We start from the raw sequence: 113,052 nt of genomic DNA on the forward strand, positions 1-113,052 counted from the left end.
CCGGCCGACGGATCCCCCGAGGCGCGGAGGGCGGTGGACGCGGGCGCCCTGCGGGAATTCTGCGCGCAGGCCCTGCCGCCGTACATGGTCCCCCAGGAGATCCATGTGGTGGACACGCTGCCCACGACACCGAACGGCAAGGTCGACCGCGCGGCGCTGGCAGCAGGCACCGGCCCGGTGCGGGATCCCGGCTCCGTACAGTTTCCGGCGCTCACCCCGACTCCGTACGGCAACCCGTGCCACCGGGCCGGGCCCCCGCCGTGCTGCGCGGGTGCGGTCGCTGAGAGCGCCCGCCCGGAATACGGCGAGCGGGCGCGCCTCACCCCGTAACGGAACCCCGCCATCGAACGCCCTGGTGGGCAATCGCGCCCCCAGGCCGAACAGGCCCCGTAGGAGAGAGCTTGAGCAGAACCGACGCGCCCGCCCCGCACCCCACCGAGCCCGTGGAAGGCCGGCTGCGCACCTTCGTGCGGGTGCGCGCGGGCGGGTTGCCCGGGGCCTTCTGGGTGCTGTGGGGCGGGACCCTGGTCAACCGGCTCGGCTCCATGGTCAACCCGTTCCTCAGCCTCTATCTGACCGGGATACGAGGGGTCCCGATCGGTACCGCCGGACTCATCCTCGCCACGGTCGGCGTCGGGTCGGTCGTCTCGCAGCCGCTCGGCGGGTTCGTCGCCGACCGCTTCGGCCGCCGGGTGGCGCTGAGCGGCGGCATGCTGGCCAACGGTGCGACCCTCCTGACGCTCGGACACGCCCATGACCTCCGGGTGCTCGTCCCGGCCTGCTTCGTACTCGGTATCACCATCGACTTCTTCCGGCCCGCTGCCCAGGCCCTGGTGGCCGACACCGTCCCCCTCGCCGACCGGACCCGTGCCTTCGGCCTGCTGCTGTGGTCGGTCAATCTCGGGTTCTCCCTGGCGATGGCGCTGGGCGGTTACCTCGCGGCCCACGGTTACCAGCTGATCTTCTGGCTGGACGCGGGCGCCTGCTCGGTCTTCGCGGCGCTGGTGTGGCTCGCGGTCCCCGAGACCCGGCCGCCCCCCGGGGAACACAGCCCCGGCGGTTTCCTCACCCCGGTGCGCGACCGCGCGATGCTGGCGTTCGCGGGCATCATCGTGGTCTACGCGACCGTCTTCCAGCAGGCCTTCGCCACGCTGCCCCTGGCGATGCGGGGCGAGGGCCTGTCCAGTACCGCGTACGGCACGGTCATGGCGGTCAACGGGGTGGTGGTCATCGCCGCGCAGCCGCTGATCGGCCACCGGCTCGGAGCCTTCGACAAGAGCCGGGTGCTCGCTACCGGCTTCGGCGTCGCCGCAGCCGGTACGACCGTGATGGCGTTCGCCTCCACGACCCTGGCGTACGGCCTCGCCATCGCCGTATGGACGCTGGGGGAGATCCTCGTCTTCGCCATGACATCGACTGTCGTCGCCGACCTGGCACCGCCCCGACTGCGGGGCCGCTACAACGGGTTGATCGGCATGGCCTGGGGGACCGGCTTTCTGCTGGCCCCGGTCGTCGGCACCCGGCTGCTGCTCGTCGGCTCCACGACGCTCTGGCTGACCGCCGCGTGTCTGTGTCTCGTCGCGGCGGCCGGCCAGCTGGCCCTGGCTCCGGTCCTGCGCCGCAGAACGGCGCAGGCTCCACCGACCTCATGACGTCATCGAAGGGGACCCCTGCCATGCCGAAGGTGCTGCTGATAGAGGCCGACGTATCCGCGGGCGAGGACATCCTGGCCGCCGCGGCGGAGCTCGGTGTGGAAGCCCATGTGGCCACCCACGAGGACGTGTTCCGCTCCTACCGGCCCGAGCTGAGGTCGAGGATCAGCGGCACGGTCTTCACCGACTTCTCGGATCAGGAGACCGCACTCGACGACCTGGCCCGCTTCTGCCGGGAGGCGGGGATCGACGGAGTCGTGGCCTGCTGGGAGTTCCTCACCCCGCTGGCCACCCGCCTCGCCGACCGGCTGGGGCTCCCCGGCCACCGGCCGGAGCAGGCCGACGCCTGCCGCAACAAACGGCTCATGGCCGAGGCGTTCGATGCTCACGGGGTCCCCGCCCCGCGCACCGTGGTCGCCCAGGACCCCGGAGAGCTGGCGCGCCGCGTGGCGGAGAGCGGGCTGGGGTTCCCGCTCGTCGTCAAACCGGCGGAGAACGCGGCGTCCATCGGAGTCTCGGTCGTCCACGCGCCCGCGGAACTCCCCGAGGCCGCGCGGCGGGCGCAGTCGCAGACCCACAAGACCTCGCACGGGCTGGCCATCGACACCACGCTGCTGGCTCAGGAACACGTGGACGGCGACGAGTTCAGCATCGAGTCCGTGATCTCCGACGGTGAGATCCACCATCTGACGGCCACCGAGAAGTTCACCACCGGGGGCGTGAGCCGCGCCGAACTGGGCCACACCGTGCCCGCGGATACCACCCCCGCCGCCGGAGCCGCGCTGTACGCGGCGGCCACCGCCGCGATCAGGGCACTCGGGCTGCGTAACGGCGTCGCGCACACCGAGGTGAAGCTCGGCACCGCGGGCGCCCCCAGGGTCATCGAGGTGGGCGCGCGGCCACCGGGCGATCACATCATGCGGCTGGTGAAGGAGGCACTGGGCATCGACGAGGCACGCGCCTTGCTGCAGACGGCGCTCGGCCTGCGGCCGGACGTCGCGGTTCGCCACCGTACGGCCGCCGCCATCCGGTTCATCACCGCGCCCGAGGCCGGAGTTCTCCGGTGGATCAGCGCACTGCCCTGCGGTGACCATGTGGTCGCGACCGCGGTGTCGAAGATGCCGGGGGACGAAGTGGGCGGCCCCTGCGACAACATGGGGCGCATCGGGCAGATCATGCTCCGCGGAGCCACTTCGGCCGAGGTCAACAAGCGGGCGGCCGAGGCCATGGAGGCGATCACGGTGGAGATGGTGACGCAGTGGTGAGACCTGACGGGGCGTGACATGGGCGTCGTCAGCGGACCGACCGGGTCGCCGCGCCGCGCCACGGCTGCGCTCGCGCGGCGCTGACCAGGCGTTCACCGCGGCCAACTCCCCTTGTTCGCTTATTTGATCACGGGCTATGGTCTCCACGCACGTATCGGGGGATCATCACAAGTGGGGGACATGGACGGCCATATCGACGCGCCCGGAGCGCCCGGGGAGAGAGCGAACGCGTGGAAGCAGGCCATAGCGGCGCTGCTGCTGGTAGGGGGTCTCAGCGTCTGGTTCTGGGTGTCATGGGCCTCGTCCCTCTCCTCGTCCGCCGACGCCGACACCGGACCGAAACCTGCCACCTGCGGGGACGCGAAGCCGGGAGAGGAGTCCGGCTGGCATGCCTCCGGCGCGCAGCTGTGCGAGGCGCTGAACCGTCCCGATCTCGCCGGACTCCTGGGCACCCGGGAGGAGATCCCGAAGAACGCCTACGGCAGTGACAGCTCCGACAAGGGTGCCGACGGCAAGGTGACCGCCACTCCGTCCGCCCAGGTCGAGTTCGACACGTACACCGTGAACCTGACGGTGGCCTACGACCACCTTCCGGTGGCCGACTCCGTCGGCCTTCTGGGCAGCGACGCGCACCAGCGGAGGTTTCTGGGCCGCCCGGCGGTCCTCTACTCGCAGACGACCATCAGCTTCAGGTTCCGCCTGGACGGGAGCGACACCGAGAACCTCCCCGGATCCCCCGCCCGCGTCCTGAGCGTGGCCCAGGACGCCAAGGACAGCGGCGGCTCCATCGAGATCGCCGTGTGGCGTACGGACGGCTGGCCCCCGGACGACGAGGTGCTGCTGCGCGTCGCCCGGAAGGTACTGCCGGCGGTCCGGGGCTGGTCAGCCGCCGTGTGACGGCTCTCCCTCCCCGCGGCCGGGCAGGAAGGCGCGCGGGTGAGGGGTGCGCGGGTGAGGGGGGCGTGCGGGCGAGTGCGGATACCTCACCCTTCGTCGTGCCCGGAATCCGGTGCCCGTGGCACCGTCTCCCCGATGATGCCTGCGAGCCGGTGCAGCTGTGCGGCGAGTACGTGACGCTCCTGCGGGGTGAACCGCGACAGGGCCGCATACTGCCGGGCGCGCAGCTCGGCCTGCATGGCGGCGAGGTGCCCGGCGCCCTCGTCGGTGAGGCGGATCAGTACCTGGCGCTCGTCGTGCGGTGAGCGGCGGCGGGTGACCATGCTCCTGGCCTCCAGCTGCTGGAGCATCCGGGTGGCCGTGGGGACGCTCACCTCCGCGCGTGCGGCCAGACGGCCGACCGGCAGGCCCTCGCCATCGGCGTCCTCGCTCAGCGGGGCGAGCAGCGCCAGCTGCGACATGGAGAGTCCGGCGGCGGACTGTCCGGCCGTGGCGGCCCGCGAGCGCCGCATGGCGTAGAAGAGCCGGTCGGCTGCACGGGCCAGGTCCTCGACACCGGGCTCGGCGGGCCGGCCGGGGGCGTTGCCGACCGGGGGTTTGCCTGTCTGTCGCATGGTTGTTAGCTTACTAAATGTGATTCGTTAGCAAGCTAATAATGAGGAGGCTGAGTATCGTGCCCTTCCCCGCACGTATCGATGTCCACCAGCACATCGTTCCGCCCGTCTGGGCCCGGACGCTCGCCGCACAGGGTCTCGACTCCGGCGGCTGGGCGATCCCGGACTGGAGCCCGGAGAGTGCCGTCGCGATGATGGACCAGCAGTCCATCGCCACCGGCGTCCTGTCCGTCACGGCCCCCGGCGTCCACCTCGGCGACGACGCGCAGGCCCGGGATCTCGCCCGTGCCGCGAACGAGTACAGCGCCGAGATCGTCAAGGACAGCCCGGACCGCTTCGGCCACTTCGCCGCGATCCCGCTGCCCGACACGGACGCCGCAGTGGCGGAGGCCGTCCACGCGCTGGACGATCTGCACGCCGACGGGGTCGTGTTGATGTCCAACGCTCGTGGCCGCTACCTCAACGACCCGGACTTCGAGCCGCTCTGGGCAGAGCTGGACCGCCGCGCCGCGAACGTCTTCGTCCACCCCGCCCAGCCCCCGATGCACCTGCTCCCGGGCACCCCGGCCCCGCTCGCCGACTATGTCTTCGACACCACGCGCAGCGCCCTCGGCCTGGTACTGAGCGGCGTCATGAGCCGCTACCCGAACGTGCGGGTGATCCTCTCCCACGGCGGCGGCTTCCTCCCCTACGCCGCGTACCGCTTCTCCGGCCTGATCTCCACCGTCGTGGACCCCGAGCGCGGCGCCGACGACATCCTGCGCGATCTGAAGCGGTTCTACTTCGACACCGCGCTCTCCGCCAGCCCCAGCGCGCTCCCCGCCCTGCTTGAATTCGCCGAGCCGGGCCACGTTCTCTACGGCAGCGACTGGCCTTTCGCCCCGCAGGAGGCGGGCAGTTACTACAACCACTTCCTGGAGACATACCAGCACTTCACCCCCGGCCAGGCCGATGGCATCAACCGCGGGAGCGCCGAGGTCCTCTTCCCGCGCCTCGCCCGCTGACCCGGCCCGGACCGGCATGGATGCACACGGCCGCCCTGGCGCGGCAGGATGTACCCATGCAAACCATGCGGCCGATGTTCGTTCTCGTACACAGTCCTTCGGTGGGCCCTTCCACCTGGCACCCGGTGGCCGAACGGCTGACCGCCGGGGGGCACCAGGTGCGCGTGCCGTCCTTGCTGCACGTGGGCGCCGGCGGGCCACCGTTCTGGCCCCGGATCGTCGAAGCCGTCCGGGACGGTCTGGCGGACGTCCCGGCCGACCAGCCCCTCACGCTGGTGACACACAGCAACGCCGGGCTGTTCCACCCGTGCGTCGCCTCGGGGCTGGACCAGCGGGTGACCCGCTCCGTCTTCGTCGACGCCGCACTGCCGGCCCGTACCGGACCGACCCCCGCGGCCCCGCCCGAACTCCTTGAACTCCTCCGGCCCATGGCGGTGGACGGCATACTGCCGCGCTGGACCGACTGGTGGGACGAGGCGGACATCGCGCCCATGTTCTCCGATCCGGCCGTACGGCAGAAGGTCGTCGCCGAGCAGCCCAGGCTGCCGCTCACCTACTACGAGCAGCGTGTCCCGGTCCCCGACGGGTGGGACGACCACCCCTGTTCCTATCTGCTGTTCGGTCCCCCCTACGACGAGACGGCCACCGACGCCCGGGAACGCGGCTGGCGGACCGCGCACCTGCCCGGTGAGCACCTCCATCAGCTGGCCGACCCCGCCGGCACCGCCCGGCACCTCATCGAACTCACCGCTCCCTGAGGGCCGGCGGGCCACCGGGCGTAACTCCGACGGCCTGCGGAGGCGGGCCCGGCGCCCCAGCAGATGGGCAAGCCGTCCCAAGAGCCGACGGGCAAGCCGTCCGAAGAGCCGCAGCCCCTAGACGCCGTTGAAGTAGAGGTCCACCTCGCCGTTGGAGCTGCTGTCGCTGATGACCTTGGTGCCGGCTGCCGAACTGTTGCCGGTCCAGGCGAGGGTGGACGGGGCGGTGTGTCCCGGCTGGTCCGTCAGGCTGATGTTCCTCATCGCCACATCGGCCGCGTTCGGGTTCTTCGAGGCGTCCCCGTCGGTGTAGGGCTCGAAGCACTCGATGACGCCGTTGGCAGCGCTGGTCCGCTCCACCGTGACATCGGCCGAGGGGTACCCGGCGAACGACTCCTTATAGGTGTACGTGCCGTTGCTCGCGGAGACGTAGTCGATCTTTCCGGTCAGCGAGGTGCCGGGAGACACGCTCAGATAGGTGCCGTGGGCGTACTTGCCTCCGACGTAGTACCAGTTCGCGATCTGGTAGGCCGCTGTACCGTTGCCCCACTGGAGAACGGGCTGCAACGCGCCGCCGTCCAGCCCGTTCCAGATGAAGTACGTGGTCGTGCTCGTCGAGTCCGAGGGCTTCGGCGGGACCGTCCACGTCGTTCGGAAGGACTGGATGTCGGTCGGGCCCCAGTCGGCCGGGCAGTTGCCGCCGAGATCGGAGCTGCTCGGGCCGGCCGCGACACCCGCCTGGGCGCGCAGGCTCGCCGCATGGCGGTACGGGTCGGCCGATGCCGGACCGGAGGCCGCCGCGCCGAGGTGGGCGAGGACCGCGTGGCTGCGCAGATCCACCTTCTCCACCTGGCCGTTGACGACCTTCAGGGTCTGGTGGCTGTCGACCTGTACGACATCGGGCTGGGGTACGCGTCCGTACGGGGTGAGGACCGTCGACTGCGGGGTGTGTGCGGAGGCGGGCGCGGCCAGGGCGGCCGCGCCGAGTGACGCCACGGCTGCCAGCGCGGCGATCCGGGATTTCGTGGGCATGGTGTCTCCGTCCGGAGTGCAGCGGTGGGCGACCGCGCGACCCTGGGAAGCGGCTGCGGGAACCACGCCGATCCGCGCACTCGCAATGTCGAATTCTGCTCGAAAAGAGCCATGACCGAGCGCAATACGTCACGTACGTTATGGCCTGGACCAGTGCCTGCCAAGACGGCGAACGGTGTGCTTGTCGTGAAGACCGCAGAGTCCGCGCAGCATGGTGGCCTGACCCGCGGAGATGCGTAACGCCGTTGTGTATACGGGGAGTTCAGGGGCGCCGGCGTGCGGCGAACCGGGCGAGGACCTGGGGCACATGGGCGCCGGCCAGGGTTTCCAGAGCGCCGAGCCGCAGCACCTGGCGCTCGTCCCTGACATCACGGACCGCCCGCTCGGCCTGGTCCAGCAGGGACCGCGCCCATTTCCGCAGCCGCTCCAGGGCCGCGGAGAGCGGGGTACCCACGGGCCGGGTGCGCGCCCGCGCGCCGGCAGGCATCTCGCTGGGCTGCTTCATGGTGCTGCTCGACATGACCGTACTGTCGGTCGCCGAACCCGACCTGGCGTCATCGCTGCACACCTCGCTCGCCGGTCTGCGTGGGCGACCACCGGATACACCGTGACCTTCGCCGCGCTGCTGCTTTCCGCGGGTGCGGCGGCCGACCGGTTCGGCGCCGAGCGGCTCTTCAGGACCGGCGTCGCGCTGTTCACCCTGGTCTCCCTGCTCAGTGCGTGCGCACCTCAGCTGTGGGTCCTGGTCGCGCGGCGCGGGATCCCTCGCAGTGGCCGCCACGGTATGTGTACCCGCCTCCATGGCGATGATCGCCCAGCTCTGTCCGGAGCCCGGCGAGCGCGCCCGCGCGGTCGCCACCTGGGCCGCGGTCAGCGGAGCGGCCGTCGCCGCCGGACCCATCGCCGGAGGCGCACTGGTGGGCGCCACCGTCAGTTCCGCCCTGCCGGGAACCGCCGGAGCGGTGGGCGGCGTGCTCAATGCCGCACGCCAGGTCGGCGCGACCTTCGGATGGCCGTCATGGGCGCCGCCCTTGGCGCAGGGGCCGACTGGGCCCTGCTCATCTCGGCACCGGTCTGCGCCACCGCCCGGCTCGTGTTCGCCCTCGGCACTCCGGGAGAAGGCGCGGCCTGAGAACCGGCCCCGGCGGGCCGGAGAGCCTCTGCGGGACCGGGCCCGCACCCGGTACAACTATCGGCGCAGTTCGCGGGTCCCATCAAGTGGGAGCAAACCGCTCTCGGGGAGGCAAGGGGGAAATATGAGGATCGCACGCAATATCGTGGCCGCCGGGGCACTGACCGCACTCGTGGTGGGCACGACGACCGCGCTCGGCACCACCGCCTCGGCAGCACCCAACGTCACACCGCAGGGCGTCTGCGGCAGCTCGTACAAGACCGTGAACTCGGCGCCCGTCGGCTCGCTCGGCACCGTCTACCTCACGTACAACTCCTCGAACGGCAAGAACTGCGTCGCGACCATCCGCAACAGTCCGGGCAAGGCCACGTATGTGTCCACGTACATCTATGTCCCCGACACGGATGCCTCGGCCGGGGACGACGGCACCTATACGTCCTACGCCGGGCCGGCCTACGTCTACGGCAAGGGCCACTGCGTGAGCTGGGGCGGCAGTATCAGCAATGTCTATGTCTCGGTCGAGCACTCCAACTGCGCCGCACTGAAGGAGTACCGGGTCACCGGCACCCGCTGAGCCGGGCCGGGCCGGGCGCTCAGCCGCAAGTCCGCTGACGTCGGTCTACCGGTTACGGGAGAGGCCGGGCCCCCGCAGACGAGGGGGCCCGGCCTCGACGCGTTCCGTCAGAGCCCAGGGAGCCGGGCCCGCGGATCGAGGTCGACTGTTCGATTGTCGTACTGAATTCCGAACGCCACCCGGCCCCCGCCGTCCACCGTACGGCGTATCGGGTGACGTGAGCCGCGCTCTCCGCGCGCCTCAAGGAGTCACCCCGGAATCCGCGCAGGCTGGGCTTGACCCTTGGAGGCGTCTCATGTCTGTTCCCGCCTGCGCACCTCGCCGGAAGTCGACTGTCCTGGCCGCTCTGGCCGTGGGTGCCCCCGCCCTTGCCCTCATGTTCTCCAGTACCGCGGGCGCCGCAGTCGGCGCCCCAGAGCCCTCTCATCCCGGAGACGACTTCGCCGGCTCCCAGATCCTCAGGCATGAGGACACCAGCAGGGGCGGCGTCGCACTCACCAAGTCCTGGGGGACGGAGGGGGTCGACGTCAGCAGCCATCAGGGCAGCGTCGACTGGTCCCGGCTGTGGAGGTCGGGCGTGAAGTTCGCCTACATCAAGGGGACGGAGTCCACCAGTTACCGGAACCCGTCCTTCGCCCAGCAGTACAACGGATCGTACAGAGCCGGCATCATCCGCGGCGCCTACCACTTCGCCACCCCCAACACCTCGACCGGCGCCACCCAGGCCCGCTACTTCCTCGCGCACGGCGGCGGCTGGTCCAAGGACGGCAAGACGCTGCCCGGCGCACTGGACCTGGAGTACAACCCTTACGGCGCCTCCTGCTACGGACTGAGCCACCAGAGCATGGTCAACTGGATCAGGGACTTCGCCAGGACCTACAAGGCGAAGACCAGCCGGGACGTCGTCCTGTACACCTCCACCAACTGGTGGAAGTCCTGCACAGGGAACAACTCCGGTTTCGCCGGCACCAATCCGCTCTGGGTACCGCACTACGGTTCGTCCGCCGGAGCCCTGCCCGCGGGCTGGAAGCACCAGACCATCTGGCAGTACACCTCCAAGGGCGCGACGGTCGGTGACCACAACCGGTTCAACGGAAACCTCAGCCGAGTGAAGGCCCTCGCAAACGGCTGACCGCCGACGTCCGGAAGGGGAGGCCCTGCACCGCAGGGCCTCCCCTTCGCGCTCCGCCTCTGGTGGTCAGGGTGGGAGCGGATCTTTAGTTGATGCAGAAGGGGGGGGCAGTTGGCATTGGCTGGGGCCCGAGGTCGCCGGTCAGGGAGCTCCATGGTGCTGCGAGACCCTCAGAGCGTATTCCGTTCGTAGGGGTGCCAGTTTCCGATCAGGCCCGCCCAGGACAAGGAAGGTGGGTAACTGTGCTGATTCCTGAGGGTGTTACGTTGCCCTCATCCGTATCAGCGCTGAAGGGGTGGGCAGTTGGGCAGGCTCTTGGATGTGTTCGAGACCACGGTCCATCCGAATTATCGCCGGTTTGGGCTGGTCGACACCAGTGTGGACACGTATACCCCGAACGTGGACTTCTCGGAGTGGTTGCTCTCTGCTCCCGGCATGGTCTATCTGCAGGTCCCGTCCGAGGTCATCCGGGCCCCTGTGCGGTTGGAGAGTTGGTCCACCGAGCCCGCGCCAGGGCCGGGTCCGTGGTCCGGCCAGGCCGAGGTAGAGGTTGAACTTCCCACGGGCGAGCTCGGGATTGAGGTCATCACCGACGGGATGGACCCGATCCCCCTGATCCTGCCCTCACCCGGGAGGTACGGAATGCGCTGGCACTGGGTGTTCAACCGTGAGAACGGCCCGTTCACCTCACCGCTCATCCCGTCCCCAGGCCCGGTGGAGACACCCCTCGGACGTGAAGAAGAACTCGACGGTGAGGACCAGTACTGCCTCGTGCAGATCTGGCGCATTAGTCAGACGTGACACTGCGGGCCGCCCCTGAGGGCAGCCCGCAGTCCGGCTAGAACGCCTTCACGGATCTCAGTCAGTCACCGATGGTGACGATGAACGAGTCCCAATTCAGGATGCGGTCGTTCTCGTACCAGGCGCCGAGCCGGCCGCCAGCCTCCTGGTTCTCCACCGAGTCGATGAAGCGTAGCGAGACGTCGCCCTGGTACTGGTCGCCTTCGTACTTGTACCGCGCGGCGCCTTCGGTGGTGGAGGCGAAGGGGTACTCGTCGCAGTCGAGCCCGTCCGCGGGGCCGCCAGGTACGGCGTCGCTCTTGCAGAGAGATCTGACCACAGCACGGTTGGCGTCGATGCGCTCCCGTGCGCTGGATCCGGGGACCCCGGCGATACGGTGCAGCGGGTCGAGCGCCGACCCGCCGGGCAGCTTCTTGCCGTCCTTCTTCGGGTATGTGCTGTCTGGATCCTTGCGGGCCTCGTCGATGTGGTTGGCGACTGCGGCCACGCCCAGGTACGGCTCCTGTGTGCCGTTGCCCGCGTTGCTGGTGTCGCTCTTGTCGTAGCGGAACGCGGGTGTGGCGTCGGGGAAGACCGAACCGAGGGGGGCGCGCCGGTTGTACACGGCGCTGTCGAAGCGGATTTCGCCCTGCTCGCCCTCGGTCGGCAGGACTTGGCCGTAGCCGGGGATCGTAAACTTGAAGACCGGCTTGAACAGGCCCGTGGCAATCTGCTCATCGTCGGCCTCGTCCGGCAGCTTCGGCGTACTCGACCACAGGTCGAACTTGGTGTCCCCGTCGGCGTCCCATCCGGCGGCGGTATCGGTGCGCCCGTCATGGATTCCGTTGTCGCAGGCTTCTTCGTCGTTGCCGCCCCCGCCCTGCCAGGACCCTTCGCACTCCAGGGTGGCCTTCATGGACGCGCCGGGCTTGTTGAAGTCACCTTCGGCCGTCCACACGTTGACGTTCAGGTCGAAGTCGGCGTACCGGGTGAACGCGCTTCCGTCCAGGCCGCCCACCTTGCCCTGGCCGATCAGCGTGTTGCGCGACATGAACAGGCCCTGGACGTAACAACCGGGCGGCCACAGACCGCACTTGATGGCCGGCTGGAATGTCAGGGTCTCCTGGCAGTACGAGAAGCGGTTTTTGATCCAGCCGGAGTCGTTGTCCGAGTCGCTTGAGTCGTGGCACTCGGCGACGCTGCTGATGTACTGGTAGGGGTCCGCCGGGTTACGGCCTCGGATGAACTTCGTACTGGGTGTGGTGTATGTGCGCTCCCAGGCGGCCTTCGGCTGCATACTCTTGGCGGTCGTCGCCTGGCCGTTCGGCTTGATCCCCAGTGCTTCCAGGTTGCCGTCGCGCTTGAACGTCACCTGAACTTTGTCCGGGTCGGCAACCAGCGCGCGATTGGTGATCGTATAGGTGTCGCCGGGCTTGAGCGACGTGGGCTGGCCGGCAGCGGCGGTTTCGACGACGAATTCACGCCATGGGGACCAGTTGAGGTTGTAGTGGGTGCCGTCGAAGGAGTTGGTGCGGAACTTGTAGGTCTTGCCATCCAGCAACTGACCCGCGGGCACCTTCACCGTCGCCCAGGTGCCGGGGGCGACGAAGTCGGAGACCAGGACTCCTTCACCGGCCGGCGTGTTGATGGGCTTGTTGGTTTCGGCGTCGTACACCTGGAAGGTGCCGTTGACCTTGTCGCCGTCGGCGTCGGCGAACTTGTCGCGCAGCGTCGGGGTGAGGGTGTTGACGCCCCATACGCCGCTGTACGACTTGAACGGCGGGCCTGCCTGCTGGGCGGTACCGTCCCCGGGTCGGTAGTTGTAATTGACCGTCAGCTTCGGCTGGTTGATGGTCGCGTTCCGGGAGTTGACGATCTTCCAAGCCTTCGCCTGGTCCTCGGCGGCTCTGATTCCCATGTAGCCGCGTGTCTGCTTCGCGCTCGCCCACGTCTGGACGAGGGTCTTCACATCCGCCTTGATCCAGCCGTCGGAGGTGTCGGAGCAGCCCTGAGCGTTGCCCTTGGTCTCGGTGGACGTGGCGACCTTCTGCAGCCAGTCCGGCTGCTTTGTCCACCGCGAGGCGGAGGAGCCGGCCGTGGTGTTCCACACGTCCCAGCCATGCGCTGTGCAGTCGGTGTTGCCGGAGTGGGTGTTGTAGAACTCGACCTTCGCCGACGATATGAGCGCGTCGGAGAATGGCTCGGTGTTCCACGTCATCAGCGACCGGGCGACACGGGTGGTGCCGTCGGCGTTGGTGGTGCCGGGGTTGCCCCAGTCCAGCTCGGTCTGTGAGCCCAGGTCGGTGGTCTCGCCACGCTGCACGTAGGTGTCGAAGGTGTTGCCCAGCACGGAGGTTGACGGGTCGATGGTCACCGGGTAGTGCGTGGCTGGGGCGTCCAGCCACCTGGCGTCGGGGGTGACGACGAGATCGATGTTCCCTGCCCCGTGATCGACTACCTTCATGCCGACCCGGTGCCGGTTCTCGTGCTTGCCGGAGACCTTGTCGACGTCCGCGTCCCACATCATCGGCGCCGGCATCGTGGCCTTCTTCGCGCCGGTCTTGGTATCGGTGAGTGTCACCGTGCCGTCGGCGTTCGCCTTGGCCGTGAGGCCTTCGGCCTGGAGCGGCAGGGTGTAGCTGTAGCCGTCCGCGGGGCGCTTGTTGAGCCGGGTGTACTGCTCGAAGCCGGTACGGGTGGCCTCGACGATCACATCCGCACCTGGCACCGCATCCTTGTAGGTGGCGGTCGTGCCGTTCACTTCGGGGGAGGGCAGACCGCCCTTCCACCGGAGCGTGACCTGCTCGCCGTCCGAGCCGCGGAGGGTGGCGAGGTCACGGGGTGCGGCATCCTCGGCGGCCTTGATCGAGGCGGGCCGGGTGCCGCCGCCCCTGGTCAGTGCCAGGTTATTGGGGTGCGCCTTGGCCTTGACGGTGCCGTCCGCCGTCCTGTGTAACGTGGCGTCGACCGCGACCCACTTGCGGTCCTTCTCGATGCGCTCGGGGCCTGCGGTCATTTCGGAGGTGAGCGAGCCGTTGGGGTTGGCGTAGGTGAGGTTGGTCGGTGTGGTCTCATTCGGGACCAGGAGCTTCTTCCCGGTCTTCTTCGCCTGGGCTAACGCCCAGGGAATGCCAGCCTTGGAGTGCTTCGCGGCCCACTCCCGTCCCGCCTTCTCGACCTCGTTCTTCGACAGCTCTGCCTGGCGTGTGGATAACACTCCGGTGCTGCCCGCCCCGCCGGTCGCGGACGCCGCGTGAGACGGGCCTGCGATCGCCAGCGGCGTCACGGTGAGCAGCGCCACTGACAGCGCCGTGAAGCGGAATCTTCGTTTTCTCTGACTTCCGGTGGACAAGGTTGAACCTTCCTTGGGGTGTTGTTGGGGCATGGCATGCCTACGTGGTGGCCTGATCGGCAAGCAACCGGATCAGAAAGGGCATGACGGCCCTACCGGTCAACTCGGTCGTGAGTCACGTCACGGTTGCGCAGGGCGATATCACGATCACGTTGCGGTGCCCGGGGAGACGGGTGGTGAGTCGCCCCAGACAAGCGGCAGTCAGCGCGGCGCTGGGCAATCCGGGGATAGGTGGCGCGGGCGAAGACGGTCGGTGGGGTGCGGCCGCCGGTCTGCCTTTGGAGGGCCGTTTAAACACGTTCGGTGTCGCTCATGGCCGAGCGGTCTTTCGTGCACTGGGCTGCGGCGACGGCGATACGTGTTCGGGCAGGTGGGCGTCGGCCGACCAGGCCAGGAAGTTTTGGAGTTCTGCCTGCCAGGGGCAGTGCTGGGCGACCCACCGCTCGCAGCGGGCCTCATGCAGTCGATGAGAACGGTTGCCGTTGCCGTTGCTGTGGCGAGGGACGAGGAACTGTCGGGCTACGCGAAGGCGACCCAGAAGGTGGGCCGTTGTCCCTTGGTGAGGGGTTGCCCATGGCGTTTGGGGTGTTGGGCGAGTTGCATCAGGGGGCAGTTGCCGTAGCGCGGGTGAACCGAGCCGGAAGCCAGGGTCGATTGCAGTGGCGTGGACGGTGATGTCGCAGGCGAGCTGTTCGTGCGCGAAGGGTACGGCCCCAGTGACCGGGGTAGTGGAGAGTACGACAGCTGACTCTGGACGGTCAGGCGCGCGGCAGCGTGCGTCGCAGTCAAGTCGTGGGAAGCCAGGGCTGATGCGACAACGGTAGGGGGCGGGCCCTGTCGCACTCGGCACGAACGGGGTCGCCGTCGTGGTAGTCGTGGTACAGGAAGGCGACCCTGGGCTGTTGCAGGGGAGGCAGACGGCGGGTGTTGGCCAGGACTTGATCGATACATGCCCAACCGGCCCTTCAGCCCGTAGTCCCAGCAGAGGTGTTCGGCATTCCGGTCCTGGCGTCGGCAGTGGGTGCACAGTGGTCCGTCGGACCGCTGGCGACGATCCCGGTGGTGGTGCTGAACCGTGCGTGGGAGCGGCCGCGGCTTCGACGGTCCCGCCATGGCTCAGACCTCCGCATCGACGCGACGTAACGGCGGCAGATTCTCTCTGGCGCGTGTTCTTCCTCTGGCGAACTTCACCGCAGACCTCGTACTTCAGACGAGGGGTGCTCGCTCGGCGGGCGTAGTCATCCTGGCTCATCCTTGGCTGTTTTGGGCCTTGTTTGGGTGCGTTGAGCTGGCGAATTCATTTCGGTCTCCATGACGTGGTGGCCGATTGATACGGCAACCGCGCGGCCTCACCGGGCACGGGGTGATGGGCCATCGACGGCGACTGGATGAGATACGCGGGGTCCTCGCCGAGCCTGGCCCGTTCGACGGCGTCGAGACGGGTGAAGGCCCCGGGCGCAGTCAGCTCCTACCATTCGGGGCGGGAGTGGATGGCGCATATGTCGTGTTAAGCATGCTCAAGGCGGATCCGGCGCAGCTGGTTCGCGCTGAGCTGGCCTCCGTCGAAGACGAGCCCCATCCTCTTCAGAGGCGTCTGGGGGCCCGCATGCAGGAAGCGGGTGAGAAGCAGCCGGGGCGTACCCAGGCCGAGTTCGAGGCCAGTCTTCTCCACGGCTTCGCGGCGGGCGGCCTGCAGTGGGTCTTTCCCCTGCGAGTCGAGGTTGCTGCCCGGGAACTGCCAGAGCCGCGATCTGTAGACCCAGCGTTGCACCGGCCGGTCGTGCTCGTCCCGTATGCGCAGGCAGCCGTACACCGTGTGGTGCGGGACGGCGGCCGGGCAAAGCGGGGCGGTGGTCGAACTCGAAGCCGAGGGGGCCGGGGGGCTTCTTGGGCGGAGGACAGTGGGCCCAAAGGGCGGACAGCAGTTCCCCGCCTGGTGCGTCCGGGGCGACGCTGGCGAGGTCCTCCACGGTGAACAGCGCCTCGAACGAGGCGTAGGAGGTGATCCGCTTCACCAGGATGTCGAGCTCCCGGCCGCTGTCCCGGTCATGGAAGACGACCGTGTCGCCGGCTTCGACGCCCGGCTTCGTGGTGATGCCGGCGTACACCCCGATTGTCCTTCGGCCCGACTCCACCTGCCCGTAAGCGCTCCCGAGAGAGAAGTCATGCCAACGCGATGATGCGGTTCCGGCGGCCCCGGGATCCCCGGTGCCTTTTTGTCGTGTGTCTAGACCATGAGGGGGCCTTCCCAGGAACGTTGGACTCCACGGGGGCGCACAGGGGGCGGCGGAATGCGACGCCGCCCGGCCGCCCCAGTGGAGGGCCGTGCTGTGGTCAGGTCCAGCCCATCGCGGTGTAGGCGGTGCCGTGGGAGATGGCCGCCAGGGCGGTGCGGGTGTAGTCCACGGTCGGGTCGGGCAGCGCGTTCAGCGGCCACCAGCGCCATTCGGTGCACCGGTCCGGTTCCAGCACGGCGGGCTCGCCCTGCCACCGGGTCGCGGTGAAGAACAGCTGGATGCGAGGGACCGGGCCGACGGGATCGACGAGGTCCAGGGTGTGTACGAGGGACAGGTCGCTTTCGGCGACGGCGAGTCCGGTCTCTTCCGCTGTTTCCCGGACCACGCAGGCCACGCCGATGGGGCGAAGGCGCTGTCCGCGTTGCGTTTACCGAGGAGGACCGACCCGTTACGGGTGAGGACGACGTGAGCGCCGACGGTGCTCCGGTTGCGGTGACCTCTCGCCTTACGGACCCGCACGGTCGGGAGCGGGCCTTCGTTGCCGGGAGGCGGGTGCGGATGGTCCTGAAGTGCTTGGAGGACGGCGGTGGTGCCGGGATCCATGGTCATCGCCGCTGTCTCCTCGATGCGGGTCCAGCGCAGTTGGACGCCCTCGGTCAGCTGAATCTCGTGTGCGGCCCGGTTGAGGGTGCCGCGGTAGACGCGGACACGGTTCTTGAAGACCCCGGCGGCGTCGTGGGTGTCCAGGGTGACGAAGCCGGTGAGGTCGGGGATGGTGAGGCCGATCTCCTCGGACAGCTCCCGGACGATGGCCTCGTCGCAATGCTCACCCTGCTCGTTGTCCCCGCCGGGCAGGGCCCAGTGCTCAGGGCGCCAGATGCGTTTGTTCCCGTCACGGAGATGGAGCAGACAGCGGCCCTGGTCGTCGGTGAGCAGGGCCGCTGTGCTGGGGACAACTGGCCAGTCGACCGTGATCCGTGTGTGCTTCTTGCGGAACAGGTGTGGGGCGGTGGCCGTCAAAGTGGTGTCGTGGGGCCGTACGGTGATGCGCGGGCAGCGAGCCGCGCGGTGGTTGCGCTGCCAGTGCTGGACGTGTCCGGCCATCTCATCGGCGGCCGGGCGGCCGGCCGGACCGTGGCCAAGAACGACCAGCTCGTACCTTCCGTTGCCGTCTTCGCCGTCCCCGATCCGCTCGGTGACCAGGCGTGCGAGCGAGGCGCCGCGCACGAGGGCAGCGGCGGGCCAGTGTGGCGGCGGTGGACTGACGAACGTGCGGTGACTCTCGGGGGCGACGGACAGACGGCAGAAGCCCGGAAGCGCTCCGGCCAGGTAGAGGAGCAGGAGGTCGAAGGGCTGTCGGCCCCCGACCGTGACGTTGGTGCGGACCGTGGTGGGCGCACTGCCGAAGGCCGGGGCGAGCCGGTCGACGCTCAGGGGTGCTCCGTCCTCGAACGCGAGGCGGATGCCGGTGCCCGGGATGGTGCGCTGGTGGGAGTCCCATGCTCCGGCGCCCTGCATGGGGACGAATCCGCAGACCGTGAGGGGCTCGTCGCTGTGGAGGGTGCCGTCGCGCGCGGTGAAGCCGATGGCCCAGACGTACTGGTGCAGACGCAGTGGTGCGACGAGGCGCCCGCCCTCTGCCAGGGCATGGATCCAGGGTAGGTCCCAGGTGTCGACGGTGACCACGATCCCGTCGAAGCCCCCGGCTGGGATGACTTCGGAGGGAAGGTGCTCGGCATCAGCGGTGACCACATGGACGTGGTCGTATCCGGTACCGGCCAGGAGGCTGGTGGCGCGGTCGGTGACGGCCGGGTCGATGTCGAGGGTGGTGACGCTTCCGCCAGGGCCTACGAGTTCGGCGAGCAACGCGGCGTTGTAGCCTCCGGAGCCGATCTCCAGGACATGGTGGCCGGGCCGGACGCGGGCTGCTTCCAGCATGGCGGCCTGGAGCCATGGTGCGCTGATGGAGCTGGTGGCCCGGCCGTCGGGCGTGTGACGGGTGGGAATGGCGGCATCGGCGTATGCCTTCTCGACGGGGACTTCCGGGGCGAATGCGTGACGGGGCACGGTGCGGAAGGCATCTTCGACCCGGCTGGTACGGATGTGACCTGCGGTCAGGAGCTGGTCGGTGAGCCGGTCGCGCAGAGCGCTCGCTTCGTGAAGTCCGGCGATGGGAGGAGGCGTCACGGTGGGCCTTTCGTCTTCGGCGGTCACACGGGATCGGCGACGGTGGGAGTGGCGGGGCCCGGGACGCCGGGGCCGGGTGCGAACTGGGCCGCCTGAGCGTGGAACATCGATGCGTAACGTCCCTGAGCGGCGATCAGCTCGTTGTGGTGTCCCTGTTCCGCGAGACGGCCCCGGTCGAGTACGTAGATATGGTCGGCGTGCCGGACGCCGGACATGCGGTGCGTGACGAGGACCACCGCCCGATGCGGCCCGGCGAGCCGCCGGATGCGGTCGAAGGCGGCGATCTCTGCCTCGGGATCGAGGGCGGAGGTGGGTTCATCGACGATGAGGACGCTGTCCGCATCCGATGTGGAGCTGCGCCAGTGGGTGCGGGCCAGGCCGATCTTCTGCCACTCGCCGCCGGAGAGTTCCGTGGCACCGCGGAACATCCGGGCCAGCAGGCTCCGCAGGCCGTCGGTGAGTTTCGCGATGACGGGTGAGGCCCCGGCGTAGTCGGCTGAGGCGTGCAGTTCGTCATCGGTCGCCGCCTGTCCGGGGCGGCCGATGCGGATATTCAGGGCGGCTGTCACCGGCCAGCGCTGGAAGTCCTGCGTCAGCAGCGAGACACGGTCGAACACCCCGGACCGGTTCAGGGCGGAGAGTTCCGCCTCCCCCCAGTGCACCGTGCCGCTCTGCGGCAGCAGCAGCCCCGCCAGGACCTTCATGAGGGTGCTCTTGCCCGAGCCGTTCTCACCCACAACCGCTGTGACCGACCCCATGGGGAGGGTGAGTGAGACCCCGTCCAGCGCCAGTTCGTCGCGGTCCGGATAGCGGTAGGTGACATCGGCGAGGACGACCCGGCCTGCCCGGCGTGGCACCGGTGCGCCGCCGGCGGGGATGGCCCGGCGCGCCGCTACGTCAAGGAACCGGTCGTGGTCCTGGACGTAAAGGGACTCCTCGTGGAGCTGGTTGACGTTCATGACCAGCGCGCCCAGGCTCGCAGAGCCGGAGCGGACCGCGATCACGGCGGTCCCGGCCACGGCGAGACTCATACGCCCGGTCGTGACCAGCCAGAACATCACCGCGTATGTGCAGGCCATCGCCACCCCGGACAGGGCTGCGGCCACCAGCTCCGTGAGGGCCTTGCCGTTGGCGAGGCGCTTCTGCTCGGCCTCGGCGCTCTCGGCCATGTCCCGGTACTTGTCGAGAAGGAAGGGACCGACGGAGTGGATCCGCACTTCCTGGGCCGCGGTGCGCTCGGTGAGCAGATTGCCGATGAGGCGACTGGCGCGCACGTGCTCGATCCAGTTCATCATGGACACATAGCGCTCCTGGGCGACCCGCATGGCTCCCCAGCCGCGCGGGGCTGCGATCAGAACCAGCATCGGCAGCAGAGCGGGATGCAGCACGGTCAGGATGCTTGCCGTGGCGATCAGGGAGATCGTGCCGTTCAGGGCGGCGACGCAGGCACTGATCATGCGGCGGGCGGACGCGGCGCCGTACTGTGCGACGTCGATCAGCCGCCGGAACTCGGGGTCCTCGATGGCCTCCAGCTCCACCGCGGCGGCAGCGGCCAGGTACTCGGTCGTCGCGACCCGCTCCACCAGTGGCTCCAGCCGGCCGGCGCGTGAGGTGGACCAGCCCGCGAGGCCGGCGTTGGCGACCGCGACGACAGCTGCGGCGACCAGCGCGGGCAGCGCCTTGTGCAGGCGGTCTGTGGGCGTGCCGCCACCGAGTAGGGCGTGCATGACGGCATTGACCGCCAGTAGGCTGACGGCTGCCGCGACGCCCTGCCCGATCTCACTGAACCCGACGGTGAGCAGGGCCGGCCGGTCCACGGCCCAGGCGCGGCGCAAGGTGCCGCCCACCAGGCGGGGCATGGCGCGGATGGCCGAGAGCATCGTCAAGTCGAGCCGTGCGTGCTCGTGTTCGGCCCAGCCCATGTCGTAACGCAATGGGCCGCCGAACAGTTCCTGTTCGGCGCCGGAGACCTGGGGTTCGGCCATTCGTACGGGTCTGAAGAAGCGCTTCAAAGGGTGCCTCCCGAGTCGGTCCGGTTCAGTGCCCTGTACGAGGGGCCTTCGGTGGGTTCGGTCATGCCAGGTACCTCGTATCCGGTTGTGAACCGTTCCTGAGGAAGGCGGTGCAGCCGTCAGCGGGGCGAGCGGAGATGTCCGCTGGGCAGGCGGCGTTTTCGAACGCAGGATGAACAAGCGCAGGGCGGTGCAAGCGATGCATGGGGGCCTCCTCGGGCACGATGCGGACAGGTGATCGGTTAACTGGGCCTCTCCCGTGGTCGTTACGGGTGCGCGGGGGCGAAATCTAGAACTCGATTTCGAATGAGCCGGGTGACCCTTGGTGGGGCGGGGGCGCGGTGTCGTGATGCTGCGTTCGATCACTCGTGTGGGTTCCGGTACTTCCTCCGGGGGATTGCCAAGTGCGGCCCCGGCGGTCATGGCGCAGCCGGTTCCGGCCGGAGGGCGACGACCTCGCCCGGGAGGGCCTGGCCGAGTGGCAGCGGCTGTACGAGGTCGCAGCTGAGCCCGGTCACTTCGGGCCGCGCCCCGCACCCGTACCTTTAACGTCCGGATCCGAGGCGCACGGCCTGCCGGATAGCCGGATAGCTCTGGTGGCGGTCAACTCGCCTGCAGAGCGGTCGACTTCAGTGGATTACTTGAACGCTTTGAGTGGCATAGGGGCGCATCGAAGGCACCATGTCCTGGCTGGCTGGCTGGCTGGCTGGTTGGGCCCCCGGCGCCCCAACCACCGTGTTCCTTTGGTGCCTTGCAGTGCCCTGTGCTCCTGCAAGCTGCTCAAGCCGACCATCCGGCAGCGCACGGTCCGAGGAACAAGCTCAGTGGCCGGTGGCGAGCAGCCAGATCCCGATGGCTGTGAACAGGGCGCCGATCGCGAGAGGAAACGCGACATCCCAGACCCGTCTGCCGGTAAGGGCGATTCGTGCGCCCGCCGGGGCATCGGGAAGGTAGCTCACCGGGACCGCACCGCCCACGGGAAGGCCCCTGATCCCGGATGAGCTGGACCGGAACGTGTGCCGACTGCCCTGCACATCAACGAATTCGACCACCGCGAAGTAGCTGGGGCCGTCCTTTCCGGATTCCATGTGGTGGCGGACCACCAGGCCCCTGACGCGGATTCCCTCGCGTTGGAGGCGGTGCTGGATCATGGCCTCATGGGCGCCGGCCCCGAGGCCGAGGATGCCTCCCACCAGTACCATCGCAATCCACACCGCTGCCTTCCCTTCCCTGCCTCGGGTGGCTCTCCGGCAAGCTCCTGTCGCAGGAGAGAGGACGCTCCATCGGCTGGAGGCGGTTCCTGGTCAGGAGACCTGGGCCCGTCGCCGGGTCCAGGTCTCGCGTGTGACCGCGTACTCCACGTCGCCGTGCTCGGCTCCCTCGATCGGCTCCGGCCACTCCTCGAAGAAGGTGCGGACCAGAGACAGGCCGGCCTTCTCCAGGACCCGCCTGGAGGCGGTGTTGACCGTCATCGTGGTGGCCACGATCCGGTCCACCGCCAGCTCGGTGAACGCGTGGTGCACCAGCGCCCGTGCGCCCTCGGTGGCATAGCCCAGGCCCCAGGCGGACGGCAGTATCCGGTAGCCCAGCTCTGTTCCGCCGTTCAGGCCGATGCTGGTCGCGGGCCGCAGCGAGAGCCACCCCAAGAACGCCCGGGACGACTTCTCCGCTGCGGCGAAACAGCCCTGGCCGGCCGGGAGTTCGTCGTACTCGCGGAGGATGCGCGGCAACTGCTGCTGTCCGACGGCGTCCCTGGACACGGGGCGGCCGTCATCGATGTGCCGCATGACGTCGGGGTGACCGTGCAGGGCTGCCAGGGCGTCGATGTCTGCCCCGGTGAAGCGGCGGAGCGTCATCCGCTCCGTTTCCAAGTAGGTGCTCACGCGGCGATTCGAGCAGCACGCCTGCCGTACGGCAACTTGTTTCCGGCCGCCCGCCCTCGGGCCGGCCCGTCGGCGACGGGGGGACGGACGCCGAGGCGTGCCGGGCGGAAGCGACGATGGCGGTCACGGATCAGTGACGGCGATGCGGAATCGGCTCGACGCCGGTCCTCATCGCTGACGGGCCGGGTGCCCGGCGGTCACCCCCGGTTACTATGCTCACCTCATGCCGGAGGCCGGAAGCCAGGGGCGCACCGCCATCGACGGACTGCTCGGGGAGTAGGGAGAGCGGCTTGCCGGTCGGAACTCCCCGGATTCTCCCCAGCTCCGTTGACGGGTGAATCCCGCAGCTCCGCCCTTCCCGAGCTGGTCGTGTACGGCAAGGCTGAAGAAACAGGTGGCCTGGAAAATGCTGAGAGAGGTCACTGCGACCCGCTATGTCACGCCGCTGCGTGAGGGCGGATCGCTCCCCGGGATCGTCGAGGCCGATGATCTCGGTACGTACGTCATGAAGTTCACCGGCGCCGGGCAGGGCCGCAAGACGCTCGTCGCCGAGGTCATCTGCGGGCAGCTGGGCCGCAGGCTGGGGCTGCGCGTGCCCGAGCTGGTGCGGATGCAGCTGGATCCCGTCATCGGGCTCTCCGAACCCGACCAGGAGGTGCAGGAGCTGCTGAAGGCGAGCGGCGGGCTGAACCTCGGGATGGACTACCTGCCCGGGTCGCTCGGCTTCGACCCGCTCGCCTACCAGGTGGGGCCCGAGGAGGCCGGGCGGATCGTCTGGTTCGACGCGCTGATCAACAACGTCGACCGGTCCTGGCGCAACCCCAACCTGCTCGTCTGGCACGGCGATCTCTGGCTCATCGATCACGGGGCCACCATGATCTGGCACCACAACTGGCCGTCCGCGAAGAACTACGGCAGCAAGCCGTACGACGCCTCGGACCACGTCCTGGCGACCTTCGCCCCGGACATCGCCGCGGCGGCGGCCGGGCTGGCGCCGCTCGTCACCGAGGAACTGCTCACCGAGGTCGCCGCCGATGTGCCCGACGCCTGGCTGGCGGACGAGGCCGGGTTCGGCAGCACCGGCGAGCTGCGCCGCGCGTATGTGGAGGTCCTGCTGGAGCGGGCCGCGTCGGTGCACACCCGGATCACGATCGGGCCGCAGACACCCACCGGGCCGTCCCGCGCCCCGGGCTGGCTCGCCGAGCGGCTGGCTCCTCCCGCGCGGCAGCAGGGCGAGAAGCAGCAGGGCGAGAAGAAGGACGGCACCCGATGACCGGGGGCGGGCCCGGCCGCCGGGACGTCTACGAGTACGCCCTGCTGCGTGTGGTGCCGCGGGTCGAGCGCGGCGAGATGTTCAACGCCGGGGTGCTGGTCTACTGCCGGGCCAGGTCGTTCGTCGCCGCCCGTACGTATCTGGACGAGGCGAAGCTCAAGATGCTCGACCCGGATGCCGACGTCGTCGGGGTGCGGGCCGCGCTGCGTGCCGTCGTAGGGGTCTGCGACGGCGGCGAGGCGGCGGGCCAGGCGGGCCCCGAGGATGCCGGGCGGCGGTTCCGCTGGCTGATCGCACCCCGTTCGACGGTCGTGCAGCCCGGTCCCGTGCACATCGGGCTGACCACCGATCCGGCCGCCGAGGCCGACCGGCTGCTCCGGCTGCTGGTGCGCTGAGAGGGTGGCACCCGGTGTGACGTTCACTCCTGATTCCGTGTGCCGTTGACACCGGGTGCCAGGCCTTCTAGCGTCTCGTCTGCTGAAGGTACTAAGCGGTTGCTCAGTGATCGAGGGCCGCGATCCGAGGGCGAGGAGAGCCAGTATGTCCACCACCGAGCAGCGCGTTGCCATCGTGACCGGGGCCGCGCGCGGCATTGGCGCGGCCACCGCCGTACGTCTGGCGGCGGAGGGCCGCGCCGTCGCCGTACTCGACCTCGACGAGGCGGCCTGCAAGGACACCGTCGAGAAGATCACCTCCGCGGGCGGCCGGGCCATCGCCGTGAGCTGTGACGTCTCGGACAGCGCCCAGGTCGAGGCTGCGGTGGACCGGGTCGCGGCGGAGCTGGGCGCCCCGACGATCCTCGTCAACAACGCGGGCGTCCTCCGCGACAACCTGCTCTTCAAGATGAGCGAGTCCGACTGGGACACGGTCATGAACGTCCACCTCAAGGGTGCGTTCCTGATGTCCAAGGCGGTCCAGAAGCACATGGTGGACGCCAAGTTCGGACGGATCGTCAGCCTGTCGTCGAGTTCCGCGCTCGGCAACCGCGGCCAGGCCAACTACTCCGCGGTCAAGGCCGGCCTCCAGGGCTTCACCAAGACCCTCGCCAAGGAGCTCGGCAAGTTCGGCGTCACCGCCAACGCCGTCGCTCCCGGCTTCATCGTCACCGAGATGACCGCGCAGACGGCGGCGCGCGTCGGCATGGGCTTCGAGGACTTCCAGGCGGCGGCCGCGACCCAGATCCCGGTGCAGCGCGTGGGCAGGCCCGAGGACATCGCCAACGCCATCGCCTTCTTCACCGGTGAGGACGCGGGATTCGTGTCCGGCCAGGTCATGTACGTCGCCGGCGGCCCGCTCAACTGATCAGGTAATCAAGGGACAACGGACATGACTGCACAGGACAGCGGGAAGGTCGCGCTGATCACCGGCGCGAGCCGCGGCATCGGATACGGCATCGCCGAGGCGTTCGTCGCCCGCGGCGACCGGGTCTGCATCACCGGACGCAACGAGGACGCGCTCAAGGCGGCCGTGGAGAGGCTCGGCGCCGACCGGGCGATCGGCGTCGCAGGCAAGGCCCATGACGAGGCCCACCAGGCGGCGGCCGTCGAGCGGGTCATGGAGACGTTCGGCAGGGTCGACCACCTGGTCAACAACGCGGGGACCAACCCGGTGTTCGGCCCGATGGCCGAGATGGACCTGAACGTGGCGCGCAAGGTCTACGAGACCAACGTCATCTCGGCGCTCGGCTTCGCCCAGCAGACCTGGAAGGCGTGGCAGAAGGAGAACGGCGGCGCGATCGTGAACATCGCGTCCGTCGCCGGGGTCTCCGCTTCGCCCTTCATCGGCGCTTACGGCATGAGCAAGGCCGCGATGGTCAACCTCACGCTCCAGCTCGCGCACGAGTTCGCCCCGGCGGTACGGGTCAACGCCCTCGCGCCCGCCGTCGTGAAGACCAAGTTCGCCGAGGCGCTGTACGAGGGCCGCGAGGAGGAGGCCGCGGCCGCCTACCCGCTGGGCAGGCTCGGGGTGCCCGCGGACATCGGGGGCGCCGCCGCGTTCCTCACCTCCGACCAGTCGGGCTGGGTCACCGGGCAGACCCTGGTGATCGACGGCGGGATCTTCCTCAACGCCGGGGTCGGCTGAGCCGCCGTCCCGGACGGCCGGGTCGGCTGAGCAGCGGTCCCACCCGCTGCGCCTGCCGACCGTGGCTGCGCCTTGCCGACCACGGCTGCGCCCGCCCACCGCGCGGCCCCGGACAGCTGTCCGGGGCCGTTGTCAGTGGTCGCCGGTAGGTTCTGTGCTGAAGAACGGATCGCACCCCGGAGGTTGTTGACGTGACCGGTACCGACATGCTGCCCGAGTCCTGGCGCGGCGTCCTCGGCGATGAGCTGGAGAAGCCCTACTTCAAGGAGCTCACCGCGTTCGTCGAGGCGGAGCGGGCCAAGGGGCCGGTCTACCCGCCGCGCGACGAGGTGTTCGCAGCGCTGGACGCCACGCCGTACGACCGGGTGAAGGTGCTGGTCCTCGGCCAGGATCCGTACCACGGCGAGGGCCAGGGCCACGGTCTCTGCTTCTCGGTCCGCCCCGGTGTCCGGACGCCGCCCTCGCTGCGGAACATCTACAAGGAGATGAAGGAGGAGCTCGGTCACCCGGTCCCGGACAACGGCTATCTGATGCCCTGGGCCGAGCAGGGCGTCCTGCTGCTCAACGCGGTGCTCACGGTGCGCGCGTCCGAGGCCAACTCCCACAAGGGCAAGGGCTGGGAGAGGTTCACGGACGCGGTGATCACCGCGGTGGCCGCAAGGCCGGACCCCGCGGTCTTCGTCCTCTGGGGCAACTACGCACAGAAGAAGCTCCCGCTCATCGACGAGGAGCGTCATGTGGTGGTGAAGGGCGCACACCCCTCGCCGCTGTCCGCGAAGAAGTTCTTCGGCTCGCATCCCTTCACCCAGATCGACAAGGCTGTCGCGGAGCAGGGCCACGAGCCGATCGACTGGCGGATCCCCGACCTGGGCTGACCGGCACCGGGACAGCCCGTAGTGTCGGTGGCACGCCGGGACAAACCGGACATCCGCGTGGGTACGGGTAGAGGAGGCAGCGGTGGCGGAGTCGCAGCAGGAGTCGGAACGGGAGACACCGGGGGACGCCGTCATGGGCAGGATCGGCCAAGTGATCATGCTGCTGCACGGAGGCGACCGGGAGGAGGCCCGCAACCGGTTCGCCGGGCTGTGGGCCGAGATCGGCGAGTCCGGCGACGCACTGCACCGGTGCACCCTCGCGCACTACATGGCGGACACCCAGGACGACGCCGAGGACGAACTGCTCTGGGATCTGCGGGCGCTGGCCGCGGCCGATGGCCTGGATGACGAGCGGGTCGGCCGTCATGACGCCGCAGCCGCCGTCCGCGGTTTCTACCCCTCCCTGCACCTCAACCTGGCGGCCGACTACCTGAAGCTGCGTCGCAGAGAGGCGGCGCGCCTGCATCTGCGGCAGGCGCGGTCCGCGACGGGAGCACTGGCCGACGACGGCTACGGCGACGGCGTACGGGCGGCGATCGAGCGTCTTGAGTGGCGGCTGGGGGAGGAGGGGTAGGCGGGCGGACAAGAAGGGGCAGGGGTCACCGGCCGTACGGAAGGGGCAGGGGTCACCGGACGTACGGAGGGGCAGGAGTCACCGGCCGTACGTCTGGCGGCAGATCCGGGCCTGCGGGCTGTCCGCCGGCCAGCCTCCGTAGCCTTCGCCGAGCGCGCAGACGCCCGCCGGGTGGCCGGACGGGTGACCCGCCCGCTCCGGATGCCGCCGCGGGAGCGGCCGGTCGGGGTGCCCGCTTCCGGGCTGTGCCGCACGGGGGCGTGCGGGCCGGACCGCACGGCGGACCGGTGCGGGGCCCGCGTCCCGCTCCGTCCCGCTTCCGGGCCCGGCTTCGCCGGACGGACGGTGTGCGGCCGGAGCCGCGTCCCGGCTCCCGGCACCGCTCCCCGCCCCCGGCCGGGGGGATACGGTCTCCAGCGCCTCGACCGGGGGGCTCTGCACGATCTGCGGGCCGGTGCGCTGCGCATGGTGGCCGGGCGTCCTGGACTGCCCGGGTGCCGGTGCCCGCTCCGGAGGGACGGCTACGCATCCCGAGGCGGCCGAGACGGCTGCCGCCAGCAGGGCCAGGGCGACGATCTTCGTGGAGTGCACCCGTCCAACTCTGCTGCCCACAGGAGCTGTTCTGCGTACCGGAAGCGGAGATTGACCCCGCACGGGTGAGTGGGGCTAGTCGCCGGTGACGCCGTCGATGCATTCGCGGAGCAGATCCGCGTGCCCGTTGTGGCGCGCGTACTCCTCGATCATATGGGTGTAGATCCACCGCAGGCTGAAGGGTTCGCCCTGTCGGCCGCGCCCCTTCGAGAGGTCGTCCAGCGAGTAGCCGGCCGCCACCTCACGGGCGTGGGCGATCTCCCGCTGCCAGGTGCCGTACGCCTCGTCCCAGGTGTCCGCGTCGGTGAGATGGAACTCCCCGTCCGGGTCCTCCTCGCTGAAGTAGAGGGGCGGGGTGTCCTCACCCGCCAGCACCTCGCGGAACCAGCCCCGTTCCACCTCGACCATATGCCGTACGAGCCCGAGCAGGGACAGCTCCGACGGAGGCACGGAGGCCTGGCGCAACTGCTTGTCGTCCAGGCCCGCGCATTTGACGGCCAGCGTCGCGCGGTGGTAGTCGAGCCACCCTTCCAGCATGGTGCGTTCGTCGGCCGTGAGGGAGGGTTCCTGGCGTTCGGGTGTCGTCATGCGGAGCATCATCACCCACGGACCGGCGGCCCCGCCACGCGATATCCGGGCCCCGGTATCCATGCCCCGTACATGCCCCGACGGCATGCGGGACCGGCACACGTATGCTGCCCAGGCGCACGGCACCGGGGTCGCACCCGGGCCTGGCAGGCCGGTCCACGACCGGTCGGCTGAGCGGCGTATCGACAGACGGACACATCGACCAGGTCGGCTGGATCAGCCGGCCCGACGGCATCGGCATACGAGCGAGACACGGTTGGGGAGGCCCCTGTGAAGGTCGGCTGCATTGGGCTCGGGGACATCGCACAGAAGGCGTATCTGCCGGTACTGACGGCCCTGCCCGGGGTCGAACTGCACCTCCAGACCCGGACCCCGGCCACCCTCACCCGTACCGCCGAGACCTTCCACATCCCGGCGGACCGCTGTCACCGGGACCTGGACTCCCTGCTGGCTCAGGGGCTGGACGCCGCGTTCGTCCACGCCCCGACCGCCGTGCACCCCGAGATCGCGAGCCGGCTGCTGGAAGCGGGTGTGCCGACCTGTGTCGACAAGCCGCTCGCCTACGAACTCGCCGATTCCGAGCGGCTGGTGGACCTCGCCGAAGACCGTGGCGTGAGCCTCGCCGTCGGCTTCAACCGGCGGCTGGCGCCGGGTTACGCCCAGTGCGCAGAACAGCCCCGCGATCTGATCCTGATGCAGAAGAACCGGACGGACCTCGCGGAGGACCCGCGCACCCTGGTCCTCGACGACTTCATCCACGTCGTCGACACCCTGCGCTTCCTCGCACCGGGCCCCGTCGAGCACATCGACGTACGGGCCCGGATCCGCGAAGGGCTGATGCACCATGTGGTGCTCCACCTCTCCGGTGACGGCTTCTCCGCGATCGGCTCGATGAACCGGCTGAGCGGCTCCACCGAGGAGATCCTCGAAGTCTCGGGCGGCGGCGCCAAGCGACAGGTCGTCAATCTCGCGGAGATCATCGATCACAAGGGGCAACCGACCATCCGCCGGCGCGGCGACTGGGTCCCGGTGGCCCGCCAGCGCGGTATCGAGCAGTCCGTACGGGGCTTCCTCGATGCGGTGGCGGCCGGCAGGCTGCTCAGCGCCAGGGACGCCCTGCTGACCCATGAACTCTGTGAGCGTGTGGTCCTGCGGGCTCAGGAGCAGGCCGCCTGACCGAGCGCAGCCCCTCGACCGCGCACAGCACGGCGAGGACGGCCAGCGCGCCGTGGACCGGCCAGTCACCGAACCGGACGTAGAGCGTCGTGCCGTGGGCCAGCGGGATGTCGTACAGCTGCGCCGTACTGCGGCCGGTCCCCAGCCACGGGCCCACCCGGTCGCCCCCAGGGCCGTACACCGCGCTCACCCCGGTGAGCGTCGCGTGCACCACCGGGCGGCCGCTCTCGGCCGCCCGCAGCGCCGCCAGCGACGCATGCTGCTCGGGGGCCCAGCTGTGCTGGAAGGACGAGGTGGACGACTGGGCGACGAGGAGCTGCGAGCCGTCCTTCGTCAGCTGCCTGCTCATGTCGGGGAACGCCGTCTCGAAACAGATCAGCGGCCCCACCCGGAGTCCGCCGGGCAGCTTCATGACGACCTGGTGCGTGCCCTGTCTGCGGTCCTCGCCCGCGGCCCGGCCCACCGATGTCGCCCAGCCGAGCAGTGAACGTGCCGGGATGTACTCGCCGAACGGGACCAGCCGCATCTTGTCGTAGCGGTCGCCGGTCAGCCCCTTGGGCCCGACGAGTACGGAGCTCTTGTAGATGCCCGGGGCGTCGGACCGTCTGGCATCCACATTGACCAGGATGTCCGCGCCGGTCTGCCGGGACAGCCGGGCGATACGCGCCGTCAGGTCCGGGCGGGCCGTCAGATCGTGTACGACGCTGCTCTCACCCCACACCACCAGGTCGACATGACGGCCCGCCAGCTGCCTTGTCAGGGCCTCGCTGCGGTCGAACCGGGCATCGACGCCGGGTACGACCCCCGGCTGGACGACCGCGACCCGGGTCCCGCCGCCCGTTTCGGGGCGCGGCGCCCACAGCCAGACCGCCCCGGTGAGGACGGCGCAGGCCAGCACCCCCGCCACCGCCGTCGTACGCGCGGAGTCGACCACGAGCAGCGCCACGGCCCCGGTGTTGACCGCCACCACGAGGAGGCTCACCAGCCAGACCCCGCCCACCGACGCGAGCCGCAGCGCCGGAGCGACCTGCCACTGGCTGGAGCCGAGCAGGCCCCAGGGGCCGCCGAGTCCCTGCCACGACCTCACCAGTTCCACCATCAGCCAGCCGGAGGGGACCACGAGCAGCGCCGCCGCCACCCGCGCGGCGCCCGCGGCCCCGCCCAGCATCCAGCGGACCAGCCACCCCCAGGGCGCCCAGAGCAGCCCGAGCAGCGCCGCGAGGACCACGATGAAGACATTCAGGCTGGGAATCAGCCAGTGGTGTACGGAGATCATGAACCCGGTGCCGCCGAGCCAGCCGTCCAGCGCGGCCCGCCGCCCCGTGGGCGCCCCGCGTGCCAGCAGCATCCAGGGCACCAGGGCCACATAGGCGAACCACCAGAGGGACGGCGCCGGGAAGGCGAGCGCCGGAAGAGCCCCGGCCAGCAGCGCCGCGGCGCCGCGCCACCAGGGCGAGAGGCCGGCCCCGCGCAGTCGCTCCAGGGGGATCCGCATCCAGCGCCTCCTCGCTCCCGCCCCGTGAGCAGCCTCGTGCGGATGGTCTCCGCCGAGTTGTCGTTTCCCACAGTGTGGGGGAGTGGAACGGTTGCCGACAGTGCGCCCCACCCGTACGGCGTATCAGGCGTCGCCCGGCGCGCCCGGAACGCGCCGCCACTTCTCCTGCACGACGACCCGGAGCAGCCGCCACCCGGGCTCGGTCCTCACCAGGCTGAAGGCGTAGCGGCCGGCGGAGACGAAGTTGGGCGCGGCCGGTGCGTCGCCCTCGCCGGAACCACCCGCCCCGGCCTCACCGGCACCTTGGGCCGGCTGGGACGGCAGGGACTGGAGCCGCATCGGGTTGAGGTAGTCGGCCCGCAGCTCCGCCCGGTCTCCCGGGTAGCCGCCCAGGTCCTGGAGCCGCAGCCGCCGGTTGACGATCAGGTGCTGGCGTACCGGGAAGAGCCGCATCGTCTCCGCCAGCCAGTCGGCTACCTCCGCCGCGGGCCCTTCCACCCCGCCGGCCGAGCGGTAGTCGGCCCGGCCGTCCGGGGCGAACAGGGCCCGGTAGTCGTCCCATTGGCCGTCGTCCACGGCTGCCGCGTAACCGGTGATCAGGTCGTCGATGTCCAGGCGGTCCATCACGGTAGCGAGTTCCACGCGCTGAGTCATCGGCTCAGTCTCCGGCACCCGGTGCCCCGGGCCAAGGGGTCTGCACGGCCGCCCGCGGTTCTGGACGGCCGGCCCCGGTGGCCGCAACTCCGCCTGTGGGCAGGCGCTTGTGGGCCCGCGCTTGTGGGCCCGCCGGTCACCGTGCTAGAGCTGCTCGCCCGGAGGAGACCCGGCCCGCCCTGTCCGGTCCGGGCCTGCCCCGGCCGCGATGGAGGAGTGCTGCCCGGATGACCGTACGCATCGAACGCAACGGCCCCGTCACCACCGTGGTGCTCGCACGGCCCGAGGCGCGCAACGCCGTCGACGGCCCGACCGCCCGCGCTCTCGCCGATGCCTTCCGTGCGTTCGACGCCGACCCGGACGCCTCTGTGGCCGTGCTCTGGGGTGAAGGAGGCACCTTCTGCGCGGGCGCCGACCTGAAGGCCATCGGCACCCCGCGCGGCAACACCGTCACGGCGACCGTCGGCGCGGGGGACGGCCCGATGGGCCCCACCCGGATGCGACTCGGCAAGCCGGTGATCGCCGCCGTCTCCGGTCACGCGGTGGCCGGAGGGCTCGAACTCGCGCTCTGGTGCGATCTGCGGGTGGCCGATGAGGACGCGGTGTTCGGGGTGTTCTGCCGCCGCTGGGGCGTTCCGCTGATCGACGGCGGGACCGTACGGCTGCCGCGCCTCATCGGTGAGAGCCGGGCGATGGACCTCGTCCTGACCGGCCGCCCGGTCGATGCCGCGGAGGCGCTCGCGATCGGGCTGGCCAACCGGGTGGTCCCCGCAGGTACGGCGCGGGCGGCCGCCGAGGAACTCGCCGTGTCCATCGCGGCGTTCCCTCAGATGTGTCTGCGGGAGGACCGCCTCGCCCTGCTGGAGCAGGGCGGTCTCTCCGAGGCCGACGCACTGGCGGGCGAACTGCGGCACGGCCTGGTCTCCCTCACCCGGGCCCGGCGAGGAGCGGACGAGTTCGCCGCGGGCGCGGGCCGGCACGGATCGTTCGACCCGCCGCCGGATCCCTGACCCGCCACCGGTCCTTGCTTGGCCGGTCCCTGGCTCGTAGTCGGTTTCTGTCCCACAGCCCGCCCCGGCCCGCTGCCGGGTCCCCCGCCGGCCGACCGTTCCCGGCCCGCTGCCCGGTCCCTGGCCCACAGCGCGCCCCCGGCCCGCACCCGCCCCAGCCCCGGTCCGCCACTGACCTGCCCGCACGTCGGCCGCTGGCAGTTAACCGCCATGGCACCTATCCGCCAGCCCTTTCACCCCACGGCCGCCGCGAGCGCCCCGAGACTCTTCGCAGTGCCCGGCGCGACCCCCTTCAGGCCGGGCCCCGGAGAGAGGGGCACCATGACCAGAGCACCTGCGTGGCGAAGAGCCGGATGGCTCTCCGCCGGACTCGCGCTCGTACTGCTCCCGGCAGGGCAGGCGCTCGCGGCGACAGGGGCGGGCAAGACCCCCGCGCCGTCCCGCACCGCGCCGTCCGCCACCGCTCACGCCACCCACGCCGTCACGCTGATCACCGGCGACCGGGTGACCGTCACCGACATCGGCGGCGGCCACAGCACGGTAACCGTCGAGCGCCCGAAGGGTGCGAGCGGAGCCGTCCGCAGCCAGACGTCCAACGGGCGGATCACCGTGCTGCCCGACGAGGCCCTGCCCTATCTCCGCTCGGGCGTCCTCGACAAGCGGCTGTTCGACGTCACCGGCCTCATCGAGCAGGGGCTCGGCACCGGAAAGGCCGCCGGGCTGCCGCTCATCGTCACGTACGGCAAGGGCGCCCGCAGCGCCGCACCGCACGGCGCCACGACCGTCCGGTCCCTGCCCAGCGTGGGCGGCGCCGCGGTACGGGCCGCCGCTTCCGGCACCTTCTGGAAGTCGATCACCGACTCCCGTACCCGGCAGGCCCGTTCCTTCGGCGACGGCGTCGGGAAGGTCTGGCTCGACGGCCGGGTCAAGGCCGACATGGCCGAGAGCAACGCGCAGATCGGCACCCCCGCCGCCTGGCAGGCCGGACTCACCGGCAAGGGCGTCAAGGTCGCCGTCCTCGACACCGGGGTGGACTCCGACCACCCCGACCTCAAGGGCCGGATCAGCGCGTCCAAGTCCTTCATCGCGGGTGAGGAGACCACCGACCGCAACGGCCACGGAACCCACACCACATCGACCGTGGGCGGCAGCGGCGCCGCCTCCGACGGCAAGGAGAAGGGCGTCGCCCCCGACGCCGACCTGGCCGTCGGCAAGGTGCTCTCCGACGAGGGCTCCGGCACCGACTCCGAGATCATCGCGGGCATGGAGTGGGCCGCCAAGGACATCCACGCCAAGATCATCAGCATGAGCCTGGGCTCCCAGGAGGCCAGTGACGGCAGCGACCCCATGGCGGAGGCGGTCAACACCCTCTCCAAGGACACCGGCGCGCTGTTCGTGGTCGCCGCGGGCAACACCGGGGCCCCCACCTCCATCGGCTCGCCCGGCGCGGCCGACTCGGCGCTCACCATCGGCGCGGTGGACTCCGCCGACCAGCCCGCCTACTTCACCAGCCAGGGGCCGCGGCTCGGGGACAACGCGCTCAAGCCCGACCTGTCGGCCCCCGGTGTGGACATCCTCGCCGCCCGCTCGCAGTACGCCGAGGGCAGTGGCCCGTACCAGACCATGAGCGGCACCTCGATGGCCACCCCGCATGTCGCGGGAGTCGCCGCGCTGCTCGCCCAGAAGCACCCCGACTGGACCGGACAGCAGCTCAAGGACGCGCTGATGTCCACGTCCAAGACGCTGCCCGACCCGGTGTACACACTGGGCGCGGGCCGCGTCGACGTCCCGGCGGCCACCACCGCGAGCATCACCGCCACGGGCAGCGCCGACCTCGGCTTCTACTCATGGCCCTACGAGGACGACAAGCCGGTCACCCGCACGGTGACCTACGCCAACTCCTCGGACACCCCCGTGACCCTGGCGCTCGCCGCCGAGGGCGGCGCCGAAGGCACCGTGAAACTCAAGGACACCAGCCTGACCGTGCCCGCGCACTCCACCGCGCAGACCACCGTCACGGGCGACGGCGCGAAGGCACCGGTCGGCAACACCTCGGGGCAGATCACCGCGAGCGCCGGCGGCAAAGTCGTCGCGCACACCGCCTTCGGCCTGGTCAAGGAGGAGGAGCGGTACACCCTCACCGTCCATGTGAAGGACCGGGACGGCGCGCCCACCGCCGCCGACCTGGCCGTACAGGAACTGGCCAAGGGGACCGACCCGTACAGCGCGTCCGTCGGCGAGTCCGGCACCCTCACCCTGCGGCTGAAGCCCGGCACCTACTCGGTGGCGTCCTTCCTCGACGTACGGGGGGCCAAGGGCAAGGACTCGCTCGGGATGGGCTTCCTCACCGACCCGCAGATCTCCATGGACCGCGACCGTGAGATCACCCTCGACGGCCGCCGGTTGCACCAGATCAAGGCGGAGGTACCCCGGCGCACCCAGACCCGTCAGCTGCTGATGGAGTTCGACCGCAAGGCGAACGGCGCGGACTTCGGCGGAGCGGTCCAGGTGCCCCTCATGTACGACAGCATCTTCGCCGCGCCCACCAGGAAGGTCACCGACGGGACCTTCGAGTACCGCACCGTCTGGCGCCTCGGCAAGCCGCTCCTTGAGGCGGTCGCGGGCGGAAAGCGGCTCGGTGACACCCTCGTACAGGCCGGGTCCACCATCCTCGAAGGCCGGCACCGGGCCGGTATCGCCGATCTCGGGACCGGTACCGCGGCTGATTACCAGGGCAAGAACGTACGCGGCAAGGCCGTCCTGGTCCGTGCCACGCCCGATGTCACCCCACAGCAGCTCACCGCCGCCGCACAGCAGGCCGGAGCGGTCTCGCTGTTCGTCACGGACGACGCACCGGGGCGGCTCAGCTCCTGGTTCGGCGCGGACGACGGGTCGGACACTCCGCTGCAGGTGGCGTCCGTGAACGCGGCGGACGGCGCACTGCTGGCCGCCACCGCCCGCCGCCACGGCACGGTCGAGCTCACCGGAACCCAGTACACGCCCTATGTCTACGACCTCTCCGAAGGCCACCCGGGGGCGGTACCGAAGAACCTGACGTACAAGCCGGGCAAGAAGGACCTCGCCACACTGGACTCCACGTTCTACGCCGCCAAGCCCGTCGACGGCGGTGAGTTCCGCTACTCGGTCACCGGCACCTTCCCGGTCGGTTTCGGATTCGCGGAGCGGATGCACTACCCGGCCACGCGCACCGACTACGTCAGCACCGGCAAGGGCCAGACCTGGATGCAGTCCGTCACCGCGGGACCGGAGTCCTCGCTGGAGGAGCGGAGCGGTCTGGTCACCTACCGGGGCGGCAGCCGCGGGCCGCTCGACTGGTTCAGGCCCGTGCTGCACCCCTGGCTCGGCACCGGGCTCGGCTGGGGTCAGCAGCGCACCGGCAACGACCTCCAGTTCAACACCCCGGGCTGGGGCGACTCCGGCCCCGACCACACCGGATTCGGGGACGTCTGGAACGACGACTCCATGACCCAGACCACCGATGTGTACGCGAACGGCGTTCAGGTCGACCACAAGACCAGCTCGGGCGCCTACGCCTGGGACGCCGATCCGGCCGAGACCACGTACAAGGTGGTCACCGACACGACACGTGACCCGGGCACCTGGGTGCTGTCCACGAAGGGCCACTCCGAGTGGACCTTCCGCTCCGCGCAGACCCCGGCGGACCACGCCACCTATCTGCCCCTGCTCAACCTGGGCTTCGGCGTCGCCACCGACCTCGCGGGGAACGTCCGCGCCGGACGGACACTGCCGGTCTCCATCAGCGCCGAGTACGTCAAGGGCGCCGCGGACACCGGCAAGATCCGGTCGGGGACGCTGGAGGTCTCCTACGACGACGGCAAGACCTGGAAGTCCGTCGGGCTCAGCGCGGTCCACGGCGCGTCAGCCGCCTGGAAGGGCTCGCTGCGGGTGCCCAGGGACGCCGGGTATGTCTCGCTGCGCGCCTCCGCCACCGACGACCGGGGCGGCTCGGTGAAGCAGGAGATCATCCGGGCAGTGGGGGTGAAGTAGCCGAAAGCAGCCGTGACATAGCGGAAGCGGCGCGACTCCGGGCCATCGGTCCGGACCAGGGGCCCGGTACGGCGCAGACCGTGCCGGGCTCCCGCACGGGCGAGAGAGTCCAAGGTCACAGTGGTTCTCTCAACTGCACACCTGGCACCCTCGCCTAGCATCTGAGCATGACGGTCCTGCCCGACAACGGGTTCCCCCTGGCCGCCGGATTCCCGCATGCGACCCATGAGCAGTGGCAGCGCCTTGTGGAAGGTGTGCTGCGCAAATCGGGTAAGGATGTCCCGGATACGGCGGCGGAAACAGCACTCTCCACCGAGCTGGACGACGGTCTGGTCGTACAGCCGCTCTACACCGCACCGGAGGGCGGCGACGGCGGGGCCACCGCGTCCACGGCCCCGGCCGGGCTGCCGGGGTTCGCCCCGTTCACCCGCGGCAGTACCCCGGCCGGCCGGGTGACCGGCGGCTGGGACGTACGCCAGCGGCACAGCAGGCCGGACGCCGCGCGCACCAACGAGGCCGTGCTCGCGGATCTGGAGAACGGTGTCTCCTCCGTATGGCTCACCGTGGGCGATGCCGGTGTACCGGTGACCGGTCTCGGTACCGCCCTCGAAGGGGTCCATCTCGACCTGGCCCCGGTCGTCCTCGAAGCGGGCGGTGAATTCGACAGCGCGGCAAGGGAGTTGCTGCGGCTCTTCGACGCGCGCGGTGTCGCCCCCGGGGCGGCGCTTGGCACCCTCGGCGCGGACCCGCTGGGCCACGCGGCCCGGACCGGAGAGTACGAGAGCCTCGCCGGGCACACCGCGCAGGCCGCCGCACTGGCCGGGCTGTGCCACCAGCGCTATCCGCAGCTGCGGGCAGTCGTCGTGGACGCGCTGCCGTACCACACGGCAGGCGGATCGGCGGCCCAGGAACTCGGGTGCGCGCTGGCCACCGCCGTGGCGTATCTGCGCGCGCTCACCGCGGCCGGACTCGACACCGCGGCCGCCTTCGGACAGCTGGAATTCCGTTACGCGGCCACCGCCGACCAGTTCCTGACGATCGCCAAGCTGCGCGCGGCGCGCCGCCTCTGGGCCCGGGTGGCCGAGGCGAGCGGCGTTCCGGCGGCCGGGGCGCAGCACCAGCACGCGGTGACATCGCCGGTCATGATGGCCCGGCGCGACCCGTGGGTGAACATGCTCCGTACGACGGTCGCCTGTCTGGCGGCCGGTACCGGGGGCGCGGACGCCGTGACGGTGCTGCCCTTCGACCACACGCTCGGCCTCCCCGACGACTTCGCCCGCCGTATCGCCCGCAACACATCGACCGTCCTGGTCGAGGAGTCGCACCTGGCACGGGTGATCGACCCCGCGGGCGGCTCCTGGTACGTGGAGCGGCTCACCGGTGAACTGGCGCAGGCGGCCTGGGAGTGGTTCCAGGAGATCGAAGGCGGAGGGGGCCAGGAGCAGGCCCTGCGGTCCGGGCTGATCGCCGGACGGCTGGCGGCCACCTGGGAGCGGCGCAGCGAGAAGCTGGCCGTACGGAGCGAGCCCATCACCGGGGTCAGCGAGTTCCTGCTGCTCGACGAGCGCGCCGTCGTCCGGGACCCGGTGCCCGCCGCCCCCGGCGGCGGTCTTCCCGTGGTCCACCGCGACGACGCCTTCGAAGCCCTGCGGGCCCGCTCGGACGCCCATCTGGCGGCGACCGGTGCCCGCCCCCGGGTGTTCCTCGCCGTACTCGGCCCCGCCGCCGCGCACACCGCACGGGCCACCTTCGCCTCCAACCTCTTCCAGGCGGGCGGCATCGAGCCGGTGCACGGACCGGTGCCGGGCGCCCCCGGCACGGCCGCGGCGGCGTTCGCCGACGCAGGCACCACCCTGGCCTGTGTCTGTTCGAGCGACGCCGTCTACGCCGAACAGGCGGCCGACGCCGCCACCGCGCTGAAGGACGCCGGAGCGCGGCAGGTGTTCCTCGCCGGCCGCCCCGGTGAGCGGCGGGACGCGTATCTGGCCTCCGGTGTGGACGAGTTCGTCTTCGCCGGAGGAGACGTGGTGGCCGTGCTGACCTCCGTCCTCGACCGTATGGGAGTGGCGTAATGCAGATCCCGGACTTCACAGAGATCGACCTGGGGCCCGCCGGCCCCGCCCGGGCGACCGACGAGCAGTGGCGCGCGGCCGTGAAGGAGTCCACCGGCCACAGCGTCGACGAACTGGTGTGGCAGACCCCCGAGGGCATCCCGGTCAAACCCCTCTACACCGGCCAGGACACCGAGGGCCTCGACTTCCTCGGCACCTACCCCGGGATCGCGCCGTACCTCCGCGGCCCCTATCCGACGATGTACGTCAACCAGCCCTGGACGATCCGTCAGTACGCCGGATTCTCCACCGCCGAGGAGTCCAACGCCTTCTACCGCCGTAATCTGGCGGCCGGTCAGAAGGGCCTCTCGGTCGCCTTCGACCTGCCGACGCACCGCGGCTACGACAGCGACCACCCGCGCGTCACCGGCGATGTCGGCATGGCGGGTGTCGCGATCGACTCCCTCTACGACATGCGTCAGCTCTTCGACGGCATCCCGCTGGACAAGATGTCGGTCTCCATGACGATGAACGGAGCGGTACTGCCCGTACTGGCGCTCTACATCGTCGCCGCCGAGGAGCAGGGCGTACCGCCGGAGAAGCTGGCCGGGACCATCCAGAACGACATCCTCAAGGAGTTCATGGTCCGCAACACCTACATCTATCCGCCGAAGCCCTCGATGCGGATCATCTCCGACATCTTCGCCTACACCTCGCAGAAGATGCCGCGCTACAACTCCATCTCCATCTCCGGCTACCACATCCAGGAGGCCGGTGCTACGGCCGATCTGGAGCTGGCCTACACGCTGGCCGACGGAGTGGAGTACCTGCGGGCCGGGATCGCCGCCGGGATGGACGTCGACTCCTTCGCGCCGCGGCTCTCCTTCTTCTGGGCGATCGGCATGAACTTCTTCATGGAGATCGCGAAGCTGCGCGCGGCCCGGCTGCTCTGGGCCAGGCTGGTCGGGCAGTTCGACCCCAAGAACGCCAAGTCCCTGTCGCTGCGCACTCATTCGCAGACCTCCGGCTGGTCGCTCACCGCGCAGGACGTCTTCAACAACGTGACCCGCACCTGTGTCGAGGCGATGGCCGCCACCCAGGGCCACACCCAGTCGCTGCACACCAACGCACTCGATGAGGCGCTGGCGCTGCCGACCGACTTCTCCGCCCGGATCGCCCGCAACACCCAGCTGCTGCTCCAGCAGGAGTCGGGCACCTGCCGGGTCATCGACCCGTGGGGCGGCAGCGCGTACGTCGAGAAGCTCACCCACGATCTGGCGCGGCGCGCCTGGCAGCACATCGAGGAGGTCGAGGCGGCCGGCGGGATGGCGCAGGCCATCGACGCGGGCATCCCCAAACTCCGGGTGGAGGAGGCGGCGGCCCGCACCCAGGCCCGTATCGACTCAGGACGCCAGCCCGTCGTCGGCGTCAACAAGTACCGGGTGGAGACCGACGAGGAGATCGACGTACTCAAGGTCGACAACTCCTCGGTGCGCACCCAGCAGGTCGCCAAGTTGAAGCGGCTGCGCGAGGAGCGCGACGAGAACGCCTGCCAGGAGGCGCTGCGGGCGCTGACCGATGCCGCGGGCCGCGAACCGGGACCCGGTCTGGACGGCAATCTGCTGGCGCTCGCGGTCGACGCGGCGCGGGCGATGGCCACCGTCGGTGAGATCTCCGATGCCCTGGAGAAGGTCTACGGGCGCCACGCCGGACAGATCCGTACGATCTCCGGTGTGTACAGGACCGAGGCAGGGGAGTCGCCGTCCGTGGAGCGCACACGTCGGCTGGTGGACTCGTTCGACGAGGCCGAGGGGCGCCGTCCGCGCATTCTCGTCGCCAAGATGGGGCAGGACGGCCACGACCGAGGCCAGAAGGTGATCGCCACCGCCTTCGCCGACCTGGGTTTCGACGTGGACGTCGGCCCGCTCTTCCAGACACCGGGCGAGGTGGCACGGCAGGCGGTCGAGGCGGACGCGCACATCGTCGGTGTCTCCTCGCTCGCCGCCGGACACCTCACGCTCGTCCCCGCACTGCGGGAGGAGCTCGCGGCGGAGGGCCGGGAGGACATCATGATCGTCGTCGGCGGGGTCATCCCGCCCGCGGACATCCCGGCCCTGCACGAGGCGGGCGCCGCCGCCGTCTTCCCGCCGGGCACCGTGATCCCGGACGCGGCGTACGACCTGGTGGTCCGGCTCGCCTCCGCACTCGGCCACGAGTTGTAGGGCCTCTCGTTCGGGTCAGGCCGGGCTCGCGGGGTCTGGCACGGGGACCCCCTTCGCGTTGCTTCAATCCTCCGCCTTGCAGCCGCACGCGCCAGACCCCGCTCCCTTGTCCGGCCTGACCCGAACGAAAGGCCCCAGCCCATGGCACCGCACATCGACCCGGACCGCTATGCCCAGGGCGTCCTCGACGGGTCACGGGCCACCGTCGCACGGGCCATCACCCTGGTGGAGTCCTCCCGGGCGGACCACCGGGCCCTCGCCCAGCAGCTCCTGACCGCGCTGCTCCCGCACTCCGGGAGAGCGCGCCGGATCGGGATCAGCGGGGTGCCCGGCGTCGGGAAGTCCACCTTCATCGACGCCTTCGGCACCCTGCTCACCGGGCTGGGTCACCGGGTCGCGGTGCTCGCCGTCGACCCCTCGTCCAGCAGGACCGGCGGCTCCATCCTGGGCGACAAGACCCGGATGGAGCGGCTGGCCGTCGACCCGGCCGCCTTCGTCAGGCCCTCGCCGACGGCGGGCACCCTCGGCGGAGTGGCCCGGGCCACCCGGGAGGCCATGGTCGTCGTGGAGGCGGCCGGTTACGACGTCGTCCTGGTGGAGACCGTCGGTGTCGGCCAGTCCGAGACCGCCGTATCGAAGATGGTGGACTCCTTCCTGCTGCTCACCCTGGCCCGCACCGGCGACCAGCTCCAGGGCATCAAGAAGGGTGTGCTGGAGCTGGCCGACGTCATCGCCGTCAACAAGGCGGACGGCCCGCACGAACGCGACGCGCGCTCCGCCGCCCGTGAACTGGCGGGTGCGCTGCGGCTGATGTACCCGTCCGATACGGCGTGGACCCCGCCCGTGCTCAGCTGCAGCGCCCGGGAGTCGCTCGGGCTCGACACCGTGTGGGAGCGGCTCGAACAGCACCGCAAGGTCCTGGACTCCTCCGGCGGGCTGGCCGCCAAACGGCGTGACCAGCAGGTCGACTGGGCCTGGACGATGGTGCGCGAGGGGCTGCTGAAGGAACTCCACGAGCATCCGGAGGTCAGACGGATCGCGCCGCTGCTCGAACAGGAGCTGCGCGGCGGCACGTTGACACCGACCCTGGCAGCCGAGCGGATCCTCGGCGCGTTCCGGGGGCTGTCAGCCGGCTGAGGGGGCGTCAGCCAGCTGCGGGGCGCCGGGCGGTGCCGGGGCATTGCCGGGCGGTGCCCACCAGGTCGTGGGGCGGCTCACCAGGTGGTGAGCAGCAGATGGTTGACGAGCAGGGCGAGGGCCGCCTGGAGTGCCAGCCAGCGGCGCCGGCCCCGGGCCGGGAGCAGCGCCGCCGCGGGCAGCAGCCAGAGCGCGAACGGGATCCAGATGCGCTCCGTCTCCGCCTTGCTCATGCCCGACAGATCGGCGATGAGCAACGCGATGAGCACCGCCAGGACCAGCAGCCCGAGCCGGTCGGCTGCCTCGTCCCGGGCCCCGCGCCACCGGCGGACCGCACCCGGCGCCGCGGCCCCCGCCCGCCGCAGTCCGGCCACGGCCGCCGTCCCGGTGATGATCACGGCGCAGGCCAGGTTGCCCCAGACCCAGTAGCTCTGCGGCCGGTCGCCGCCCACCCCCTGGTAGTAGCGCTCCACCAGCAGGCCGTACGCCTCCCACCAGTTGAAGCCCGCGAGCGTGAACACGAGTGCCACCAGCGCGGCTCCGGCCAGCGCGGGCGCCAGCGGCCGTGCGGTACGGGCGATGAGGAGCACCGCGAGGGCCGGTACCGCGAAGAGCGTCAGCCCGTACGAGAGATAGAGCGCCCAGCCGAAGAGCACTCCGGAGGCCAGGGCGACGAGCGCGGGGGAGCGGACCGTACGGGTGGCCGCCAGGGCGAGCAGGGCGACCGCCCAGGCGGCGACCGCGGCGAAGTAGCCGTCGGCCGATGTCCCGATCCAGACGGCGGCCGGGGCCAGGACGAGGAAGGGCGCAGCCCGGCGCGCGGTCCGCTCCCCGGCCAGGGCGCGGAGGGCGACCAGTACGGCGACCGCCGCCGATCCGCCGGCGGTGATGCACCAGACGCCCGCCCAGCCACCGCCGCCCAGGCCGATCCGGTCCAGCCAGACGAAGGTCAGCGTCGCGCCCGGCGGATGCCCGGCCACATGGGCGGGCCAGTTGCCCGGGTGCCCGATCAGGATGTGCTCGTCGAAGCTCCGCAGCGTCGGCCCGATGTGTGCGAAGCGGTCGATGACGCTGAGGTACTCGTTCCTGTTGACGAGCCGGTTCGCCACGCCCCGCCGCCAGCCGTCGACCAGGGCCAGCGACCAGATCCAGGCCAGCGACGCCCCGTAGACCGTCAACGTCAGTGTCCGCCAGGACAGCCGGGCGGCGAGCACCGGCCCCTGGACGATCACCACGGCCGCGACGGCGAGAGCCGCCGGAGTGCCCGGCCCCACATGCGGCAGCCACTCGGCCAGCAGCGGCGGCCATGACACGTGGAGGGTGCCGTCGGTGTTCTGGACGACGGTGCCCACGACGGCGGCCACGGCGACGAGCAGCGCCCCGGCGATGGCGGCGACGACGTCGGAACGCCGTCCGGGGCGCGTGGGAGACGCGGGGGCGGCGGATGTCCGGGTGAGGGGAGCGGGGGCTGTCACGGGCCCACGCTAGGCGGCGGCCCGGTGCGCGGTGGCGAGGCGGCGCCGTCCGTCACGGAACCGTCAGATCTCCGTACGGGCGCCGTCGACGTCAGAGTTTCGTCATCGGTTCCGGGCCTCGCACGGCCGGTTCTGCGGCCTAACGTCGGAGCGCGGCCGTGGACGACCACCGCCGGAGCCGTCCGGGAAGTGCCATGCGTGCCAAGCAGAACGCCCCGCAGATCATCTCGCCCACCGCGCCCGGGTTCTGGCGCAGTCCGCTGCGCGGCCCCTGGCTGACGGCGCTGCTCGGCCTGGTCCTGCTGGCCGGTATCACCGTGCTGGTCGTGACGGGCCTGCTCTCCTACGCCGCCTACAACCCGGATCTGGCCGCGGTCAACGACAAGACCCCGGGCAAGGGGCTGCTCGGCTTCTACCTCTTCGCGTGGCCCACCCGGCCGCACTGGCTCTACCGCCTCACGCAGGGGACGCACGTGACCCTCGGCGTCGTGCTCGTGCCGGTGCTGCTGGCCAAACTCTGGTCCGTCGTGCCGAAGCTCTTCGCGCTGCCGCCGGCCCGGTCGGTGGCCCACGCCCTCGAACGGGTCTCGCTGCTGCTGCTGGTCGGCGGGGTGCTCTTCGAGTTCGCCACCGGGCTGCTCAACATCCAGCTCGACTACCTCTTCCCCGGGTCGTTCTACACGCTGCACTTCTACGGGGCTTGGGTGTTCACCGGAGCCTTCGCCGCACATGTGGCCCTCCGCCTTCCCGCGGCGGTCCGGGTCCTGCGTGAGAGGGGGCTGCGGGCACCGCTGCGGGACCCGGCGGCCGGTCAGCAGGAGCCGCCCGACGGATCCGGCCTGGTCACGCCCCGTCCCGCCCCGATGACGCTCTCCCGGCGCGGGCTGATCGGGCTGGTCGGCGGCGGATCACTCCTGCTGCTCGTGGTGACGGCGGGCCAGAGCACCGGCGGGCCGCTGCGCCGGGTGACCCTGCTCGCGCCGCACGGGGGCGCGGAGCCCGGGCCCGGCCCGAACGGCTTCCAGATCAACAAGACCACGGCGCCGGCCGGCATCAGGTCCCGGGACACCGGTGACAGCTGGCGCCTTGAGGTACGGGGTCCCGGAGGTTCGGTGCGGCTGACGCGCGAGGAACTGCTGCGCCTCCCGCAACACGGCGCGCACCTCCCCATCGCCTGTGTGGAGGGCTGGTCGACACCGGACCAGGACTGGCGCGGCGTACGGCTGCGGGACCTGGCCGCCCTGGTGGGCGCCGACGGGCCGCCGGGAGTGCTCGTACGCTCCCTTCAGCAGCACGGTTCCTTCCGGGAGGCGGCGCTGCGGGACAACCAGGTCGGCGATCCGCGGTCGCTGCTGGCGCTGCGAGTCAACGGCGCCGACCTCTCGCCCGACCACGGCTACCCGGCCCGGATCATCGTCCCGGCCGCTCCCGGTGTGCTCAACACCAAATGGGTGGCCTCACTGTCCTTCGGGGAGCTGTGATGCGGCGGTTCGAGCGCTGGTACGGGGCGAGGCCGCCGCAGCTCGCCGTGCTGCTCGCCTCCTTCGCCGTGGCGGCGTACGCGGGGATGCGGCTGCTGTCCGGCGACCCGTACGGGACCGTCGTCTGGTTCGTGGGCGCCGCGCTCGTCCAGGATCTGGTGCTGATCCCGCTGTACTCGCTGGCCGACCGGGTCCTGCGGGCGCTGCCAGGCGTGGTGCGGCGGGGCTGGACCAACACACTGAGGGTGCCGGCGGCGCTGTCCGGGCTGTTGCTGCTCGTCTGGTTCCCCCTCATCCTCGGGCCGCCGGAGCGCTATGGGCGGGCCACGGGGCTGCCCGGCGGAGTGTTCCTGACCCGGTGGCTGCTGATCACGGCGGCGCTCTTCGCGCTCGCGGTCCTCTGGAGAGCGGGCAGGGCACTGCGCCGATCGCCAAGTGCGGCATTTGGGGCATATCGTGGAAAACGTAAGCGACTCGTGCCCTAGGGAGTCGTCATGGAAGTACTGGTGGCAGTGATCGTGGTGATCGTGTGTCTCGCCGCGGTCTACGGACTCTCCGCGGCCCGTGTGGTCAAGCAGTTCGAACGCGGTGTGGTGCTGCGCTTCGGCCGACTGCGCGAGGCGGAACGGCTGCCGGGTTTCACCACGGTGATCCCGGGGGTGGACCGGCTGCACAAGGTGAATCTGCAGATCGTGACGATGCCGGTCCCCGCACAGGAGGGCATCACCCGCGACAACGTGACGGTGCGGGTCGACGCCGTCGTCTACTTCAAGGTGGTCAACGCGGCTGACGCGGTCATCGCCGTCGAGGACTACCGGTTCGCGGTCTCGCAGATGGCACAGACCTCGCTGCGCTCGATCATCGGCAAGAGCGACCTGGACGATCTGCTGTCCAACCGCGAGAAGCTGAACCAGGGCCTGGAGCTGATGATCGACAGCCCGGCGATCGGCTGGGGCGTACAGATCGACCGGGTGGAGATCAAGGACGTGTCGCTGCCCGAGACGATGAAGCGGTCGATGGCACGGCAGGCCGAGGCCGCCCGGGAGCGGCGGGCCCGGGTCATCAACGCGGACGCCGAGCTCCAGGCATCGAAGAAACTCGCCCAGGCCGCCGAAGTGATGTCGAAACACCCGGCCGCCCTCCAGCTCCGGCTGCTGCAGACCGTGGCCGAGGTCGCTTCCGAGAAGAACTCCACGCTGGTCCTGCCGTTCCCGGTGGAGCTGCTCCGGTTCCTGGAACGGGCCCAGCGCTTCCAGCAGGCGCCGGGCGCGGATGCGGCGGACGGGGCCACCACAGACACCGGCGAGGCCCCCGCCGAGACATCCGACACTCCGGTGGCCGACGCGGTGGAGGCGGCCGTACCGGGTCTCTCCGCGGACGAGGTCGAGGCGGCGAAGGTGGACCTGTCCTCGCTCGGGATACCGCTGCCGGGTCTGGAGGCGCTGGAACAGTCCCGGAGGCCGGATTCTGCCCCGCCCGGTACCGGCCGGGCAGAGTCCGAGGGCGGTACCGGGAGCGATATCGAGGACGGTCCTCCCGTACCGGACGACGACCTGTCAGGACCGCAGCCCCGCGATCAGGACCTGGGCCCCGGGACCGGAGAAGAGACCGAAAGGTGAGCCGGCCGCCCGCTAGGCAGGTTGTGCCGATCCCTCAGCAGGGTGTGCCGATCCCGAAGACGCGCCGCAGCTGCGCCATGTCGTGCCGGTCCCGGTCGGCCGGAGCGTATCCCTGGTGGAAGAGCACCTGCTGCTCGGCGGAGACGCAGTCGACGGCCCGTCCCGCGACGCTGCCGGAGACGAAGCACTCCGCGGGGTAGCGGAACGGCTCCGCCGGATCGAGCGACTGCTGTACGGCCGAACCGTCCGGGGCGAACACCAGGGGGTGCAGGTCGATTTCGCGCCCCGAGGGGTGCGTGTACACGAAGCGGGCCGGGCGCCAGTCGAGCGATTCGGTGAAACCGGCCGCCGACAGCGCCGCCAGCAGCTCCGGCTCCTGTTCCGCGCGGTGCAGCAGGTCGATGTCGCGGTGTTCCCTGGTCTGTTCGCCCACCAGGGCGTCAATGCCCCAGCCGCCCGCGAGCCAGACCCCGATGCCCGCCCGGCGCAGCAGGGCGATCATCGAGCAGGTCCCGCGCGGTCATCACGAGCAGCACACTAGGGGCTGTCCGGCGGATCATGCCGCAGACGCGGGGTCTGGCACGCCCATCTGCGGCGTTGTCGTCGGTTGACGACGCTCCGCGTCGCCGCCCTCCTCCGCCTTGCAGCTGGACGCACCAGACCCCGCTCACCAGGACCGATTGGGAACCGGCGACACCTGCGCCCTGATCCGCCGGACAGCCCCTAACGCGGTGAGGCCGCCGCCCGCGCGGGCATTTCGCCCCCTGCCCCACCGGCCGACTGCCGCGCCCGCGGCCCCCGTACGCCGTCAGCGACCGGGCAGCCGGTGCCGCTTGCGCCAGGCGATCCACGCGGCCCCCGCCCCCGACACCACGATGAACCCCATCGCGGCAAGGAAGACCGGAGAGGTGGGGGACGATGCCCGGCTGCCCGCCACCACGTACGCCGCCGTGTTCGGCACCGATCCGGCCCCGGTGGCCAGCAGGAACGGCAGCCACCCCATCCGGGACACCGCAGCGCAGTAGTTGGCGGCGGCGAACGGCACACCCGGGAAGAGCCGCAGCGCGAGCATCGAGCGGAAGCCGTGTCTGCTCAGCTGGCCGTCGGCCGCCCTCAGCCAGCGCCCCCGCAGCATCGGCCGCAGCGCGCTCTGCCCGAGCAGCCGGCCGAGACCGAAGGAGACACCGGCACCCAGCACCGTCCCCGCGACGGCCGCGGCGAGCCCGGCCTGGCTGCCGAAGAGGGCGCCCGCGGCGAGGTTCAGCAGCGGCCGGGGTACGAACGCGGCCGTGCACGCGCCGTACGCGGCGGAGAAAAGCACCACGGCCGAGACACCGCTGAGCTGCGGAGGCCAGCCGGCGGCGAGCAGCCGCTGCGGCTGGAAGAGGAGCATCAGCGTCGCCGCGGCGACCAGCAGCACCACGAGCAGGGAGAGCCGGGACCAGGGCGAGGCAAGCGCCCTGACGCAGCGCGCGGTCAGGCCGGCGGTGGGGCGGGCAGCGGGCTCCAGCATCCCGGGAGACTAACCGACCCCGCGTGTGATCGCCGTAATGCTCAGGCCCGGGAGCCGACCCCCGACCCGCCCCGGAGCGCCCGGCGGACCGTCACGGCGCCGCGCACGGGCGGAAAACCGGTCGACGGGCGGGCGGACCCGGGGCAGGATCAGCACCATGTTCCGGTACGCCTTGCCCGCAGCGCCGTCCGCAGTCGCGGACGCGCCGAAGGCTGCCGGTCTCCTCGCTCCGCCGGCAACGGCCAAGCACGGCAAGGCCGTTGCCGCCGCCACCCTCGGCGGCGCCCGAAGCTGACCCTTCCCGGATCGTCCGGCGGACCCCGCAGGGGGAGGGTCGGCCGGACCCGGGGGTCCCACGCTTCGAGATCCTGAGGAAGAACAGGCCATGCCCAAGACGGCATACGTGCGCACCAAGCCCCACCTCAACATCGGCACCATGGGCCATGTCGACCACGGCAAGACCACCCTGACCGCCGCCATCACCAAGGTGCTCAGCGACCGCGCGGACAGCGGCACCTCCTTCGTCTCCTCCGACCGGATCGACCGGGCCCCGGAGGAGGCACGGCGTGGCATCACCATCAACATCGCGCACGTGGAGTACGAGACCGACACCCGTCACTACGCCCATGTCGACATGCCGGGCCACGCGGACTACATCAAGAACATGGTCACAGGCGCCGCCCAGCTGGACGGGGCGATCCTCGTCGTCTCCGCGCTCGACGGGATCATGCCGCAGACCGCCGAGCACGTACTGCTGGCCCGTCAGGTCGGCGTCGACCACATCGTCGTCGCGCTCAACAAGGCGGACGCCGGGGACGACGAGCTGACCGACCTGGTCGAGCTGGAGGTCAGGGAACTGCTCTCCGCCCACGGGTACGGCGGGGACGCGGCCCCCGTCGTACGGGTGTCGGGGCTGCGGGCGCTGGAGGGCGACCCGCGCTGGACCGCTTCGGTCGAGGCGCTGCTCGACGCGGTGGACACCTATGTCCCGATGCCCGAGCGGTACACCGACGCGCCCTTCCTGCTGCCGGTTGAGAACGTGCTGACCATCACCGGCCGCGGCACGGTCGTCACCGGTGCCGTCGAGCGCGGCAGGATCCGGGTCGGCGACCGGGTTCAGCTGCTGGGCGCCGACGCGGGCCCGGACGGCACGGTCGTCACCGGCCTTGAGACCTTCGGCAAGCCGATGTCGGAGGCCGAGGCGGGGGACAACGTGGCGCTGCTGCTGCGCGGGGTGCCACGGGACGCGGTACGCCGTGGCGACGTGGTGGCCGCCCCGGACAGCGTCACACCGCGCCGCCGGTTCACCGCGCGGGTGTACGTCCTGTCGGCGGCCGAGGGCGGCCGGACCACCCCGGTCTCGACCGGGTACCGGCCGCAGTTCTACATCCGTACCGCGGACGTGGTCGGCGATGTCGACCTCGGCGGGCTCTCGGTGGCCCGTCCCGGTGAGACGGTCACGATGACCGTCTCGCTCGGCCGTGACGTACCGCTGGAGCCCGGTCTCGGCTTCGCCGTCCGCGAGGGCGGCCGCACGGTCGGGGCCGGCACCGTCACCGAGGTCACCGGCGACGGGGCCTGACCGGCCGGACCCGGTGCCCGCCTCCCGGACGTAAACGGGGAGGCGGGCACCGGACCGGCGGGGACGGCACAATGGGACGGTGAACGAGGCGATACCGGTGATCCGGGACGTGGACCAGGGCACCGCGAGACTGCTGCCCGACGTCGACCGGGAGCGCGCCTGGCTGCTCACGGTCGACGGGGCCCCGCAGTCGTACGTGGATCTGGACGATCCGGAGCATCTGGAATTCGAGTACGCGCGCAGACTCGGCCACGTCGTGGACTGCGCGGCCGGCCCCGGGGAGCCGCTCGACGTCGTGCACCTCGGCGGGGGCGCTCTCACACTGCCCCGCTATGTGGCGGCGCGCAGGCCGGGTTCGCGGCAGGAGGTGGTGGAGGCGGACCGGGGGCTGCTCTCTCTGGTCGCCGAGGCACTGCCGCTGCCGCACGGCTCGGGCATCACCGTGCACCCCATGGACGCGCGGGCCTGGCTGGACGGCCGTCCCCCGGCCTCAGCCGATGTGCTGATCGCGGACGTCTTCGGCGGTTCGAGGGTGCCCGCCCACCTGACATCGGCCGAGTACGCGCGGTCGGCGGCCCGGGTGCTGCGCGGTGACGGGGTCTACGCGGCGAACCTTGCCGACGGTGCGCCGTTCGGCTTTCTGCGGACCCAACTCGCCGCGTTCCGCGCGGTGTTCGTCGAGGTCGCGCTCATCGCTGAGCCGTCCGTACTGCGCGGGCGGCGCTTCGGCAACGCGGTCCTGGTCGCCTCGCACACCTGCTTGGACACCGCGGGACTGAGCCGGCGCACAGCATCGGACGCCTTTCCGGCCCGGGTCGAGCACGGTGCGTCGCTGGACCGGTTCACCGGCGGCGCCAGGCCGGTCACGGACGCGGAGGCGGTCGCCTCACCCGAGCCGCCCGAAGGGGCTTTCCGTATCGGGTGAGGGCCCGGCGCCGGGCGTCGGCTGTACGGCGGGTCCTGCGACCGTCCGGTCCGCCGGTGTCCATTCGGCGGCGGTCGGGTCCGCGGTTTCCTGGCTCCCCGCTTCCTGGCCCCCGGCCGCCCGGTCCGCGGCGGTCCGGCGCGTCAGATTCCGTACGTCCGGGACGCACAGCACCGCGGCCGTCAGCAGCGCGACGAGGCCCGCGCACCCCCACAGCGACGCGGTCCTCCCGAACGCCTGCTCCGCCGGGCCCGCGAGCGCCGTGGCGAGCGGCAGCATCGCGAGTGAGCCGAGCCAGTCGTAGGAGGAGACCCGGGAGAACTTGTCCTCGGGGATCTCCTGGTGCAGCGCCGTCATCCAGGAGACACCGAACGTCTCGACCAGCACGCCGCTGAAGAACATCACCCCCACCAGCGCGGCCAACGGCACCGGCACGGCCAGCGCGGCCGAGGGCAGTGCGAGCGGGAAGACACAGAGCGTCCCGGTCAGCAGCAGCCGCCGCGGTTTCCACCGCGTCATGATCAGCGCCCCGCCCACCGTGCCCGCGCCGAAGGCCGCGAGCGAAAGGCCCCAGGGGCCGGCGCCGCCGAGCGAGTCCCGGGCGACCAGCGGCCCGTAGACCGCCTCCGCCGCGCCGATGACCGCGTTGACCACGGCGAACTGCACGATGACGCTCCACAGCCAGGGCCGCCCGATGACCTCGCGCCAGCCCTCCCGCAGATCGGCCAGCATCCCGCCGCCCGGCGCACGCGGCGCGATATGGCTGACATCGAGGAAGGCCCGGAGCGATCCCGCGACGGCGAAGGCCGCCGCGTCGACGGCGAGCACCCAGCCCGGCCCGATCGCGGCGATCAGCGCGCCGCCCAGCGCGGCGCCGCCGATCCCCGCGCCCTGCATGGCCATCCGGTAGAACGCGAAGGCGCGGCCCGCCTCGTCGCCCTGGACGCTGGAGAGCAGCATGCCTTCGGAGGCGGGCGAGAAGAACGCCTGACCCGTACCGCACAGCGCGGTGAGCACCATCATCTGCCAGAGCGGCGGGTGACCTGTCAGGACCAGGACGGCGAAGGCGGCCTGGGACACGCAGTTCAGGGCGTTGGCCGCGACCATCACACGGTGGCGCGGCAGCCGGTCGGCCAGCGCTCCGCCGATCAGCAGGAAGAGAACGAGCGGCAGCGTACGGGCCGCGGCGAGCAGCCCCACGTCGCTGCTGTCGCCACCCGTGTCGAGGACGGCGAACGCCGAGGCGATCAGGGCTCCGTTGCTGCCGAGGCTGGTCACCACGGCGGCCGCTGTGAGCAGGGTGTAGTTGCGCCCGGCCCACGCGGGGCGGCGTATGGGGGAAGGGGCGGCAGCGGGAGACGTCACTCAGGGACTATCGCTGCCGCCGCCCCTCCCTGCCAAACGCCCGCCCGGCGCCTGTCCTGCGGCAACCGGGAGCAATCGGACGTGGCGGGCCGGATCCCGTCGGGCGCCGGGCCTCAGTCGTCGCTCGCGCCGGTGGGCTCGCCCGCCAGCCGCACCGTGCTGAGGATCTTGTCGACCGTCGCCTGCGGGAGCGCCCCGGGAACGCCGGTGCTGTTGTACAGGGAGAACGCCACGAAGTCGTCCTTGGTGTTCTTGAAGCCGAAGGTGATGGCCTGGCCGTCCGTGGTGCACTTGGACTTCTTCGGCACACCGGTCGCCCAGGCGCGGGCGAGGCTGCCCTTGACCCCGGACTTGGTGGTGTACGGCTTCGACTTGGAGGTCTTCACCAGTTTCTCGTTCGGCTGGGTGTAGGCGCCGTAGACCCACCAGGGCACCTGGTTCTCGGCGACCTGCTGGGTGTTCTTGGCCCCGTCCGCGCCCTTGGTCCCCGCCCCGCCGAGCCCGGTGTCCTCGGTGTAGCCGTCCTTGTCGGAGTCGTCCGTGCACCACTTGGACTTGTAGAACGCGGGCGCCGAGTGGCCGATCAGGGTCTTGCCCTTGTCGTCCTCGAAGCCGCTGAAGGTGCCGGACGACGCCACTTCCCAGTCGGGCGGCACATCGAAGGCCGTGCCCCACTTCGGGTTCACGACCACCTTCCACCCGGCGACGACCGGCTTGACGGCTTCGCCGCCCGCCCGCGGGTTGTCGGCGGGCGGGGGGCTCTGGCGGTCCTTGGACGCGGAGGCGGACGGGGACTTCTCGCCGGCCTGGACCGTGCCGCCCTTGCCGCCGTCGTCCTTGAACACGACCACACCGGTGATCACCGCGGCGGCGACGACGGCCGTCGCGGAGACGATCGCGATGACCGTCGTCTTCTTCCTGTCCTCGGGCGAGCGGGGTGCGCCGGGCGTTCCCACCGCGTACTGCGGAGCCGTCGGCTGCTGATACGGATTGGGCTGCTGGTAACCCTGCGGTGCTCCCTGCTGCGGAGGTTCTGGCTGAGGTTGACCCTGCTGGTAAGGGTTCGGCTGCTGGTACCCCGGCTGCTGATAGGGATTCGGGTTCTGGTCCTGCGGGTTCTGCTCGCCCCCGGGCGGCTGCTGTCCTGGCCACATGGCGAGTAACCATAGAGGTGACAGGGGCACGTCGCTACGGGCGCCCCCGGCCGGGGATGGCCAAGGGGAGCTACCGACGGGTAACCTCCGGTGTCATGACCGCAGATCAGATGTCGGCAGGCGAACTGCTCGCTGCCACGGTGCCCATGGCCAGGACCCTCAACCTCGACTTCCTGGAGACGACGCCGGAGCGGGCTGTCGTCCGTCTGCCGGACCAGGCCGGCTTCCACAACCACGTCGGCGGGCCGCACGCGGGTGCGATGTTCACGCTCGCGGAGTCGGCGAGCGGTGCGATCGTCATCGCCGCGTTCGGCGAACAGATGAAGCGCGCCGTACCGCTCGCGGTCCGCGCCGAGATCGACTACAAGAAGCTCGCGATGGGCGACGTCACCGCGACCGCCACCCTGGGCCGGCCGGTGGCCGATGTGGTGGCGGAGCTGGACGCGGGGGAGCGGCCCGAGTTCCCGGTCCACATCGCCATCCGGCGCGCGGACGAGGCGGTCACCGGTGAGATGACGGTGGTGTGGACGCTGCGTCCGAACTCGTGACCGGGGACGTGTGACGTGTGACCGGTGACTCTCCGGAGTCCCGACGGCTTCCCCGGACTCCTGACTGGTTCTCCTGACTGGTTCTCCTGACTCCTGTGAATCCTGGCTGCTTGCTGCTTGAGCCCTGGCTGCCGACGGGCGGCGGTCGGCCGGTGTCCCGGCCGGCCCCCGTCAGCCCCGGCTTCCGCCGTCGGCGGCCACGCCGGCCGAACGGGTAGGCTTCCCGCAGGCGGCGCGGGGGGCGCGCCCCCCGCAGACACGGGTACTTCGAAGGGCAGGGGCCGGCGTTGCACATCCAGGCATGGCTGGAGACGATTCCGGCGATCAGCATCTATCTCCTGGTCGCGGTGGTCATCGGGGTGGAGAGCCTCGGGATCCCGCTGCCGGGGGAGATCGTTCTGGTCAGCGCCGCCCTGCTGGCCTCCCAGCAGGGCCACATAGACCCGCTCGTCCTGGGCATCTGCGCCTCGGCGGGCGCGGTCGTCGGCGACTCCATCGGATACGCGATCGGGCGCAAGGGCGGACGCCCGCTGATCGCCTGGCTCGGCCGCAAATTCCCCGGACACTTCAGCGGGGCCAACATCGCCATGGCGGAGCGGTCCTTCGAGAAGTGGGGCATGTGGGCGGTGTTCTTCGGCCGTTTCATCGCCCTGCTGCGCATCTTCGCCGGGCCGCTGGCGGGCGTACTGCACATGCCGTACTGGAAGTTCCTCATCGCCAACATGCTCGGCGGCATCCTCTGGGCCGGCGGTACGACGGCGGCCGTCTACTACGTGGGCGTGGTCGCGGAGTCGTGGTTCAAGAACTTCTCGTACGCGGGCCTCGCCGTGGCCGCCGTACTCGGGGTGGCCTCGATGCTCGTCATCAAGAACCGGGCGAAGAAGGCGCACGCGAAGGCCGAAGCGGCCGCCGAGACGCCGGACTCCGTACCCGCCGACTGAGCCCACCGGCCACCGGCCACCAGCACCGTCCACCGGCACCAGCGCGGCCGGAGGCCGGCGGCTCAGCGGTCCGGTGGCGGGTCCGGGTAGTGGATGACCTCGCAGTCGTCGAGAACCACCGCCCCTTCGGTGATCAGCTCGTCGAGCTGGGGCAGGAACGCCCGGATCCGGTCGGCGGTGTCCACGATCACCACGGCCACCGGCAGATCCTCGCTGAGCGACAGCAGCCGCTGCGTATGGATCATGGACGACGAGCCGAAGCCCTCGATGCCCCGGAAGGCGCTCGCGCCCGCCAGCCCCGCACGGTGGGCCCGGTGCACGATCTCCGAGTACACCGGCTTGTGGTGCCAGAGGTCGGACTCCCCGACGAAGATGGTCGCCCGCAGAGCCGCCGTGCCGCTCGGACCGGTCATGTCTGCCTCCACGCGACGGCGCGGCGTGTCAGCCACACCGTGCTCCACACGGCCGCGAGGGCCGCTACCAGTGTCAGTACGAGATATGCCAGACCGGTACGGGCATGGCCGCCGTCCACCAGTCGCTGGATGTCCACCGCGTAGGTGGAGAACGTGGTGAATCCGCCGAGCACCCCGGTGCCGAAGAACGGACGCACCAGCCGGTGCGCCGCCCACACATCGGTGATCACCACCATGAACACCCCGATCACCGCGCACCCCACGACGTTCACCAGCAGGGTCGTCCAGGGGAAGGTCCCGGCCGCCGTGGGCCAGAGCAGCGCGGCACCGTACCGCGCCGAGGCTCCGCAGACGCCGCCGAGGGACACCGCCGCCAGCACCGGCCACGGGCCGAGGAACGGGCCGTGGCGCCGGGGACGCCGGGGTGCGGGCAGCAGCGGCCCGCCGCCGGGACCCGGCCCGGCCGGCTGATCCGCTGTGCGGTCCGCACCCATGGACATCCGTCTCCCGGTCGCAGATCACCCGCGCACGGCGCGGGCGCGCCTTCAGGCTAGCCCCGGGCGGCGCGGCCCCGCCATCGGACGAGCCATCGGGCGGGACGGGCTCAGCCGACTTCCCGGTGGCCCTTCACCAGCTCCAGATACATCGCCGCGTTGAGCTTGATGCCCTCGCGCTCCTCGTCGGTCAGCTCGCGCTTGACCTTGGCCGGGACCCCGGCCACCAGCGAGCCGGGCGGCACCCGCATGCCCTGCGGGACGAGCGCCTGGGCCGCGATCAGCGAACCGGCCCCGATGTGCGCGCCGTTGAGGACCGTGGCGCCCATGCCGACGAGTACGTCGTCCTCGACCGTGCACCCGTGCAGTACGGCGTTGTGGCCGACGGACACCCGCTCGCCGACCGTGACCGGGAACCCGGGGTCGACATGCACCGTGCAGTTGTCCTGGATGTTGCTGTCGGCGCCGACCACGATCGGCCCGCAGTCGGCCCGCAGCACCGTGTGGTACCAGACGCTGGAACCGGCGGCGAGTGTCACGTCGCCGACGACGACGGACGTCGGGGCCGTGAAGGACCGCGGGTCGACCGCAGGCTCCCGGCCGCCGACACCACTGATCAAGGACTGCTCCGCCACTGCTGTCTCCTTGCTCCCCGCATCGCTTCCCGCGCCGCATCCGCTTCCGCGGGACCCGGGGGTTGCTCCGTATGGTGCGCGCCGTGCCCTCCGGAACCGTAAGCGACGGTGGGTCGAAGATCACAGCCCGCCCCTCTGATCGGTGCCGGAGGCGCTGAGTACGGTGTGGGGGTGGCCCGGAACAGAAACACGTTCTCATCGCTGACCTCCCGTGCGCTGCACGCCGGATGGCAGTGGGCGCAGCGGGCGGGCGCGGTGACGGCGGAGCGGCCGGGGAGGCTGCGCTTCCGCCGGATCGGCACCGGTACGAGGCTCGCCTTTCCGCAGGGAGCCGTCTTCGGCGAGCCCTGGATCGAGCTGGGCGACCACTGCGTCATCGGTGAACAGGTCACGCTCACCGCGGGGATGATGCCCGGCCTCGACCTCGGCCCCGAGCCGATCCTGACGCTGGGCGACGGTGTGGTGCTCGGCCGCGGCAGCCATGTCATCGCCGACACCAGGGTCACCGTCGGCTCGGACACCTACTGCGGCCCGTACGTCTACATCACGTCCACGAACCACAGTTACGACGATCCGCACGAGCCCATAGGCAAGCAGTGGCCGCGGATGGAGCCCGTCGTGATCGGCCCCGGGTGCTGGCTGGGGACCGGCGCCGTCGTCCTGCCGGGGGCTCGGCTCGGCCGCAATGTCGTGGTCGCGGCCGGTGCGGTCGTACGTGGCGAGGTGCCCGACCACGCGGTGGTGGCCGGGGCGCCCGCCCGGGTCGTACGGCGCTGGGACGCGGAGAAGGGGTGGCAGCCCCCGCTGCGTACGCCCGCCCCCGTGCCCATCCCGGAAGGCGTCACACCGGAGCAGCTGCTGGCCCTGGAGGGTCTGGAGCCCGGCACCGCCTGACCGGTTCCGCGCCGGGCGCCGACTCGTCCCGCTGGTCCGCAGGTCAGCCGGTCGCGAGCAGGACCGTTCCGACCAGTGCCAGCCCAGCGCCTGCGGCCTGCACCGCCCGCAGCCGCTCATTGAGGACGGTGCGTGCGGCGAGCGCCGTGACCACCGGGTAGAGGGAGGCCAGGACCGCGGCGACGGTGACCGGGCCCGCGTGGGCGGCGAGCGAGTAAGTGCCGTTGGCCGCCACATCGGCGAGACCGACGAAGGCGAGCGCCGGAAGCGACCGCAGGACCAGCCCCGCCCCGCCCTCCTCGGGCAGCGCCCGGCCCCCGCGCCGCACCGATACGTACAGGGCCGTCCCGCCGACGACCACATTGGCGACGCGCTGCACGAACAGGGCGAGGAAGAGGCCGGTGAGGGTGGTGGACGCCTCCGAGATCAGGGACATCACCGCGCCGAACCCCACAGCCGCGACCAGCGTCAGCGCGACCGCCCGCCGCTGCACCGGCGCCCCCCGCAGCTCGGGTCCGCCCGCCAGCACCACGCCCGCGACCGCCACCGCGATCCCGGCGAACTGCGGTATGCCGGGGCGCTCCCCGAGCGCCAGTCCGACGCCGACCGGGACGACGACTCCGAGCGAGCCGAGCGGTGACACCACGCCCATCGGCCCGAGCGCGAGCGCCTGGTAGAAGCTGAGCATCGCCACCGGGCCCACCACGCCGGCCGCCACGGCGAACCAGAGCCGGGGTCCGGCCTCGCTCCAGCCGCCGGTGGCCGCCACGACCGAGCCGAGCACCACCACGGCTGCCGCCTGGGAGACGACGACCACCGTCAGGGCGGGTGTCCGCCGGGTGAGGAGCCCGCCGCCGAAGTCGGCCAGCCCCCAGAGCAGGCTGGTGGCCAGGGCGAAGAGGGCAGTCATCGGGACCTCGCAGTACAGTGTGGTGGATCGGTGGGTACACCACACGGTAGTGCAGAATATTCAACCCTGTCATCCAGGATAATGGACGGAACGTGTCGGACTTCGATCAGCTCACCCAGTCGCTCGCCCGGAATCTCAAGCGCTGGCGCGGTGAGCGGGGTTTCACGCTCGACGCACTGGCCGCGCGGGCGGGGGTCAGCCGGGGAATGATCATCCAGATCGAACAGGCCCGGACGAACCCCAGTGTCGGCACCACGGTCAAGCTCGCGGACGCCCTCGGGGTCAGCATCACCACGCTCCTCGACTACGAGCAGGGGCCGCAGGTCAGGATCGTCCCCGCCGACCAGGCGGTCCGGATGTGGGGGACCGACGCGGGCAGCCATACGGTCCTGCTGGTGGGCAACGAGACGCGTGGGCCGCTGGAGCTGTGGTCCTGGCGGCTGATGCCCGGTGACGGCAGCACATCGGACGCGCACCCGCCGGGGACGGTGGAGCTGCTGCATGTCACCTCCGGTGAACTCACCCTGGTCGCCGACGGGGTGGCGCACTCCGTACCGGCCGGGACCTCGGCGACCTTCGAGGCCGGCGTGGCGCACGCCTACCGCAACGAGGGCACCGAGACGGTCGAGATGACGATGGCGGTCTCCATCCCGCCGGTCGGCCGGCAGCGCCCCTGAGGGCCCCGGTGGCTGTCGGCCGGGGTGTGCGGGGCGGCTGTTAGCGTGAAGCGTATGCGCGCTCCCATCGGTACGTTCGACGATGTCCGCCACGCCCAGGACTGCCTGGACCTGCTCACCGCCCCGGTCGCTGAAGCGGTGCGGCACTGGCAGGGGGACGTCCCCGCCCAGGAGCTGATCTACGTGGACAGCGATCCGGAGATCGCCGACACGGCCGCGTTCGTGGCGCACTACGGGCCCGAGCTGATGGATGTGTCGGCGAACTGCGTCATCGTCGCGGGCAAGCGCGGCGGGGAGACCTCACTCGCCGCCTGTCTGGTGCTCTCCCGCAGCCGCCTCGATGTCAACGGCGCCGTCCGCAGGCAACTCGGCGCGCGCAAGGCGTCCTTCGCGCCCGTGGACACGGCCACCGGCGAGACCGGTATGGAGTACGGCGGGATCACCCCGGTCGGGCTGCCGGCGGGCTGGCCGCTGCTGGTGGACTCCGCCGTGGCGGACCTGGAGTGGGCGCTGGTCGGCAGCGGCAGCCGCCGGGGCAAGCTGATCGTGCCGGGAAAGGTCTTCGCCGGACTGCCGGGCGCCGTCCTCATCGAGGGCCTGGGCGGCTGAGGCGCCCGGGACCGCTCCCGGTCCCGGCGCCCGCGCGTCAGCCCAGGGTGGGGATTCAGCCCAGGGCAGCGAATCAGCCCAGGGCGGGGATTCAGCCCAGGGCGGGGATCTCGATGGCCGGGCACCGGTCCATGACCATGTCGCGGCCCGCCGCCCGCACCCGCCCGTACGCCTCCTCGTCCACCACCCCGAGCTGGAACCAGACGGCCTTGGCGCCGATGGCCACCGCCTCGTCGGCGACCGGGCCCGCCAGACCGCTGTTGACGAAGACGTCCACGACGTCGACCGGGAACGGGATGTCGGAGAGCGACGCGTACCCCTGCTCGCCGTGGACCGTCTCCGCCTTGGGGTGGACCGGTACGACACGCTTGCCGAAGCGCTGGAGCACGCCGGCCACGCCGTACGCCGCCCGCCCTCTGTTGTTCGACAGACCCACCACCGCCCAGGTGTCGCCGGTCGCGGTGAGGATCTTGCGGATGGTGTCCCTGTCTGCGTACATGCCCGGACAACGGTGTACCCGCCGGGACTGTTCCCGCCCGGCCGCATAGGCTGGGCCGATGCAGGAGCAGTACCGGACGCTCGCCCGCGCGGGCGAGCACGAGACCGAGATCAACCGATCGCGCTTCATCTGCGCACTGGCGCCCGCCGCGACCGAGGAGGAGGCCCAGGCCTTCCTCGTACGGGTCCGCAAGGAGCACCCCGGCGCTTCCCATCACTGCTTCGCGTACGTCATCGGCGCCGACGCCTCCGTGCAGAAGGCCGGCGACGACGGCGAGCCCGGAGGCACCGCCGGTGTGCCGATGCTCCAGATGCTGCTGCGGCGCGAGGTGCGGTACGCCATCGCTGTCGTCACCCGCTACTACGGCGGTGTGAAGCTGGGAGCGGGCGGTCTGATCCGGGCCTACGGCGGAGCCGTCGGGGAGGCCCTGGACGAAGTGGGGACCGTCGTCAGACAGCGCTACCGGCTGGCCACGGTCACCGTCGACCACCAGCGCGCGGGCAAGCTGGAGAACGACCTGCGGGCCACCGGCCGCGCCGTGCGGGAGGTCCGCTACGCGGAGGCGGTGACGATCGAGGTCGCCCTGCCGGACGCCGAGGCCGACGACTTCCGGGCCTGGCTCGCCGACAGCACGGCGGGCGCGGCGACCCTGGAACTGGGCGCCGAGGCGTACGGCGACATCTGAGCCCCCGGGCACCGCCCCCTCCTGTGCCGTTCCGCCCTCCGGTTGCCGCACGCCGTCAACCTCGGTTGGGGGCAGGTCCGTTGGGGTTGCCTTCTCATATCCTCGATATTTACTATCCAGAATATGAGGATCACCGGGCACTTCATCGCGTACACATTCGTCCGCCCGGTCCTCCAGGACATCTCCGGATTCGACTCCCACCTGATCAGCTCGCTGCTGCTCGTCTACGGAGTGGCGGGCATCGTCGGCAACTTCGTGGCCGGTTCACGGGCCGCGACCCATGTCCGGCGGACCCTCTTCACCATCGCGATCGTGCTGGCGGCCGCGATGGCGCTGATTCCCGTACTCGGCACCGGCCGCATCGGCGGAGTCGTCCTGCTGGTGGTCTGGGGCCTCGGGTACGGCGGAGTCTCGGTGAGCCTGCAGACCTGGATGCTCAAGGCCGCCCCGGACGCGAACGAAGCCGCCTCGTCCCTCTTCGTCCTGATGTTCAACCTGTCGATCGCGCTCGGGGCCCTGACAGGAGGCCTCGTCGTGGACGGCTCCACCTCCGGTGTGCTGTGGCTCGGCGGCGCCTTCGTACTCCTGACCGCGGTCGCGGTGGGCGCGTCCCGGAAGCCGCGGCTCGCCTAGATCTGCTGTACGGGCCCCCGAACCCTTCCGGGGCCGTGCCCGACGGGCTTCTCGCCCACCGCGGCCGTATCCGTCACGGCTGCCCGTCCTGTCCTGTCCGTCCTGGTCGTGACCCCGGCCCCCCGGCACCGATGGCAGACTGAGGTCCGTGACGGACCGGGCGCCGGGCGGCTCAGGGGCGGCCGGCGGGACCGGCCGGGCCAGCACCGAACCGGTGCTGGTCCTGGGGGCGGAGTGAGGGGAACCATGCGGGTCGGAGACGGACAGTGAGGCTCCTGCACACATCGGACTGGCACCTGGGCCGGTCGTTCCACCGCGTCGGGCTCCTCGACGCCCAGGCGGCGTACCTCGACCACCTGGTGGCGACCGTGCGGGAGCGCGAGGTGGACGCGGTCCTGGTGGCGGGGGACGTCTACGACCGGGCGGTGCCCCCGCTCGCCGCTGTGGAGCTCTTCGACCGGGCGCTGCACCGGCTCGCCGACGCGGGCGTCGCGACGGTGATGATCTCGGGCAACCACGACTCGGCCCGCAGACTCGGAGTGGGCGCGGGCCTCATCCGGCTGGCCGGGATCCATCTGCGCACCGACCCGGCGGACTGCGCCACCCCGGCGATCCTCTCCGACCGGCACGGCGATGTGGCGCTCTACGGGCTGCCGTACCTGGAACCGGCCCTGGTACGCGACGAGCTGAAGGCGGCACGGACCGGCCACGAAGCCGTGCTGACCGCCGCAATGGACCGGGTGCGCGCCGACCTCGCGGGCCGCGCCCCGGGCACCCGCTCCGTGGTCCTGGCCCATGCCTTCGTCGCCGGAGGGGAGCCCAGCGACAGTGAGCGCGACATCACGGTCGGCGGGGTGGCCGCCGTACCGGCCGGAGTCTTCGCGGGCGTCGACTACGCGGCGCTCGGCCATCTGCACGGCTGCCAGACGGTCACCGAGCGGGTCCGCTACTCGGGCTCCCCGCTCGCCTACTCCTTCTCCGAGGCCGACCACCGCAAGACCATGTGGCTGATCGATCTCGGCCCGGCCGGCGAGATCACCGCCGAGCGGATCGACTGCCCCGCCCCCCGGCGGCTCGCCAGGATCCGGGGCCGCCTGGACGCGCTGCTGGAGGACCCGGCGCTGGAGCGGCACGAGGATGCCTGGGTGGAGGCCACCCTCACCGACCCGGTGCGCCCGGCCGATCCGATGGCCCGGCTCGGCGCCCGCTTCCCGCACACCCTCAGCCTGGTCTTCGAACCCGACCGCACCACCGGGGACCCGCACGCCTCCTACGCCCAGCGCCTCAGGGGGCGTACCGACCAGCAGATCGCGGAGGACTTCGTGGCGCATGTACGGGGCGGAGCGGGGCCCGACGCCGAAGAGCGGGGGGTGCTCTCCGGGGCTTTCGACGACGTACGGGTGGACGACGGGGCGAACGAGGTGGCGCGATGAGACTGCACACCCTGCGCATCGCCGCGTTCGGCCCCTTCGCCGCCCGCCAGGAGGTCGACTTCGACTCCCTCTCCGAAGCCGGGCTCTTCCTTCTGCACGGGCCGACCGGCGCGGGCAAGACATCGGTACTCGACGCCGTGTGCTACGCGCTCTACGGGGCGGTGCCCGGCGCGCGGCAGAGCCCCGGCGCCACGCTGCGCAGCGACCACGCGGCCGTGGGCGAGGCCACTGAGGTCTCGCTGGAGCTGAGTGTCGGCGAGCGCCGCCTGGAAGTGACCCGGCTGCCCGCCCAGCCGCGCCCCAAGAAGCGCGGCGACGGCTTCGTCACGGAGAAGGCCCAGAGCAGACTGCGCGAGTACGACCGGCGGTCCGGCGGCTGGCGGTCGCTGAGCAAGTCCCACCAGGAGATCGGCGAGGAGATCACCCAGCTCATCGGGATGAGCAGGGAGCAGTTCTGCCAGGTGGTGCTGTTGCCCCAGGGGGACTTCGCCCGTTTTCTGCGGGCGGACGCCGAGGCACGCGGAAAGCTCCTCGGCCGGCTCTTCGACACCCGGCGCTTCGCCGCCGTCGAGGAGCGGCTCGCCGCACTGCGCCGGGCGGCCGAGACCCAGGTGCTCGCCGGTGACGAGCGGCTGCTGACCCTCGCGCACCGGATGGCCGAGGCCGCGGGCCCGGCCGCCGACGACTGGCCGCTGCCGGGCGACCGGCCCGGCGAACCCGGCCTCGCCGAGGCCGTCATCGGCTGGGCGGCGGTGGCGCGCGCCGGGGCCCGCGAACGGCTCGACATCGCCGGGGCCGCCCTGTCCGCAGCGGAGAGCCGGCAGGCCGCGGCCCGGACCGCCCTGGAGAACCAGCGCGAACTGGCCAGGCTCCAGGAGCGGTTCGAGCAGACGCGCCGCCGCGCCGATGAGCTGGCGCACCGCCGCGGCGAACGCGACGAGGTGCGCGCCAGGCTGGACCGGGCGCGCCGGGCGGAGCGGATCTCCGACGCGCTGGCGCAGCGCGACGAAGCGGTCCGGCACCACCGCGAGGCCGTCACCGCCCGGGAGCGCGACCGGCGTGAACTTCCCGCCGAGCTGGCCGACGCCGGCGCCGACCAGCTCTCGGCGCTGGAGCGGGGACTCCGTCAGGACCTCGGTGCGCTGGACGCGGCGCGGCGGGCCGAGCGGCGCAGCGCCGAGATCACCGCCGAGCGCGCGGACCTCGACCGCCAGGCGCACGCCGACGACGAGCTGATCCGTGAGGCGGCCGACTGGCTGGCTGGCTGGGACACCGTGCTCCGCCGCTGCCAGGACCGAATCGAGGCCGCGCAGGAAGCCGCGACCCGCACCGAGCAGCTGGCCGGACAGCTCGACCCGGCCCGCCGGCGTCTTGCGGCCGCGCGCGAACGCGACCGGCTCGCCCGCGACGCCGCGGCGGCCGAGGCCCGGCTGAGCGAGACGCGCGAGCGGGCCAACGCCGCACACGAGAGCTGGCTCGACCTGCGCGAGCGACGGCTGCGCGGAGTCGCGGCCGAGCTGGCGGCCGGGCTGCGCGAGGGTGAGCCGTGCGCGGTGTGCGGGGCGGCCGACCACCCGGCGCCCGCCAGGCCGGGCGCGGGCCATGTGGACCGCGCCGCTGAGGAGGCGGCGTACGAGAAGCACACCCGCGCCGACAAGGAGCGGGCCGCCGCGGAGCGCGCACTCGGTGCGGTCCGCGAGGCGGTCGCGGAAGCGCGGGCGGGGGCCGGGGACGCCACCACCGCCGAACTCGCCGAGCTGGTAGGCTGGTTGGAGCGCGACCACACCGAAGCGCACGGTACGGCCACCGGCATGCACGCCGCCCGTGAGGAGCGCGACCGCGCCGAACACGAACACGCCGAACGCACCGCCGCCCAGCAGCAGGCCGAACGCCGCGCCGCCGCCCGTACCTCGCGGCGCGAGGTGCTGGAGCAGCAGCAGTCCGTGCTGGAGGAAGAGCTGGTCCGGGCGCGCGGCGGCTCGGCAAGCGTCGCCGAACACGCCGCGCTGCTGGAGCGGCGGATGGGGTTCCTGGAGCGCGCGGCCGAGACGGTACGCGCGGTCGACACCACGGCCGAGCGGCTCAAGGAGGCCGACGGCCGGCTCGCCGACGCCGCTTTCCGTGCCGGGTTCGGCACTCCCCAGGAGGCGGCGGCCGAACTCACCGACGCAGCCGGACAGCGCGGCCTCCAGCAGCGTCTCGACGTCTGGCAGGCGGAGGAGGCAGCCCTCGCCGAACGCCTCGCCGAGCAGGACGCGGCGGACGCGGCCGCCCGTCCGCCGGCCGATCCGGCCGGGGCCCTGGCGGAGTTCGGCACCGCGGAGCGCGCCTATCTGGAGGCGTCGTCGGTACGGGACGCCGCCCTCAAGCGCTGCACCGCCCTCCAGCGGCTCTCCGGGCAGGCCGCCGACGAGCTGACCGGTCTGGGGCCGCTGCGCGCCGCGTACGACAGGGTGGCCCGCCTGGCCACGCTCGCCGCCGGCACATCGGCCGACAACGAACGGAAGATGCGCCTGGAGTCGTATGTCCTGGCCGCCCGTCTGGAGCAGGTCGCGGCCGCGGCGACCGTCCGGCTGCAGACCATGTCGGCCGGGCGCTACACCCTGGTCCACTCCGACGCCAGGACAGGCGGCCGGGGCCGCTCCGGACTCGGGCTGCACGTACTGGACTCCTGGACGGGGCGGGAGCGCGACACCGCGACGCTGTCCGGGGGCGAGACGTTCTTCGCGTCGCTCGCCCTCGCACTGGGCCTGGCCGACGTCGTCACCGACGAAGCGGGCGGCACCCGGCTGGACACGCTCTTCATCGACGAGGGCTTCGGCAGTCTGGACGAACAGACCCTGGACGACGTGCTCGACGTCCTGGACTCCCTGCGCGAACGCGACCGCAGCGTCGGCATCGTCAGCCATGTCGGCGATCTGCGCCGCCGGATCCCGGCCCAGCTGGAGATCGTCAAGGAGCAGAGCGGCTCGGCGGTCCGGCACCACTCGGCGGGAGCCGCCCGCTGAAGCACGGTCGGCGGGCGGCTCCCGCCTGCTGCGGCGGCGCCCGCGCCGCGCCGCTGCTCGCCGGACCCGGCCACCGGGCCCAGGAGGCGCGGGGCGGCTTCGATTACGAGGTGCCGCGAGGGCACACCGTACGAGAGAGGCAGGGCGGGGAGCAGTGTGGCGCCGACCGCCTCGGGGCGGGCCGGACGGCTGCCGACCGGCCGCCGGGTCCGTGCACCGCGCACGAGCCCGGCCGCCGACGTACCGTGCCGGACGCCCCGCGCCGACCGTCCCCCGCTTACAGCTTCGAGATCTCGTCCACCAGGTCGTCGAGGCCCAGCGACCCCTGCGACAGCGCGGCCATGTGCCAGGCCTTCGCGTCGAACGAATCGCCGTGCGCCTCCCGGGCGTTCTCCCGGCCCAGCAGCCACGCCCGCTCGCCCAGCTTGTACCCGATGGCCTGACCCGGCATCGACAGATAGCGGATGAGTTCGCTCTCCACGAAGTCGGCGGGCCGCCCGCTGTGGTTCCCGAAGAACTCCTGCGCCAGCTCGGGTGTCCAGCGCTCACCCGGGTGGAACGGCGAATCGGCCGGGATCTCCAGCCCCAGGTGCATGCCGATGTCCACGATCACCCGGCAGGCGCGCATCATCTGTGCGTCGAGGTATCCGAGCCTGCGCTCCGCGTCCGGCAGGAAGCCCAGCTCGTCCATGAGGCGCTCGGCGTAGAGCGCCCAGCCCTCGGCGTTGGCGCTGACCATCCCGACACTCGCCTGGTAACGGGAGAGCTGGTCCGAGACATGCACCCACTGCGCCAGCTGGAGATGGTGTCCGGGCACGCCCTCGTGGTACCAGGTGGAGACCAGGTCGTACACCGGGAAGCGGGTCTCGCCCATGGTGGGCAGCCAGGTGCAGCCCGGCCGTGAGAAGTCCTCCGACGGGGGCGTGTAGTACGGGGCCGCGGCGCCGCCCGGCGGTGCGATCCGGGACTCGACCTTCCGTACCCGCTCGGCGAGTTCGAAGTGGGTGCCGTCGAGCGCGTCCATCGCCTCCGTCATCAGGCCCTGGAGCCACTTCTGGACCTCGTCCACGCCCTCGATGTGCGTACCGTGCTCATCGAGGTGTGCCAGCGCCTCCCACGGGCCGGCGCCCGGAAGGATCTTCTCGGCCTCGGTCCTCATCTCGGCCAGCAGCCGGTGGTATTCGGACCAGCCGTACGCGTACGCCTCGTCCAGGTCCAGATCGGTGCCGTTGAAGTAGCGCGACCAGCGGGCGTACCGCTCGCGGCCGACCGTGTCCGGCGCGTCCTCCACCGCGGGGGCGTAGACATCGCGCATCCAGTCCCGGAGCGAGGCCACCGCGGCCGTCGCGGCACGCGCCGCCGTGTCCAGCTCCTTGCGCAGCGATTCCGGGCCCGCGGCTGCGAACTCCTCGAACCAGCCCGTGCCTTCGGCACCGGAACCGGCCCAATCGGAGAGCTGGCCGATGAAGGTCTCGGTGGGGCGCGGGCCGCCGAGCAGCCCCCGTTCGAGACCGAGGGCCAGGGACTCGCGGTACCCGTCGAGCGCGGCCGGCACCCCGCCGAGACGCTCCGCCACGGCCGTCCAGTCCTCCTCGGTCTCCGCCGGCGTCACGGTGAACACCTCGCGGACGGCATGGGCCGGGGAGTGGATGTTGCTGACGGCGCGCAGCGCCTCATCGGCCTCGTGCACGGCAAGTTCGGCGTTGAGCCGCTCGCGCAGCAGCCGCCCGCACCGGCGTTCGGCGTCGCTGTCCCCGCCCGGCCGGCGCTCCGCGGCGTCGAGTTCGGCCAGGGTCGCCCGCGCGAGCGAGGCGAGGGCGGCCTGCCCGGCGGGGGAGAAGTCCGGGAGGGAGCGGGAGCTCTCGCGTACTCCGAGGTAGGTACCGGTGATCGGGTCGAGAGCGATGAGGGAGTCGACATACGCGTCGGCGACCTGACGGGGCAGCGGGCTGTTGAGAGTCTGTGACATGCGGACATCTTCGTACGCCGGGGAGATCCGCGCCATCACTCCCCGGATCCGCGCTCCCGCTCACCCGGGGGCAGCAGCGGACCGCAGTCCCACTGCTGGAAGATCAGCCGGGTCTCGACGCGGGCCACCTCGCGGTGGGCCGTGAACTCGTCCAGGACCAGGCGCTGCAGATCCGCGGCGTCCGCCACCGCCACATGCACCAGATAGTCGTCAGGGCCGGTCAGATGGAAGAGGGCCCGTGACTCGGGCAGCCCCCGGATCCGCTCCACGAAGGGGCCGACCAGCTCCCGGCGGTGCGGACGTACCTGCACCGAGAGCAGCGCCTGGAGACCGCGCCCCAGCTTCGACGGGTCGAGCCGGAGCTGATGGCCCAGGATCACCCCGGAACGCCGCAGCCGCGCCACCCGGTCGAGACAGGTCGAAGCGGCGACCCCGGCCTCCGCCGCCAGCTCCCGGTAGGTGGTCCGTGCATCGTTCTGCAGGAGCCGGAGCAGATGCAGATCGACCGGATCCAGTACGACGGATTCGCCCATGAGCCGAACGTAACACGGGCAACGGCCCGAACTCCCCGGCAGGTGTTCAGAGTTCCCCCATGGAATCCGATGCCTCGACCACATCCAGGGCCCTGGCCACCGAAGCGGTGCACGCCGGACGCGAAGACCTCGCCGGTCTCGGCCTGCACGCCGTACCCATCGACCTGTCCACGACGTACCCCTCGTACGACAGCAGGCAGGAGGCGGCCAGGATCGACGAGTTCGCCGCCACCGGGGCCCGCCCCCAGGGTCCGCCGGTCTACGCCAGGCTCGACAACCCCACCACCGCACGCTTCGAGACGGCGCTCGCCCGGCTGGAGGGGGCCGCGAGCGCGGTGGCCTTCGCCAGCGGAATGGCCGCGCTCAGCGCTGTCCTGCTCGCACGGGCGAGCCAGGGACTGCGCCATGTCGTCGCGGTACGGCCGCTGTACGGGTGCAGCGACCATCTGCTCACCGCCGGGCTGCTCGGCACCGAGGTGACCTGGACGGACCCGGCGGGTGTCGCCGACGCGATCCGCCCGGACACCGGCCTGGTGATGGTCGAGACGCCGGCCAACCCGACGCTCGCCGAGATCGACATCCGGGCGCTCGCACACTCCTGCGGTGCGGTGCCCCTGCTGGTCGACAGCACCTTCGCGACCCCGGTCCTGCAGCGGCCGCTGGAGCACGGGGCGCGGATCGTGCTGCACAGCGCGACGAAGTACCTGGGCGGGCACGGCGATGTGCTGGCGGGGGTGGTGGCCTGTGACGAGGAGTTCGCACGGGCGCTGCGGCAGCTGCGGTTCGCGACCGGCGGTGTCCTGCATCCGCTCTCGGGCTATCTGCTGCTGCGCGGTCTTTCGACCCTGCCGGTCCGGATGCGGGCCGCCGCCGCCACGGCCGCCGAGCTGTCCCGCAGGCTGGCCCGCGACCCGAGGATCGCGGCGGTCCACTATCCGAAGCTGGGCGGCGCCATGGTGGCCTTCGAGGTCCACGGCGACCCGCACCGGGTGATCGCGGGGGTACGGCTGATCACTCCCGCCGTCAGCCTCGGCAGCGTCGACACCCTCATCCAGCACCCCGCCTCCATCAGCCACCGCATTGTGGCCGAGGGAGACCGGCGGTCCGCGGGGGTCAGCGAGCGGCTGCTGCGGATGTCGGTGGGCCTGGAGGACGTGGACGATCTCTGGGCGGACCTGGACGGGGCGCTCAGCTCGGGCTCTGCCCGTACGGCGCACCCGGCCCGTACGGCAGGCGACTCGGAAGCCCGTATCGCGGGCCGTGCCGAGGGCGAGCCGGTCGCCCGCTGACGCGCAGGCCTTGCGGAGGGCGAGCCGATCCGCCGCTGATGCGCAGGCCGTGCGGAGGGATCTGCCGCAGGGCCCTGCCGAGGGTCCTACGGCAGGTCGTGCGGCAGACCGTGGGCCGGACCCGAGTGCGCGGGCTTTGTCACCAGCCGTGCGGTGATCACCAGGGTGCCCTCCTCGATCTGGTAGTCGAGCGGCAGCCCGAGGCCGCGCATCGCCGCCACCATCCCGGTGTTGGACGCCTGCGTCACCGCGTACACGCTCTCGCACCCCGTCTCCTCGGCCAGCGCGACCAGCCGGCCGAGCAGCTCGGCGCCGATGCCGCGGCGCTGCCAGGCGTCCTCGACGAGCAGCGCGACCTCCGTCTCGTCGCCGTCCCACAGCAGGTGGCCGAGGCCGACGACGCGTCCCGAAGCGGTCTGCACGGCGAGGGTGCGGCCGAAGCGGGGGCTCAGCAGATGGCCGAGGTAGCGGTCCGCGTCGCCCACCGGGCCGTGGTAGCGCAGGCCCAGCGTCCGGTCGCTGCACCGCTCGTGCATCGCCCTGGCCGCGTCCGCGTCGTCCGGGCCCGCCCTGCGCACGGTGATCTCGTTTCCCTCGGGGAGGGTGAGGACATCCTTGCTGCGCGGCATCCGCGGGCCGAGGCGGGCATCGAGCTCGATGAGGGCCCGGGCGCGGGCGAACTCCGTGGGGGTGAACGGCAGATGGGGCCGCTCGACGGTGATCGTGCCCCCCGAGGGGTCGCGCAGCCGCATCACTCGCTCCTCCAGTACGCCTTCCGCCGGAATGGTCCCGTCCGGGGGTGCGCCACGTCCCGGCGCCGCGGGCAGCGAGTGGATGGTGCAGCGGCCGAGCAACTGCCTCAGCGCCAGCGGAAGTTCGGCGGCGTCCAGGGCTGTGCGGGTGGCGAGGGCCAGAACCCTGGCCGGTGTGTCGACCAGGTCATGGGTGTCCGCGCGCTCGATCCAGGTGTCGTGCCCGCCCGCCGCGGCGACCTCGTGGCCGAGCTGCCGGGACTGGACGGTGCTGGGGGCACGGAGCAGGAACTCGTCGACCGTGCCTTCGGTGAGCGGGTGGGTCTGGAGGGTCAGGATGTCGATCCGGTGACGGGCCAGCGCTGTGCACAGGGCGGCCAGGCTGCCTGGCTCGTCCCGTACGGTCGTCCGCATCCGCCAGAGCACGGTCTCGGACCGGCCCAACTCGTTCGTGTCGCTGTCGCTGTCGCTGCTGGTGTCGGTGTCGTGGCTGCTGAGCGGGCGCCGGCCGTGGGGTGTGCCGTGCGCGGCAGCCGTGCCGTGCGCGCCGGGCGGCCGCGACGGCGGCGCGTGGCTGTGACGCTGGGCCCACCAGAGGTGGAACGCCGCCGTGCCGATGAGCGCCACCGCGGCTGCGACCAGGAGGAAGGGCCCGTCGGGCCCGTGTGCGACGAGGTTGGCCAGGGCATCGGCGAGAGCGACGGCGGTGAACAGGGCGGCGAGTTCGATGAGGTCCCGGCGCCAGTGGTGCGGGCGGCGGGCGCTCTTCGCGGGATTCACATCGGTCATGGCCTCACTGTGACCGAGCGGTGTTGCGTGATCACGAACAGCCTGTGACTGATGGGTTAAGTGTGCTTTTGGCTGATTGAGCACCCTTTTCTGCCGGAAAAGACGTGAAGCATCCGGTCCGGCGCCCCATGGTGACGCAGTTGCCATTGAACGTACCCCCTCACCCCAAGTGAACCGACAAGGGCCTCAATTGGTTCCTGCCGGCAGCAGGATCCCCCGCCCGGTCTCCGGCGGCGCCAGATGCGCGTATCCGGGCGCCAGATGTACGACGTCGTCGCGGGGCCGGACGGTTCCGTGGTCGGGCGGCGGACGCACCGCGACACCCACCGGGCCGCCCGTTTCAGGAACCGGCCCGGGGGGCGTGAACGTCCGGCAGGGCTCAGCGGCTGGTGTCGAGGATGACGCGGGCCACCAGAGCGGGGTCGTCGTTCATCGGGACATGTCCGCAGCCGGGCAGCCGCACCAGCCGGGCGCCCGGCATGGTCCGCTTGGCCCGGACGCCCTGACGGCGCAGGAGGATACGGTCCTTCGTGCCCCAGGCCACGGTGACGGGCACGCCACTCACCTCGGAGGTGAAGAGCACGTCCCGGCCGGCGGCGAGCGTCTCGTCGAAACCGGTGGCGGTGCGCAGGGCCAGGGTCTCGGCGACGACCGCATCGGGTGAACGGCGGCCGGGCCGTGCGTAGATGGTGCCGGTGAGGGCCGCCCGCCCGGCCGACGAGCGCGACAGCCGCTCGACCACCGGGAGCGGCAGCAGCCGCGCTCCCTGCCGCATCGCCGCCAGCGTCGAGAACGCGTAACGCCGCTCGGCCTGTGTCCAGAACCCGGCCGGCGAGAGCGCGGTGACCGACCGTACGAGACCCCTGCTGCCCAGCTCAAGTGCGAGCAGACCACCGAGCGAGTTCCCCGCCACATGGGGCCGTTCGATCCCGAGCGCCCCGCACATCGCACCGAGTACGGGCACGACCGACGCGAGGTCGTACGGCACCCCGTCGGGCAGCGCGGGCGAGGTACCGAACCCGGGCAGGTCCACGGTGATGACCTCGCGTTCGGCGGCCAGGATGTGCACGACCGGGGCCCACGCCTGCTGATGGTGGCCGATGCCGTGCAGCAGCAGGAGCGGGGCGCCGGATCCGGTGCGTTCGTACGCGACCGAGACCGGCTTCTGCCCTTTCGGGGTGTCGACCGTGAAGGAGACCTGGGCGGCCATGCTGCTGCTCCCTGATCCGGCCCGATCCAGACGGCAGGCCCTAGACGTTGTGTCAGCAACAATTACCCTTGAGTAGCTTGCACTTCAAGTGGGCGGCCCGGGGCAGATCCGAGCCCGTCCCGCCGTTTTCCTCCGGCGATTCCTTCTGGACACGGGCGGGCCGGTCGGCTGGGATGGGGGAGTGGCGACCGATACCGCGACCGACCTCTTCGAAGAGCACCGCTCCGTGCTGACGGGTGTGGCCTACCGCATGCTCGGCCGGGTCGCCGACGCCGAGGATGTCGTACAGGAGGCGTGGCTGCGCTGGTCGGCGGCCGACCGCGGGGATGTACGCGAACCGCGAGCCTTCCTCGTCCGCGTCACCACCCGGCTGGCTCTCGACCGGCTCAGGCATGTGCAGTCGCAGCGCGAGGCCTATGTCGGACCATGGCTCCCCGAGCCGCTGGCCACGGACTTCGGGTCTGCCGTTCCGGACACGGCCGAGCAGGCGGTGCTCGCCGAGTCCGTGTCGTTCGCCGTTCTCGTGGTCCTGGAATCGCTCTCACCGCTGGAGCGCGCGGTGTTCGTGCTGCGGGAGGCCTTCGGCTTCCCGTACGCCGAGATCGCCGTGGTGCTCGACCGCGGCGAGGCGGCCGTGCGCCAGCTCGCCGGGCGGGCCCGGCGCCATATGAAGGAACGCAAACCGCGGTACGACGTCGATCCGGCCGAACGCCGGGATCTGACCGAACGGTTCCTCGCCGCGGCCTCCGGCGGGAACCTGGATGAGCTGATGGCCCTGCTCACGCCCGGAGTTCGCCTGGTGGGGGACAGTGGCGGCAAGGCCCAGGCGCCGCTGCGCGTCATCGAGAGCGCGGACAAGGTGGGCCGGTTCCTGGCCGGGGTCGCGGAGAAGGGCGTCGAGGGCGCCGAGTTCCAGGTGAGGGAGATCAACGGCGCCCCGGCGATCGTGGTGATCGCCCGCGGCGGCACTGTGGACTCCGTCGTGCAGGCGGAGGTCAGGGACGGTCTCATCGCCGAGCTCTATATCGTGCGCAATCCTGACAAACTCCTGCTGCTCCCGGCGGAGTAGGGCGCTCCGGCTCTTCCCGTCCACGCGAGGCCCGGCCCCCTTCCCCGGCCGGTGTTCCCGGCCTCCCTGGCCGCCGACCGTCCTGCTTCGCCCCGGTGCTCCGGCTCCGCTCATAGCCGTCTGGTCACGGCGCTCCGAGCGATAACTTTTCATGAACGCTCTGCGTCATTACGCGACTCCGCTCCGCTGTCGCGCGAGGATTGGTCTTGACCAAGAAGAGGTGCCGCCCTACTCTCACAGAGTTAGTGCAGGAACCTTTAATAAACAAGGGCACGGAAAAGCCGCCGGGCATACGGCGATTGCGGAGGATCAGGGTGGGGACCACGCAGCTGGAATCGGTGCCGGAGCCGAAGTACTGGCACCTCAAGACCGTGCTCACTGACGCGCTGGACTCGGAGTTCACGGTCGGGGAGATCCTCCCGAACGAGCGTGAACTCGCCGCCCGCTTCGGTGTCGCGCGCGCCACGCTGCGTCAGGCGCTGGAGCAGCTGGAGCTGGAAGGCCGTCTGCAGCGCCGCCGGGGGGTGGGTACCACTGTCGCCCCGCCGCGTGTCGGTGTCGATGTGTCGACTTCCCAGCAGGCCTGGCCCGGCGCGTCGGATGATGCCTGGCAGCCGGTCGAGTGCGGCAGCGCGGCGCCGCCCACCGCCGTCGGGCGTCTGCTGGAGGCGGACGGCGACGCGTCGGTGCACACCGTACGCAGGGTCCGGGTGACGCATGGTCAGACCGTGGCCACCGAGCTGGTGTACGTACCGGACGCCTCCGTGCCCGCACTGTCCGCCATAGAGGCCCCGTCAGGCCCGTCACGTGCACGCGCGGTCCTGCGCGAGCTGCAGCATCTGGACCTCGACGGCCAGGACCGTGCTGTCGAACTCGGCTCGGCCCGCGCCGACGACGCCAAGGAACTCGACCGGCTGCCCGGCGCTCCGGTGCTCGTCGTCACCACCCGGTACATCGCGGGCGGCAGGACCGTGGCGGTGTCGGTGGCCACTTACCGGGCGGACACCTGCCGGCTCACCTTCGGTGACTCGGGCGACCTGGAGATCAGCGACCAACTGCCCGGCGACAAGAAGGCTTCCTGACCCCGGGCGTCCCCTGCCAGTTACGCACCCGTCCGGCGTGAGGGACGCACCGGGCGCGGAGCTGGTGTGTGGGACGCACTGGTGCGGAGCTGGTGTGTGGGACGCACTGGTGCGGAGCCCCTGTTCGGGGGACGGACCCACCTGCCGGGACGGGCCCTTCCGGTGACGGGCGTCAGCGGCGGGCCGTCACCGTGCCCTCCACGGCGAAGAGTTCCTCCTCCACGTGGTCGAGCGCCAGCCGCAGCGCACCGGTCGCCACCGCGGCCTCACCGAGCACGGACAGCGCGACCCGGGGAGGGCGCAGACAGTAGCGCGCCAACTCGCCGCGCAGCGGCTCGAGCACCCCGTCGAGTCCGGCCGCCCAGCCGCCGATCACCACTAGCTCGGGGTCGAGCGCCAGGACCAGCGCAGCCACATCGTGGACCAGCCGCTGGATGAACCGCTCGACGGCGGCCCGCGCCCGGGTGTCACCTTCCTTCGCATGTGTGAAGACCTCGGCGACCGCGCGCTCGTCCAGCGGGTGGAGCGGCTCGTCGGTCGTGGAGAGCAGCTTCTCGGGCCTGACCCCGCGCCCCAGCAGATGCAGCGCGCCGATCTCGCCCGCCGCGCCGCCGAACCCGCGGTGCAGCCGACCGCCGATCAGCGATCCCGCCCCGGGACTCAGCCCCGCGAGCACGAAGACGATGTCGTCGGAGTCCGTCGCCGCACCCTTCCAGTGCTCGGCCACGGCCGCCGCGTTGGCATCGTTCTCGACCAGGACCGGGCAGCGGAACGACCGCTGCAGCCGCTCGCCCAGCGCAAGCCCGGTCCACCCGGGAAGCGCGGTGCCCAGCCGGACCGTCCCGTCGGCCTCCACGATCCCGGGGCTGCCGACACCCACCGCGCGCAGAGTGCTCCGTGCGACTCCGGCCCGGCGCAGCACATCCGCCACGGTGCTCCGTACCCGCTCCAGCCGCTCGTCCGCCGGCGCCGTCTCCGGTACTTCGCGTGAACCGGCGCCGATGATCTCTCCGTCAAGGCCGGAGACCAGGGCGGCCACCCGGTGCGGTCCGATCTCGATACCGAGCAGATGCCCGGCCTCGGCACGGAAACGGAACCGCCGCGCCGGACGTCCCTGACGCCTGGTCTCGCCCTCCTCCTCCGGGGCGTCCTCGACGACGAGACCGGCCGCCATCAGCCCTTCGATCACGCCCTCGACCGTAGGCCGCGACAGCCCGGTGATACGGGTGAGATCCGTCAGGGTCGGGAACACCTCGCCGCGCAGTGCGTGCAGCACCACGGATGAGTTGATCCGTCGCAGCAACGAGGGATCCCCGCCGGTCAGCTGCCCCAACGTCGTCCTCCCAGCTCAGCTCATGCGTGTGTGCCCGGATGGTACCGGGTGACAGGTCGTGCTGCGAGCGGCTGCCGAACCGGTGCCGGCTCGGGCGGGCGCCACGAACCCGGACTCGTACGCGGCAATCACCGCTTGTCTACGGTCGCGGGCTCCCAGCTCCCAGCTCCCGGCCCCGGCTCCCAGCCTCCGGCTTCGCCGGCACCGCACCGACGTGAAGCAGGGTGCGGGCCTTGCCGACCTCCCGCCGTCCCCGGCCCCGTCCCCGGCCCCGGCGGCCAACTGTCAGTGCCGGAGGGTTTACTGAGTGGATGACCACCGCTCAGTACGTCGCCACCATCGACCGTCTGCGGGCCCGTGCGTTCCCCCTCCGGCGCGGGTGGTCGGACACCGGACCGGGCGGCCCCGGATATCACCTGGCGGTTCTGGTCAGCTGCGACGCGTTGAGCGGCGGGGGCAGAGGCCCCGAAGCCGGGGACCAGTTCCGGGCCGAGTACGAGGGCCTTGTGGCTGTGCTGGACTCCCGATGGGGCGAGGCGCAGGTGTGCAGCCTGTGGAGCATGCTGACCCGGCGGTTGGAGGGGGAGGAGATACCGGAGCCTTGGGATGAGCTGTGCACCACCATGTCGTTCCTCCATCTCTGGAGGGCGGAAGAACGGTGGATCGCCATCGGTGCCGTGGAGGGGGCGGCGGCCGGAACACCGGAAGCGCAGGCGGCACGGGAGTTGCGGAAGATACCGGAATGCGACAAGCAGGAGTTGCGCCTGGTCGTGGTGGTCACTGAAGTGGACCCGCCGTAGCGTACGGCGGGTCCAGCCGGGCGGCTCCGGTGGTTACAGCTTGGCCCCGGGCAGTGCGGTCTGTGGCACCGCAGTGGGTGCCGCTGAGGTCTGTGCGGCTGCGCGCAGTCTGCCGTACTCCTCGGCCATCGTCGCCGCGGTCCAGTGGGCGTTGAGGCCGCTCGGGTTGGGCAGTACCCAGATCCGGGTCGAGCCGATCGCGCGGGTCTGCGATCCGATCCGGGCCTTGGGTTCGCGGAAGGCCGTGCGGTAGGCGGTGACGCCCACGACCGCGAGCCAACGCGGCCTCAGCCGCTCCACCTTGGCGGTCAGCACGCGCCCGCCCTCGCGGTACTCCTCGGCGCTCAGCTCATCGGCGCGGGCCGATGCCCGCGCCACCACATTGGTGATGCCGAGGCCGAGGGCGAGCAGTTCGTCCTGTTCCGACGGGGCGAACCTGCGGGGCGTGAATCCCGACAGATGCAGCACCGGCCAGAACCGGTTGCCGGGCCTGGCGAAGTGATGGCCGGTCGCGGCCGTCATCAGGCCGGGGTTGATCCCGCAGAACAGTACGTCCAAGCCCTCGGCGACCACATCGGGGACGATGCGGTCGCGGGCGGCTTCGAGCTCTTCGGACCTCATCGCCGGATCAGAGGATCGAGCCGGGGGCGTAGGCGGCGGCCTCCGGGTACCGCTTGGAGACCTCCTCGATCCGTGAGACCACGGCGGCCACCTGGGCGCCCGCTGCGCCGGTGAAGGACAGCTTGTCGGCCATCAGTGCGTCCAGCTGCGCGCGGTCGAGCGGCATCCGCTCGTCAGCCGCCAGCTTGTCGAGGAGTTCGTTGCGCTCGGCGCCCTGCTCGCGCATGGCGAGCGCGGACGCGACCGCGTGCTCCTTGATGACCTCGTGCGCCACCTCGCGGCCGACCCCCGCCCGTACGGCGCCCATCAGCACCTTGGTGGTGGCCAGGAACGGGAGATACCGGTCCAGTTCACGGGCGACGACGGCCGGGAAGGCGCCGAACTCGTCGAGCACCGTCAGGAAGGTCTCAAGCAGTCCGTCGAAGGCGAAGAACGCGTCGGGCAGGGCGACCCGGCGGACGACCGAGCACGAGACGTCGCCCTCGTTCCACTGGTCACCGGCCAGCTCGCCGGTCATCGAGGCATATCCGCGCAGGATCACCATCAGACCGTTGACCCGCTCGCAGGAGCGCGTGTTCATCTTGTGCGGCATCGCGGACGAACCGACCTGACCCGGCTTGAAGCCCTCCGTCACCAGCTCGTGCCCGGCCATCAGCCGGATCGTCCTGGCCAAAGAAGAGGGGGCCCCCGCCAGCTGGACCAGAGCGGTCACCACTTCGTAGTCGAGCGAGCGGGGGTACACCTGGCCGACCGAGGTGAAGGCGTGCGCGAAGCCGAGGTGTTCGGCGATCCGCTGCTCCAGCCCGGCCAGCTTCGACTCGTCGCCGCCCAGCAGGTCGAGCATGTCCTGGGCGGTGCCGACCGGGCCCTTGATGCCGCGCAGCGGATAACGCCCCAGCAGGTCCTCAAGCCGTCCGAACGCCGCCAGGAGTTCATCGGCGGCCGTCGCGAAGCGCTTGCCCAGCGTCGTCGCCTGCGCCGCCACATTGTGCGAACGCCCGGCCATCACCAGCTCGGCGTGGTCACCGGCCAGCCTGCCGAGACGGGCGAGTGCGGCGACGGTGCGGTCCCGCATCAGCTCCAGGGAGAGCCGGATCTGCAGCTGCTCGACGTTCTCGGTGAGGTCGCGCGAGGTCATGCCCTTGTGGATCTGCTCATGCCCCGCGAGGGCGTTGAACTCCTCGATCCGCGCCTTCACATCGTGCCGTGTGACCTTCTCGCGCTCGGCGATCGACGCCAGATCGACCTGGTCGAGCACCCGCTCGTAGTCGGCGAGCGCGTTCTCCGGCACCTCGATCCCGAGATCCTGCTGGGCCCGCAGTACGGCGAGCCAGAGCCGGCGCTCCAGCCTGACCTTCTGCTCGGGGGACCAGAGGACGGCGAGCTCCGTTGAGGCGTAGCGGCCGGCCAGGACGTTGGGGATGCGAGGCTTTGCAGTCACGTGAAGGCATTCTACTGGCGGTTCCTGCAGGCCGGTGCCCCGGTTCTGTTCGTAGGTTGCTACGGGGTTCGGATCGGGACACCGCGTTCGAATATGCGTTCGGGTACGCTGGGTCGTATGGCTGTCCACCTGCAGAGTTCCCTCTTCGACCAGGGCGACGCGACCGGTCTGCGCCCCCTGGCCGAGGTGCGCCGCAGCCGGCTGGGGCGGGGCGCCTGGATCGATGTACTGCCGCAGTGGCTCGCCGGGGCGGACGCGCTCTTCGACGTGCTGGTGCGGGACGTCCCCTGGCACGCGGAGCAGCGCTTCATGTACGAGCGGGTGGTGGAGGTGCCGCGGCTGCTGTCGTTCTTCGGCGCGGACGATCCTCTGCCGCACCCGGTGCTCGACGAGGCCCGTGACGCACTCGGGGCGCACTACGCGGATGAACTCGGAGAGCCCTTCACCACGGCCGGACTCTGCTTCTACCGGGACGGGCGGGACGGCGTGGCCTGGCACGGGGACACCATCGGCCGGGGCAGCAGGGAGGACACGATGGTGGCCATCCTCTCCCTCGGCGCTCCCCGGAGCCTGGCGCTCCGGCCGCGAGGCGGCGGCCGCACCGTACGCACACCGCTGGGGCACGGCGACCTCATCGTGATGGGCGGCAGCTGCCAGCGCACCTGGGAGCACGCGATCCTGAAGACGGCGCGCCCTGTGGGGCCCCGCATCAGTGTGCAGTTCCGCCCGCACGGAGTGCGCTGAGGAGCGCCGGCCGAGCGGACTGAGACGTACGTGCCGGTCAGCAGTGCGTCGGGCTGCCCCGTACGCGAGTCCGTACGTCCACGGCGGTGTGCCGGGGCCGGCCGGACCGTCGCACCGGGACGGCTCGGGAAAAACGGGTACGGATCCTGGACCGCCGCCCAGCTCCTTCCACCGGCCCGGAGCCCGCCATGCTGCTTCATGAACTCGCCGCCACCTCCCGCGCCGTCGCTTCGGAATCCGCCAGGAACACGAAGACCGCCCTGCTGGCGGAGTATCTGCGGGGCCTGCGGCCGGATGACCTGCCTGCGGCCGTGTCCCTGCTCTCCGGCGAGTCCAGGCGGATGCGGATCGGAGTGGGACCCGCCGCTCTGCGCGACCTTCCGGAACCCGCCGCTGATCCGTCGCTCGGTGTACGGGAAACCCTGGACGTCCTGGCCGCACTGGCCGCCGTGCACGGGCCCGGTTCGCGGGACGAACGCGGTGCGCTGCTCCGCGGGCTGTTCTCCCGGGCCACGGCTTCGGAGCAGTCGTTCCTCGGCGCCGTCCTGGTGGGTGAACTGCGGCAGGGCGCACTCGACTCCGTGGTGGCGGACGCGGTGGCGAAGGCCGCCGGGGTGGCCGCGTCGGACGTCAGACGGGCCCTGATGTTCCGCGGCTCGGCCCGCGCCGTGGCGGCGGCCGCGCTGTCAGGCGGGCCGGCGGCGCTGCGGGCGTTCGGCCTCGAAGTGGGCAGGCCGGTGCGGCCGATGCTCGCAGCGGCGGCGCCCGATGTGGCCGCCGCCCTGGAACGGGCCGGGACCGCCGCTCTGGAGTGGAAGCTGGACGGCATCCGGGTCCAGGTCCACCGCGACGGCGACACCATCGCTGTCTTCACCCGGAGCCTGGACGACATCACCTCGCGGGTGCCCGAAGTGGTCGAGGCGGTGGCGGAGCTGCCGGTGCGCTCCGCGGTCCTCGACGGGGAGGCCATCGCTGTCGGGCCCGACGAGCGCCCACTGCCGTTCCAGGTGACGGCCGCCCGTACCGCGTCCCGCCAGGACCCGGACCGGCTGCGCGCCGAAGTGCCCCTGCGGGTCTACTTCTTCGACTTGCTGCACCGCGACGGCGCCGAACTCATCGACCTGCCTGCAAGGACCCGCTGGGAGGCGCTCGACGCGGTGGTGCCCGCGGAACTCCGCGTTCCGCGGGCGGTCACCGGTGACACGGCCGAAGCCGAGCGGTACTTCGCGGACGCCGTCGCGCGGGGACAGGAGGGTGTGGTGGTGAAGGACCCCGCAGCGCCGTACGCGGCGGGGCGGCGCGGGGCCGGGTGGATCAAGGTGAAGCCCCGGCACACGCTGGACCTGGTGGTGACCGCGGTGGAGTGGGGGCATGGAAGGCGGCAGGGCATGCTCAGCAACCTCCATCTCGCCGCTCGCGGCGAGGCAGGGGATCCCGGTCCTTGGGTGATGCTCGGCAAGACCTTCAAGGGCCTCACCGATGAACTGCTGGTCTGGCAGACCCGTGAACTGCTGGCGCGCGAGGTCAGCAGGGACGGGTACGTGGTGCGGGTGCGGCCCGAGCTGGTGGTGGAGGTGGCATTCGACGGCCTGCAGCGAAGCCCGCGCTATCCGGCCGGTCTCGCGCTGCGCTTCGCCCGTGTGCTGCGCTACCGCGAGGACAAGGGCCCCGCCGACGCGGACACCGTTTCCACGGTCCGCGCCCTCGCCCGTGAGGCCCTCTGATCCGGCTGCCGAAGATCCCTTCGCCCGGGAGTGATCCGGATCCCGCCCGACTCCCGACTCCCGACTCCTGACTTCATGCGAGTTGTCCACGCCCGCCCATAGGCCGCCGCTCTACGCCCTGCCGCCGTCTCACGACGACGGCCCGCCCCAGGAATGCCGTACCGGCCGACCCACGCCGTACCGCCATGCCCCTACGACACGTCCCGCGTCACCTCAAGCCGGCGCCAGCCGGTCACGGGACCGGGGTTGCCGTCGTCCGCCGGCGTGATCCAGAACGCCTTCCCGCTGTCGGGGCAGAACTGGGCACCGTTGCGCCCGTCACCCGATGAGCGTCCGGTCAGCCGCCGCCCTATCCACGGCACCAGATGCTCGCGTGCGAACCGCAGATCGCTGGTACGCCGTGCCGCCCAGCGGGCCGCAGAGGCCGGGGGCAGCGGCGCCCGCCAGTCGTCCTCAGCCGCGAGTCCCAGCGTCTGCCACACCGCTTCGGCCACCCGGCGATGGCCCTCCGCCGTCAGATGCAGCCGGTCCACGTCCCACAGCCGCTGGTCCCCGAGGGCCGGAGCACCGTAGAGGTCGACCACCAGCGCGCCGTGCCGTGCGGCCAGGTCGTCGATGAAGGTGAACAGCTCCTCCATGCGAGGGCGGAAGCGTTCCATCACCGGCCCGTTCCGCCCCGGGCTGCGCATCAGTACCAGCTGCCCGCAGGCCGGAGCCAGCCGCCCCGCCGCCTCCTCAAGCCGTCCGCGCACCATTCCCATGTCGCACTTGGGGCGCAGCGTGTCATTGAGTCCTCCGACCAGTGTCACCACGTCGGGCCGTAGCGCCGCCGCCGCTTCCGCCTGTTCGTCCGCGATCTGGCCGATCAGTTTTCCCCGTACGGCGAGATTGGCGTAGCGGAAGCCGGGGGTCCGTGCCGCCAGGCGTGCGGCGAGCACGTCGGCCCACCCGCGGTACGAGCCGTCGGGCAGGCCGTCGGACATTCCCTCGGTGAAGGAGTCGCCGACCGCGACCAGACTGGTGTAGGAGGCATTCAATTCCATCGCCGGATGATCCTAGCGTGGTGCCCGGCCGTCCGTAGTGCTCAGCCTTCGCCGCCCCCGGCTGCCGGCGCCGTCGGCCGCCCGACCAGTTCCCGCAGCACGTCCTCCATCGTCACCAGACCGGCGAGTGTGCCGTCGTCGCCCCTCACCGCCGCCAGATGCGTACGGCTGCGGCGCATCGCCGTCAGTACGTCGTCCAGCGGGCTCGCGGCACGCACCCGGGCGATGGGCCGCATCGCGGAGACCGTGAACGGCAGATCGCGCGGGAGCGCGTCCAGTGCGTCCTTGACGTGCAGATATCCCAGAATCCGCCGGCCTTCGTCCACCACGGGGAAACGGGAGAAGCCGGAGTCGACCGACAACTGCTCCAGCTTCTCCGGGGTCGTCCCGAGGCGCGCGTACACCACCTGCTCCAGCGGCACGACCACATCGCGCACCGGCCTGCGGCCGAGCTCCAGCGCATCGTGCAGCCGCTCGCTCGCCCGGTCGTCGAGCAGCCCGGCCGCCGATGCGTCGGTCACCAGACGGGCCAGCTCGTCGTCCGTGAAGGTGGCCGCCACCTCGCTCTTCGCCTCGACCCGCAACAGCTTGAGGAGCGCGTTGGCGAAGGAGTTGATCGCGAAGATCACCGGACGCAGCGCACGTGCCAGGGTGACCAGGGGAGGGCCGAGCAGCAGAGCCGCCCGTACCGGTCCGGCCAGCGCGATGTTCTTCGGGACCATCTCGCCGAAGAGCATGTGCAGATAGGTGGCCACGGTGAGGCTGATGACGAAGGAGAGCGGGTGGATCAGCCCGCCGGGCATCCCCACGGCATGGAAGACCGGCTCCAGCAGATGGGCGATGGCCGGTTCGGCGACCACACCGAGGACCAGGGTGCAGAGTGTGATGCCGAGCTGCGCCGCCGCCATCAGCGCCGCCAGGTGCTCAAGCCCCCACAGCACGCTCCGTGCCCGCCGGTCGCCCTCATCCGCCGCCGGTTCGATCTGGCTGCGCCGGACGGAGATCAGGGCGAACTCACCGCCGACGAAGAAGGCGTTGACGACCAGCGTCAACAGCCCGATGAACAGCTGGACCACGGTCATCGCATGTCCTTTCCGTCGTCCTTGCCGTTCCTGCCCGCCGCGCCGCCTCTGCCGTGCTCCGCCTCCGGGCCGTCCTCGTCGCCGCCCGTCACCGGCGCGTGCAGCAGCAGCCGGGCGGCGCGCCGCCCGCTCGCGTCGACCACGTCGATCCGCCAGCCGGCCACCTCGACACGGTCTCCCTCGGCCGGGATACGTCCGAGTTCGGTCGCGACCAGACCCGCCAGGGTCTCGTACGGGCCTTCGGCCACACGCAGGCCGATCGACTCCAGCTGGTCGGTCCGCGCGGCGCCGTCCACCGAGTAGACCGGCCGGCCGTCGGCGTCCTCGCCCGCACCGGCGAGGTCGGGCGTCTCGTGCGGGTCGTGCTCGTCACGTACCTCGCCGACGACTTCCTCGACGATGTCCTCCAGCGTGACGACCCCGGCCGTGCCGCCGTACTCGTCGATCACCACGGACATCGTGCGCTTGCCGTACATCCGGTCGAGCAGCCGGTCCACGGTCAGTGTCTCCGGTACGAGCAGGGGCTCGCGGAGCAGCTCGGAGACCGGGAAGCGGGGCCTGCGCTCCGCCGGGAGCGCCAGCACGTCCTTGATGTCGGCGACCCCGACGACCTGGTCGAGGCTGCCCCGGTAGACCGGGAAGCGGGAGAGCCCGGTCGCGCGGGTGGCGTTGGCGACGTCCTCCGCACTGGCCTGCACCTCAAGCGCCACCACCTGGACGCGGGGGGTCATCACGTTCTCGGCCGTCAGATCCGCCAGGTTGAGCGTGCGGACGAAGCGCTCGGCGGTGTCCTCCTCCAGCGCGCCCGCCTTGGCCGAGTGCCGGGCCAGTGCGACCAGCTCCTGAGGCGAACGGGCCGAGGCCAGCTCCTCCGTCGGCTCCATCCCGAGCCGGCGCAGCAACCGGTTCGCGGTGTTGTTGAGATGGCTGATCAGCGGGCGGAAGACGGCGCTGAACCACCGCTGGGGGGTGGCCACCATCCTGGCCACCGTCAGGGGCGAGGAGATCGCCCAGTTCTTCGGGACCAGTTCGCCGACCACCATCAGGAAGACGGTGGAGAGCGCGGTGCCGATCACCAGGCCGACCGAGGATGCGGCAGCGGACGACAGGCCCGCGGACTCGATGGGCCCGCGCAGCAGCTTCCCGATCGAGGGCTCGGCGAGCATGCCGATGACCAGGTTGGTGACCGTGATGCCGAGCTGGGCGCCGGACAGCTGGAAGGTGAGGCCGCGCACCGCGCGCAGTGCGCTCGCCGCGCCGCGCTCGCCCCGCTCGGCGGCCTCTTCGAGCTCGCTGCGTTCGACGGTCGTGAGCGAGAACTCCGCCGCGACAAAGGCCGAGCAGGCCAGCGAGAGCAGCAGCGCCACGATGAGCAGAAGCACCTCGGTCATCGGTTCACCTCCGTCCCATGATCGGCCAGGGAGGGGAGGAACGCGCGATGTCGGCTGCTGGGAGGCTCGCCCATGGGCGGACGCTCACACCTTTCGGTCGGTGGTACGGGGACAGCTATCGTAAAGGAAAGGCAAAGCGCGGGTCGCTCCGAGCGGGACCGCACCGGGACTGTCCGGGGTTACAGCGGCTTGACCCACCGTCGCCAGTGGTCCTCGCGATGGTAGCCAGCCGCGGTCCAGGTGCGGTGGGCCCGTGCGTTGTCCTCCAGGACCATGGCGTCCCCCCGCCGCCCGCCGAGGGCTGCGAAACGCTGTTCCGCGGCTTCCAGGAGGGCAGCGGCGATGCCCTGCCTGCGGAGGTCCGGCCGTACCGCGAGGCGGTAGAGGGAGCACCGCCAGCCGTCGAAGCCCGCTATCACGGTCCCCGCGAGTACGCCGTCACGTTCGGCGACCAGCAGGGCACCGGGGTCCCTGGTGATGAGGCGGGCGACGCCGTCGCGGTCGTCGGTGACGCTGGTTCCCTCCGCGGCGATTCTCCAGAACCGCAGTACGGCGTCGACGTCGGCGAGAGTGGCGCTGCGTATGCCGTGATCGCTCATGGGGCGAGCCAATCAGACGGTTCCTCCGGGGGGCGAGCCGTTTCGCCTGTGGGCCCGGAGGGTCCGGCCGTGAGATAGCGGGTGAGCATCGCGACGAGTTCGTTCTCGAACTCCGGGACACCGATCGAGTCGGGCGCGGCGATGAGCTGATGGACGATGAGTTCGACCGTGGACACGACGAGCCGGGCCGCGACGCGCATGTTGTCGACCCGCACCTCGGGGTAACGCCCCAGCAGTTCCTCCGTGTAGGCGACCCGTGCCCGATGGGACCGGGAGACCCTCTCCAGCAGTTCGGGCGAGCGCGGCCCCTGCTCGGCCATGACGCGCAGCAACTGCGGGTCGTCCTGGTGGTTCTCGATCGAGACCCGGACGAAGCCGCGGATCACCTCTTCGAGAGAGCCGGGGCGTTCCTCCTCCAGCCGCTGCGTCGCCGCCACCCCCGCGTCGAGGTGCCGGTTCAGCAGCTCGGCCAGGATCGCGTCCTTGTTCGGGTAGTACTGGTACAGCGAGCCGATGGAGATCCTCGCCTGCTCGGCGATCCGGTTGGTGGTCCCGGCGGCATAGCCGTGCTCGGCGAAAACGTGAGCAGCGGCGGTGAGGATGCGCTGCCGGGTGAGTTCGGATCTGGCCTGGAGCGGCTTCTTACGTGGTTGAAGTCTGCGGGAACCCGATGCCACGGCACCTCCTGGAGCACGACCCGAAAGCGAGTGGCGCACGACATGAGCAATTGCTCACAATACTGCCATGGACTGCGGCGGAGCAGCGCAGCGCCGTCGCCACGTGCCGCTCAGGAAAGGACTCCTCGTGACATCTCCCCGTACACGCCCCCGGCGGGTGTCGCCGGCCGGAGTACGCACCCGGCTCGGCGAGCCCGACGCGATGATGAAGGACAAGAAGCTCGACCACGTCGATGAGTATGTGCACCGCTTCATCGCCCACTCGCCTTTCCTGACCCTGGCCACGGCGGACGCCGCGGGACGTACCGACTGCTCGCCCCGCGGCGACTACCCCGGGTTCGTGAAGGTCCTCGACCCCCACACGCTCGCGATCCCCGACCGGCCCGGCAACAAGATCGCCGACTCCTTCCGCAATCTCGCCGAGAACGACGGGGTCGGGCTGCTCTTCCTCGTCCCGGGAGTACGCGAAATGCTGCGGGTCAACGGCAGTGCCTATGCCACCGACGAACCTGACGTGCTCGCCCGGATGCGGACCGAGGCCCGGGAACCGTTGCTGGCGCTCGTCGTGGACGTGGCGGAGGTCTACTTCCACTGCGGCCGGGCGCTCCTCAGGTCCCGGCTGTGGGACCCCGCGAGCCAGGCCCTCGCCGATGAACTCCCGACAGCGGGCGAGACCGTCACCGCTCAGCTCGGTCTCGACATCGACCCCCAGGTGATCGACAGCAGCCTCGAAGAGGCCTACCGGAAGCTCTACTGACCAGCCCGACCGACCAGCCGAAAGCGGATTCCCGATGCAGCAGACCGTCGTCGAGCACATCGACCAGGTCGCCCAGGACGTCGTATCCCTCGTCCTGCGCGGTGCCACCGGCCCACTGGCCCCCTGGGCCCCCGGGGCGCACATCGACCTCGCCCTGCCGAACTGGCTGACCCGGCAGTACTCGCTCTGCGGCGACCCGGCGGACCAGGACTCCTACCGCATCGCGGTACGGCACGATCCGCTCAGCCGGGGCGGATCCGAGTACATCCACCGCTTTCTGCGCCAGGGGCGCACCCTCGAAGTGTCGCTGCCGCGCAATCACTTCCCGCTCGAACCGGCGCCGGAGTACCTCTTCCTCGCGGGCGGGATCGGCATCACCACCACCCTGCCGATGCTGCGGACGGCGGTCGCCTCGGGCATCCCCGCGTCGCTCGTGTACGTCGGCCGCTCGGCCGACGCGATGCCCTTCGCCGGGGAACTGCGCTCCGCGTACGGGGACCGGGTCCGGATCGTCGCCACCCGGGAGCACGGCAGGCCGGACCTGGCGGCACTGGCCTCCGGGGCGGCCCCCGGTGCGCTGGTCTACTGCTGCGGACCCGCACCGATGCTGGCCGCCGCGGAGGCCGCGTTCCCCGCCGGGCAGCTGCGGATGGAGCGGTTCCAGCCGGTGGCCAGATCGTTCGGCCCCGACACGGCCTTCGACGCCGTCTGTTCCCGGTCGGGGCGGACCGTCCGGGTGCCGGAGGACGAGTCGCTGCTCGACGCGCTCAACCAGGCCGGATTCCCCGTACCGTCCGGCTGCCGTGAAGGTGTCTGCGGCAGCTGCGAACTCACCGTGCTCGACGGCGAGCCCGAACACCGGGACGACATCGGAGCCCCGGCCGGCCGGATGTACGCCTGTGTGTCCCGCGCCCTGTCGCCGGGGCTCGTCCTGGACCTCTGAGCCGGCCGGCGCTCTTGCCGGTGCTAGCGCTTGCGCGCTAGCGTAGCGGTGTGGCCAAGACCCAGCTGAACGTACGTGTGGACGAAGCGACCGCCGAAGCGGCACGCCAGCGCGCTCTCCAACGGGGCGTGAGCGTGAACCGCTATATCGAGGAGCTGGTCAACCAGGACGCCGGCGAGGTGGGGCACACCTTCGTCGAAGCGGCCGCCGACTTCATGAAGCAGTACGCGTCGGTCTTCGCGGAGGAGTCCGCCCCCACGGGCAAGCAGGAGTCCGCCCCCGCGGCCAAGCGCCGCAAAGGCAGCCGTTGAACCTCACGATCGATCTCGCCTGGCTGCTCATGGTCGCCGAGCACAAGACGCCGGGCGATCCGCCCGTCACCGACTGGGGCGCTCTGGTGGCCGCCGTCAGCCGGCACGAGGCGGAGGTCTTCGGGATCCCCGTCTACGGCGACCCGTACGCCCGCGCCGCCGCTCTGCTGCAACAGCTGCTCCACGTACCGGCGTTGGAGCACTCCAACGCGATGTTCGCCTCAGCTGTCGCCTACGGCTATCTGATCGCCTGCGGGCTGAAGATCGTCACCTCGCCCGAGCAGGTCAGAGATCTGGCGCGGCTGGTGAAGCAGGACAAGGCGGATGTCCGGACCATCGCCGACGAACTGCGCCAGTGGAGCCTGTGAGCCACCGGCGCCCCGCTCTCCCGTCCCTGGCACGCCCTCCCGCCTCGCTCCGCTCCCGACGTGCCCCGCTTTCCGGCCCCCGTCCCGCCTTCACCCCGTCCTCCCGCGCCTCATGCGACAGCAGACGGGCCCGGCCGCCTCGCCCTGCCCAGCACACAGGGCGAGGAAGGCAGACGCAGACCGCTCTCCGGCACGTTCAGCCGCCGGTAGGCGCCCAGTTCGAAACCGGCCGTCTCGATCGCGGCCAGGGTGTCCCGCGCCGTGTGGCAGCCACCGAAGAGCAGCGGCCACACCGTACGGTCCACGGCCCGCTGGGCCGTCGCCATCGCGCGGCCCCGGCCCAGACCGTGTTCGAAGAACCGCAGCTCACCGCCGGGCCGCAGCACGCGCCTGATCTCGGCGAGCGCCTGCGGAAGGTCGCGTACGGTGCACAGCACCAGCGACGCCACAGCCGCGTCGAACGTCCCGTCCCGCACGGGAAGCGCCTCCGCCGTCCCCGGCACCACGTCCACCGTGGCCGTGGCCTCCATCGCGGACCGCACCGCCAACTGCCGCAGGGTGCGCTCCGGTTCGACGGCCACCACATCGGAGACCGCCGCCGGGTAGTGGGCGAAGTTCAGCCCGTTGCCCGCACCGATCTCGATCACCCGGCCGGAGAGGCCCGCGAGCAGTTCGGCACGGTGGGCCGCCACCCCCGCGGTGCGGTCGGCGCTGACGCTGCACCGGGCGTAGAAGCGGGCAAAGAGCGGATGGTGCACGGTGTCGCGTGGGTTCCTGGTGCTGCGCAGCGGCATCGCTGGTCTTCTCCTCCGGCGGCGTACGGGACGGCACTACGGGACGGCAGCGGGTTCGGCCATGGTCCCACTGTCTGCCCCGCTCATGCCCCCGATGGCCCGGCGCACTCCGGCGGCCCCGGAGGACCTCCCGGGACGTGCTGGGCGCGGACCCAGGTCCCGCCGATGCGGGGTGCGAGCCAGCTCCGCGCCCGGTCGCGGAAGCCGGCCGGCGCCAGCCGGCCCGCGCCCTCCGGCACCACGCCGAGCAGCGGGGCCCCGGCGGCCTCGGGGAGGTCCACCACATTGCACCGGGCGTCCAGACCCGGCTCGGCCGGCCAGCTGCCGATCACCACCCCCGCACACTCCAGCCGCCGGGCGCGCAGCGCCTCGGCGGTCAGGGCCGTCGAGTTCAGCGTGCCGAGCGTGGCCGGGGCGACCACCAGGACCGGCGCCCCCATCAGCTGGGCCGCGTCCGCGAGCGTGCCGCCCTCGTCGTCGAACCGTACGAGCAGCCCGCCCGCGCCCTCGATCAGCACCAGATCGTGTTCGGCGGCCAGCTTCTGCGCCGCCTCCGCCACCTCCTGCGGGCGCAGCGGCGCGAGCCCGGCGCGTCTGGCGGCCGTCGCCGGGGCCAACGGGTCCGGGAAGCGCGCCAGTTCGACCGCGGTCACCGCCCCGGCCAGCCGTGCCACCTCGGCCGCGTCGCCGTGCTCGCCGGGGAGCAGCCCGGTCTGCGCCGGTTTCAGCACCGCGACGGACCGGCCGTGTGCCGCGGCGGCCACCGCGGCGGTCACCACCGTCTTGCCGATCTCGGTGCCGGTCCCCGTCACCACCAGAATCGTCATGTCATGCCTCCCGCGCCACTGCGCACACCGCACGGCAGATCCGTGCCGCGTCCTGATCACCGGTGATGTACGGCGGCATGGTGTAGACGAGATCGCGGAACGGCCGCAGCCACACCCCCTCGCGCACCGCCACCCGGGTCGCCGCCGCCATGTCCACCTCATGGTCGAGCTGGACCACCCCGATCGCACCGAGGACCCGGACATCCCGGACGCCCGGCAGCTCCGCCGCCCCGGACAGACCGTCGAGCAGAGCCGTTTCCAGGCGCTCGACCTCCCGTTCCCAGTCCTGTCCGAGCAGCAGGTCGACCGAGGCGCAGGCCACCGCAGCGGCCAGCGGATTGCCCATGAACGTCGGCCCGTGGGCCAGCACCGGCACCTCGCCCCGCGCGATCCCCTCGGCCACCCGAGGGGTGCAGAGCGTCGCCGCCATCGTCAGATAGCCGCCGGTCAGGGCCTTGCCCACACACATCACATCCGGCGCGACCCCGGCGTGGTCCGCGGCGAAGAGCCTGCCCGTACGGCCGAAGCCGGTGGCGATCTCGTCGAAGACCAGCAGCACACCATGTGCGTCGCACGCCTCACGGAGCACCCGCAGATACCCGGGGGAGTGGAAACGCATCCCGCCCGCGCCCTGGACCACCGGCTCCACGATCACCGCTGCCAGCTCCCGCGCATGACGGCCGATCAGCTCGTGGAGGTGATCGGCGTACCCCTGTTCGTACTCCGCCGGGGGAGCGTCCGCGAAGACCTGCCGCGGCAGTACCCCCGACCACAGGTCGTGCATCCCGCCCTCCGGGTCGCACACCGACATGGGGTGCCAGGTGTCCCCGTGGTAGCCGCCCCGCCAGGTCAGCAGCCGCTGCTTCCCTGGGCGGCCGACGGAACGCCAGTACTGCAGGCACATCTTGACGGCGACCTCGACCGAGACCGAACCGGAGTCGGAGAGGAAGACGTGCTGGAGCGGTTCCGGGGTGATCTCCACCAGCTTCGCCGCGAGCCGGACGGCGGGCTCATGGGTGAGCCCGCCGAACATCACATGGCTCATCCGGTCCAGCTGACCGCGCGCGGCCTCGTTCAGCACCGGGTGGTTGTAGCCGTGGATCGCCGACCACCAGGACGACATGCCGTCCACCAGCTCGCCCGCGCCGGCCACCCGCAGGCGCACCCCGGACGCCGACTCGACGAGCAGTGGCTCCTGTCGGCCGGGCATCGGACCGTACGGGTGCCAGACATGGCGCCGGTCGAGTGCGAGCAGCTCCGCCGATTCAGGCATTGGGCGCGAGATCCGTCCCGGCGCCCCTGCGGCGTACCGCCACCAGACCCGCACGGTGTCCGGGCAGCGTCGTCGTGTCCGAGCCCTCCACCTCGAAACCGGCGTCCGCGATCATCTCCAGGTCGGCCCGGCCCGCCTGGCCCTCGCTCGTCAGATAGTCGCCGAGGAAGATGGAGTTGACGAGATGCAGGGCGAGCGGCTGCAAGGTGCGCAGATGCACCTCGCGCCCGCCCGCGAGCCGTACCTCCGCGTCCGGGCAGACGAACCGCACCATCGCCAGGATGCGCAGACACCGCTGCGGGGTCAGATGCCACTCCCCGGCCAGCGGGGTTCCCTCCATCGGGATCAGGAAGTTCACCGGCACCGAGTCGGGGTCCAGGCCGCGCAGTGCGAAGACCACGTCGACCAGGTCCGCGTCGCTCTCCCCCATCCCGGCGATCAGCCCCGAGCAGGCCGAGAGACCGGCAGCCCGGGCGTGCTGGACGGTGTCGACCCGGTCGGCGAAGTCATGGGTGGTGCAGATGTCGGCGTAAGTGGCCTCCGACGTATTGAGATTGTGGTTGTACGCGTCGGCGCCCGCCGCCCGCAGCCGCTCCGCCTGGCCGTCCTTGAGCAGCCCGAGGCAGGCACAGACCTCGATGTCCTCGTTCTGCTCCTTGATCGCCTCGATCGTCTCCGACACGCGGTCGACATCACGGTCCGTCGGCCCCCGGCCGCTGGCGACCAGACAGACCCGCTTGGCACCGCCCGCCACTCCGGCCGCCGCGGCCCTCGACGCCTCGTCGGGCTTCAGCCAGGTGTACTTGAGGATCTCGGCCTTGGAGCCCAGGCGCTGCGAGCAGTACGAGCAGTCCTCCGGGCAGAGGCCCGATTTGAGATTCACCAGGTAGTTGAGCTTCACCCGGCGCTCGAACCACTGGCGCCGCACCTTCCCGGCTGCCGCCACCACGTCCAGCAGTTCGTCGTCGGTCGTCGCCAGTACGGCGAGAGCCTCTTCACGGGTCGGCAGTTCGCGCCGCAGCCCCTTGTCCACCAGCGTGTTCAGCAGGTCCATAGGGGTGATCCTGGCCTACGCCACCACCTCCGGCCAAGGAGGAACCGAACAACACCTCCCACCTGACGTGTGTGTATTGCCACACCATGACCCCGCATCGCCCCGGCTAGGGTCTGTGAACTGCCTACAAAAAGGGACCGACCATGACTCCAGCCGAGCCCCGCGAGCCCTTCGAGTGGACCGACACCGCGGCGCGCCGCCGGTCGGACGCCGGGCTGGTCCGTACGCTCCGGCCGCGGTCCGCCGCCCCGGACGCGCTGGACCTCGCGAGCAACGACTATCTGGGGCTGAGCGGCCACCCCGTCGTCACCGCGGCCGCCGCCGACGCGGCCCGCCGCTGGGGCGCGGGCGCCACCGGCTCCCGGCTGATTACCGGATCCACCGCACTCCACGCCGAACTGGAGGGCGAACTGGCGCAGTTCAGCGGTTTCGAGGCGGCGCTGGTCTTCTCGTCCGGGTACGCGGCCAACCTCGCCGTGCTCACCGCGCTCACCGGAGCCGACTCCCTGATCGTCTCGGACGCCGCCAACCACGCCTCGATCATCGACGGGTGCCGGCTCTCCAGAGCAGTGACCGAAGTCGTCCCGCACAGCGACCCCGATGCGGCCGGAAAGGCGCTGGACGTCCACGGCGGCGGGCGGGCCGTCGCCGTCACCGACTCGGTCTTCTCCGTCGACGGCGACGCCGCGCCGCTGCCCGAACTGGCCGCGGTCTGCCGTACCTACGGCGCGGCGCTGATCACCGACGACGCGCACGGGTTCGGGGTACTCGGCGACGGCGGGCGCGGCGCCGTGCACGCGGCGGGACTCGCGGGGGCGCCCGACGTGGTCGCCACCGTGACCCTGTCGAAGTCCCTGGGCAGTCAGGGCGGTGCGGTGCTGGGGCCGGCCCGGGTCATCGACCATCTCGTCAACGAGGCCCGCACCTTCATCTTCGACACGGGCCTGGCGCCCGCGGCGGTGGGAGCGGCGCTGGCGAGCCTGCGGCTGCTGCGCGACGAACCCCTGCTCGCCGGGCGCCCCCGCACAGTGGCGCACACCCTGCACGCCCGTCTCACCGCGGGCGGGCTCAGTGCGGTACGCCCGCAGGCGGCCGTGGTCTCCGTACTGGCGCCCTCGCCGGAACAGGCGGTGCGCTGGGCGGCCGACTGCCGCGCGGCGGGCCTGCTGGCCGGCTGCTTCCGCCCCCCGTCGGTCCCCGACGGGATCTCACGGCTGCGGCTCACCGCACGCGCCGATCTGACGGAGGAACAGATCGAGTGGGCGGTGGACACGGTCCTGCGGACCGCGCCCACCGGGTGACGGGACCCCGCCGGCCCTTCTGCCGCCCGTCACCCGGCCGGAAGCCGCCCGCCTCAGCTGCCCGCGGTACCGCGCTCCGCGGTGCCGGTGGCTGCGCTCCGGCGGTGCGCCGACGCCAGGAAGCAGGTCCAGGCGTCCGCCCCGAAGAGCAGCGCCGGGCGGTGGATCCGCTTGGAGTCACGGACGGCCAGCAGACCGCCGTCGAGCAGCGCGGTCTCGACACAGTTGTTCATTCCGGTGCTGCGGCTGCTGCGCCGCCACCGCGCGCTGTTCAGAGAAGTACTGGAAGGGACATTCGCAGGATGTGCGGACATGGTGCCTCCCTAGACGCCGTCACCGATCCCGGCGATGAGATCCAACGATTCCTTCTGCGGAAGGGCGCGCGCCTGGATCCTGCGGAACGCGGCGCTGTACGCCTCAAGGTCTTCTTTCCGTTCCAGATAACGGCTACTCATCAAGTGGTCGAGAACGACCACATCCAGATCAATGATGTTCGGAAAGGAGAAAATTGTGAAAGAGCCGGTGAGTCCGATGTGCCCGCCGGCCGCGAACGGCATGACCTGCACACGGACATGGGGGAGCCGGGCCACCTCCCGTACGTGCCGCAACTGCTCCGCCATCACCCCGCGCCCGCCCATCCGCCGGTGCAGCGCGCCCTCGTCGACCACCGCGCTCAGCTCCAGTGGCGGGTCCGCCGCCAGCACCCGCTGCCGCGCCAGCCGCACATCGACCAGTGAGTCGACGGCCCCGGCGGGCATCCCGTCGAGCGACGCCCGGGTGACCGCCCTCGCGTAACCGGGCGTCTGCAACAGCCCCGGCACCACCGAGGTCTCGAAGGTGTGCGCCGTGCAGGCCTGGGACTCCAGCCTGATGAAGTCCCGGTACTGGGCGGGCAGCAGCCGCCGGTAGGCGTGCCACCAGCCGGCGCTCTCCTCGGCCCCCGCCCCGCACAGCGCGGCCAGCAGTTCGCGCTGCGGGGCGTCGTCCACCCCGTACGCATCGAGGAGCAGGGCCACGTCCGACGGCTTCACACCACTGCGCCCGGTCTCGATCCGGCTCACCTTGGACTGGTGCCAGCCCGCATGCCGGGCCGCGGCGGCGCTGGTCAGGCCCGCCAGGACACGCAGCCTGCGCAGCTCGGCACCGAGTTTGACGCGGCGCACCGCGGGACTGCTCCGCACCCCCTTCTCCCTCCGGTCGGCCCGTTTATGCCAACGTGCCATTCCAGCCGCCAAATACGGTCTTCCGTCGCAGAGTTCATCACTTTGAGCGACAGATATATGCACTTCTTTGTGGATCGCCGGTCCTGCGGTCACTATGAGTGTCACGCTCGCACGAAGCGCCACCCGAGGCCGTCTCGAAGTGCATCCGGCACGAGATCCGCGCCGCAGCGGTGGGAAAGGGACAGGCCGTCATGGCAGACCACCAGGAAGCATCCGTCACCCTGCCGAGCGAGCCGGCCTCGGTCCCGGCCGCCCGGACGTTCGTGGCCCGTGTGCTCACCGGATGGGGGCTGCCCTCCGAAGCGGAGCTGGCGGACACCATCCGGCTGATCGTCTCGGAGCTCGCGACCAACGCGGTGCAGCACACCTTCGGCGCGTCCCCCACCTTCACGGTGCAGGCCGTTCTGGAGCGGGACGAGCGGCTGTGCGTCGGGGTCACCGACTCCCATCCGCGCTGGCCCCAGCGGCTGCCGGCCGCGGTGCAGCAGGACAACGGCCGGGGCATGGTGATCATCCGCTGGCTGGCGGCCGAGAACGGCGGCCGGCTGACGGTGACTCCGACACGGGACGGCGGCAAGACCGTCTGGATCGCCCTGCCCTGGACCGCCCCGGTCCAGGGCTGAGGGCGGCACGGGCTGACAGCGCCCGCAGGGACCCGGCGTCAGCCCACCCGGCCGTACCAGACGCTGCGGGACCAGATCTTCTCCAGTCTCACCACCGCGCCGGTCTTGGGGGAGTGCCACATCTTCCCGGCCCCGGCGTAGATACCGACGTGGTACACGCTCCGGCCGTAGTGGAAGAAGACCAGGTCACCGGGGTGCCGGCCGGAGGCCGCGATATGGCGTACCCGGTTGTACTGGGCCTGGGCGGTGCGGGGCAGCGTCTTGCCCACCCGCTTGTACGAGTACTGCGTCAGCCCTGAGCAGTCGAACCGCGACGGTCCTGTCGCCCCCCACTGGTAGGGAGCCCCCTTCTTGGAGGCCGCGATCCGTACGGCCTGTGCGGCGTGCGCGGCGGCCTGGGCCTCCACGGCTGCCCCCGGTGCCAGCGAGGTCCCCGCGACTGCGGCGAGGGTGAGGGCCGATGCTGTTCCGGCGCGGGCGAGCAGAGACGGGATATGAATCTGCGCAGTCATGCGCAACCCTTCGCAAACCGCCTGTGAAGGATGACCTGTCGGGTTCGGGCCGGCGAAGTTGCCCGGCCGCCGTTCGGACCGGCCGACTGATCAAGTCGGCCGCCCCGCCCGGCGGCTTCACCCCGAGGAGCGACGTCGCTGTCGCCCCGGACTGCTTGGGTCCTCCACTCCTGCCGATCCACTCGTGTCGACCAGACATCCGGGTGCGGCGGCAGGACTCGGCGTCCGCCCGGACCGCCCCGCCGCGGCGGCGGGGGCTTGTCGTCCCCCGGATCTTCACCCATGGCAGGACCGATCTATGACTGACCGCGCCGATTTGTAATGGTTCGTGTCACTTGGCCTGTTCGGGTGGACACCACGCTCCCCGGGCCATGGACCAGCCCGGCTTCACGGCTCTCACCTGGGGCGCAGCCCCGGTTCTGGGCGAGTTCGCCGCCGCGCCGCGCAACTCGGCGCGCCCGCCGGACCGCTGCGACCCTCCGTCTTCCGGGGGACGCCCATCGGTGTCACGGCCACCGCCGAAAGACGGATCCGCGCGTGGTCCGGGCCGGGGACCATTCCGGCAGGCGGGCGCGGACGCCGGTATGCGCACGAACGGCGGGCCGCACGCGGGCCGGGCCGCCCGAACGGATCACCGTGCCACGCACACCGGGTGCTGTGCGGGGACGAGTTCGGCCGGAGCACGCCAACTTGCCGTGCAGCGAACGGGGTTCAGCCGCTGCCCGCCAACATCCGGCCCTTGGTTCCCCGTTGCGGACGGGAGCGGTCCGCCCACGGCTGCACCGCTCACCGGGACCCGCCTCGCCGCATTTCGGGTTGGCAAAGAACGCCCATGCGCCCTGTTGTCAGGGACTGTTCACAAGAAAGGATCCCCGGTACGTACTGGAGAGCGCCGCACGAACGGCGCTTCGCACAGGGGGAGGTACCACGTGAGACGCACCGCAGTGCTCGGTTCGGCCGGCGCTCTGGCCGCGGCGACGCTCATAGCGGGCGCCATGGCTGCGCCGTCGGCCACCGCCGACGGCCGCGGCCGCGCCGGCTCGGAGGCGCACGGAGCAGCCGTCGCCGCCGCGCGGGCGGCGAGGGCGGGGATCGACTGGCAGGACTGCCCTGCGGACTGGGCGCTCGCGAAGCCGATCCAGTGCGGCTGGGTGACCGTCCCGGTCGATTACGCACACCCCGACGGCCGGACGATCCGGCTCGCCGTCGACCGCGCTGTGAGCACCGGCACCGCCTCGCAGCGGCAGGGCTCCCTCGTCTACAACCCCGGCGGCCCCGGCGCTTCGGGCATGCGCTTCCCCGCCAGGACCACCACGAAGAGCGCCCTGTGGGTCAACACCGCCAAGGCGTACGACTTCGTGGGCTTCGACCCGCGCGGTGTGGGCCACTCGGCACCGGTCTCCTGCGTCGACCCGCAGCAGTACGTCAGCGCCCCCAAGGCCGATCCGGTCCCGGACAGCACGGCCGACAAGCGGGTCCAGCGCAAGCTCGCCGCGCAGTACGCGCAGGGCTGCGCCAAGCGCAGCGGTGCGATGCTGCCGTATCTGACGACGCCCAACTCGGCACGTGACCTCGACGTCATCCGGGCGGCGCTCGGCGAGAAGAGGCTCAACTACCTGGGCGTCTCCTACGGCACCTACCTCGGCGCGGTGTACGGAACGCTCTTCCCCGGCCATGTCCGCCGGATGATCGTGGACAGCGTGGTCGACCCGAAGCGGTCGAACATCTGGTACGAGGCCAACCTCAACCAGGACATCGCCTTCCAGGGCCGCTGGAGCGACTGGCAGAACTGGGTCGCCGCCAACGATGCCGCGTACCACATCGGGAAGACGGCCGCCGCTGTCGAAAAGCAGTGGGAGAAGCTGCGGGCCACGGCGAAGAAGCATCCGCTCGGCGGAGTCGTCGGCCCCGCCGAGCTGCTCGCGTTCTTCCAGAACGCGCCGTACTACGACTCCTCCTGGGCACCGGTCGCCAAGGCCTGGAGCCAGTACCTCGCCGGTGACCCGCAGCCGCTGATCGATGCCGCGGGGCCCGATATGTCGGACACCGCGGGCAATATCTCGGCGGAGAACGGGACGGCCGTCTACACCTCGGTCGAGTGCGCGGACGCCAAGTGGCCCACCGACTGGCGGACATGGGACCGGGACAACACCAGGCTGAACAAGGACTACCCCTTCCTGACCTGGTCCAACGCCTGGATGAACCTGCCGTGCGCCACCTGGCCCGCGAAGCAGCGGACCCCGGTCGACGTACACACCGGCAAGGGCCTCCCGCCGGTCCTGATCGTCCAGTCGACCCGTGACGCGGCCACACCGTTCCAGGGGGCCGTCGACCTGCACCGGCGCTTCAAGGGCTCGCGCCTGATCATCGAGAAGGACGCCGGTTCGCACGGGGTGACCGGTCTGGTCAACCCGTGCATCAACAGCAGGGTGGACAGCTATCTGCTCACCGGCAGCACCGACCGCCACGATGTGACCTGCGCCCCGCACGCCACGCCGAAGCCGTAACAGCCCCCGCTGGGGGACCGCTCGGTCACCGGTTCCCCAGCCAGGCGTCCTCCGCCGCGTAGTCGAAGAGATCGAGATGCGGGTCGTACGTCCTGGCCATCGTGGGAAAGGCCCCGCGCCAGTCCCCGTCGCTGTCCCGGAGCCGGCCGGTGATCCACTCCACGGTCGCGGGCAGGGAATCGGCGTACCCGGTCACCGGCCGGTAGCCCAGCTCACGTTCGGCGGCCGACATGTCGTACACCACAGGGTGGTCGACGCCCCATGGTGTGCTGCCCACCGTGCCGTCCGCCGCGGCGCGCCCCTCGATCAGCACCAACCGGCTCCGTACGCCCATGACTTCGTCGATGGCCGCGCTGATCCCGGCGACCGTCGGCGCCTCGGGATCCCCGCCGTTCAGCACCCGCGACCCCGGGCGCAGCGCGGCCAGCCTGATCATCTCGGCCAGGTTGGAGACATGCACCGGGTGGAAGCGGCTGCGCCCGCCGAACGCCAGGATCCGCACCGGCCGCCCGTCGAGCGCCCGCTTGACGAAGTACAGCTCACGCGGCGCCCGGCCGTGCGGACCGTGGATCGCGCCCGCCCGCAGCAGGGTCACGGGCAGCGTCCCGGCCGCCGCCAGCAGCTCACGCTCCAGCGCCACCTTGCGGGTGCCGTACGTGGCCGGGCCCGGCCCGACCGTGAGGTGGCTCTCGGGGATCGGCACCGGAAAGCGCGGAAAACCGTCCGGCTCGTCCTGGGTGTCGAAACTGCGCCCTTCTGCGTCCGCGTACACCGCGCCACTGGAGATCACCACCGCGGAGCCGATTCGGTCCGCGAGGCCCACCAGCTGCCGGGCATGCTCCGTTCCGTACGCGACCATGTCCACCAGGACGTCGCAGCCGTGCCCCAGGGCCGCCGCGAGCGCGCCATCGACATCCCGGTCGACACGGACGGTACGCACACCGTCCGGCAGGCCGTCGTCGCTGTCGCCCGTCCCGCGCGAAGCGGCCCGCACCTCCCAGCCGTCCGAGACCAGCGCGCGCACCGCCGCGCGCCCGATCTGCCCTGTCGCTCCCAGTACGAAGGCGCTTCCCCTGCTGCTCATGCCGCCGACGCTACGGTCCGCCTCGCTCCCGGGGCCAGACGGTTCTGCTCACAGCCGATCCGGTGTCAGCCCGGCTGGTGCGGCGGCTTCTTCGCCTGTGCGGCCTTCACATCGGCGGCGTACGCGTCGACGTACTCCTGGCCCGAGAGCCCGAGTACCGCGTACATGATCTCGTCGGTGACGGCCCGCAGCGCCACTTTCTCCTTCTCCAGACCCGCGTAGCGGCTGAAGTCCAGCGGCTCCCCGAAGCGGATCGTGACCCGCCGGATCTTCGGCACCCGCCGGCCGGGCGGCTGGATCTCGAAGGTGCCCACCATCGCGCACGGCACCACCGGGACCCGGCCCTCGATGGCCATCACGGCGACCCCGACCTTGCCCTTGTAGAGCCTGCCGTCGTGCGAGCGGGTGCCCTCCGGATAGATCCCGAGCAGTTCGCCCCTGCCGAGCACGCCGAGCCCCTCACGGACCGCGGCCCTGCCCGCCTCACGGCCCGACCGGTCCACCGGGATCTGGCCGACGCTGCGGAAGAAGGCGGCCGTCAGCCGGCCCTTGATGCCCGGCCCGGTGAAGTACTCCTGTTTCGCGAGAAAGGTGATGCGCCGGCTGAGGACGACCGGCATCAGGAAGTGGTCGGAGAAGGACAGATGGTTGCCCGCGATGATCGCGGCGCCGTCCTCCGGAATATGTTCGAGCCCTTCGATCCTGGGCCGGAACAGCAGCCTCAGTACCGGCCCGAAAACGGCGAATTTAAGGATGTAGTAGAACAATGGCCGGCCCGCCTCCCCGTCGCTCCCCGTGACGGCGCACAGTAGCCGCCGCACCGCCCGCCGCGGAACCCGTCCGTCCTGCTCCGTCCATGCCCCCCGGGCCCGTCCGCATGCGTCCGGGAGCCGTTCGAGCAGCGGGATCCGCGTCCGTACGGGTGGCCGGGCGGCGCGGTGACTTGCCGCCGGGCCCGGTGGCCGGATGCTCTGGGCTCCCACCCTCGTGCCGAGTTCCTGGAGGACCGGATGCGCCCCCGTACGATGTCCGCCGCTGCGGCCCTGCTCGCTTTCGCCGCCGCGGCGCCCGCGCAGGCCGCCGCCGGAGCGCCGCCCATCCGCCCGAGCGGACTCGTCCTCACCGTCGCGTCGCCCTCGCACCCCGACCGGAACCGCAGCGTGCTGCTCCGGTGCGCGCCGGCGGGAGAGGACGGCTCGCACCCCGACGCCTCGGCCGCCTGCCGAGCGCTCGACCGGGCCGGCGGCAGCTTCGACCGTCTCGACGGCGAGCCGCGGCCCTGCACCAGGCAGTCCGATCCGGTGGAGGCCACCGTCGCCGGGACGTGGGGCGGCCGGCCCACCCACTGGGACCGGACCTTCGCCAACGCCTGCTCGCTCGACGCGGCCACCGGCCCGGTCTTCCGGTTCTGAGCGCCCCGGCCCGGCCGCTCAGCTGCTGCCGCGCGCCGCGACCATCCCGACGGTCACCAGACCCAGCACCACCCAGCCGAACCACAGCCAGCCGTTGCTGCCGAGCACCACCGAATACCCCGTCACCGTGACCAGGGCCCCCACGGTGATGACACCCATCGTTTTCACAGAACCGGGCATGGCCGCTCCTCCTCCGAAGGTGGAGGGCCATCGTCGCCCGCCGGGGGCCTTCTCCGCTACTGGCCGCGTGCCTGGAGTGACGCCAGGTAGGCGTTGTAGGCGGCCAGCTCCTGGTCGCCGTTGCGGTCCTCGGCCCGGTCGGAGCGCCGGGAGACCCGCTGCTCGGAGCTGTACCACTGGAAGACCAGCGCGATCAGCACCAGTACGGACGGGATCTCGCTGAACGCCCAGGCGATACCGCCCGCGGCCTCCTGGTCCGAGAGCGCGTCGATCCCCAGCGACATGGGCGGGTGCTTGTACACCTGCACCATCGGCTCGGACGCCATCATCAGCGCGATGCCGAAGAACGCGTGGAAGGGCATCCCGGCGAAGAGCTCCAGCATCCGCATGACGTACCCCGGCCGGTGCGGTCCCGGGTCGATCCCCATGATCGGCCAGAAGAAGATCAGCCCCACGAAGAGGAAGTGGACCATCATCACGATGTGTCCGGTCATCGAGCCCATCAGGAAGTCGAAGAGCGGGGTGAAGTAGAGCCCGTAGAGGCTGGCGATGAAGAGCGGGATGGTGAAGGCCGGGTGCGTGATGATCCGCATGTAGCGGCTCCGCAGCAGCATCAGCAGCAGCTCGCGCGGACCCTTGCGGTTGCCCCGGCCCGCGACGGGCAGGGCGCGCAGGGCCAGGGTCACCGGCGCGCCGAGCAGCAGCAGGATGGGGGAGAGCATGCTGATGATCATGTGCTGCACCATGTGCACGCTGAACATGACCATGCCGTAGTCGTTCAGTTTCGTGCACATCGTGAGGCCGACGGTCAGCACCCCGACGACGAAGAGCGCGATCCGGTGGACCGGCCAGCTGTCACCGCGCCTGCGCAGCCGGACCACGCCCCAGCCGTACAGCGCGAGCCCCACCAGACAGCCGATCAGGAAGAACGGGTCCGCGGAGAAACCCAGCCCCCGTCCCAGCGTGAACGGCGGCAGATCCATGGTCATGCCGTCCATGGGCATGCCGTGCCCGCTGTGGTCCATCCACTCACTCCTGATTCGTGCCTGATGTCCGCACCAGAGTAGAACTGCCCCCGGCCGCAGTTGTGGCCGGGGGCAGTTCGTACCGTATCGGGCGAATGGGGAACGTCAGAGGAGGCTCAGAGGACGCACTCCGCTTCGGCGTACCGCTCGGCGGGCACGGTCTTGAGGGTCTCCACGGCCTCGCCCAGCGGCACCATGGTGATCTCCGTGCCGCGCAGGGCGGTCAGCATGCCGAAAGCACCGCGGTGCGCGGCCTCCACGGCGTGCCAGCCGAACCGGGTGGCCAGGACCCTGTCGTACGCGGTGGGGGTGCCGCCGCGCTGCACATGACCGAGTATCACCGGACGGGCCTCCTTGCCGAGACGCTCCTCCAGCTCGATGGAGAGCTGCCTGGCGACCCCGGCGAACCGCTCGTGCCCGTACATGTCCTTGGCGCCCACATCGAAGCTCATCGAGCCCTCGCGCGGCTTGGCGCCCTCGGCGACCACCACGATCGCGAACTTCTTGCCCGCCGAGAAGCGCCGGCCGACCAGCTCGGTGAGCTCGTCGATGTCGAAGGGGCGCTCGGGGACGACGATGGCGTGCGCGCCCGCCGCCATGCCCGAGTGCAGCGCGATCCACCCGGTGTGGCGCCCCATGACCTCGACGATCAGTACCCGCTGATGCGACTCGGCGGTGGTCTTCAGCCGGTCGAGGGCATCGGTCGCGACCCCCACGGCCGTGTCGAAACCGAAGGTGACATCGGTCGACGCGATGTCGTTGTCGATGGTCTTCGGCACACCCACGATCGGCAGCCCGGCCTCGGAGAGGAGGTGCGCCGCCTTCAGGGTGCCCTCGCCGCCGATCGGGATGATCGCGTCGAGCCCCAGATCGGCGACATGCCCCCGGGCGCGCTCCACGCCGTCACGCAGATGCGCCGGCTGCACCCGCGAGGAGCCGAGGATCGTGCCGCCGCGGGCCAGGATGCCGCCCACCGCGTCGAGGTCGAGCTTGCGGTAGTCGCATTCGAGCAGGCCCTTCCACCCGTCGTGGAAGCCGATGACCTCGTCGCCGTGGTCGACGACGGCGCGGTGCACGACCGAGCGGATGACGGCGTTCAGACCGGGGCAGTCGCCGCCGGAGGTGAGGACACCAATTCGCATTGCCCGACTTACCTTTGCAACGTGGGCCTGTGACCGGACCACGTCGTCCGGGCTGGATCCCCGTCAGCCTACCGGCGGAGGGCTGCGGAGACGTAGCGGGCGTCCGCCTGCTGGACGCCGCTCAGATGTACGTATCGGGCCTCATGCGGGCTGTGTTGCCACCGCGATCCGCTCGGCCCGCAGCGCCTCGTACCAGCGGTCGTCGGTCGGCGGCAGCGCGTTGACGTCCAGGGCCAGCTTGAGCAGCAGATCGGCGATCTGCGGGTTGCGGGCCAGCACCGGGCCGTGCATGTACGTACCGAAGACGGTGTCGTTGTACGCGCCCTCGGTGCCGTCGCCCGTGCCGTTGCCCCGGCCGAGCTGGACGCGGGCGAACGGGCGGGCGGTCGGCCCGAGATGGGTGATGCCCTGGTGGTTCTCGAAACCGGTCAGCGGCGGCAGGCCGAGCCGCTGGTCGATGTCGCCGTACACGTCGCCGACGCAGCGGTCGCCCTCGCCGCGGGTCGAGATCACGTCGAGGAGCCCCAGGCCCGGCTCGCGCTCGCCGAGGTCGTTGATGAACTCGTGGCCGAGGATCTGGTACCCGGCGCAGACCGAGAAGATGATCGCGCCGTTGGAGGCCGCCCTGCTGAGCCCGCCGTCCCTGCGCAGCCGCTCGGACGCCAGCCGCTGCGGGCGGTCCTCGCCGCCGCCGATCAGATAGATGTCGCCGGATGTCGGCACCGGCTGGTCGCTGCGCACGTCGATACGGGTCACGTCGAGGCCGCGCTGGCGGGCCCGGCGCTCCACCACCAGGGCGTTGCCCTGGTCGCCGTAGGTGCTCAGCAGGTCCGGGTAGACCCACACCAGACGCAGGCTGTTGTCGCTCATCATCGTTTCCTCTGAGGTCAGTTGCCGACGCGGCGGCGCACGTCCTGGAACGCGGTGTAGTTGGCGATCAGTTCGATCCGGCCGGGCGGCGCGTACTGGACCGCCTCGTCCACCGTCTCGCAGACCTGGAACTGGAGCCCGGCCACTTCGAGCCGTACCGCGAGGTCCAGCTTGCGGTCGCCGATGACGAAGATGGGGTGGCCCGCGAGGCGGGTGTAGTCGACGTCCCAGAGCCAGGAGGTGTCCGTGCCGTCGGCGCCGCGGGCGTTGACGGCGAGGATCACCGGCGTCGGCGGCGGATCGATCAGCGAGAACGTCTCCAGCCAGCCCGCCGGGTTCTTGGCGAGCAGCAGCCGTACCTCACGGTTGAGGAACGACACCACGTCGTACCGGCCCGCGACAGCCTGCACGCCGTACATCCGCTCCAGCGCCACCTGCGGCGGGACACCGAAGGTCGCCGCGACGGCCGCCGACGTGGTCGCGTTCGCCTTGTTGGCCCGGCCCGGCAGCTGGAGGTGGATCGGCCAGGCCGAACCGTGCGGATCGACGACGTAGTCCCCGGAGAGCGCCCAACTGGGCGCCGGGCGGCGGAAACCGCAGTCCGCGCAGAACCACTCGTCGTTCGGCCACTGGAGCACACCGCCGCAGGACGGGCACGACCAGGCGTCGTCCTTCCACTCCTGGCCGGCCGCGACCCAGACCACGGTGGGGGAGGACGAAGCGGCCCACACGACCAGCGGGTCGTCCGCGTTGGCGATGACGACGGCCTTCGTCCCGGCCAGCCCCTCCCGCCACCGCTCGGCCAGCATGCGGGTCTCGCCCGCCCGGTCGAGCTGGTCGCGGGAGAGGTTCAGCAGCGCGATCGCCTTGGGTGTCGTGTCGCGTGCGACTCCGGCGAGGTACTTCTCGTCGACCTCGATCACGCCGAAGCGCGCGTCGGAACCGCCCGCCAGCGCGGAGGTGATGCCCGCGGGCATATTGGCGCCCAGGGCGTTCGACACGACCGGGCCCGCTGCGCGCAGCGCCTCGGCGATGAGCCGGGTCGTGGTGGTCTTGCCGTTCGTCGCCGAGACCAGGATCACGTCCAGATGCTGGGCGAGGCGCCCGAGCAGGTCGGGGTCGAGCCGCAGTGCGACCTTGCCGCCGATCACCGATCCGCTGCCGCGCCCCGCGGCGCGCGATACCGCTGCCGCGGCCTTGCCTGCCGTCACGGCCAGCTTGGCCCGCGGCGACAGCGGCTCCGTGTTGCCGTCCATCGTCCTAGATCCTCCTTGCGTCGGCGCGGGGCTCAGCCTATCGAGATCCGGCCGTGCGCCCGACCTCGGCACCACCGGGGCGGCGCTGTTCCGGGCGGAACGTACGCTTGCCGTCATGCGAAACCGCCCGATCCCCGGCAGTTCCGGAGCCGTGCGGACGATGAGTCCGTACGGCGATCCCGTGCTGCACGCGCCCTGCGAGCCGGTGGCGGGCTTCGACGCCTCGCTCGCCGGGCTCGTCGAGGACATGTTCGCGACGATGTACGCGGCACGGGGTGTCGGCCTCGCGGCGAATCAGATCGGCGCCGGGCTGCGGGTGTTCGTCTATGACTGCCCGGACGACGAGGACGTCCGCCATCTCGGACATCTGGTCAACCCCCGGCTGGTGGAGGCCGACGGGGTCACCGTGCGCGGCGCCGAGGGCTGTCTTTCACTGCCCGGCATCGAGGCGGGCACGCCGCGCTTCGACCATGCCGTCGTGGAGGGCTTCTCGGTGACCGGGGAGCCGGTCACGGTCAGCGGCACCGGGTTCTTCGCGCGCTGCCTCCAGCACGAGTGCGACCATCTCGACGGCCTGATGTACACCGACCGGCTGGCCGGATGGCGCCGCGGCAGGGCGCTGCGGGCCGGCCGCCGGGCCGGGCTGATCCGCTGAGCGCACCGCACCCACGAGTCCGGGCTGAACCGCTGGGACCCTGAGGGCCCTGCCCCTTGCCCTGAGCCCCTTTCGCCCCTGAGCCCCTTGTCCCTCGCCGCCGCACTGCCGTGCCCGCCGGACGGCTGCCGCGGCCGGGTGTTTCAGAAGCCCGGTCCGCCGGTGCGGTCGGAGGCCGTGGAGAGCCTGCCCCAGAGGAGATCGGCGAGGCTGCTGACCAACTGCTCCCGCGGGCAGGGGCGTTCACCGAGCCACCAGTCGCCCGCCGCGTGCATCATCCCGACGATGCCATGACCCCAGACCCGCGCCAGCTGCTCACTGCCCGGACCGAGGTCGACGCGTTCGGCGATCACCTTGGCCAGCTCCTCGCCGAGCCTGCGCAGCAGCGGCGCCGAGTGCAGCCCCACGTCGAAGGTCTGCTCGGGCTGCTGGCCGTCGTCGGCCGGATGCATCAGGAAGCGGTAGACCTGCGGTCTGGCCTCGATCGCCGCGAGATAGGTGTCCAGCGTGGCCTCGACGCGCTCCCGCCGGCCGGCCGGAGCGTCCAGCGCGGCCCGCAGCGCGCTCAGCAGTGCGTCGGTGTGGCGCTTGGCGAGCGCCCGGTAGAGGCCGCCCTTGTCGCCGAAGTGCCGGTAGAGGATGGGCTTGGTGATCCCCGCCTCGGCCGCGATGGCGTTCATGGACGCCTTCGGGCCGTCCCGCAGCACGACCCGGTCGGCCGCCTCCAGCAGCTCCCGGCGCCGGCTGTGTGCCGAGCGCTGCTGTGTGGTCTGCGCTGCTTGTCCGGCCGGTGTGGCCTGTGTGGTCCCCATGGGTACCTCTTCCCCGCCCTGCGATTCTGGCTCTGTGACGCGGATCCGTGGTGCTTGCGCCGCCCGGTCCGGCCCCCTGCCGAAACGTAACACCCGACCGGGGGCCCGTGCCGGGGGCGACCCTGGAGGTTGACAGGGGCTACTTGCCAGTAACAGACTGCGGTTACCGCAAGTAACATTCCGATGGAACGCAGTGCTGGAGGGGACATGGCCGAGTTCACGCTCGAACTCAACGATGACCAGAAGCAGGTCCGTGACTGGATCCACGGATTCGCCGCGGACGTCATCCGCCCGGCTGCCGCCGAGTGGGACGAGCGTGAGGAGACCCCCTGGCCGGTGATCCAGGAGGCGGCCAAGGTCGGCATCTACTCGCTCGACTTCTACGCCCAGCAGTTCTTCGACCCCACCGGCCTCGGTATCCCCATGGCGATGGAGGAGCTCTTCTGGGGCGACGCGGGCATCGCGCTCTCGATCGTCGGTACGGGTCTGGCCGCGGTCGGGGTCCTCGCCAACGGCACCGAGGACCAGATCGGCACCTGGATCCCGCAGATGTACGGCGACGCGAACGACGTCAAGGTCGCGGCCTTCTGCTCGTCCGAACCCGACGCCGGATCCGACGTCGCCGCGATGCGGACCCGCGCGGTGTACGACGAGGCCAAGGACGAGTGGGTGCTCAACGGCACCAAGACCTGGGCGACCAACGGCGGCATCGCCAACGTCCATGTCGTGGTCGCCGTCGTCGACCCCGACGCCGGATCGAAGGGGCACGCCTCGTTCATCGTCCCGCCGGGGACACCGGGCCTGACGCAGGGCCAGAAGTTCAAGAAGCACGGCATCCGCGCCTCCCACACCGCCGAGGTCGTCCTGGAGGACGTCCGGGTACCGGGCCACTGTCTGCTCGGCGGCAAGGAGAAGCTGGACGAGCGGCTGGCCCGCGCCCGGGAGCGTGCGAAGCAGGGCGGCGGCGAGCGTGTGAAGAACGCGGCGATGGCCACCTTCGAGGCGTCCCGCCCCGCGGTCGGCGCCATGGCGGTCGGCACCGCGCGGGCGGCATACGAGGTCGCGCTGGACTACGCGAAGACCCGCAGCCAGTTCGGCCGTCCGATCATCGACAACCAGGGCGTCGCCTTCCAGCTCGCCGACATGCGGACGCAGATCGACGCGGCCCGCCTGCTGGTCTGGCGCGCCTCCTGGATGGCGTCGGCGAACAAGCCGTTCACCGCGGCCGAGGGCTCCATGTCCAAGCTGTACGCCAGCGAGACGGCCAAGAAGGTCACGGCCCAGGCCATCCAGATCCTGGGCGGCAACGGCTACACCCGTGAGTACCCGGTCGAGCGCATGCACCGCGACTCCGCGATCTACACCATCTTCGAGGGCACCAGCGAGATCCAGCGTCTGGTGATCGCCCGGACCCTGGCGGGCATGCCGATCCGCTGAGGCGGCCCGTGCCGCCCCGCCCGGCCGGTACGGGATCCGGCCGACGGGATCCCGTACCAGGAGCACAGCAGGCCCGCGGAGAATCCTCCGCGGGCTTGCTCCGCTTCCCTGGGCCGGGCCGCCTTATCGGTCCGGGCCGCTCCGTCAGGCCGGCAGCTGCGCCTCGATGGCCGCCACGACCTCAGGCGCCTCCGGCTCGGTGCGCGGTCGGATCCGGGAGACGACCTCGCCCGTCGGCGAGATCAGGAACTTCTCGAAGTTCCACTGGACGTCCCCGGCCTCACCCGCACCGTCGGCCACCTTCGTCAGCTCCGCGTAGAGCGGGTGCTGCCCGGCGCCGTTGACGTCGGTCTTCTCCAGCATCGGGAACGTCACCCCGTAACTGGCCGAGCAGAAGGTCTGGATCTCCTCGGCGCTGCCCGGCTCCTGCCCGGCGAACTGGTTGCAGGGCACCCCGATGACGGTGAAGCCGCGCTCCCCGTACTGCTGCTGAAGCTTTTCGAGACCGGCGTACTGCGGGGTGAGTCCGCACTTGGACGCCACGTTCACCAGCAGCACCGCCTTGCCCCGGTAGTCGGCCAGGGAGGTCGCGTCGCCGGTCAGGGTGTGCAGCGGGATGTCGTACAGGCTCATCGTCAGCTCCTGTCGTAGGTCAGTGGTACGTACTGTTCCAGAGACCCGTGAACACCCGGCCAACGCCCCCGTCCTGCGCCCCCCCGGCCCCGCTGACCGCTCACCGGCTCAGGCCGGTCCGCCCTGTCTGCGCGCCCGGCGGCGGGCGATCAGCAGGGCGCCGGCCAGCGCGGCGGCGGCCACCCCGCCGGCGAACAGGAAGGCCGTCCAGCCGGACACCGTGATGTGCGAGGTCTGCGAAGCCGCCACCGGGGGCGTGTGTTCGGCGGGCGCCCTGCTGCCGGCGGGGGCCGGGGGACGCGCCGGGTGGAAGGCGGGCAGCACGTCCACCGGTGAGACGGTGGGCGCCGTCGCGAACCCCCAGTCCAACAGGGAGCGTGTCTCGTCGTAGGCGCCGTTCGGCTGCCCGGACTGCGGGTTCATGACGGTCACCAGGAGGGTGCGCCCGTTCCGCTGGGCGGCGGTGACCAGGGTGTTGCCCGCTTCCGTCGTGTAGCCGTTCTTCACCCCGAGCAGGCCGGGGTACTGCGTGACACCGTGCGACCCGACGAGCAGCCTGTTCGTGTTCTGGATGCCGAAGGCGTCCGGCCCGCCCGACGCGGGGAAACGCGCGGTCCTGGTCGAGGCGAACTGCCGGAACTCCGGATTCGTCAGACCCGCGCGGGCGAACAGCGACAGGTCGTACGCCGACGAGTGCTGCCCCGGGGTGTCGTATCCGTCGGCCGACTTGACCACGGTGTCGTGCGCCCCGAGCCGGCGGGCGGTCGCCTGCATGCTCCTGATGGTCGCCGGTACACCGCCGTTCATCGTCGCCAGGGTGTGCACCGCGTCATTGCCCGAGGCCAGGAACACGCCGCGCCACAGATCGGCGACCGTGTACCGAGTGCCTTCCCGCATCCCGACCAGGCTGCTTCCGGGCTGGAGCCCGGTGAGGTCGGTCAGGTCCGCGCGGTGCACCTCCTGCGGCGGGAACTTCGGCAGCACGGTCAGCGCGAAGAGCGTCTTGAGCGTGCTGGCCGGGGGCAGTGGCCGGTGCGCGTTCCTGGCCGCCAGCACCCGGCCGGTGCGCAGATCGGTCACCATCCACGACAGCGCCGTCGTCTCGGGCGGCCGGGCGGCCCCGGACGCCACCTGGACGCCGGTGCCGTACAGCGCGGACCGTCCGCTGTCCGCGGCCGGCCGGGGCGCGGGACTGCTGTCGGCCCGCGCGGCCGACGAGAGGGAGGCGAGCACCAGTGCGGGCAGGGAAACGGCCACAGCCGCACGAATCCTGACAGAACACCACATCGCTTGGGACATGATCACACCGTAGGAGAAGTCCGGCGGGGCCGCTCTGTGGCTTGGTCCGACTGCCGGACCCGCCCCGCGGGGCCCCGTCACGGCACTCCCGCAGCCCGCCGGATCAGGCGCCGAGTCTGCGGAACAGGCCCTCCTGGACGACCGAGACCAGCAGATTCCCCGCACGGTCGAAGATCCGGCCCCGGGCCAGCCCCCGCCCGCCCGTCGCGATGGGCGACTCCTGGTCGTAGAGGAACCACTCGTCCGTACGGAACGGGCGGTGGAACCACATGGCGTGGTCCAGCGACGCCATGTCGAATCCGCGCGGCCCCCACAGCGGCTCGACCGGGATACGGACCGCGTCCAGCAGCGTCATGTCGCTGGCGTACGTGAGGGCACAGGTGTGGATCAGCTGGTCGTCGCCGAGCGGCCCGACCGCCCGCATCCACACCGCGCTGTGCGGATCGGCGCCCTCGATCTCGTCGGGGGTCCAGCGCAGCCGGTCCACATACCGGATCTCGAAGGGCTGTCTGCGGGCCATCCGCTCCAGCGCCTCGGGCAGTTCGCCCAGGTGCTCACGGATCTCGTCGGAGACCGACGGCAGCGTCTCCGGGTCCGGCACCTCCCGGCCCGGCGGCGCCTGGTGCTCGAAGCTGCCCTCCTCGGGCCGGTGGAAGGAGGCCGTCAGATTGAAGATGGTGCGGCCCTGCTGGACGGCGGTCACCCGGCGGGTGGTGAAGGAGCGGCCGTCCCTGACCCGTTCCACCTGGTAGACGATCGGCACCCCCGGCCTGCCCGGCCGCAGGAAGTAGGCGTGCAGCGAGTGGACCGGCCGCTCCCCGTCGGTGGTGCGGCCTGCCGCGACCAGGGCCTGGCCCGCGACCTGTCCGCCGAAGACCCGCTGCAGGGACTCGTGCGGGCTGCGCCCGCGGAAGATGTCGACCTCGATCTGCTCCAGGTCCAGCAGGTCGATCAGTCTCTCGGTGGGGCTGGTCATTCGGTGTCCTTCCAGGTCACGGCGGTTGCCCGGGTCACAGCTGGCCGACGGCGGTGACCCGGACGACCGCACGGCCCTCCTCGTCGGACGCGGCGAGGTCCACCTCCGCGCTGATGCCCCAGTCGTGGTCGCCGTTCGGGTCGGCGAAGATCTGCCGCACCCGCCACACCCCGTGCGGGGCGTTCTCCCCGTCCGTGTCGATGATCAGCAGTTTGGGGCCGCGCGCGTCCGGCCCCGTGCCCAGGTCGTCGTACTCGTCCCAGTAGGCGTCCATCGCCTCGCCCCAGGCGTCCTCGTCCCACCCCGCTTCGCCGTCCAGCTCGCCGAGCGCGGCCACGTTGTCCAGCGCCGCCAGCTCCACCCGGCGGAACATGGCGTTGCGTACGAGGACCCGGAAGGCGCGGGCGTTGGCCGTGACCGGCTTGACCTGGTCGGCGCGCTCGGCCGCCTGCTCCGCGGTCTCCACCTCCGGGTTGGCCAGCTGCTCCCACTCGTCCAGCAGACTGGAGTCCACCTGGCGGACCAGCTCGCCCAGCCAGGCGATGAGGTCCTGGAGGTCCTCGGACTTGAGGTCGTCCGGGATGGTGTGGTCGAGCGCCTTGTACGCGCCCGCCAGGTACCGCAGCACGATGCCCTCGGTGCGGGCGAGTTCGTAGTGCGAGGTGAACTCGGTGAAGGTCATGGCCCGTTCGTACATGTCACGGATGACCGACTTCGGCGACACCGGGTGGTCGCCGACCCACGGATGGCTCGTACGGTAGACGTTGTAGGCGTGCACCAGCAGCTCTTCGAGCGGCTTGGGGTACGTGACCTCCTGGAGCCGCTCCATGCGCTCCTCGTACTCCATCCCCTCGGCCTTCATTTGGCCGATCGCCTCACCGCGGGCCTTGTTCTGCTGGGCGGCGAGGATCTGCCGCGGGTCGTCCAGCGTCGACTCGACCACCGAGACCATGTCCAGGGCGTACGAGGGGGATTCGGCGTCCAGCAGGTCGAAAGCGGCCAGCGCGAACGTGGACAGCGGCTGGTTGAGCGCGAAGTCCTGCTGGAGGTCGACGGTGAGCCGGATGATGCGGCCCTCGGCGTCCGGCGCGTCCAGCTGCTCCACCACACCGCCGTCGAGCAGCGAACGGTAGATCGCGATGGCCCGGCGGATGTGCCGCAGCTGCGCCTTGCGCGGCTCGTGGTTGTCCTCCAGGAGGTGGCGCATCGCCTTGAAAGCGTTGCCCGGCCGGGCGATCACCGAGAGCAGCATGGTGTGGCTGACCCGGAACCGCGAGGTCAGAGGCTCGGGATCGGCTGCGATCAGCTTCTCGAAGGTGGTGTCGCTCCAGGCGACGAAGCCTTCCGGTGCCTTCTTGCGGACCACCTTGCGGCGCTTCTTCGGGTCGTCGCCGGCCTTGGCGAGCGCCTTCTCGTTCTCCACCACGTGCTCGGGGGCCTGCGCGACGACGAAGCCCGCGGTGTCGAACCCGGCCCGCCCCGCGCGGCCCGCGATCTGGTGGAACTCCCGGGCGCGGAGCGTACGGACCCGCGTCCCGTCGTACTTCGTCAGCGCGGTGAACAGCACCGTGCGGATGGGGACGTTGACCCCGACCCCCAGGGTGTCCGTACCGCAGATGACCTTCAACAGGCCCGCCTGCGCCAGCTTCTCGACCAGACGGCGGTACTTGGGGAGCATCCCCGCGTGATGGACGCCGATGCCGTGGCGCACATAACGCGAGAGGTTCTGGCCGAACTTGGTGGTGAAGCGGAAGTTGCCGATAAGGTCGGCGATCCGGTCCTTCTCCTCCCGGCTGCACATATTGATGCTCATCAGCGACTGTGCGCGCTCGACCGCCGCGGCCTGGGTGAAGTGCACGATGTAGACGG

The 113,052-nt window shown here is 71.3% G+C and carries 105 protein-coding genes and 2 pseudogenes (2 of these 107 cut by a window edge); 51 read left to right on the forward strand and 56 right to left on the reverse strand.

Annotated elements, in window-relative coordinates; all coding sequences use genetic code 11:
• The 4 genes from ACWGKJ_RS11990 to ACWGKJ_RS12005 form a co-directional block, all read left to right on the forward strand.
• Positions 1-330 carry the 3' portion of an AMP-binding protein gene (locus tag ACWGKJ_RS11990; RefSeq protein WP_385023131.1) on the forward strand. It extends 1,491 nt beyond the left edge of the window, so 330 of the gene's 1,821 nt are visible here — the last part of the coding sequence; its start codon lies off the left edge, out of view; the stop codon is at positions 328-330.
• Positions 331-401: 71 nt separating this feature from the next.
• Positions 402-1,652 carry an MDR family MFS transporter gene (locus ACWGKJ_RS11995; RefSeq protein ID WP_385023129.1) on the forward strand — a complete coding sequence of 417 codons (1,251 nt, stop codon included), beginning with the start codon at positions 402-404 and terminating at the stop codon, positions 1,650-1,652.
• A complete protein-coding gene (locus ACWGKJ_RS12000; protein WP_385023127.1) occupies positions 1,649-2,917 on the forward strand; it encodes an ATP-grasp domain-containing protein in 1,269 nt (422 codons plus the stop codon). The genes ACWGKJ_RS11995 and ACWGKJ_RS12000 overlap by 4 nt, the downstream gene beginning before the upstream one ends.
• Positions 2,918-3,097: 180 nt before the next feature.
• Positions 3,098-3,814, forward strand: a complete 717-nt coding sequence (locus ACWGKJ_RS12005; RefSeq protein WP_385023162.1) for a DUF6215 domain-containing protein — start codon at positions 3,098-3,100, stop codon at positions 3,812-3,814.
• Positions 3,815-3,900: 86 nt separating this feature from the next.
• On the opposite strand, the gene ACWGKJ_RS12010 is transcribed toward ACWGKJ_RS12005, so the two are convergent.
• Complete coding sequence (locus tag ACWGKJ_RS12010) at positions 3,901-4,428, reverse strand: MarR family winged helix-turn-helix transcriptional regulator (protein WP_385023125.1); 528 nt, start codon at positions 4,426-4,428, stop codon at positions 3,901-3,903.
• 59 nt (positions 4,429-4,487) lie between these two features.
• Between ACWGKJ_RS12010 and ACWGKJ_RS12015 the strand changes: the two genes are divergently transcribed.
• Positions 4,488-5,432 (forward strand): amidohydrolase family protein, encoded by a 945-nt coding sequence (locus tag ACWGKJ_RS12015; RefSeq protein ID WP_385023123.1) that lies wholly within the window; start codon positions 4,488-4,490, stop codon positions 5,430-5,432.
• A 74-nt stretch (positions 5,433-5,506) separates the two neighbouring features.
• A complete protein-coding gene (locus ACWGKJ_RS12020; RefSeq protein ID WP_385023121.1) occupies positions 5,507-6,190 on the forward strand; it encodes an alpha/beta hydrolase family protein in 684 nt (227 codons plus the stop codon).
• Positions 6,191-6,307: 117 nt separating this feature from the next.
• Here ACWGKJ_RS12020 and ACWGKJ_RS12025 read toward each other — a convergent pair whose 3' ends face one another.
• Together ACWGKJ_RS12025 and ACWGKJ_RS12030 are read right to left on the reverse strand one after the other, a co-directional pair.
• On the reverse strand, positions 6,308-7,222 hold the full coding sequence (locus ACWGKJ_RS12025; RefSeq protein ID WP_385023119.1) for a hypothetical protein: 915 nt from the start codon (positions 7,220-7,222) through the stop codon (positions 6,308-6,310).
• 262 nt (positions 7,223-7,484) lie between these two features.
• The gene (locus ACWGKJ_RS12030) at positions 7,485-7,742 is read right to left on the reverse strand and encodes a hypothetical protein (RefSeq protein ID WP_385023118.1); all 258 of its coding nucleotides are present in this window, start codon (positions 7,740-7,742) and stop codon (positions 7,485-7,487) included.
• A 736-nt stretch (positions 7,743-8,478) separates the two neighbouring features.
• Here ACWGKJ_RS12030 and ACWGKJ_RS12035 point away from each other — a divergent pair.
• The 3 genes from ACWGKJ_RS12035 to ACWGKJ_RS12045 all read left to right on the forward strand — a co-directional run bounded on the left by ACWGKJ_RS12035 (position 8,479) and on the right by ACWGKJ_RS12045 (position 10,861).
• Positions 8,479-8,928: a spore-associated protein gene (locus ACWGKJ_RS12035; RefSeq protein ID WP_385023116.1), complete on the forward strand. Its 450-nt coding sequence runs from the start codon at positions 8,479-8,481 to the stop codon at positions 8,926-8,928.
• Positions 8,929-9,304: 376 nt separating this feature from the next.
• A complete protein-coding gene (locus tag ACWGKJ_RS12040; protein ID WP_385023114.1) occupies positions 9,305-10,060 on the forward strand; it encodes a lysozyme in 756 nt (251 codons plus the stop codon).
• Positions 10,061-10,381: 321 nt separating this feature from the next.
• Complete coding sequence (locus ACWGKJ_RS12045) at positions 10,382-10,861, forward strand: hypothetical protein (protein WP_385023112.1); 480 nt, start codon at positions 10,382-10,384, stop codon at positions 10,859-10,861.
• A gap of 61 nt (positions 10,862-10,922) precedes the next feature.
• Here ACWGKJ_RS12045 and ACWGKJ_RS12050 read toward each other — a convergent pair whose 3' ends face one another.
• From ACWGKJ_RS12050 to ACWGKJ_RS12080, 7 genes and pseudogenes are all read right to left on the reverse strand, one after another.
• Positions 10,923-14,141, reverse strand: a complete 3,219-nt coding sequence (locus ACWGKJ_RS12050) for a DNRLRE domain-containing protein (RefSeq protein WP_385023110.1) — start codon at positions 14,139-14,141, stop codon at positions 10,923-10,925.
• Positions 14,142-15,699: 1,558 nt separating this feature from the next.
• A complete protein-coding gene (locus tag ACWGKJ_RS12055; RefSeq protein WP_385023108.1) occupies positions 15,700-15,963 on the reverse strand; it encodes an NUDIX domain-containing protein in 264 nt (87 codons plus the stop codon).
• A gap of 563 nt (positions 15,964-16,526) precedes the next feature.
• The gene (locus ACWGKJ_RS12060) at positions 16,527-16,823 is read right to left on the reverse strand and encodes an NUDIX domain-containing protein (RefSeq protein ID WP_453315721.1); all 297 of its coding nucleotides are present in this window, start codon (positions 16,821-16,823) and stop codon (positions 16,527-16,529) included.
• Positions 16,824-17,032: 209 nt separating this feature from the next.
• Positions 17,033-18,643, reverse strand: a pseudogene (gene fxlM, locus ACWGKJ_RS12065) (methyltransferase, FxLD system); the annotation flags it as partial.
• Positions 18,640-20,601, reverse strand: a complete 1,962-nt coding sequence (locus tag ACWGKJ_RS12070; protein WP_385023104.1) for an ATP-binding cassette domain-containing protein — start codon at positions 20,599-20,601, stop codon at positions 18,640-18,642. The pseudogene fxlM and the gene ACWGKJ_RS12070, both read right to left, overlap by 4 nt.
• 848 nt (positions 20,602-21,449) lie before the next feature.
• On the reverse strand, positions 21,450-21,842 hold the full coding sequence (locus tag ACWGKJ_RS12075; RefSeq protein ID WP_385023102.1) for a DUF3592 domain-containing protein: 393 nt from the start codon (positions 21,840-21,842) through the stop codon (positions 21,450-21,452).
• 90 nt (positions 21,843-21,932) lie between these two features.
• Positions 21,933-22,511 (reverse strand): GNAT family N-acetyltransferase, encoded by a 579-nt coding sequence (locus tag ACWGKJ_RS12080; RefSeq protein WP_385023100.1) that lies wholly within the window; start codon positions 22,509-22,511, stop codon positions 21,933-21,935.
• A gap of 406 nt (positions 22,512-22,917) precedes the next feature.
• Between ACWGKJ_RS12080 and ACWGKJ_RS12085 the strand changes: the two genes are divergently transcribed.
• The 6 genes from ACWGKJ_RS12085 (at position 22,918) to ACWGKJ_RS12110 (ending at position 27,315) form a co-directional block, all read left to right on the forward strand.
• Complete coding sequence (locus ACWGKJ_RS12085) at positions 22,918-23,784, forward strand: HipA family kinase (RefSeq protein WP_385023098.1); 867 nt, start codon at positions 22,918-22,920, stop codon at positions 23,782-23,784.
• Entirely contained in the window at positions 23,781-24,179 is a 399-nt protein-coding gene (locus ACWGKJ_RS12090; protein ID WP_385023096.1) for a DUF3037 domain-containing protein, read from the forward strand. Before ACWGKJ_RS12085 ends, ACWGKJ_RS12090 begins: the two co-directional genes overlap by 4 nt.
• 145 nt (positions 24,180-24,324) lie before the next feature.
• Entirely contained in the window at positions 24,325-25,086 is a 762-nt protein-coding gene (gene fabG / locus ACWGKJ_RS12095; protein ID WP_385023094.1) for a 3-oxoacyl-ACP reductase FabG, read from the forward strand.
• Positions 25,087-25,110: 24 nt separating this feature from the next.
• Positions 25,111-25,866 (forward strand): SDR family oxidoreductase, encoded by a 756-nt coding sequence (locus ACWGKJ_RS12100; protein ID WP_385023092.1) that lies wholly within the window; start codon positions 25,111-25,113, stop codon positions 25,864-25,866.
• A 191-nt stretch (positions 25,867-26,057) separates the two neighbouring features.
• Positions 26,058-26,741, forward strand: coding sequence for a uracil-DNA glycosylase (ung, locus tag ACWGKJ_RS12105; protein WP_385023090.1), 684 nt, complete (start codon positions 26,058-26,060; stop codon positions 26,739-26,741).
• Positions 26,742-26,874: 133 nt separating this feature from the next.
• Entirely contained in the window at positions 26,875-27,315 is a 441-nt protein-coding gene (locus tag ACWGKJ_RS12110) for a hypothetical protein (protein ID WP_385023160.1), read from the forward strand.
• A gap of 78 nt (positions 27,316-27,393) precedes the next feature.
• Here ACWGKJ_RS12110 and ACWGKJ_RS12115 read toward each other — a convergent pair whose 3' ends face one another.
• Entirely contained in the window at positions 27,394-27,906 is a 513-nt protein-coding gene (locus ACWGKJ_RS12115; RefSeq protein WP_385023088.1) for a hypothetical protein, read from the reverse strand.
• A 75-nt stretch (positions 27,907-27,981) separates the two neighbouring features.
• Entirely contained in the window at positions 27,982-28,494 is a 513-nt protein-coding gene (locus tag ACWGKJ_RS12120; RefSeq protein ID WP_385023086.1) for a DinB family protein, read from the reverse strand.
• Between the two features lie 270 nt (positions 28,495-28,764).
• Here ACWGKJ_RS12120 and ACWGKJ_RS12125 point away from each other — a divergent pair, with 270 nt between their 5' ends.
• Positions 28,765-29,670 (forward strand): Gfo/Idh/MocA family protein, encoded by a 906-nt coding sequence (locus ACWGKJ_RS12125; RefSeq protein ID WP_385023084.1) that lies wholly within the window; start codon positions 28,765-28,767, stop codon positions 29,668-29,670.
• Here ACWGKJ_RS12125 and lnt read toward each other — a convergent pair.
• Positions 29,594-31,165: an apolipoprotein N-acyltransferase gene (gene lnt, locus ACWGKJ_RS12130; RefSeq protein ID WP_385023082.1), complete on the reverse strand. Its 1,572-nt coding sequence runs from the start codon at positions 31,163-31,165 to the stop codon at positions 29,594-29,596. The genes ACWGKJ_RS12125 and lnt overlap by 77 nt on opposite strands.
• Positions 31,166-31,288: 123 nt before the next feature.
• Complete coding sequence (locus ACWGKJ_RS12135) at positions 31,289-31,819, reverse strand: nuclear transport factor 2 family protein (protein ID WP_385023080.1); 531 nt, start codon at positions 31,817-31,819, stop codon at positions 31,289-31,291.
• A 227-nt stretch (positions 31,820-32,046) separates the two neighbouring features.
• Between ACWGKJ_RS12135 and ACWGKJ_RS12140 the strand changes: the two genes are divergently transcribed.
• From ACWGKJ_RS12140 to meaB, 5 genes are all read left to right on the forward strand, one after another.
• On the forward strand, positions 32,047-32,829 hold the full coding sequence (locus ACWGKJ_RS12140) for a crotonase/enoyl-CoA hydratase family protein (RefSeq protein ID WP_385023078.1): 783 nt from the start codon (positions 32,047-32,049) through the stop codon (positions 32,827-32,829).
• A 321-nt stretch (positions 32,830-33,150) separates the two neighbouring features.
• Positions 33,151-36,858 carry a S8 family serine peptidase gene (locus ACWGKJ_RS12145; protein WP_385023076.1) on the forward strand — a complete coding sequence of 1,236 codons (3,708 nt, stop codon included), beginning with the start codon at positions 33,151-33,153 and terminating at the stop codon, positions 36,856-36,858.
• 167 nt (positions 36,859-37,025) lie between these two features.
• Entirely contained in the window at positions 37,026-38,930 is a 1,905-nt protein-coding gene (locus ACWGKJ_RS12150; protein WP_385023075.1) for a methylmalonyl-CoA mutase family protein, read from the forward strand.
• A complete protein-coding gene (gene scpA, locus ACWGKJ_RS12155; RefSeq protein ID WP_385023073.1) occupies positions 38,930-41,131 on the forward strand; it encodes a methylmalonyl-CoA mutase in 2,202 nt (733 codons plus the stop codon). Before ACWGKJ_RS12150 ends, scpA begins: the two co-directional genes overlap by 1 nt.
• A 141-nt stretch (positions 41,132-41,272) precedes the next feature.
• Positions 41,273-42,268: a methylmalonyl Co-A mutase-associated GTPase MeaB gene (meaB, locus tag ACWGKJ_RS12160; protein ID WP_385023071.1), complete on the forward strand. Its 996-nt coding sequence runs from the start codon at positions 41,273-41,275 to the stop codon at positions 42,266-42,268.
• A gap of 77 nt (positions 42,269-42,345) precedes the next feature.
• Here the strand turns inward: meaB and ACWGKJ_RS12165 are convergent, their stop codons facing one another.
• Positions 42,346-43,743, reverse strand: a complete 1,398-nt coding sequence (locus tag ACWGKJ_RS12165; protein ID WP_385023069.1) for a hypothetical protein — start codon at positions 43,741-43,743, stop codon at positions 42,346-42,348.
• A gap of 194 nt (positions 43,744-43,937) precedes the next feature.
• Between ACWGKJ_RS12165 and ACWGKJ_RS12170 the strand changes: the two genes are divergently transcribed.
• The 3 genes from ACWGKJ_RS12170 to ACWGKJ_RS12180 are packed head-to-tail and all read left to right on the forward strand — an operon-like array spanning position 43,938 to position 46,843.
• Positions 43,938-45,224, forward strand: a complete 1,287-nt coding sequence (locus tag ACWGKJ_RS12170) for a molybdopterin-dependent oxidoreductase (RefSeq protein WP_385023067.1) — start codon at positions 43,938-43,940, stop codon at positions 45,222-45,224.
• On the forward strand, positions 45,224-45,709 hold the full coding sequence (locus ACWGKJ_RS12175) for a hypothetical protein (protein WP_385023065.1): 486 nt from the start codon (positions 45,224-45,226) through the stop codon (positions 45,707-45,709). Before ACWGKJ_RS12170 ends, ACWGKJ_RS12175 begins: the two co-directional genes overlap by 1 nt.
• Before the next feature lie 9 nt (positions 45,710-45,718).
• Positions 45,719-46,843, forward strand: a complete 1,125-nt coding sequence (locus ACWGKJ_RS12180) for a slipin family protein (protein WP_385023063.1) — start codon at positions 45,719-45,721, stop codon at positions 46,841-46,843.
• 34 nt (positions 46,844-46,877) lie between these two features.
• On the opposite strand, the gene ACWGKJ_RS12185 is transcribed toward ACWGKJ_RS12180, so the two are convergent.
• Both ACWGKJ_RS12185 and ACWGKJ_RS12190 read right to left on the reverse strand, forming a co-directional pair.
• The gene (locus tag ACWGKJ_RS12185; RefSeq protein WP_385023061.1) at positions 46,878-47,345 is read right to left on the reverse strand and encodes a nucleotidyltransferase domain-containing protein; all 468 of its coding nucleotides are present in this window, start codon (positions 47,343-47,345) and stop codon (positions 46,878-46,880) included.
• A gap of 306 nt (positions 47,346-47,651) precedes the next feature.
• On the reverse strand, positions 47,652-48,356 hold the full coding sequence (locus ACWGKJ_RS12190) for a TVP38/TMEM64 family protein (protein WP_385023059.1): 705 nt from the start codon (positions 48,354-48,356) through the stop codon (positions 47,652-47,654).
• A 385-nt stretch (positions 48,357-48,741) separates the two neighbouring features.
• Between ACWGKJ_RS12190 and tuf the strand changes: the two genes are divergently transcribed.
• Together tuf and ACWGKJ_RS12200 are read left to right on the forward strand one after the other, a co-directional pair.
• The gene (tuf, locus tag ACWGKJ_RS12195) at positions 48,742-49,938 is read left to right on the forward strand and encodes an elongation factor Tu (protein ID WP_385023057.1); all 1,197 of its coding nucleotides are present in this window, start codon (positions 48,742-48,744) and stop codon (positions 49,936-49,938) included.
• Positions 49,939-50,017: 79 nt separating this feature from the next.
• Positions 50,018-50,863, forward strand: coding sequence for a spermidine synthase (locus ACWGKJ_RS12200; RefSeq protein ID WP_385019262.1), 846 nt, complete (start codon positions 50,018-50,020; stop codon positions 50,861-50,863).
• Here ACWGKJ_RS12200 and ACWGKJ_RS12205 read toward each other — a convergent pair.
• Entirely contained in the window at positions 50,825-52,228 is a 1,404-nt protein-coding gene (locus ACWGKJ_RS12205) for an MFS transporter (protein ID WP_385019260.1), read from the reverse strand. The genes ACWGKJ_RS12200 and ACWGKJ_RS12205 overlap by 39 nt on opposite strands.
• Before the next feature lie 113 nt (positions 52,229-52,341).
• The gene (locus ACWGKJ_RS12210) at positions 52,342-53,382 is read right to left on the reverse strand and encodes a hypothetical protein (protein WP_385019258.1); all 1,041 of its coding nucleotides are present in this window, start codon (positions 53,380-53,382) and stop codon (positions 52,342-52,344) included.
• Positions 53,383-53,492: 110 nt separating this feature from the next.
• Between ACWGKJ_RS12210 and ACWGKJ_RS12215 the strand changes: the two genes are divergently transcribed.
• Positions 53,493-53,930: a DUF4442 domain-containing protein gene (locus ACWGKJ_RS12215; protein ID WP_385019270.1), complete on the forward strand. Its 438-nt coding sequence runs from the start codon at positions 53,493-53,495 to the stop codon at positions 53,928-53,930.
• A 287-nt stretch (positions 53,931-54,217) separates the two neighbouring features.
• A complete protein-coding gene (locus ACWGKJ_RS12220; protein ID WP_385019256.1) occupies positions 54,218-54,871 on the forward strand; it encodes a DedA family protein in 654 nt (217 codons plus the stop codon).
• A gap of 62 nt (positions 54,872-54,933) precedes the next feature.
• On the opposite strand, the gene ACWGKJ_RS12225 is transcribed toward ACWGKJ_RS12220, so the two are convergent.
• From ACWGKJ_RS12225 to ACWGKJ_RS12235, 3 genes are all read right to left on the reverse strand, one after another.
• Positions 54,934-55,284 (reverse strand): DUF190 domain-containing protein, encoded by a 351-nt coding sequence (locus tag ACWGKJ_RS12225; RefSeq protein ID WP_385019254.1) that lies wholly within the window; start codon positions 55,282-55,284, stop codon positions 54,934-54,936.
• The gene (crcB, locus tag ACWGKJ_RS12230; RefSeq protein ID WP_385019252.1) at positions 55,281-55,778 is read right to left on the reverse strand and encodes a fluoride efflux transporter CrcB; all 498 of its coding nucleotides are present in this window, start codon (positions 55,776-55,778) and stop codon (positions 55,281-55,283) included. Before crcB ends, ACWGKJ_RS12225 begins: the two co-directional genes overlap by 4 nt.
• Before the next feature lie 110 nt (positions 55,779-55,888).
• Positions 55,889-56,413, reverse strand: coding sequence for a gamma carbonic anhydrase family protein (locus ACWGKJ_RS12235; protein WP_385019250.1), 525 nt, complete (start codon positions 56,411-56,413; stop codon positions 55,889-55,891).
• A gap of 171 nt (positions 56,414-56,584) precedes the next feature.
• Between ACWGKJ_RS12235 and ACWGKJ_RS12240 the strand changes: the two genes are divergently transcribed.
• Positions 56,585-57,307, forward strand: a complete 723-nt coding sequence (locus ACWGKJ_RS12240; protein WP_385019248.1) for an acyltransferase — start codon at positions 56,585-56,587, stop codon at positions 57,305-57,307.
• 43 nt (positions 57,308-57,350) lie between these two features.
• Here the strand turns inward: ACWGKJ_RS12240 and ACWGKJ_RS12245 are convergent, their stop codons facing one another.
• Positions 57,351-58,217, reverse strand: a complete 867-nt coding sequence (locus tag ACWGKJ_RS12245; RefSeq protein WP_385019246.1) for an EamA family transporter — start codon at positions 58,215-58,217, stop codon at positions 57,351-57,353.
• Between the two features lie 92 nt (positions 58,218-58,309).
• On the opposite strand from ACWGKJ_RS12245, the gene ACWGKJ_RS12250 reads away from it, so the two are divergent.
• Together ACWGKJ_RS12250 and ACWGKJ_RS12255 are read left to right on the forward strand one after the other, a co-directional pair.
• Positions 58,310-58,894, forward strand: a complete 585-nt coding sequence (locus ACWGKJ_RS12250; protein ID WP_385019244.1) for a helix-turn-helix domain-containing protein — start codon at positions 58,310-58,312, stop codon at positions 58,892-58,894.
• A gap of 54 nt (positions 58,895-58,948) precedes the next feature.
• On the forward strand, positions 58,949-59,503 hold the full coding sequence (locus tag ACWGKJ_RS12255; protein WP_385019242.1) for a YbaK/EbsC family protein: 555 nt from the start codon (positions 58,949-58,951) through the stop codon (positions 59,501-59,503).
• A 91-nt stretch (positions 59,504-59,594) separates the two neighbouring features.
• Here ACWGKJ_RS12255 and ACWGKJ_RS12260 read toward each other — a convergent pair whose 3' ends face one another.
• Positions 59,595-60,002, reverse strand: coding sequence for a CoA-binding protein (locus ACWGKJ_RS12260; protein WP_385019240.1), 408 nt, complete (start codon positions 60,000-60,002; stop codon positions 59,595-59,597).
• Between the two features lie 58 nt (positions 60,003-60,060).
• Between ACWGKJ_RS12260 and ACWGKJ_RS12265 the strand changes: the two genes are divergently transcribed.
• The 4 genes from ACWGKJ_RS12265 to ACWGKJ_RS12280 all read left to right on the forward strand — a co-directional run bounded on the left by ACWGKJ_RS12265 (position 60,061) and on the right by ACWGKJ_RS12280 (position 65,761).
• The gene (locus ACWGKJ_RS12265; protein ID WP_385019238.1) at positions 60,061-60,687 is read left to right on the forward strand and encodes a YigZ family protein; all 627 of its coding nucleotides are present in this window, start codon (positions 60,061-60,063) and stop codon (positions 60,685-60,687) included.
• Between the two features lie 123 nt (positions 60,688-60,810).
• Positions 60,811-61,320, forward strand: a complete 510-nt coding sequence (locus tag ACWGKJ_RS12270; protein ID WP_385019236.1) for an MFS transporter — start codon at positions 60,811-60,813, stop codon at positions 61,318-61,320.
• Positions 61,321-61,586: 266 nt separating this feature from the next.
• A complete protein-coding gene (locus tag ACWGKJ_RS12275; RefSeq protein WP_385019234.1) occupies positions 61,587-62,753 on the forward strand; it encodes an exonuclease SbcCD subunit D in 1,167 nt (388 codons plus the stop codon).
• Positions 62,750-65,761 (forward strand): AAA family ATPase, encoded by a 3,012-nt coding sequence (locus ACWGKJ_RS12280; protein WP_453315722.1) that lies wholly within the window; start codon positions 62,750-62,752, stop codon positions 65,759-65,761. Before ACWGKJ_RS12275 ends, ACWGKJ_RS12280 begins: the two co-directional genes overlap by 4 nt.
• A gap of 277 nt (positions 65,762-66,038) precedes the next feature.
• Here the strand turns inward: ACWGKJ_RS12280 and ACWGKJ_RS12285 are convergent, their stop codons facing one another.
• Both ACWGKJ_RS12285 and ACWGKJ_RS12290 read right to left on the reverse strand, forming a co-directional pair.
• Complete coding sequence (locus ACWGKJ_RS12285; RefSeq protein WP_385019232.1) at positions 66,039-67,730, reverse strand: DUF885 domain-containing protein; 1,692 nt, start codon at positions 67,728-67,730, stop codon at positions 66,039-66,041.
• 35 nt (positions 67,731-67,765) lie between these two features.
• Positions 67,766-68,263 (reverse strand): Lrp/AsnC family transcriptional regulator, encoded by a 498-nt coding sequence (locus tag ACWGKJ_RS12290; RefSeq protein WP_385019229.1) that lies wholly within the window; start codon positions 68,261-68,263, stop codon positions 67,766-67,768.
• 59 nt (positions 68,264-68,322) lie between these two features.
• Here ACWGKJ_RS12290 and ACWGKJ_RS12295 point away from each other — a divergent pair, with 59 nt between their 5' ends.
• Complete coding sequence (locus tag ACWGKJ_RS12295; RefSeq protein WP_385019227.1) at positions 68,323-69,552, forward strand: trans-sulfuration enzyme family protein; 1,230 nt, start codon at positions 68,323-68,325, stop codon at positions 69,550-69,552.
• Positions 69,553-69,638: 86 nt separating this feature from the next.
• Here ACWGKJ_RS12295 and ACWGKJ_RS12300 read toward each other — a convergent pair whose 3' ends face one another.
• On the reverse strand, positions 69,639-71,093 hold the full coding sequence (locus ACWGKJ_RS12300; RefSeq protein ID WP_385019225.1) for a GNAT family N-acetyltransferase: 1,455 nt from the start codon (positions 71,091-71,093) through the stop codon (positions 69,639-69,641).
• A 379-nt stretch (positions 71,094-71,472) separates the two neighbouring features.
• Complete coding sequence (locus ACWGKJ_RS12305) at positions 71,473-72,303, reverse strand: alpha/beta fold hydrolase (RefSeq protein WP_385019223.1); 831 nt, start codon at positions 72,301-72,303, stop codon at positions 71,473-71,475.
• A gap of 181 nt (positions 72,304-72,484) precedes the next feature.
• On the opposite strand from ACWGKJ_RS12305, the gene sigJ reads away from it, so the two are divergent.
• Entirely contained in the window at positions 72,485-73,372 is an 888-nt protein-coding gene (gene sigJ / locus ACWGKJ_RS12310) for an RNA polymerase sigma factor SigJ (protein ID WP_385019221.1), read from the forward strand.
• Positions 73,373-73,686: 314 nt separating this feature from the next.
• Positions 73,687-74,454, forward strand: a complete 768-nt coding sequence (locus tag ACWGKJ_RS12315) for a GntR family transcriptional regulator (protein ID WP_385019219.1) — start codon at positions 73,687-73,689, stop codon at positions 74,452-74,454.
• 172 nt (positions 74,455-74,626) lie between these two features.
• Here ACWGKJ_RS12315 and ACWGKJ_RS12320 read toward each other — a convergent pair whose 3' ends face one another.
• Positions 74,627-75,787, reverse strand: coding sequence for an ROK family protein (locus tag ACWGKJ_RS12320; protein WP_385019217.1), 1,161 nt, complete (start codon positions 75,785-75,787; stop codon positions 74,627-74,629).
• A gap of 96 nt (positions 75,788-75,883) precedes the next feature.
• Positions 75,884-75,949 (reverse strand): annotated as a pseudogene (locus ACWGKJ_RS12325) (DNA-binding response regulator); the annotation flags it as partial.
• A gap of 149 nt (positions 75,950-76,098) precedes the next feature.
• On the opposite strand from ACWGKJ_RS12325, the gene ACWGKJ_RS12330 reads away from it, so the two are divergent.
• Positions 76,099-76,587: a hypothetical protein gene (locus ACWGKJ_RS12330; protein WP_385019215.1), complete on the forward strand. Its 489-nt coding sequence runs from the start codon at positions 76,099-76,101 to the stop codon at positions 76,585-76,587.
• A 33-nt stretch (positions 76,588-76,620) separates the two neighbouring features.
• On the opposite strand, the gene mug is transcribed toward ACWGKJ_RS12330, so the two are convergent.
• Together mug and purB are read right to left on the reverse strand one after the other, a co-directional pair.
• Positions 76,621-77,208: a G/U mismatch-specific DNA glycosylase gene (mug, locus tag ACWGKJ_RS12335; protein ID WP_385019213.1), complete on the reverse strand. Its 588-nt coding sequence runs from the start codon at positions 77,206-77,208 to the stop codon at positions 76,621-76,623.
• A gap of 7 nt (positions 77,209-77,215) precedes the next feature.
• On the reverse strand, positions 77,216-78,649 hold the full coding sequence (gene purB / locus ACWGKJ_RS12340) for an adenylosuccinate lyase (protein ID WP_385019211.1): 1,434 nt from the start codon (positions 78,647-78,649) through the stop codon (positions 77,216-77,218).
• A gap of 117 nt (positions 78,650-78,766) precedes the next feature.
• Here purB and ACWGKJ_RS12345 point away from each other — a divergent pair, with 117 nt between their 5' ends.
• Complete coding sequence (locus ACWGKJ_RS12345; protein ID WP_385019209.1) at positions 78,767-79,393, forward strand: alpha-ketoglutarate-dependent dioxygenase AlkB; 627 nt, start codon at positions 78,767-78,769, stop codon at positions 79,391-79,393.
• A gap of 188 nt (positions 79,394-79,581) precedes the next feature.
• Positions 79,582-81,117 carry an ATP-dependent DNA ligase gene (locus tag ACWGKJ_RS12350; protein WP_385019207.1) on the forward strand — a complete coding sequence of 512 codons (1,536 nt, stop codon included), beginning with the start codon at positions 79,582-79,584 and terminating at the stop codon, positions 81,115-81,117.
• 191 nt (positions 81,118-81,308) lie between these two features.
• On the opposite strand, the gene ACWGKJ_RS12355 is transcribed toward ACWGKJ_RS12350, so the two are convergent.
• The 5 genes from ACWGKJ_RS12355 to ACWGKJ_RS12375 all read right to left on the reverse strand — a co-directional run bounded on the left by ACWGKJ_RS12355 (position 81,309) and on the right by ACWGKJ_RS12375 (position 85,909).
• Positions 81,309-82,160 (reverse strand): SGNH/GDSL hydrolase family protein, encoded by an 852-nt coding sequence (locus ACWGKJ_RS12355; RefSeq protein ID WP_385019204.1) that lies wholly within the window; start codon positions 82,158-82,160, stop codon positions 81,309-81,311.
• Between the two features lie 41 nt (positions 82,161-82,201).
• A complete protein-coding gene (locus tag ACWGKJ_RS12360) occupies positions 82,202-83,242 on the reverse strand; it encodes a hemolysin family protein (RefSeq protein ID WP_385019202.1) in 1,041 nt (346 codons plus the stop codon).
• Positions 83,239-84,633 carry a hemolysin family protein gene (locus ACWGKJ_RS12365; RefSeq protein ID WP_385019200.1) on the reverse strand — a complete coding sequence of 465 codons (1,395 nt, stop codon included), beginning with the start codon at positions 84,631-84,633 and terminating at the stop codon, positions 83,239-83,241. Before ACWGKJ_RS12365 ends, ACWGKJ_RS12360 begins: the two co-directional genes overlap by 4 nt.
• Before the next feature lie 179 nt (positions 84,634-84,812).
• Positions 84,813-85,232 (reverse strand): GNAT family N-acetyltransferase, encoded by a 420-nt coding sequence (locus ACWGKJ_RS12370; RefSeq protein ID WP_385019198.1) that lies wholly within the window; start codon positions 85,230-85,232, stop codon positions 84,813-84,815.
• Positions 85,229-85,909: a TetR/AcrR family transcriptional regulator gene (locus ACWGKJ_RS12375; RefSeq protein WP_385019196.1), complete on the reverse strand. Its 681-nt coding sequence runs from the start codon at positions 85,907-85,909 to the stop codon at positions 85,229-85,231. The genes ACWGKJ_RS12370 and ACWGKJ_RS12375 overlap by 4 nt, the downstream gene beginning before the upstream one ends.
• A gap of 127 nt (positions 85,910-86,036) precedes the next feature.
• On the opposite strand from ACWGKJ_RS12375, the gene ACWGKJ_RS12380 reads away from it, so the two are divergent.
• Genes ACWGKJ_RS12380 through ACWGKJ_RS12395 form a run of 4 tightly spaced genes read left to right on the forward strand, consistent with a single transcriptional unit; the run spans position 86,037 to position 88,288 of the window.
• Positions 86,037-86,666 carry an MSMEG_1061 family FMN-dependent PPOX-type flavoprotein gene (locus tag ACWGKJ_RS12380; RefSeq protein WP_385019194.1) on the forward strand — a complete coding sequence of 210 codons (630 nt, stop codon included), beginning with the start codon at positions 86,037-86,039 and terminating at the stop codon, positions 86,664-86,666.
• A 34-nt stretch (positions 86,667-86,700) separates the two neighbouring features.
• On the forward strand, positions 86,701-87,609 hold the full coding sequence (locus tag ACWGKJ_RS12385) for a PDR/VanB family oxidoreductase (protein ID WP_385019192.1): 909 nt from the start codon (positions 86,701-86,703) through the stop codon (positions 87,607-87,609).
• Positions 87,610-87,659: 50 nt separating this feature from the next.
• Positions 87,660-87,920 (forward strand): antitoxin, encoded by a 261-nt coding sequence (locus tag ACWGKJ_RS12390; RefSeq protein ID WP_385019190.1) that lies wholly within the window; start codon positions 87,660-87,662, stop codon positions 87,918-87,920.
• The gene (locus ACWGKJ_RS12395; RefSeq protein WP_385019188.1) at positions 87,917-88,288 is read left to right on the forward strand and encodes a fic family toxin-antitoxin system, toxin component; all 372 of its coding nucleotides are present in this window, start codon (positions 87,917-87,919) and stop codon (positions 88,286-88,288) included. Before ACWGKJ_RS12390 ends, ACWGKJ_RS12395 begins: the two co-directional genes overlap by 4 nt.
• A gap of 110 nt (positions 88,289-88,398) precedes the next feature.
• Here ACWGKJ_RS12395 and ACWGKJ_RS12400 read toward each other — a convergent pair whose 3' ends face one another.
• The 4 genes from ACWGKJ_RS12400 to bioB all read right to left on the reverse strand — a co-directional run bounded on the left by ACWGKJ_RS12400 (position 88,399) and on the right by bioB (position 92,236).
• A complete protein-coding gene (locus tag ACWGKJ_RS12400; RefSeq protein WP_385019186.1) occupies positions 88,399-89,082 on the reverse strand; it encodes a class I SAM-dependent methyltransferase in 684 nt (227 codons plus the stop codon).
• A gap of 83 nt (positions 89,083-89,165) precedes the next feature.
• A complete protein-coding gene (gene bioD / locus ACWGKJ_RS12405; RefSeq protein WP_385019184.1) occupies positions 89,166-89,909 on the reverse strand; it encodes a dethiobiotin synthase in 744 nt (247 codons plus the stop codon).
• Between the two features lies 1 nt (position 89,910).
• Positions 89,911-91,182: an adenosylmethionine--8-amino-7-oxononanoate transaminase gene (locus ACWGKJ_RS12410; RefSeq protein WP_385019182.1), complete on the reverse strand. Its 1,272-nt coding sequence runs from the start codon at positions 91,180-91,182 to the stop codon at positions 89,911-89,913.
• A complete protein-coding gene (bioB, locus tag ACWGKJ_RS12415) occupies positions 91,175-92,236 on the reverse strand; it encodes a biotin synthase BioB (RefSeq protein ID WP_385019180.1) in 1,062 nt (353 codons plus the stop codon). The genes ACWGKJ_RS12410 and bioB overlap by 8 nt, the downstream gene beginning before the upstream one ends.
• A gap of 143 nt (positions 92,237-92,379) precedes the next feature.
• On the opposite strand from bioB, the gene ACWGKJ_RS12420 reads away from it, so the two are divergent.
• Positions 92,380-93,537, forward strand: coding sequence for an 8-amino-7-oxononanoate synthase (locus tag ACWGKJ_RS12420; RefSeq protein WP_385019178.1), 1,158 nt, complete (start codon positions 92,380-92,382; stop codon positions 93,535-93,537).
• 53 nt (positions 93,538-93,590) lie between these two features.
• Here the strand turns inward: ACWGKJ_RS12420 and ACWGKJ_RS12425 are convergent, their stop codons facing one another.
• Positions 93,591-93,851: a DUF397 domain-containing protein gene (locus ACWGKJ_RS12425; RefSeq protein ID WP_385019176.1), complete on the reverse strand. Its 261-nt coding sequence runs from the start codon at positions 93,849-93,851 to the stop codon at positions 93,591-93,593.
• 9 nt (positions 93,852-93,860) lie between these two features.
• Entirely contained in the window at positions 93,861-94,718 is an 858-nt protein-coding gene (locus ACWGKJ_RS12430; protein WP_385019174.1) for a helix-turn-helix domain-containing protein, read from the reverse strand.
• Positions 94,719-94,951: 233 nt separating this feature from the next.
• Between ACWGKJ_RS12430 and ACWGKJ_RS12435 the strand changes: the two genes are divergently transcribed.
• On the forward strand, positions 94,952-95,383 hold the full coding sequence (locus ACWGKJ_RS12435) for an ATP-binding protein (RefSeq protein ID WP_385019172.1): 432 nt from the start codon (positions 94,952-94,954) through the stop codon (positions 95,381-95,383).
• Positions 95,384-95,421: 38 nt separating this feature from the next.
• Here ACWGKJ_RS12435 and ACWGKJ_RS12440 read toward each other — a convergent pair whose 3' ends face one another.
• Positions 95,422-95,895, reverse strand: coding sequence for a C40 family peptidase (locus ACWGKJ_RS12440; protein WP_385019170.1), 474 nt, complete (start codon positions 95,893-95,895; stop codon positions 95,422-95,424).
• A gap of 995 nt (positions 95,896-96,890) precedes the next feature.
• On the opposite strand from ACWGKJ_RS12440, the gene ACWGKJ_RS12445 reads away from it, so the two are divergent.
• On the forward strand, positions 96,891-98,402 hold the full coding sequence (locus ACWGKJ_RS12445; protein ID WP_385019268.1) for an alpha/beta hydrolase: 1,512 nt from the start codon (positions 96,891-96,893) through the stop codon (positions 98,400-98,402).
• Positions 98,403-98,427: 25 nt separating this feature from the next.
• Here ACWGKJ_RS12445 and ACWGKJ_RS12450 read toward each other — a convergent pair whose 3' ends face one another.
• A complete protein-coding gene (locus ACWGKJ_RS12450; RefSeq protein WP_385019168.1) occupies positions 98,428-99,486 on the reverse strand; it encodes an NAD-dependent epimerase/dehydratase family protein in 1,059 nt (352 codons plus the stop codon).
• A 65-nt stretch (positions 99,487-99,551) separates the two neighbouring features.
• A complete protein-coding gene (locus tag ACWGKJ_RS12455) occupies positions 99,552-100,253 on the reverse strand; it encodes a lysophospholipid acyltransferase family protein (RefSeq protein WP_385019166.1) in 702 nt (233 codons plus the stop codon).
• Between the two features lie 243 nt (positions 100,254-100,496).
• Here ACWGKJ_RS12455 and ACWGKJ_RS12460 point away from each other — a divergent pair, with 243 nt between their 5' ends.
• Entirely contained in the window at positions 100,497-100,898 is a 402-nt protein-coding gene (locus ACWGKJ_RS12460; RefSeq protein ID WP_385019164.1) for an SSI family serine proteinase inhibitor, read from the forward strand.
• A gap of 18 nt (positions 100,899-100,916) precedes the next feature.
• Here the strand turns inward: ACWGKJ_RS12460 and ACWGKJ_RS12465 are convergent, their stop codons facing one another.
• The 5 genes from ACWGKJ_RS12465 to ACWGKJ_RS12485 form a co-directional block, all read right to left on the reverse strand.
• Positions 100,917-101,078 (reverse strand): hypothetical protein, encoded by a 162-nt coding sequence (locus ACWGKJ_RS12465; protein WP_385019162.1) that lies wholly within the window; start codon positions 101,076-101,078, stop codon positions 100,917-100,919.
• 56 nt (positions 101,079-101,134) lie between these two features.
• Positions 101,135-102,103: a cytochrome c oxidase assembly protein gene (locus ACWGKJ_RS12470; RefSeq protein WP_385019160.1), complete on the reverse strand. Its 969-nt coding sequence runs from the start codon at positions 102,101-102,103 to the stop codon at positions 101,135-101,137.
• Between the two features lie 116 nt (positions 102,104-102,219).
• On the reverse strand, positions 102,220-103,245 hold the full coding sequence (locus tag ACWGKJ_RS12475; protein WP_385019158.1) for a 6-phosphofructokinase: 1,026 nt from the start codon (positions 103,243-103,245) through the stop codon (positions 102,220-102,222).
• Positions 103,246-103,386: 141 nt separating this feature from the next.
• Positions 103,387-104,115 (reverse strand): type 1 glutamine amidotransferase, encoded by a 729-nt coding sequence (locus ACWGKJ_RS12480; RefSeq protein WP_385019156.1) that lies wholly within the window; start codon positions 104,113-104,115, stop codon positions 103,387-103,389.
• Positions 104,116-104,132: 17 nt separating this feature from the next.
• Positions 104,133-105,371, reverse strand: coding sequence for a MurT ligase domain-containing protein (locus ACWGKJ_RS12485; protein ID WP_385019154.1), 1,239 nt, complete (start codon positions 105,369-105,371; stop codon positions 104,133-104,135).
• Positions 105,372-105,486: 115 nt separating this feature from the next.
• Here ACWGKJ_RS12485 and def point away from each other — a divergent pair, with 115 nt between their 5' ends.
• On the forward strand, positions 105,487-106,026 hold the full coding sequence (gene def / locus ACWGKJ_RS12490) for a peptide deformylase (RefSeq protein WP_385019152.1): 540 nt from the start codon (positions 105,487-105,489) through the stop codon (positions 106,024-106,026).
• A 143-nt stretch (positions 106,027-106,169) separates the two neighbouring features.
• Here the strand turns inward: def and ACWGKJ_RS12495 are convergent, their stop codons facing one another.
• Positions 106,170-106,838 carry a TetR family transcriptional regulator gene (locus tag ACWGKJ_RS12495; RefSeq protein WP_385019150.1) on the reverse strand — a complete coding sequence of 223 codons (669 nt, stop codon included), beginning with the start codon at positions 106,836-106,838 and terminating at the stop codon, positions 106,170-106,172.
• Positions 106,839-107,045: 207 nt separating this feature from the next.
• On the opposite strand from ACWGKJ_RS12495, the gene ACWGKJ_RS12500 reads away from it, so the two are divergent.
• A complete protein-coding gene (locus ACWGKJ_RS12500) occupies positions 107,046-108,275 on the forward strand; it encodes an acyl-CoA dehydrogenase family protein (RefSeq protein WP_385019148.1) in 1,230 nt (409 codons plus the stop codon).
• Between the two features lie 144 nt (positions 108,276-108,419).
• On the opposite strand, the gene ACWGKJ_RS12505 is transcribed toward ACWGKJ_RS12500, so the two are convergent.
• From ACWGKJ_RS12505 to ACWGKJ_RS12520, 4 genes are all read right to left on the reverse strand, one after another.
• On the reverse strand, positions 108,420-108,908 hold the full coding sequence (locus ACWGKJ_RS12505; protein ID WP_385019146.1) for a glutathione peroxidase: 489 nt from the start codon (positions 108,906-108,908) through the stop codon (positions 108,420-108,422).
• A 108-nt stretch (positions 108,909-109,016) separates the two neighbouring features.
• On the reverse strand, positions 109,017-110,165 hold the full coding sequence (locus tag ACWGKJ_RS12510; RefSeq protein WP_385019144.1) for a D-alanyl-D-alanine carboxypeptidase family protein: 1,149 nt from the start codon (positions 110,163-110,165) through the stop codon (positions 109,017-109,019).
• Between the two features lie 145 nt (positions 110,166-110,310).
• The gene (locus ACWGKJ_RS12515) at positions 110,311-111,183 is read right to left on the reverse strand and encodes an acyl-CoA thioesterase (RefSeq protein ID WP_385019142.1); all 873 of its coding nucleotides are present in this window, start codon (positions 111,181-111,183) and stop codon (positions 110,311-110,313) included.
• A gap of 34 nt (positions 111,184-111,217) precedes the next feature.
• Positions 111,218-113,052: the 3' portion of a DEAD/DEAH box helicase gene (locus tag ACWGKJ_RS12520; protein ID WP_385019140.1), read on the reverse strand. 748 nt of this gene lie beyond the right edge of the window; 1,835 of the gene's 2,583 nt are visible here — the last part of the coding sequence; the start codon falls outside the window, past its right edge — the gene reads right to left on this strand; its stop codon occupies positions 111,218-111,220.

The sequence above is a fragment of the Streptomyces sp. NPDC054757 genome (assembly GCF_053612185.1).

Coding starts and splice junctions, on each gene's coding strand:
- ACWGKJ_RS12000 (WP_385023127.1), top strand. CDS start 1,649: ATGACGTCATCGAAGGGGACCCCTGCCATGCCGAAGGTGCTGCTGATA.
- ACWGKJ_RS12005 (WP_385023162.1), top strand. CDS start 3,098: ATGGACGGCCATATCGACGCGCCCGGAGCGCCCGGGGAGAGAGCGAAC.
- ACWGKJ_RS12010 (WP_385023125.1), bottom strand. CDS start 4,428: ATGCGACAGACAGGCAAACCCCCGGTCGGCAACGCCCCCGGCCGGCCC.
- ACWGKJ_RS12020 (WP_385023121.1), top strand. CDS start 5,507: ATGTTCGTTCTCGTACACAGTCCTTCGGTGGGCCCTTCCACCTGGCAC.
- ACWGKJ_RS12025 (WP_385023119.1), bottom strand. CDS start 7,222: ATGCCCACGAAATCCCGGATCGCCGCGCTGGCAGCCGTGGCGTCACTC.
- ACWGKJ_RS12030 (WP_385023118.1), bottom strand. CDS start 7,742: ATGTCGAGCAGCACCATGAAGCAGCCCAGCGAGATGCCTGCCGGCGCG.
- ACWGKJ_RS12035 (WP_385023116.1), top strand. CDS start 8,479: ATGAGGATCGCACGCAATATCGTGGCCGCCGGGGCACTGACCGCACTC.
- ACWGKJ_RS12040 (WP_385023114.1), top strand. CDS start 9,305: ATGTTCTCCAGTACCGCGGGCGCCGCAGTCGGCGCCCCAGAGCCCTCT.
- ACWGKJ_RS12070 (WP_385023104.1), bottom strand. CDS start 20,601: ATGGCCGAACCCCAGGTCTCCGGCGCCGAACAGGAACTGTTCGGCGGC.
- ACWGKJ_RS12085 (WP_385023098.1), top strand. CDS start 22,918: ATGCTGAGAGAGGTCACTGCGACCCGCTATGTCACGCCGCTGCGTGAG.
- ACWGKJ_RS12090 (WP_385023096.1), top strand. CDS start 23,781: ATGACCGGGGGCGGGCCCGGCCGCCGGGACGTCTACGAGTACGCCCTG.
- fabG (WP_385023094.1), top strand. CDS start 24,325: ATGTCCACCACCGAGCAGCGCGTTGCCATCGTGACCGGGGCCGCGCGC.
- ACWGKJ_RS12100 (WP_385023092.1), top strand. CDS start 25,111: ATGACTGCACAGGACAGCGGGAAGGTCGCGCTGATCACCGGCGCGAGC.
- ACWGKJ_RS12110 (WP_385023160.1), top strand. CDS start 26,875: ATGGGCAGGATCGGCCAAGTGATCATGCTGCTGCACGGAGGCGACCGG.
- ACWGKJ_RS12120 (WP_385023086.1), bottom strand. CDS start 28,494: ATGACGACACCCGAACGCCAGGAACCCTCCCTCACGGCCGACGAACGC.
- lnt (WP_385023082.1), bottom strand. CDS start 31,165: ATGCGGATCCCCCTGGAGCGACTGCGCGGGGCCGGCCTCTCGCCCTGG.
- ACWGKJ_RS12135 (WP_385023080.1), bottom strand. CDS start 31,819: ATGACTCAGCGCGTGGAACTCGCTACCGTGATGGACCGCCTGGACATC.
- ACWGKJ_RS12140 (WP_385023078.1), top strand. CDS start 32,047: ATGACCGTACGCATCGAACGCAACGGCCCCGTCACCACCGTGGTGCTC.
- ACWGKJ_RS12145 (WP_385023076.1), top strand. CDS start 33,151: ATGACCAGAGCACCTGCGTGGCGAAGAGCCGGATGGCTCTCCGCCGGA.
- ACWGKJ_RS12150 (WP_385023075.1), top strand. CDS start 37,026: ATGACGGTCCTGCCCGACAACGGGTTCCCCCTGGCCGCCGGATTCCCG.
- scpA (WP_385023073.1), top strand. CDS start 38,930: ATGCAGATCCCGGACTTCACAGAGATCGACCTGGGGCCCGCCGGCCCC.
- meaB (WP_385023071.1), top strand. CDS start 41,273: ATGGCACCGCACATCGACCCGGACCGCTATGCCCAGGGCGTCCTCGAC.
- ACWGKJ_RS12170 (WP_385023067.1), top strand. CDS start 43,938: ATGCGTGCCAAGCAGAACGCCCCGCAGATCATCTCGCCCACCGCGCCC.
- ACWGKJ_RS12175 (WP_385023065.1), top strand. CDS start 45,224: ATGCGGCGGTTCGAGCGCTGGTACGGGGCGAGGCCGCCGCAGCTCGCC.
- ACWGKJ_RS12180 (WP_385023063.1), top strand. CDS start 45,719: ATGGAAGTACTGGTGGCAGTGATCGTGGTGATCGTGTGTCTCGCCGCG.
- ACWGKJ_RS12185 (WP_385023061.1), bottom strand. CDS start 47,345: ATGATCGCCCTGCTGCGCCGGGCGGGCATCGGGGTCTGGCTCGCGGGC.
- ACWGKJ_RS12190 (WP_385023059.1), bottom strand. CDS start 48,356: ATGCTGGAGCCCGCTGCCCGCCCCACCGCCGGCCTGACCGCGCGCTGC.
- tuf (WP_385023057.1), top strand. CDS start 48,742: ATGCCCAAGACGGCATACGTGCGCACCAAGCCCCACCTCAACATCGGC.
- ACWGKJ_RS12210 (WP_385019258.1), bottom strand. CDS start 53,382: ATGTGGCCAGGACAGCAGCCGCCCGGGGGCGAGCAGAACCCGCAGGAC.
- ACWGKJ_RS12215 (WP_385019270.1), top strand. CDS start 53,493: ATGTCGGCAGGCGAACTGCTCGCTGCCACGGTGCCCATGGCCAGGACC.
- ACWGKJ_RS12225 (WP_385019254.1), bottom strand. CDS start 55,284: ATGACCGGTCCGAGCGGCACGGCGGCTCTGCGGGCGACCATCTTCGTC.
- crcB (WP_385019252.1), bottom strand. CDS start 55,778: ATGGGTGCGGACCGCACAGCGGATCAGCCGGCCGGGCCGGGTCCCGGC.
- ACWGKJ_RS12245 (WP_385019246.1), bottom strand. CDS start 58,217: ATGACTGCCCTCTTCGCCCTGGCCACCAGCCTGCTCTGGGGGCTGGCC.
- ACWGKJ_RS12255 (WP_385019242.1), top strand. CDS start 58,949: ATGCGCGCTCCCATCGGTACGTTCGACGATGTCCGCCACGCCCAGGAC.
- ACWGKJ_RS12260 (WP_385019240.1), bottom strand. CDS start 60,002: ATGTACGCAGACAGGGACACCATCCGCAAGATCCTCACCGCGACCGGC.
- ACWGKJ_RS12265 (WP_385019238.1), top strand. CDS start 60,061: ATGCAGGAGCAGTACCGGACGCTCGCCCGCGCGGGCGAGCACGAGACC.
- ACWGKJ_RS12270 (WP_385019236.1), top strand. CDS start 60,811: ATGAGGATCACCGGGCACTTCATCGCGTACACATTCGTCCGCCCGGTC.
- ACWGKJ_RS12280 (WP_453315722.1), top strand. CDS start 62,750: ATGAGACTGCACACCCTGCGCATCGCCGCGTTCGGCCCCTTCGCCGCC.
- ACWGKJ_RS12285 (WP_385019232.1), bottom strand. CDS start 67,730: ATGTCACAGACTCTCAACAGCCCGCTGCCCCGTCAGGTCGCCGACGCG.
- ACWGKJ_RS12290 (WP_385019229.1), bottom strand. CDS start 68,263: ATGGGCGAATCCGTCGTACTGGATCCGGTCGATCTGCATCTGCTCCGG.
- ACWGKJ_RS12295 (WP_385019227.1), top strand. CDS start 68,323: ATGGAATCCGATGCCTCGACCACATCCAGGGCCCTGGCCACCGAAGCG.
- ACWGKJ_RS12300 (WP_385019225.1), bottom strand. CDS start 71,093: ATGACCGATGTGAATCCCGCGAAGAGCGCCCGCCGCCCGCACCACTGG.
- ACWGKJ_RS12305 (WP_385019223.1), bottom strand. CDS start 72,303: ATGGCCGCCCAGGTCTCCTTCACGGTCGACACCCCGAAAGGGCAGAAG.
- ACWGKJ_RS12330 (WP_385019215.1), top strand. CDS start 76,099: ATGACCACCGCTCAGTACGTCGCCACCATCGACCGTCTGCGGGCCCGT.
- mug (WP_385019213.1), bottom strand. CDS start 77,208: ATGAGGTCCGAAGAGCTCGAAGCCGCCCGCGACCGCATCGTCCCCGAT.
- ACWGKJ_RS12345 (WP_385019209.1), top strand. CDS start 78,767: ATGGCTGTCCACCTGCAGAGTTCCCTCTTCGACCAGGGCGACGCGACC.
- ACWGKJ_RS12350 (WP_385019207.1), top strand. CDS start 79,582: ATGCTGCTTCATGAACTCGCCGCCACCTCCCGCGCCGTCGCTTCGGAA.
- ACWGKJ_RS12355 (WP_385019204.1), bottom strand. CDS start 82,160: ATGGAATTGAATGCCTCCTACACCAGTCTGGTCGCGGTCGGCGACTCC.
- ACWGKJ_RS12360 (WP_385019202.1), bottom strand. CDS start 83,242: ATGACCGTGGTCCAGCTGTTCATCGGGCTGTTGACGCTGGTCGTCAAC.
- ACWGKJ_RS12365 (WP_385019200.1), bottom strand. CDS start 84,633: ATGACCGAGGTGCTTCTGCTCATCGTGGCGCTGCTGCTCTCGCTGGCC.
- ACWGKJ_RS12370 (WP_385019198.1), bottom strand. CDS start 85,232: ATGAGCGATCACGGCATACGCAGCGCCACTCTCGCCGACGTCGACGCC.
- ACWGKJ_RS12385 (WP_385019192.1), top strand. CDS start 86,701: ATGCAGCAGACCGTCGTCGAGCACATCGACCAGGTCGCCCAGGACGTC.
- ACWGKJ_RS12400 (WP_385019186.1), bottom strand. CDS start 89,082: ATGCCGCTGCGCAGCACCAGGAACCCACGCGACACCGTGCACCATCCG.
- bioD (WP_385019184.1), bottom strand. CDS start 89,909: ATGACGATTCTGGTGGTGACGGGGACCGGCACCGAGATCGGCAAGACG.
- ACWGKJ_RS12410 (WP_385019182.1), bottom strand. CDS start 91,182: ATGCCTGAATCGGCGGAGCTGCTCGCACTCGACCGGCGCCATGTCTGG.
- bioB (WP_385019180.1), bottom strand. CDS start 92,236: ATGGACCTGCTGAACACGCTGGTGGACAAGGGGCTGCGGCGCGAACTG.
- ACWGKJ_RS12420 (WP_385019178.1), top strand. CDS start 92,380: ATGACTCCAGCCGAGCCCCGCGAGCCCTTCGAGTGGACCGACACCGCG.
- ACWGKJ_RS12425 (WP_385019176.1), bottom strand. CDS start 93,851: ATGTCCGCACATCCTGCGAATGTCCCTTCCAGTACTTCTCTGAACAGC.
- ACWGKJ_RS12435 (WP_385019172.1), top strand. CDS start 94,952: ATGGCAGACCACCAGGAAGCATCCGTCACCCTGCCGAGCGAGCCGGCC.
- ACWGKJ_RS12440 (WP_385019170.1), bottom strand. CDS start 95,895: ATGACTGCGCAGATTCATATCCCGTCTCTGCTCGCCCGCGCCGGAACA.
- ACWGKJ_RS12445 (WP_385019268.1), top strand. CDS start 96,891: ATGGCTGCGCCGTCGGCCACCGCCGACGGCCGCGGCCGCGCCGGCTCG.
- ACWGKJ_RS12450 (WP_385019168.1), bottom strand. CDS start 99,486: ATGAGCAGCAGGGGAAGCGCCTTCGTACTGGGAGCGACAGGGCAGATC.
- ACWGKJ_RS12460 (WP_385019164.1), top strand. CDS start 100,497: ATGCGCCCCCGTACGATGTCCGCCGCTGCGGCCCTGCTCGCTTTCGCC.
- ACWGKJ_RS12465 (WP_385019162.1), bottom strand. CDS start 101,078: ATGCCCGGTTCTGTGAAAACGATGGGTGTCATCACCGTGGGGGCCCTG.
- ACWGKJ_RS12470 (WP_385019160.1), bottom strand. CDS start 102,103: ATGGACCACAGCGGGCACGGCATGCCCATGGACGGCATGACCATGGAT.
- ACWGKJ_RS12475 (WP_385019158.1), bottom strand. CDS start 103,245: ATGCGAATTGGTGTCCTCACCTCCGGCGGCGACTGCCCCGGTCTGAAC.
- ACWGKJ_RS12480 (WP_385019156.1), bottom strand. CDS start 104,115: ATGAGCGACAACAGCCTGCGTCTGGTGTGGGTCTACCCGGACCTGCTG.
- ACWGKJ_RS12485 (WP_385019154.1), bottom strand. CDS start 105,371: ATGGACGGCAACACGGAGCCGCTGTCGCCGCGGGCCAAGCTGGCCGTG.
- def (WP_385019152.1), top strand. CDS start 105,487: ATGCGAAACCGCCCGATCCCCGGCAGTTCCGGAGCCGTGCGGACGATG.
- ACWGKJ_RS12495 (WP_385019150.1), bottom strand. CDS start 106,838: ATGGGGACCACACAGGCCACACCGGCCGGACAAGCAGCGCAGACCACA.
- ACWGKJ_RS12500 (WP_385019148.1), top strand. CDS start 107,046: ATGGCCGAGTTCACGCTCGAACTCAACGATGACCAGAAGCAGGTCCGT.
- ACWGKJ_RS12505 (WP_385019146.1), bottom strand. CDS start 108,908: ATGAGCCTGTACGACATCCCGCTGCACACCCTGACCGGCGACGCGACC.
- ACWGKJ_RS12515 (WP_385019142.1), bottom strand. CDS start 111,183: ATGACCAGCCCCACCGAGAGACTGATCGACCTGCTGGACCTGGAGCAG.